This is a genomic window from Pontibacter coccineus, from assembly GCF_030546575.1.
Classification (GTDB): Bacteria; Bacteroidota; Bacteroidia; order Cytophagales; family Hymenobacteraceae; genus Pontibacter; species Pontibacter coccineus.
Map to the genome: position 1 here is coordinate 56,441 of NZ_JAUOTN010000007.1, position 115,343 is coordinate 171,783.

Annotated in this window: 89 protein-coding genes, 3 tRNA genes and 1 riboswitch (1 of these 93 cut by a window edge); of the genes, 40 read left to right on the forward strand and 52 right to left on the reverse strand. The window is 51.7% G+C overall.

The annotated features are described in order from the left end of the window. From Q4E40_RS15830 to Q4E40_RS15850, 5 genes are all read right to left on the reverse strand, one after another. A protein-coding gene (locus Q4E40_RS15830) for a queuosine precursor transporter (protein ID WP_303413528.1) crosses the window boundary here: on the reverse strand, positions 1 to 509 show its 5' portion. 283 nt of this gene lie to the left of the window's left edge; the window shows 509 of its 792 coding nt (coding positions 1–509); its start codon is at positions 507 to 509; its stop codon lies off the left edge, out of view. A gap of 72 nt (positions 510 to 581) precedes the next feature. After that, entirely contained in the window at positions 582 to 1,499 is a 918-nt protein-coding gene (locus tag Q4E40_RS15835; protein ID WP_303413530.1) for a ribonuclease Z, read from the reverse strand. A gap of 13 nt (positions 1,500 to 1,512) precedes the next feature. Then, positions 1,513 to 1,890 carry an STAS domain-containing protein gene (locus tag Q4E40_RS15840; protein WP_007657896.1) on the reverse strand — a complete coding sequence of 126 codons (378 nt, stop codon included), beginning with the start codon at positions 1,888 to 1,890 and terminating at the stop codon, positions 1,513 to 1,515. Positions 1,891 to 1,945: 55 nt separating this feature from the next. Next, positions 1,946 to 2,893 (reverse strand): phosphoribosylaminoimidazolesuccinocarboxamide synthase, encoded by a 948-nt coding sequence (locus tag Q4E40_RS15845; protein WP_303413533.1) that lies wholly within the window; start codon positions 2,891 to 2,893, stop codon positions 1,946 to 1,948. 176 nt (positions 2,894 to 3,069) lie between these two features. Next, a complete protein-coding gene (locus Q4E40_RS15850; RefSeq protein ID WP_303413534.1) occupies positions 3,070 to 4,554 on the reverse strand; it encodes an SDR family oxidoreductase in 1,485 nt (494 codons plus the stop codon). A 256-nt stretch (positions 4,555 to 4,810) separates the two neighbouring features. Next, a riboswitch (SAM riboswitch) is annotated at positions 4,811 to 4,913 on the forward strand. Positions 4,914 to 5,199: 286 nt separating this feature from the next. On the opposite strand from Q4E40_RS15850, the gene Q4E40_RS15855 reads away from it, so the two are divergent. From Q4E40_RS15855 to Q4E40_RS15870, 4 genes are all read left to right on the forward strand, one after another. Beyond that, complete coding sequence (locus Q4E40_RS15855) at positions 5,200 to 6,528, forward strand: O-acetylhomoserine aminocarboxypropyltransferase/cysteine synthase family protein (RefSeq protein ID WP_303413536.1); 1,329 nt, start codon at positions 5,200 to 5,202, stop codon at positions 6,526 to 6,528. A 5-nt stretch (positions 6,529 to 6,533) separates the two neighbouring features. Continuing rightward, the gene (locus Q4E40_RS15860) at positions 6,534 to 7,592 is read left to right on the forward strand and encodes a homoserine O-acetyltransferase family protein (protein WP_303413537.1); all 1,059 of its coding nucleotides are present in this window, start codon (positions 6,534 to 6,536) and stop codon (positions 7,590 to 7,592) included. After that, positions 7,573 to 8,835: a homoserine dehydrogenase gene (locus tag Q4E40_RS15865; RefSeq protein ID WP_303413539.1), complete on the forward strand. Its 1,263-nt coding sequence runs from the start codon at positions 7,573 to 7,575 to the stop codon at positions 8,833 to 8,835. The genes Q4E40_RS15860 and Q4E40_RS15865 overlap by 20 nt, the downstream gene beginning before the upstream one ends. 266 nt (positions 8,836 to 9,101) lie before the next feature. Beyond that, positions 9,102 to 9,791, forward strand: coding sequence for a hypothetical protein (locus Q4E40_RS15870; protein ID WP_303413541.1), 690 nt, complete (start codon positions 9,102 to 9,104; stop codon positions 9,789 to 9,791). A gap of 97 nt (positions 9,792 to 9,888) precedes the next feature. On the opposite strand, the gene lysA is transcribed toward Q4E40_RS15870, so the two are convergent. The 10 genes from lysA to bioB all read right to left on the reverse strand — a co-directional run bounded on the left by lysA (position 9,889) and on the right by bioB (position 28,015). Further along, entirely contained in the window at positions 9,889 to 11,034 is a 1,146-nt protein-coding gene (gene lysA, locus Q4E40_RS15875; protein WP_303413542.1) for a diaminopimelate decarboxylase, read from the reverse strand. Continuing rightward, positions 11,027 to 12,358 carry an aspartate kinase gene (locus Q4E40_RS15880; RefSeq protein WP_303413543.1) on the reverse strand — a complete coding sequence of 444 codons (1,332 nt, stop codon included), beginning with the start codon at positions 12,356 to 12,358 and terminating at the stop codon, positions 11,027 to 11,029. Before Q4E40_RS15880 ends, lysA begins: the two co-directional genes overlap by 8 nt. Before the next feature lie 181 nt (positions 12,359 to 12,539). Continuing rightward, on the reverse strand, positions 12,540 to 15,080 hold the full coding sequence (locus Q4E40_RS15885) for a T9SS type A sorting domain-containing protein (protein ID WP_303413545.1): 2,541 nt from the start codon (positions 15,078 to 15,080) through the stop codon (positions 12,540 to 12,542). Positions 15,081 to 17,409: 2,329 nt separating this feature from the next. Further along, complete coding sequence (locus Q4E40_RS15890) at positions 17,410 to 18,609, reverse strand: beta-ketoacyl synthase N-terminal-like domain-containing protein (protein ID WP_303413546.1); 1,200 nt, start codon at positions 18,607 to 18,609, stop codon at positions 17,410 to 17,412. A gap of 77 nt (positions 18,610 to 18,686) precedes the next feature. Next, positions 18,687 to 22,442: a T9SS type A sorting domain-containing protein gene (locus tag Q4E40_RS15895; protein ID WP_303413547.1), complete on the reverse strand. Its 3,756-nt coding sequence runs from the start codon at positions 22,440 to 22,442 to the stop codon at positions 18,687 to 18,689. Positions 22,443 to 22,985: 543 nt separating this feature from the next. Continuing rightward, positions 22,986 to 24,320, reverse strand: coding sequence for an adenosylmethionine--8-amino-7-oxononanoate transaminase (gene bioA / locus Q4E40_RS15900; protein WP_303413549.1), 1,335 nt, complete (start codon positions 24,318 to 24,320; stop codon positions 22,986 to 22,988). A gap of 47 nt (positions 24,321 to 24,367) precedes the next feature. Continuing rightward, positions 24,368 to 24,937: a hypothetical protein gene (locus Q4E40_RS15905; protein WP_303413550.1), complete on the reverse strand. Its 570-nt coding sequence runs from the start codon at positions 24,935 to 24,937 to the stop codon at positions 24,368 to 24,370. An 87-nt stretch (positions 24,938 to 25,024) separates the two neighbouring features. Then, positions 25,025 to 25,639: a dethiobiotin synthase gene (gene bioD, locus Q4E40_RS15910; protein WP_303413551.1), complete on the reverse strand. Its 615-nt coding sequence runs from the start codon at positions 25,637 to 25,639 to the stop codon at positions 25,025 to 25,027. Continuing rightward, positions 25,636 to 26,769: an aminotransferase class I/II-fold pyridoxal phosphate-dependent enzyme gene (locus tag Q4E40_RS15915; protein WP_303413553.1), complete on the reverse strand. Its 1,134-nt coding sequence runs from the start codon at positions 26,767 to 26,769 to the stop codon at positions 25,636 to 25,638. Before Q4E40_RS15915 ends, bioD begins: the two co-directional genes overlap by 4 nt. A 247-nt stretch (positions 26,770 to 27,016) precedes the next feature. Then, entirely contained in the window at positions 27,017 to 28,015 is a 999-nt protein-coding gene (gene bioB, locus Q4E40_RS15920) for a biotin synthase BioB (protein ID WP_303413554.1), read from the reverse strand. Positions 28,016 to 28,494: 479 nt separating this feature from the next. Between bioB and Q4E40_RS15925 the strand changes: the two genes are divergently transcribed. Both Q4E40_RS15925 and Q4E40_RS15930 read left to right on the forward strand, forming a co-directional pair. Then, the gene (locus Q4E40_RS15925; RefSeq protein WP_303413555.1) at positions 28,495 to 29,076 is read left to right on the forward strand and encodes a multidrug transporter; all 582 of its coding nucleotides are present in this window, start codon (positions 28,495 to 28,497) and stop codon (positions 29,074 to 29,076) included. Between the two features lie 55 nt (positions 29,077 to 29,131). Further along, positions 29,132 to 30,274, forward strand: a complete 1,143-nt coding sequence (locus Q4E40_RS15930) for a DEAD/DEAH box helicase (RefSeq protein ID WP_303413556.1) — start codon at positions 29,132 to 29,134, stop codon at positions 30,272 to 30,274. 64 nt (positions 30,275 to 30,338) lie between these two features. On the opposite strand, the gene Q4E40_RS15935 is transcribed toward Q4E40_RS15930, so the two are convergent. The 5 genes from Q4E40_RS15935 to Q4E40_RS15955 all read right to left on the reverse strand — a co-directional run bounded on the left by Q4E40_RS15935 (position 30,339) and on the right by Q4E40_RS15955 (position 35,851). Next, positions 30,339 to 32,006 (reverse strand): alpha-amylase family protein, encoded by a 1,668-nt coding sequence (locus tag Q4E40_RS15935; protein ID WP_303413557.1) that lies wholly within the window; start codon positions 32,004 to 32,006, stop codon positions 30,339 to 30,341. 92 nt (positions 32,007 to 32,098) lie between these two features. Beyond that, positions 32,099 to 32,545 carry a GNAT family N-acetyltransferase gene (locus Q4E40_RS15940; RefSeq protein WP_303413559.1) on the reverse strand — a complete coding sequence of 149 codons (447 nt, stop codon included), beginning with the start codon at positions 32,543 to 32,545 and terminating at the stop codon, positions 32,099 to 32,101. A 97-nt stretch (positions 32,546 to 32,642) separates the two neighbouring features. After that, positions 32,643 to 33,971, reverse strand: a complete 1,329-nt coding sequence (locus Q4E40_RS15945) for a toxin-antitoxin system YwqK family antitoxin (RefSeq protein WP_303413561.1) — start codon at positions 33,969 to 33,971, stop codon at positions 32,643 to 32,645. 35 nt (positions 33,972 to 34,006) lie between these two features. After that, positions 34,007 to 34,540 carry a HEAT repeat domain-containing protein gene (locus tag Q4E40_RS15950; protein WP_303413562.1) on the reverse strand — a complete coding sequence of 178 codons (534 nt, stop codon included), beginning with the start codon at positions 34,538 to 34,540 and terminating at the stop codon, positions 34,007 to 34,009. A 126-nt stretch (positions 34,541 to 34,666) separates the two neighbouring features. Further along, positions 34,667 to 35,851, reverse strand: a complete 1,185-nt coding sequence (locus Q4E40_RS15955; RefSeq protein WP_303413563.1) for an acetyl-CoA C-acyltransferase — start codon at positions 35,849 to 35,851, stop codon at positions 34,667 to 34,669. Between the two features lie 281 nt (positions 35,852 to 36,132). Between Q4E40_RS15955 and Q4E40_RS15960 the strand changes: the two genes are divergently transcribed. Next, positions 36,133 to 39,039: an alpha/beta hydrolase family protein gene (locus Q4E40_RS15960; protein WP_303413565.1), complete on the forward strand. Its 2,907-nt coding sequence runs from the start codon at positions 36,133 to 36,135 to the stop codon at positions 39,037 to 39,039. Between the two features lie 222 nt (positions 39,040 to 39,261). Continuing rightward, the gene (locus tag Q4E40_RS15965) at positions 39,262 to 39,777 is read left to right on the forward strand and encodes a hypothetical protein (protein WP_303413567.1); all 516 of its coding nucleotides are present in this window, start codon (positions 39,262 to 39,264) and stop codon (positions 39,775 to 39,777) included. Positions 39,778 to 39,918: 141 nt separating this feature from the next. Here Q4E40_RS15965 and Q4E40_RS15970 read toward each other — a convergent pair whose 3' ends face one another. Together Q4E40_RS15970 and Q4E40_RS15975 are read right to left on the reverse strand one after the other, a co-directional pair. Further along, positions 39,919 to 40,530: a hypothetical protein gene (locus Q4E40_RS15970; protein ID WP_303413568.1), complete on the reverse strand. Its 612-nt coding sequence runs from the start codon at positions 40,528 to 40,530 to the stop codon at positions 39,919 to 39,921. A gap of 422 nt (positions 40,531 to 40,952) precedes the next feature. After that, positions 40,953 to 41,411 carry a PaaI family thioesterase gene (locus Q4E40_RS15975; protein ID WP_303413569.1) on the reverse strand — a complete coding sequence of 153 codons (459 nt, stop codon included), beginning with the start codon at positions 41,409 to 41,411 and terminating at the stop codon, positions 40,953 to 40,955. 206 nt (positions 41,412 to 41,617) lie between these two features. Between Q4E40_RS15975 and Q4E40_RS15980 the strand changes: the two genes are divergently transcribed. Genes Q4E40_RS15980 through Q4E40_RS15990 form a run of 3 tightly spaced genes read left to right on the forward strand, consistent with a single transcriptional unit; the run spans position 41,618 to position 42,852 of the window. Further along, entirely contained in the window at positions 41,618 to 41,959 is a 342-nt protein-coding gene (locus tag Q4E40_RS15980; RefSeq protein ID WP_303413571.1) for a zinc ribbon domain-containing protein YjdM, read from the forward strand. 35 nt (positions 41,960 to 41,994) lie between these two features. Continuing rightward, positions 41,995 to 42,432, forward strand: a complete 438-nt coding sequence (locus Q4E40_RS15985) for an SRPBCC family protein (RefSeq protein WP_303413573.1) — start codon at positions 41,995 to 41,997, stop codon at positions 42,430 to 42,432. Between the two features lie 30 nt (positions 42,433 to 42,462). After that, the gene (locus Q4E40_RS15990) at positions 42,463 to 42,852 is read left to right on the forward strand and encodes a VOC family protein (protein WP_303413575.1); all 390 of its coding nucleotides are present in this window, start codon (positions 42,463 to 42,465) and stop codon (positions 42,850 to 42,852) included. Between the two features lie 169 nt (positions 42,853 to 43,021). Here the strand turns inward: Q4E40_RS15990 and Q4E40_RS15995 are convergent, their stop codons facing one another. From Q4E40_RS15995 to Q4E40_RS16010, 4 genes are read right to left on the reverse strand one after another with little or no spacing between them, the layout of a single operon-like run. Beyond that, on the reverse strand, positions 43,022 to 43,528 hold the full coding sequence (locus Q4E40_RS15995; protein WP_303413577.1) for an acyl-CoA thioesterase: 507 nt from the start codon (positions 43,526 to 43,528) through the stop codon (positions 43,022 to 43,024). Between the two features lie 51 nt (positions 43,529 to 43,579). After that, positions 43,580 to 44,185 (reverse strand): TetR/AcrR family transcriptional regulator, encoded by a 606-nt coding sequence (locus Q4E40_RS16000; RefSeq protein WP_303413578.1) that lies wholly within the window; start codon positions 44,183 to 44,185, stop codon positions 43,580 to 43,582. 55 nt (positions 44,186 to 44,240) lie between these two features. Further along, a complete protein-coding gene (locus Q4E40_RS16005; RefSeq protein ID WP_303413579.1) occupies positions 44,241 to 45,212 on the reverse strand; it encodes a tetratricopeptide repeat protein in 972 nt (323 codons plus the stop codon). Beyond that, on the reverse strand, positions 45,209 to 46,180 hold the full coding sequence (locus Q4E40_RS16010; protein WP_303413580.1) for a vWA domain-containing protein: 972 nt from the start codon (positions 46,178 to 46,180) through the stop codon (positions 45,209 to 45,211). Before Q4E40_RS16010 ends, Q4E40_RS16005 begins: the two co-directional genes overlap by 4 nt. Positions 46,181 to 46,500: 320 nt before the next feature. On the opposite strand from Q4E40_RS16010, the gene Q4E40_RS16015 reads away from it, so the two are divergent. The 3 genes from Q4E40_RS16015 (at position 46,501) to Q4E40_RS16025 (ending at position 46,923) form a co-directional block, all read left to right on the forward strand. Beyond that, a tRNA-Ser gene (locus tag Q4E40_RS16015) sits at positions 46,501 to 46,587 on the forward strand. Between the two features lie 117 nt (positions 46,588 to 46,704). Next, positions 46,705 to 46,778: transfer RNA gene (locus Q4E40_RS16020), tRNA-Pro, on the forward strand. A 71-nt stretch (positions 46,779 to 46,849) separates the two neighbouring features. After that, positions 46,850 to 46,923: transfer RNA gene (locus Q4E40_RS16025), tRNA-Arg, on the forward strand. 359 nt (positions 46,924 to 47,282) lie between these two features. Here Q4E40_RS16025 and pbpC read toward each other — a convergent pair. Then, the gene (gene pbpC, locus Q4E40_RS16030) at positions 47,283 to 49,631 is read right to left on the reverse strand and encodes a penicillin-binding protein 1C (protein WP_303413581.1); all 2,349 of its coding nucleotides are present in this window, start codon (positions 49,629 to 49,631) and stop codon (positions 47,283 to 47,285) included. 30 nt (positions 49,632 to 49,661) lie between these two features. On the opposite strand from pbpC, the gene Q4E40_RS16035 reads away from it, so the two are divergent. After that, positions 49,662 to 49,985, forward strand: a complete 324-nt coding sequence (locus tag Q4E40_RS16035; protein WP_425475180.1) for a GIY-YIG nuclease family protein — start codon at positions 49,662 to 49,664, stop codon at positions 49,983 to 49,985. A 123-nt stretch (positions 49,986 to 50,108) separates the two neighbouring features. Here Q4E40_RS16035 and Q4E40_RS16040 read toward each other — a convergent pair whose 3' ends face one another. Further along, complete coding sequence (locus tag Q4E40_RS16040) at positions 50,109 to 55,544, reverse strand: alpha-2-macroglobulin family protein (protein ID WP_303413582.1); 5,436 nt, start codon at positions 55,542 to 55,544, stop codon at positions 50,109 to 50,111. A 400-nt stretch (positions 55,545 to 55,944) separates the two neighbouring features. On the opposite strand from Q4E40_RS16040, the gene Q4E40_RS16045 reads away from it, so the two are divergent. From Q4E40_RS16045 to Q4E40_RS16095, 11 genes are all read left to right on the forward strand, one after another. Next, positions 55,945 to 56,427 carry a DUF1493 family protein gene (locus Q4E40_RS16045; RefSeq protein ID WP_303413584.1) on the forward strand — a complete coding sequence of 161 codons (483 nt, stop codon included), beginning with the start codon at positions 55,945 to 55,947 and terminating at the stop codon, positions 56,425 to 56,427. Between the two features lie 48 nt (positions 56,428 to 56,475). Beyond that, on the forward strand, positions 56,476 to 57,120 hold the full coding sequence (locus Q4E40_RS16050; protein WP_303413586.1) for a DUF6624 domain-containing protein: 645 nt from the start codon (positions 56,476 to 56,478) through the stop codon (positions 57,118 to 57,120). Positions 57,121 to 57,315: 195 nt separating this feature from the next. Then, the gene (locus tag Q4E40_RS16055; RefSeq protein ID WP_303413587.1) at positions 57,316 to 57,687 is read left to right on the forward strand and encodes a nuclear transport factor 2 family protein; all 372 of its coding nucleotides are present in this window, start codon (positions 57,316 to 57,318) and stop codon (positions 57,685 to 57,687) included. Positions 57,688 to 57,792: 105 nt separating this feature from the next. Next, positions 57,793 to 58,410: a succinate dehydrogenase/fumarate reductase transmembrane subunit gene (locus Q4E40_RS16060; RefSeq protein ID WP_303413588.1), complete on the forward strand. Its 618-nt coding sequence runs from the start codon at positions 57,793 to 57,795 to the stop codon at positions 58,408 to 58,410. 176 nt (positions 58,411 to 58,586) lie between these two features. After that, entirely contained in the window at positions 58,587 to 59,147 is a 561-nt protein-coding gene (locus tag Q4E40_RS16065; protein ID WP_303413589.1) for a DUF2867 domain-containing protein, read from the forward strand. A 151-nt stretch (positions 59,148 to 59,298) separates the two neighbouring features. Continuing rightward, positions 59,299 to 59,838 carry a hypothetical protein gene (locus Q4E40_RS16070; RefSeq protein ID WP_303413590.1) on the forward strand — a complete coding sequence of 180 codons (540 nt, stop codon included), beginning with the start codon at positions 59,299 to 59,301 and terminating at the stop codon, positions 59,836 to 59,838. A 110-nt stretch (positions 59,839 to 59,948) separates the two neighbouring features. Then, on the forward strand, positions 59,949 to 60,545 hold the full coding sequence (locus Q4E40_RS16075) for a class I SAM-dependent methyltransferase (protein WP_303413591.1): 597 nt from the start codon (positions 59,949 to 59,951) through the stop codon (positions 60,543 to 60,545). Between the two features lie 20 nt (positions 60,546 to 60,565). Further along, the gene (gene arr, locus Q4E40_RS16080) at positions 60,566 to 61,012 is read left to right on the forward strand and encodes an NAD(+)--rifampin ADP-ribosyltransferase (RefSeq protein ID WP_303413592.1); all 447 of its coding nucleotides are present in this window, start codon (positions 60,566 to 60,568) and stop codon (positions 61,010 to 61,012) included. Between the two features lie 322 nt (positions 61,013 to 61,334). Next, positions 61,335 to 63,161 (forward strand): site-specific DNA-methyltransferase, encoded by a 1,827-nt coding sequence (locus Q4E40_RS16085; RefSeq protein WP_303413593.1) that lies wholly within the window; start codon positions 61,335 to 61,337, stop codon positions 63,159 to 63,161. 9 nt (positions 63,162 to 63,170) lie between these two features. After that, positions 63,171 to 63,737: a hypothetical protein gene (locus Q4E40_RS16090; RefSeq protein ID WP_303413594.1), complete on the forward strand. Its 567-nt coding sequence runs from the start codon at positions 63,171 to 63,173 to the stop codon at positions 63,735 to 63,737. Between the two features lie 280 nt (positions 63,738 to 64,017). Further along, complete coding sequence (locus tag Q4E40_RS16095) at positions 64,018 to 64,524, forward strand: cupin domain-containing protein (protein WP_303413595.1); 507 nt, start codon at positions 64,018 to 64,020, stop codon at positions 64,522 to 64,524. A 75-nt stretch (positions 64,525 to 64,599) separates the two neighbouring features. Here the strand turns inward: Q4E40_RS16095 and Q4E40_RS16100 are convergent, their stop codons facing one another. The 5 genes from Q4E40_RS16100 to Q4E40_RS16120 form a co-directional block, all read right to left on the reverse strand. Next, on the reverse strand, positions 64,600 to 65,025 hold the full coding sequence (locus tag Q4E40_RS16100; RefSeq protein ID WP_303413596.1) for a c-type cytochrome: 426 nt from the start codon (positions 65,023 to 65,025) through the stop codon (positions 64,600 to 64,602). Further along, entirely contained in the window at positions 65,009 to 65,698 is a 690-nt protein-coding gene (locus Q4E40_RS16105; RefSeq protein ID WP_303413597.1) for an SCO family protein, read from the reverse strand. The genes Q4E40_RS16100 and Q4E40_RS16105 overlap by 17 nt, the downstream gene beginning before the upstream one ends. Then, positions 65,685 to 66,113, reverse strand: coding sequence for a hypothetical protein (locus Q4E40_RS16110; RefSeq protein ID WP_303413598.1), 429 nt, complete (start codon positions 66,111 to 66,113; stop codon positions 65,685 to 65,687). Before Q4E40_RS16110 ends, Q4E40_RS16105 begins: the two co-directional genes overlap by 14 nt. Before the next feature lie 96 nt (positions 66,114 to 66,209). Beyond that, positions 66,210 to 66,581, reverse strand: coding sequence for a hypothetical protein (locus Q4E40_RS16115; RefSeq protein ID WP_303413599.1), 372 nt, complete (start codon positions 66,579 to 66,581; stop codon positions 66,210 to 66,212). Positions 66,582 to 66,683: 102 nt separating this feature from the next. Beyond that, positions 66,684 to 67,013 (reverse strand): DMT family protein, encoded by a 330-nt coding sequence (locus Q4E40_RS16120; protein WP_188501157.1) that lies wholly within the window; start codon positions 67,011 to 67,013, stop codon positions 66,684 to 66,686. Positions 67,014 to 67,456: 443 nt separating this feature from the next. On the opposite strand from Q4E40_RS16120, the gene gyrB reads away from it, so the two are divergent. The 4 genes from gyrB to Q4E40_RS16140 all read left to right on the forward strand — a co-directional run bounded on the left by gyrB (position 67,457) and on the right by Q4E40_RS16140 (position 72,051). After that, entirely contained in the window at positions 67,457 to 69,415 is a 1,959-nt protein-coding gene (gyrB, locus tag Q4E40_RS16125) for a DNA topoisomerase (ATP-hydrolyzing) subunit B (protein ID WP_303413600.1), read from the forward strand. Between the two features lie 219 nt (positions 69,416 to 69,634). Then, positions 69,635 to 70,525, forward strand: coding sequence for a toxin-antitoxin system YwqK family antitoxin (locus Q4E40_RS16130; protein ID WP_303413601.1), 891 nt, complete (start codon positions 69,635 to 69,637; stop codon positions 70,523 to 70,525). A gap of 61 nt (positions 70,526 to 70,586) precedes the next feature. Then, positions 70,587 to 71,246, forward strand: coding sequence for a hypothetical protein (locus Q4E40_RS16135; RefSeq protein WP_303413602.1), 660 nt, complete (start codon positions 70,587 to 70,589; stop codon positions 71,244 to 71,246). A 64-nt stretch (positions 71,247 to 71,310) separates the two neighbouring features. Beyond that, on the forward strand, positions 71,311 to 72,051 hold the full coding sequence (locus tag Q4E40_RS16140) for a PA3715 family protein (RefSeq protein WP_303413603.1): 741 nt from the start codon (positions 71,311 to 71,313) through the stop codon (positions 72,049 to 72,051). Positions 72,052 to 72,192: 141 nt separating this feature from the next. Here the strand turns inward: Q4E40_RS16140 and Q4E40_RS16145 are convergent, their stop codons facing one another. Both Q4E40_RS16145 and Q4E40_RS16150 read right to left on the reverse strand, forming a co-directional pair. Then, a complete protein-coding gene (locus Q4E40_RS16145; RefSeq protein WP_303413604.1) occupies positions 72,193 to 72,858 on the reverse strand; it encodes a CPBP family intramembrane glutamic endopeptidase in 666 nt (221 codons plus the stop codon). Between the two features lie 261 nt (positions 72,859 to 73,119). After that, positions 73,120 to 73,581: a DUF302 domain-containing protein gene (locus tag Q4E40_RS16150; protein ID WP_303413605.1), complete on the reverse strand. Its 462-nt coding sequence runs from the start codon at positions 73,579 to 73,581 to the stop codon at positions 73,120 to 73,122. A 777-nt stretch (positions 73,582 to 74,358) separates the two neighbouring features. On the opposite strand from Q4E40_RS16150, the gene ppk1 reads away from it, so the two are divergent. Further along, entirely contained in the window at positions 74,359 to 76,464 is a 2,106-nt protein-coding gene (gene ppk1 / locus Q4E40_RS16155) for a polyphosphate kinase 1 (protein ID WP_303413606.1), read from the forward strand. Between the two features lie 766 nt (positions 76,465 to 77,230). Here ppk1 and Q4E40_RS16160 read toward each other — a convergent pair. Both Q4E40_RS16160 and Q4E40_RS16165 read right to left on the reverse strand, forming a co-directional pair. Continuing rightward, on the reverse strand, positions 77,231 to 78,133 hold the full coding sequence (locus Q4E40_RS16160; protein ID WP_303413607.1) for a Ppx/GppA phosphatase family protein: 903 nt from the start codon (positions 78,131 to 78,133) through the stop codon (positions 77,231 to 77,233). A 110-nt stretch (positions 78,134 to 78,243) separates the two neighbouring features. Further along, complete coding sequence (locus Q4E40_RS16165; protein ID WP_303413608.1) at positions 78,244 to 79,596, reverse strand: peptidoglycan DD-metalloendopeptidase family protein; 1,353 nt, start codon at positions 79,594 to 79,596, stop codon at positions 78,244 to 78,246. Between the two features lie 176 nt (positions 79,597 to 79,772). On the opposite strand from Q4E40_RS16165, the gene Q4E40_RS16170 reads away from it, so the two are divergent. Continuing rightward, a complete protein-coding gene (locus Q4E40_RS16170; RefSeq protein ID WP_303413609.1) occupies positions 79,773 to 80,624 on the forward strand; it encodes a murein L,D-transpeptidase catalytic domain family protein in 852 nt (283 codons plus the stop codon). Here the strand turns inward: Q4E40_RS16170 and Q4E40_RS16175 are convergent. The 6 genes from Q4E40_RS16175 to treZ all read right to left on the reverse strand — a co-directional run bounded on the left by Q4E40_RS16175 (position 80,590) and on the right by treZ (position 90,490). Beyond that, on the reverse strand, positions 80,590 to 81,162 hold the full coding sequence (locus Q4E40_RS16175; RefSeq protein WP_303413610.1) for a thioredoxin family protein: 573 nt from the start codon (positions 81,160 to 81,162) through the stop codon (positions 80,590 to 80,592). The genes Q4E40_RS16170 and Q4E40_RS16175 overlap by 35 nt on opposite strands. 122 nt (positions 81,163 to 81,284) lie before the next feature. Continuing rightward, entirely contained in the window at positions 81,285 to 81,536 is a 252-nt protein-coding gene (locus Q4E40_RS16180; protein ID WP_303413611.1) for a hypothetical protein, read from the reverse strand. A gap of 66 nt (positions 81,537 to 81,602) precedes the next feature. Next, entirely contained in the window at positions 81,603 to 83,111 is a 1,509-nt protein-coding gene (malQ, locus tag Q4E40_RS16185) for a 4-alpha-glucanotransferase (protein ID WP_303413612.1), read from the reverse strand. Further along, positions 83,108 to 85,831, reverse strand: a complete 2,724-nt coding sequence (gene treY, locus Q4E40_RS16190; protein WP_303413613.1) for a malto-oligosyltrehalose synthase — start codon at positions 85,829 to 85,831, stop codon at positions 83,108 to 83,110. The genes malQ and treY overlap by 4 nt, the downstream gene beginning before the upstream one ends. A 280-nt stretch (positions 85,832 to 86,111) precedes the next feature. Next, complete coding sequence (locus Q4E40_RS16195; RefSeq protein ID WP_303413614.1) at positions 86,112 to 88,535, reverse strand: DUF3536 domain-containing protein; 2,424 nt, start codon at positions 88,533 to 88,535, stop codon at positions 86,112 to 86,114. 110 nt (positions 88,536 to 88,645) lie between these two features. Next, positions 88,646 to 90,490, reverse strand: coding sequence for a malto-oligosyltrehalose trehalohydrolase (gene treZ, locus Q4E40_RS16200; RefSeq protein WP_303413615.1), 1,845 nt, complete (start codon positions 90,488 to 90,490; stop codon positions 88,646 to 88,648). 210 nt (positions 90,491 to 90,700) lie between these two features. On the opposite strand from treZ, the gene Q4E40_RS16205 reads away from it, so the two are divergent. Genes Q4E40_RS16205 through glgB form a run of 3 tightly spaced genes read left to right on the forward strand, consistent with a single transcriptional unit; the run spans position 90,701 to position 98,414 of the window. Further along, entirely contained in the window at positions 90,701 to 92,722 is a 2,022-nt protein-coding gene (locus Q4E40_RS16205; protein ID WP_303413616.1) for an alpha-1,4-glucan--maltose-1-phosphate maltosyltransferase, read from the forward strand. Between the two features lie 15 nt (positions 92,723 to 92,737). After that, positions 92,738 to 96,070 carry a maltose alpha-D-glucosyltransferase gene (treS, locus tag Q4E40_RS16210; protein ID WP_303413617.1) on the forward strand — a complete coding sequence of 1,111 codons (3,333 nt, stop codon included), beginning with the start codon at positions 92,738 to 92,740 and terminating at the stop codon, positions 96,068 to 96,070. After that, complete coding sequence (gene glgB, locus Q4E40_RS16215; protein ID WP_303413618.1) at positions 96,063 to 98,414, forward strand: 1,4-alpha-glucan branching protein GlgB; 2,352 nt, start codon at positions 96,063 to 96,065, stop codon at positions 98,412 to 98,414. Before treS ends, glgB begins: the two co-directional genes overlap by 8 nt. Before the next feature lie 224 nt (positions 98,415 to 98,638). Here the strand turns inward: glgB and Q4E40_RS16220 are convergent, their stop codons facing one another. Beyond that, positions 98,639 to 98,779 carry a hypothetical protein gene (locus Q4E40_RS16220; protein ID WP_303413620.1) on the reverse strand — a complete coding sequence of 47 codons (141 nt, stop codon included), beginning with the start codon at positions 98,777 to 98,779 and terminating at the stop codon, positions 98,639 to 98,641. 599 nt (positions 98,780 to 99,378) lie between these two features. Then, a complete protein-coding gene (locus tag Q4E40_RS16225) occupies positions 99,379 to 99,978 on the reverse strand; it encodes a DUF2179 domain-containing protein (protein WP_303413622.1) in 600 nt (199 codons plus the stop codon). A gap of 397 nt (positions 99,979 to 100,375) precedes the next feature. Here Q4E40_RS16225 and Q4E40_RS16230 point away from each other — a divergent pair, with 397 nt between their 5' ends. Continuing rightward, complete coding sequence (locus Q4E40_RS16230) at positions 100,376 to 102,583, forward strand: bifunctional alpha,alpha-trehalose-phosphate synthase (UDP-forming)/trehalose-phosphatase (protein ID WP_303413624.1); 2,208 nt, start codon at positions 100,376 to 100,378, stop codon at positions 102,581 to 102,583. An 81-nt stretch (positions 102,584 to 102,664) separates the two neighbouring features. On the opposite strand, the gene Q4E40_RS16235 is transcribed toward Q4E40_RS16230, so the two are convergent. The 4 genes from Q4E40_RS16235 to Q4E40_RS16250 all read right to left on the reverse strand — a co-directional run bounded on the left by Q4E40_RS16235 (position 102,665) and on the right by Q4E40_RS16250 (position 107,051). Further along, entirely contained in the window at positions 102,665 to 102,865 is a 201-nt protein-coding gene (locus tag Q4E40_RS16235; protein ID WP_303413626.1) for a hypothetical protein, read from the reverse strand. Positions 102,866 to 102,882: 17 nt separating this feature from the next. Further along, positions 102,883 to 103,149, reverse strand: a complete 267-nt coding sequence (xseB, locus tag Q4E40_RS16240; RefSeq protein WP_303413627.1) for an exodeoxyribonuclease VII small subunit — start codon at positions 103,147 to 103,149, stop codon at positions 102,883 to 102,885. Then, the gene (gene xseA, locus Q4E40_RS16245) at positions 103,142 to 104,704 is read right to left on the reverse strand and encodes an exodeoxyribonuclease VII large subunit (protein ID WP_303413628.1); all 1,563 of its coding nucleotides are present in this window, start codon (positions 104,702 to 104,704) and stop codon (positions 103,142 to 103,144) included. The genes xseB and xseA overlap by 8 nt, the downstream gene beginning before the upstream one ends. 865 nt (positions 104,705 to 105,569) lie before the next feature. Then, positions 105,570 to 107,051, reverse strand: a complete 1,482-nt coding sequence (locus Q4E40_RS16250; protein ID WP_303413629.1) for a helix-turn-helix domain-containing protein — start codon at positions 107,049 to 107,051, stop codon at positions 105,570 to 105,572. Positions 107,052 to 107,202: 151 nt separating this feature from the next. Here Q4E40_RS16250 and aceB point away from each other — a divergent pair, with 151 nt between their 5' ends. Both aceB and aceA read left to right on the forward strand, forming a co-directional pair. Further along, positions 107,203 to 108,795, forward strand: coding sequence for a malate synthase A (gene aceB / locus Q4E40_RS16255; RefSeq protein WP_303413630.1), 1,593 nt, complete (start codon positions 107,203 to 107,205; stop codon positions 108,793 to 108,795). Positions 108,796 to 108,981: 186 nt separating this feature from the next. Next, positions 108,982 to 110,262 (forward strand): isocitrate lyase, encoded by a 1,281-nt coding sequence (gene aceA / locus Q4E40_RS16260; protein ID WP_303413631.1) that lies wholly within the window; start codon positions 108,982 to 108,984, stop codon positions 110,260 to 110,262. Positions 110,263 to 110,357: 95 nt separating this feature from the next. Here the strand turns inward: aceA and Q4E40_RS16265 are convergent, their stop codons facing one another. The 3 genes from Q4E40_RS16265 to Q4E40_RS16275 all read right to left on the reverse strand — a co-directional run bounded on the left by Q4E40_RS16265 (position 110,358) and on the right by Q4E40_RS16275 (position 113,430). Continuing rightward, positions 110,358 to 111,407 carry a CNNM domain-containing protein gene (locus Q4E40_RS16265; RefSeq protein ID WP_303413632.1) on the reverse strand — a complete coding sequence of 350 codons (1,050 nt, stop codon included), beginning with the start codon at positions 111,405 to 111,407 and terminating at the stop codon, positions 110,358 to 110,360. Between the two features lie 80 nt (positions 111,408 to 111,487). Then, a complete protein-coding gene (locus Q4E40_RS16270; RefSeq protein WP_303413633.1) occupies positions 111,488 to 111,880 on the reverse strand; it encodes a hypothetical protein in 393 nt (130 codons plus the stop codon). Between the two features lie 119 nt (positions 111,881 to 111,999). Further along, complete coding sequence (locus tag Q4E40_RS16275; RefSeq protein ID WP_303413635.1) at positions 112,000 to 113,430, reverse strand: aldehyde dehydrogenase; 1,431 nt, start codon at positions 113,428 to 113,430, stop codon at positions 112,000 to 112,002. A gap of 302 nt (positions 113,431 to 113,732) precedes the next feature. Between Q4E40_RS16275 and Q4E40_RS16280 the strand changes: the two genes are divergently transcribed. Together Q4E40_RS16280 and Q4E40_RS16285 are read left to right on the forward strand one after the other, a co-directional pair. Beyond that, on the forward strand, positions 113,733 to 114,593 hold the full coding sequence (locus Q4E40_RS16280; protein WP_303413636.1) for a hydroxymethylglutaryl-CoA lyase: 861 nt from the start codon (positions 113,733 to 113,735) through the stop codon (positions 114,591 to 114,593). 2 nt (positions 114,594 to 114,595) lie between these two features. Further along, the gene (locus tag Q4E40_RS16285) at positions 114,596 to 115,336 is read left to right on the forward strand and encodes a (Fe-S)-binding protein (protein WP_303413637.1); all 741 of its coding nucleotides are present in this window, start codon (positions 114,596 to 114,598) and stop codon (positions 115,334 to 115,336) included. Positions 115,337 to 115,343: the final 7 nt, after the last annotated feature.

The following is a 115,343-nucleotide window of genomic DNA, read 5'->3' on the forward strand; positions in this document are numbered from 1 at the left end:
CCCCGCAGCCAGTGAAACACGGTAGCATCCAAAAACTGTGAGATCAGAAAAGCCACCAGCGAACCGATGATGATGCCCAGGCCCTGCCGATAAACAGAGTTGAAAGCATAATCGATGTTGAAGGGATTGCCGGCTGCATCCTGATTATTGAGCTCCAGCCAGAACGGGGCCGGTGGCAAACCTGTCACGACCGTGATCACCAGGAAAGCATACAGAATCAGCACCACCGTCAGGATACTGATTTTTTTGACACCCTCCTTGCCAAAGTATTCGTTGATGATGTCGGTCGTCACGAACACGACCGGCCAGATGATGACGCCCGCTGTGAGGTTAAAGTCGAACTTTTCGCCCATGAGGCCGATCTGGGCACCGGGCATACCAAAGAGGGCCTCCGCCGAAAAGATCTTTACACCGATCAGCTCAGCCAGCAGGGCGTTGGCCAGAAAGATGCCGCTCAGGACAAGGAACAGGTTCGTGCGTTTTTTCCCGGGGGAAGGAGTTGCCGCCATAGGTATAGAAATGGTGCAGCAAGATAGCGATTTTGCAATTAAGAATTCTGCAGCTGAAGGAAGTACCCTGGCTTATTCCTGCACGCAGAAAATACTGCCTTCCACGGCCAGATCTGTTTTCGGGAACACTTCCTTTGCCTCTTCCAGCAGCGGTGTCAGGTCTTTGTAGCGCACCGAAAAGTGACCGAGCAGCAGGTGGCGTACCTGCGCGGCGGCAGCCATTTCGGCGGCTTGTCGGGCGGTGCTGTGGAAGGTATAGTGGGCCCGCTCACGCAGCTCGTCCGTAAAGGTGGCTTCGTGGTAGAGCAGGTCGACACCCCGCAGGTAGGGGAGGATGTCGGGCTTATACCTGCTGTCGGCGCAGTAGGCATAGCTGCGGCTGCGCTTGGGCTCCAGTGTTACCACGGAGTTGCGCACCAGCACCTGGCCCTGTTCGTCGTGCACGTCCTCACCCCACTTCAGGCGCACAAGCTGCGGCGGCGTCAGGAAGCCGGGCAGGTTCTCTTTGATCAGCGGACGCGGCTTGGGCTTTTCGCGGAACAGAAAACCACAGCAGGGGACGCGGTGCTCCATGGGGATGGTATGCACCGTAATCTTCTTGTCTTCGTAAATTTTGCGGTAAAGGCCAGTGTCCAGCTCATGAAAAGTAAGCTTGTAGCACAGGTTAGTGCCGGAGTATTTGAGCTGTAGGCTAAGGATTTCGGAGAGGCCAGGAGGGCCGAAGAGGTGCAGGGGCTGCTGGCGGCCCTGCAGGTGCATGGTAGAAAGCAGACCTGCCAGACCAAAGTAATGGTCGCCGTGCAGGTGGCTGATGTAGATGTTAGAAATGCGCTGATGCTTTATTTTGTAAAGCATCAGCTGCATTTGGGTTCCTTCTCCGCAATCAATCAGATGAAGCTGATTGTCGATGGTCAGCAATTGGGCGGTATGGTGCCGGTTTGCCGAGGGTGTGGCCGACGAACTGCCGAGTATCCTGAGTTCGAAATCCACAAAGTAGGTTTAGCTAGTCTTCCTTGTTGGTCAGGTCCTGCTCGATCTCGTGCAGAAACACGCGGTCGATCGCCTCTTCCACCGTAGGAAGGATGTTAAGCACAGACTCCAGTTTGGAGATCGTGATCAGTTTCATCACATGGTCCTGCAGGCTGGTCAGAATCAGCAATCCGTTTGAAGAGTTGCAAAGTCTGTTGGCGATCAGGATAGAGCTCAGGCCTGAAGAGTCAGTATATTTTACGTTATTGAGGTCAAGAATCAGGTTGGTGATCCCTTCGGCATTCAATTTCACGAACTCAGATTTTAAATCCGGAGCGATTGAAGTATCTAGTTTCTTCTCGTCTATCGTGATAATCGTGTAGTTTTCTTTCTTATCAATCGTGTACTTCATAGATCTACCAGTAAAGGATTTAAACGCGAATGTACCAAAATCCACGTTAATAATTCTAATTTTTCTCGTTAAAAATGTTTTCTACGATGTGACTCTCAATGCGTGAGAGCACATTGTCGTAACTTTCCTTGTGAAACGGCTCCCCCGTGAAAACCTCGTAAAGCTCAATGTAGCGGTCCGAAATACTGTGCACCACTTCATCGGTCATGTCAGGCACGGTCTGCCCTTCTTTACCCTGAAAGTTGTTCTCGATCAGCCACTGTCGCACAAACTCTTTTGAAAGCTGCTTCTGCGATTCGCCGCTCTGCTGACGCGCCTCGTATCCTTCCAGATAAAAGTAGCGCGAAGAATCCGGCGTGTGGATCTCGTCAATCAGGTATACCTCGCCGTTGTAATTGCCGAACTCGTACTTGGTGTCCACCAGTATCAGTCCGCGCTGTGCGGCCAGATCCGTGCCTCTCGCAAAGAGGGCCCGGGTATAAGCTTCTAATTTAATATATTCTTGCTCAGATACAATGCCTTTTGCTATAATTTCTTCGCGCGAGATATCTTCGTCATGCCCTTCGTCTGCCTTGGTGGTCGGGGTGATGATCGGCTCCGGCAGTCTGTCGTTTTCGCGCAGGCCTTCCGGCAGGGCGACACCGCACACACTGCGTTTGCCTTCTTTGTATTCGCGCCAGGCATGCCCGGCCAGGTAGCCCCTGATCACCATCTCCACCTTGTAAGGCTCGCAACGGTAACCGATGGTTACGTTCGGGTCAGGCGTCGACAGCACCCAGTTTGGCACCAGGTCCGAGGTAGCTTTCAGGTTGATGCTCGCAATCTGGTTCAGTACTTGCCCCTTATAAGGAATGGCCCTTGGCAACACCACATCAAAAGCTGAAATCCGGTCGGTCGCTAAAACTGCCAGTCGGTTTTCAAAATAATAAACGTCGCGTACCTTGCCTCTATAAAAACCGGTCTGCCCGGCGAAGGAGAAATTCGTTTCTTTAATGGCCTCCATTAGGTCTGTTAGGTTTGAGAAGGGCAAAGTTAAAATATTTTTGTGGGTGAGCGTGATAAGGTATAGGTATAAATGTAAAATGCCTTCGCAGACCGGGTAACTATCTGAGTTTTGACACTGCTATATACTCTGAAGTATAGTGAAAGTTTTATATTATGAAATCTATTGTTTGTACATTATCCAGAATGTTGTGCCGGGGGTAAAATTTTATCCGTCATCGGTTCCCGGTAATGAATGATGTTGTGCGCCATTCCTTTAAAAATGACAAAATGAAAGGGCAGCATGGCATACCAGTATAACCTACCCGCCAGGCCATCTGGACGGAAAGCAGCCAGTTGCTCCAGGTAGTTTCCTTCGGCATCGCGGCATATTTTGAACTGCAGCCAGGCCTCGCCGGGCAGCTTCATTTCGGCGTAAAGCAACAGGCGCCCGACTTTATGATCGACAGCCAACACACGCCAGAAATCGATCGAATCGCCGGCCTTTACATCGATTGGGTGTCTTCGGCCGCGCTGCAGCCCAACGCCACCCACCATTTTATCGAGCAGGCCGCGCAGCTCCCACAGGAAGTCTGTCTTGTACCAGCCCCGCGTGCCGCCGATACGCAGGATGTTATCCAATACCTCTTCAGGCGCCCGGTCGAAGCGCATGCGCTGTCGGTCGGTGAGTACGCCGTGTTCTGGTATTTGTACAAAATCCATGAAGTCTAGTTGGATCGTCCCGCTCACCAGTGCATCCTTCCAACTGGAGACCACCATGTTCTGCTCCATCTTGGTAAAAGCCAGATTCAGAGCGCTCTCGTAACTCAGACACTTGTGCGGGATCAGCTGCTCTATACTGCTGTCTTTCACCACGGCATCGTTGCGCAGGCTCTCCACCAGGCTCCTGGCCAGCGCATAGTTGGTGCTCGTGACAAAGTACAACCAGTAGGAGGAAAGTTTGGGGGTGAGCACCGGTAAGGTATAGATACGCCGCTTCAGGTTTCGGACCTTGGCCAGTTGCAGCAGCATTTGCTTGTAGGTGAGCACATCGGGCCCGCCAATTTCGAAGCGCCTGTCATAACAGTCCGTGCGGCCGAGCACAGCAGTGAGGTAAAACATGACATCGCGAATGGCAATGGGTTGGCAGCGGGAGTTGAGCCAGCGGGGTGTTACCATCACCGGCAGCTTCTCCACCAGGTCGCGGATGATCTCGAAAGAAGCGCTGCCCGACCCGATGATAATGGCGGCCCGGAGCACGGTGAGCGATGCTTTGCCCTGGGCGAGCACATCCTCCACCTGCCGGCGCGACGTCAGGTGCTTTGACAGGTGCGCGTCGTTGGCAATGCCGCTGAGGTATACAACCTGCTTTGCGCCAGTCGTATCCAGGTAGTTGACGAAGTTTGTGGCCGACGCTTTTTCAGCCTCATCGAAGTCTGCAGAGCCGGAGCCCATGGAGTGTACCAAATAATAGGCAGCTTCGATATCGCGAGGCAGATTTTGTAAGCTTTCTGGCTTGAGCAGATCGCCTTTTACTACCTGAATCTTACCCTGCAGACTGTCAGGCACCTCGAAGCGGCGTGGGTCGCGGACAAGGCAAACCACCTCGTGTTGCGCCTCGACCAGCACAGGCAGGAGTCGTTTGCCGATGTAGCCGTTTGCGCCGGTCAGGAGTATTTTCATCAGAGTCTCTCAGGTAGTTTATACCTGCACAACAGGTATAGCTTTGAATTGTTGCAAGTAGGCAATTATACTTATTCGAAGATAGTAAACCAATAGGTATAGCAAGTGGCTGCTATAATGTGTATAAGTTGCTGATAGGTAAGTGTATAAAATTGATTTTTTAGATGAAATTGAAATTATTTGAAATAATTATTTGGATTATTTAAAATGCTGATCTAGCTTTGCATCATCAAGTCTGATATCCCTTGTGGGTATCGATTTATAAAGAAGCGTGGAGAGACAGGCTCTGTGAAACGCTAGCAACCAGCCTCGGGCAAGGTGCTAATTCCTGATTCCGGAAGTCCGGATGTATATAAATTGATAACGTTATGGAAAAGGGAACCAAGCCAACACAACATCTTTTATTTTTTACGCCGGCAGCTCAACTGCCCGTTATTTCGCATGCTTATACTTTCGCTGCTACCTGCTGTAGCCGAATGTGCATGTGTTGCTGCTGTTGCTAGCGCGACCAATCCCCCGTTTTTTTGCTACAATTCCGTCGAGCCTCAGGTATAGCCTGTGAGCGTCCGTCTGTAGCCAATTCTATCCTCTTGTCTTAAAGCAAGCTAATCTATTCTATATTTTTCAAAATTTAAAAGCACGACTATGTCTAATACACTTCATTTCGAAACGCTTCAATTACACGCCGGCCAGGAAATCGACCCTACCACACGCTCCCGCGCCGTGCCCATTTACCAGACTTCTTCCTATGTTTTCAAAGACGCCGAGCACGGTGCCAACCTGTTTGCCCTGAAGGAGTTCGGTAACATTTATACCCGCATCATGAATCCCACCACCGATGTGTTCGAGAAGCGCATTGCCGCTCTGGAAGGTGGTGTAGCAGCAGTGGCCGTAGCCTCCGGACAGGCGGCGCAGTTCATCGCGCTTACTAATATACTGGAGGCCGGTGATAATTTTGTGTCCTCCAGCTTCCTCTACGGCGGCACTTATAACCAATTCAAAGTATCCTTTAAGCGACTGGGTATAGAGGTGCGCTTTGCTGAAAACGACGAGCCGGAAAGCTTTTCGCAGCTGATCAACGAAAACACAAAAGCGATCTACGTGGAAACGATCGGTAACCCGCGCTTCAACATTCCTGATTTCGAGGCGATCGCCGCAGTGGCCAAGGCGCATGATATTCCGCTGGTGGTAGACAACACGTTCGGAGCGGGGGGGTACCTGTTCAGGCCACTGGAACATGGCGCCAACGTGGTGGTGGAGTCGGCTACCAAATGGATTGGCGGGCACGGGACCAGCATTGGCGGCGTGATCGTGGACGGCGGTAACTTCAACTGGGGCAACGGCAAGTTTCCGCAATTCTCGGAGCCATCCGAAGGCTACCACGGGCTCAACTTCTGGGAGGTATTCGGCGCAAACGGGCCTTTTGGAAACATCGCCTTTGCCACCAGAGCGCGGGTGGAGGGCTTGCGTGACTTCGGTCCGGCGCTCAGTCCGTTCAACTCCTTTTTGCTGCTACAAGGTTTAGAGACACTCTCGCTGCGGGTGGACCGCACCGTGCAGAATGCCCAGGCGCTGGCCGAATGGCTGGAGCAGCACGAGCAGGTGGAAAGCGTGAACTACCCGGGCCTTGAGTCCAGCAAATACCACGGCCTGGCCAAGAAGTACCTGAAAAGAGGGTATGGCGGCGTGCTGTCCTTTAACCTGAAAGGAGACAAAAAACAGACGGAAGTGTTTGTGAACAGCCTGGAGCTGATCAGTCACCTGGCCAACCTGGGCGACGCCAAAACCCTGATCATACACCCGGCCTCTACCACCCACCAGCAGCTGTCGGAGCAGGAGCAGCAAAGTGCGGGCGTGACGCCTACCTTACTGCGCCTGTCGGCAGGTATAGAGCACCTTGATGATATAATCGCTGACCTGGAACAGGCATTCGCCAAAGTCAGGGAGCAGGACAAACAAGCCGTTTTGAATTAAGCACAATGCCCGAACAATTGATTTTTCATTCTCAGAAACAATTCCAGCTGGAGTCAGGAGCCTCGCTTCCTGGCTTCCAGTTGGCCTATACAACCTATGGACAACTCAACCAAGACCAAAGCAATGTGGTGTGGGTATGCCACGCCCTCACGGGCAGCTCGGACTTCACCGACTGGTGGGGCGAATTATTCGGCGAGGGAAAACTTTACGATCCGGCGGACTGGTTCGTGGTTTGTGCGAACACCCTGGGTGGCTGCTATGGATCCACGGGACCACTTGCAGTTAATCCGGAAACGCTGCAACCCTACTACCACAGCTTCCCGCAACTGACCAATCGCGACATCGTGCGGGCCTTTGATCTGCTGCGGCAGGACTTAGGTATAGCGCAGGTGCATACCTTGCTCGGAGGCTCGCTGGGCGGGCAGCAGGCACTGGAGTGGGCCATTTTACAACCGGAGGTTTTCGGGAATCTGATCCAGGTGGCCTCCAATGCCCGGCATTCGGCCTGGGGAATTGCCTTTAACGAGAGCCAGCGCATGGCCATCCGGCAGGACCCGACCTGGGAGACCGATACCAAAGACGCAGGTATAGCAGGCCTCAAAACAGCCCGTGCCATCGCCATGCTTTCTTACAGACACTATACCTGCTACGAGGAGAGTCAGCACGAGCCCGGCAACAGCATCACCGATGATTTTCGGGCGGCCTCCTACCAGGTATACCAGGGCGAAAAACTGGCCAGCCGCTTCAATGCCTATACCTACTGGCTGCTCTCCAAAGCCATGGACTCGCATAACGTTGGCCGCGACAGGGGAGGAGTAGAGAAGGCTCTGGAGCGGCTCAGGGCCAAAGCGCTATTTGTCGGGGTGGACACCGACCTGCTTTTTCCGGTTGAGGAGCAAGCGCAACTGCACCGGCTGGCACCGGGTTCCCGTTTCGCGCTCCTCCACTCCGGCTACGGGCACGATGGCTTTTTGGTGGAAACGGCACAGCTCACGCAAGCCATCCGGGAATTTTATGAATCAGAAACAGTAAAGCACATTCACTATGAAAATACAGAAGTTTAAGAAACGAATCGGGCTGATCGGTTTTGGCTGCGTAGGGCAGGGACTCTACGATGTGGTGGACGCCAACCGGCACCTGGGCTGGGAGATCGGAAGCATCTGCGTGAAAGACAAAGATAAATCCCGCTCCCTGCCAGCCTCCGCCTTCACCTACGATGTACAGGAAGTGCTGCAAGACCAAAGTATCGATATCATCGCCGAGCTGATCAGCGATCCCAAAGAAGCGCTTGGAATACTCCGGCAAGCTTTGCAGCAGGGCAAAACCGTGGTGTCGGCCAATAAAAAAGTCGTCGCCGAGAACCTGCCGGAACTGATCCAACTGCAGCAGCGGCACGGAGGAGTCTTATTGTATGAGGCCTCTGTGTGTGGCAGTATACCTGTGCTGCGCACGCTCGAAGCCTACTACGGTTCGGAGCCACTGGTGGAAGTACGCGGGATCCTGAACGGCTCCTCTAATTATATATTGAGCAAGCTGCACGCAGAGCGCGGTAGTTTCCAGTCCGCTTTGGCGCAGGCGCAGGAGCTGGGTTTTGCGGAGGCCGATCCGTCGCTGGACGTGGAGGGAACGGATGCGCTGCACAAGCTTTGCATCATGGCGGCGCATGCCTATGGTTTGCTGGTGCATCCGGATGAGGTGCTCCATTTTGGAATCCAGCATGTCGCCACCGAAGCTGTAGAGCTGGCCACTGCGCTGAACTGCCGCATCAAGCTGGTGGGTTCTTTAAAGGCCACCGCTACCGGGCAAGTGGCGCTGCAGGTATTGCCAACACTTATACCTGAAGGTGATGCCCTGTACGATGTGGAAGCGGAATTCAACGGGCTGGAGATAGAGGGCCAGTTTGCCGGAAAGCAATTCCTGAAAGGGCGCGGTGCGGGCAGCCACCCCACCGGATCAGCTGTGTGGGCTGACGTGGCAGCGGCTGTGCGCGGCTACCGCTATACCTACCCTAAGCTATGCACCAGCCAGGCGACTGCCACATCCGGAGATGAGCAGCTGACTATACTGCTTCAGGGGGAGGCAAAACGTCTTGCACAGGTCCTGGAACAGCTGCAGCCTGCCATCCAGCACCAGACTCCGGATCAAAGCCAGGTCATCCTGTCACTGACGCCGCAGGAACTCAGGCTACACCAAGGCTTGCTAAAGCAGCATGGCATTTTCGTGGCCGCTATACCTGCAAGAGTGGCGCTTGATATAGTACCAGAAGTTCTCGATCGTGCTGAAGCTATACCTATAGGAAGCTTGTAAGTTTTGCTTTTGCTCAATTAAGGATAAGGAACCAAAAGGCTGATGTACAGCTTGCTAGTCATATAAAAATAATTCAATTCTGAATTTTATATAATTGTAATTTTAAATTGTATATTAATTGTATAGATATGTTATAATAAAGAGGATTAAAGTCTTCAACCTTGTATTTTAAAATATTCGAATAAATAAAGCTGTCATTTTCATCTGTTTGTGGTTTCACTATCGTACAAAGAATATTTATGGACGATTCATAATACACGACAGCAATGAAAATCTATATACCCTGGCTCAGCTCGCTACTTCTGATAATTATATTTTCGTCGTGTAGAAACGACAATGTTTCACCAATTCGGAACGTGCGTTTTGACCCGGGTTTGCTGAATCCGGTGCAGGCGGCAGGCGGCGTCCCCTGCACTGCGCATACCTATTATTATAATGGTGCGGAAAAGTCGCTGGGCACGGTTTACAGTGGTATGGTGCTGCTGTCGTTTAGCGGTGAGCTCAATAATGAGCAGGCTATCGCTGCTGCGGGGCGCCATGGTTTTATAGAAGCGCTTGGGCAACCTGTTCAGACGAACTCTGCCCGCCTATATCCTGCCAAACTGGCGCCTGGACTTAGCTGCCGGCAGGTAGAGGTGGCGCTTTCCGAGCTAGTGCAAGATCCGGCTGTGGACTACGCAGCCCCTTATTTTGAAGCGGCTGGCGGACAGCTGTTAGGAGTGTCAAACGAATTTATAGTGGTGGTAGAAGCGGGCAAGCTACCGGCAGCGCAGGTGCTGAAGCGCCTGAGTGGGGCCACTGGAACCGAGGTTGTAAGTGCCCTGAGCGAAGATACCTTTGTGCTGCGCGCCAACAAAAATTCACAGGGCAATGCCCTCGAAATGGCCAACTTCTTTTATAAGCATCCGCTCATAAAGCATGCTGAACCAGATTTTGTGGTTTCGCTGGCCATGTAAAATACTCAAGTGATAGTTTTGGGTTAAGAGTGAGAAAGCCCCGCTTCCGGAAACTGGAAGCGGGGCTTTCGTCTTTTAAAGGTATCGTACTGGTAAATTAGCCAAGGTATACAACAGCGGCTTTTTCGCGCAGGTTGTACGATGAGGCCATTACCTCACCATAGGCACCTGCCGTGCGGATCGCGATCAGGTCACCCCGGTTCGTTTCAGGCAGTACGACCGCTTTCCCGAAGCAATCGGATGACTCGCAGATCGGACCCACCACATCATAGCGCTCGTCTGCGCCCTTGCTGCTTATGTTCTCGATCTTGTGGTAAGACTGGTACAGTGCCGGGCGGATCAGCTCGGTCATGCCGGCATCCAGGATGGCAAAGTTGGTCGATACGCCTTTTTTGATGTAAAGCACCTTGGAGATTAGCGTCCCGCTCTGGGCTACCAGGGCACGCCCCAATTCAAAATGAACCTGCTGGTTTGGGCGCACTTCCAGAAACTGATTGAATAGCGAGAAGTAAGCCTCGAAATCAGGTATAGGCTGTTCGTCCGGGCTGTAGTAGTCCACCCCCAGGCCGCCGCCTACGTTGATGTGCTCCAGCTGTACCTGCTGTGATTCAAACCACTCCTGAAACTCGTTCACGCGGGTGCACAGGTTGCGGAAAGCCGACAGATCCGTGATCTGCGAGCCGATGTGGAAATGCAGGCCGATCAGCGACAGGTTGGGCAGTGTTTTGAGCAGCGCCAGCACGTCGGGCAATTCCCAGGCGTTGATGCCGAACTTGTTTTCCTCGAGGCCGGTGGTGATGTACTTGTGTGTATTGGCATTCACGTTCGGGTTGATGCGCAGCGCGATGCGGGCCGTCTTGCCTTTGGCTTCCGCCAGTTCGTTCAGCACGATCAGCTCGTGGCTGGACTCGCAGTTGAAGCAGAAAATGTCCTGATCCAGTGCGAAGTTGATCTCCGCGTCTGCTTTGCCCACGCCTGCAAATACCACATGGTGTGCGGGGAAGCCGTTTTCAATGGCGCACTTCACCTCGTTTCCGCTCACGCAGTCCGCTCCAAAGCCCACGGCACGCATCTCTTGCAAGATGGGGCTGTTCGTGTTAGCCTTCAGGGCGTAGTGTACCTGAAAGTTATACCTGGCGGCCTCCTGGCTGGCCTGTTGCAGGGTTTGGCGCAACAGGTTGAGGTCATACACATAAAAGGGAGTGGCGTGCTGCTGCAACTCCTGCACAGAAAGATTAAGCATTGCTGTTGTTCCTTTCAAAGATGCCCTCATTTAACAGGATCAGGGATCTTTCTTTATCGGTTGTGTTAATCAATAAGCTGATGTTGTTTTTGCTTCCGCCATACGAGATCATGCGGAGCGGAATATCTTTGAGCGCCTCAAATATCTTCAGCCCCGAGCCACTGCGCTCCGCTATAAAGTCACCCACCACACAAATGATAGACTGGTTCTGGTCAACTTCCACCTGCCCGTACTCCTGCAGTTCGCGGGTGATCTCGGTCAGAAACTTCGGGCTGTCGATGGTCAGTGAAACGGCTACTTCGGAAGTCGTGATCATGTCGATCGGGGTCTTATACCTTTCGAACACTTCGAACACGCTGCGCAAAAAACCATAGGCCAGCAGCATGCGCCCTGACTTGATCTTGATCGCCGTGATGCCATCTTTTGCCGCTACCGCCTTGATGCCGCCTTTACTAGCCTGGGCCGAAATGGTGGTGCCGGGGGCATCGGGCTGCATGGTGTTAAGCAGGCGCACCGGAATGTTCTTCTGCTTGGCCGGCTGTACGCTGGAGGGGTGCAAAATTTTCGCTCCGAAATAGGCAAGCTCCGCCGCCTCGTCAAAAGAAAGCTCAGCGATCGGGAAAGTATTCTTTACAACACGCGGATCGTTGTTGTGCATGCCGTCAATATCAGTCCAGATCTGAATTTCGCTGGCATCGGCCGCGGCACCGATCAGGGAGGCAGAGTAGTCTGAACCGCCACGCTTCAGGTTATCCACTTCGCCAAAGGCGTTGCGGCAAATATAGCCCTGTGTGATGAAAAGGTTGGTGCCCGGGTACTTTTCCAGCTCCAGCTTCAGATTTTTGCTGATATAGGCGTTGTCCGGCTCTTCGTTCTCATCTATCTTCATGAAGTTAAGGGCTGGCAGCAATACCGAAGCTATACCTTGCTCTTCGAGGAAGAACTGGAATAGAGCCGTTGACAACAGCTCACCCTGCGCCAGCACGGCACGCTCCTCGTAAATGGTGAAGAGGTCCAGCGTGAAAGAGCGGATGTGATCAAAATGAATGGATATCAGCTCGAGGGCCTGTTTTTTCTTTTCGTCAGTGAGGTAGAGGGCTTCTACTACCTGTTTATATTTAACGTGTAGCGCATCAATGAGCGCATTGGCTTCCTGGTTGGCATTCTGGTAGAGCGTCTCCGCAATCTGTACCAGCTGGTTCGTAGTACCCGACATCGCCGAGAGCACCACGATCTTAGGCGACCCATCGTTGATGAGGTCTGCTACTGCTTTCATTCTTTCAGCCGACCCTACAGAGGTGCCGCCGAACTTTAAAACTTTCATCTAATCAGTTTGAAATAAAGGGTATAGCCAGAAGATGGTCAGGTCTAGCCTTTTGCAAGGTATAAGATGAGCAAAATCCGGCTGTAAATTTAGCAAATTCGGGGCAGATGTGTGATAAGCAGTTAAAAAAGAAAAGGCAGCCTGTTAGGGCTGCCTTTTCTGCAGGTATTATACCTGAATATTAGTTCTTCATAATTCTGGTGGTGGACTCCATACCTTCACCCACCACTTTGAGGATGTACATACCCGTCTGCAACTGTCCAAGCTGAAGCTCCAGTACGTTCACCCCGGCATCCAGGTCCATGTCTTTGGCCATGACACGGCGACCATTGATGTCGTAGATGGTCATGGCGGCAACTTGTGCCTCCGGCACGGTGAGCGTTACCTTGATTACATCCTGGAATGGATTCGGGTAGGCCTGCGTGGCCAGCTCGCGCGCCAGGCCTTTGGCGTTCACTGCAATCACGTTGCTGTAGGCAAACTGCCCGTCAACATCCACCTGTCTGAGTCGATAGTACACGGTGCCCTGCACTGGGGTGCGGTCAGTGAACTGGTATTTGGTCTCCAGACTGGTCGTGCCTTTGCCTTTCACGGTGCCCACTTTCTCAAAGCTTCTTGCGTCGAGGCTACGCTCAATCTCAAAGCGGTCGTTGTCCAGTTCCGAAGCCGTGAGCCACTCTAGGTGCGCCTGGTTATTGCGGACCGTGGCCGTGAAGTATACCAGCTCGACTGGGAGCGGGATGATGATGGGCTCGTTGCCCAGCAGGCGGATGACAATGCTGAGTTCGATTGATCCTCCGAACTGATCGGTCACTGCTATTGTCAGCGGGAAAGCGCCTTCACCTAGAGCAGCCGGATTTGTAACGGAAATGGTGCCATTAGCTGCTAGCGCCAAACCTTCGGGTAAGGTGCCAAAAACAGGTTCTGCATTGACAATATTACCATCTGGGTCTGTTGCGAATGCCAGTATATCACCAACAGAGTACTCGTTGTTATACCTTGGCGGATTGATGGTATAGAAAGCATCGCAATTGACAGTGATCGTCACCTCATCAGATGTGGTTGCGCCACCTGCACCGCAAACTGGGGTAGATGTCCAACGGAAAACATAGGTGCCCGGAGCCAGGTTAGAGGCTGTAGCATTGTTAGAGCTTGCCGGAGTGAACACAGCATCTGATGGACCGCTAACCTGAGACCATAAGCCGGCATCCTGCCCCACATCGTTAGCGCTGAGTACTACGCTGTTTCCGCACACTGTTCTGTCTTCGCCCGCATTAGCTTGTAAGGCTGAATTGGTTACTTGTACTGTGACCGTATTCGCTAACACAATTTCTCCGCATTCAGGAGTTGTGACAGTAACATAAAAGAACTGATTTCCTTCGGGAAGATTAGGGGTATCTCTGCTTACTACCCCACCCGTTCCCGCGAACGCGGATCCGATGCGTTGGTCGGCGCCAAAATTTATTTCTGTCCCCACCCTGCGGTAAATCTGATAGGTATAGGGTGAATTTACATTAGATTCTGTCTGCACGCCAATGGTTGTTCCGTTTCCAACGCATACCTTGTTGTTTTCTGCAAACACGAAGTTATTAACAGACGGGCCTGAAATGAACACAGTCGCCTGGTCAGGTATGGTAACGCCGCAGGCTCCTGCTCCCGGGAACGAAACAAGAAGGCCAATGGTGGTATTAGCCGAAATTGGGCCGGTTGTCAACGTAATGTTACCGGTGGCACCTGCTACTGGTTCACCAATTGGAAGCCCGGTTGACTGGTTGACCAGTTGGTACACATAAGCTGGGTTGGAGCCAGCGAGTTGATAAAGTACATTACGACTGCCGCATACGGGTTGCGGGGTAATAGGTGTTAAGGTAAGTCCGGTGGTATCAGGCTGCGGTCTTACCGTTACGGTCACTGAGTTAGTTGAGATGGCGTCGCAGGCAATGCCAGTTAGGCTTCTGGCCCGGAAAGTAACTGTCTGATCCACATTGGCAGCCGACAGGTTTGTGAATGGCCCTGAAATTAGGGTGATCGGACCGCCAGTACCTAGCACAGAACTACCAGACTCCTGCCCGTTTACCAACAGACGATAAATGATGGCATACTCTGAACTGGACAACTCAAAGCTGGTAGTGTTGCCACCGCAAACCGTAGCCGTGGTAGGGCTAAGTGTAAAGGCAGTTGATGGAGGGCTACAAGCTACCACAATTGGCGCTGACTGTCTGCTTTCACAACCATTTGGTGGCGTGAAAGTGGCTGTTACAGTTGCCCCGGCAAACAAATCTTGTGCTGATATACCTTCAACACCCCAGGTTGTTCCTGAGATAAACACAGGAGTAGGGTATGGCGAGCCTTCAATGTACAAAGTGATTTGTCCACCGGCAGCAGAGGCTGGGGCTGTACCGGTAACTGTGGTAGCACCTGCAGTGATCGGGTTAACCGTTAAGACGCCTTCCGGGCCTGGTGTAGCTGTAACTACGTTGGAATTTACGCTGCTTACATTGTTTGGAGATACGGCTCTGGCTGTAATAGCCGTGCCCGCAGCAATGCCTCCTGCCGTGGTCGATGTAAAATTTGCTACCCATGCACCAGTGCTTGTAACAGTTGCTGTTACCGGAGTCGTGCCATCGCTTTGCGTAACGAGCGTACCGGTTCTGGTGCCAGCCGTGCCTCCTGTGTAAAATTGAATTGTCGTACCAATTGGGTTTGTGGAAGTGCCGGACAAGGTAGTGACAAAACCGCAGCTTGGCGCATTGATTACTGGAGCTGTTAATGTAGGACGAACAGTTACAAAGTTGGACGGAGCAGATGTAGAAGGGCAATTACCTGAAAGCACAGATCGAACAGATAAAATATCACCTAGAGCCAAGGCGGGAGAAACATTAGTTATAGGCAATGTGTAAGTTCCAGGGCCAGGGATTGACAGTGTTGTGCCTGCAGCAGCGCCATTTCTGTAAATACCTATATTCCCAGCCCCAGTTCCGCTTACTGTAACAGTAAGCGAGGTTAAATTAGCAGGAACATTTGTTGGTGTAGTTGTAAATGTAGCACCGTCATATGTGGCTCCTGTAATGGTTAATACTTGAGAGTTAACTGTGAAATTATTTCCTGCTTGATAGCAAAGCAGGTTTGATCTAGTTGATTCACAACCAGTAGGGGTTCCACTAGCATCCGTCGGAGTTGTTGTGACTACATAGTTTTGGTTATTAGTAGGTAACTGCAGAGCAGTAGGAGCTCCAGCAGAACTTGCAGGGAAATTTGTGCCTACCGTTAAGTTCAATACCCCCGTTTGAGCAGGTGCCGCTCCGGTCGTAATATTGTATACACGAATTATTTGATTTCCTGTGAAGCTAGGAGCAATTACAATCGCTCTCGTTCCAGTAGTGCCTGTTATACCTACAATTCTAGGTGCGGGAGTGTCTGTACATACCCCAGTCGTAACCGTTACTGTATTCGAAAGTGGTGATATAGTTTTACCGGGAGCTGTCACTCTGGCTGTAACAGTGCTCCCCGGTGTCAGTAAATTACTTGGTATACCGCTCAACGTCCAGGTGCCGTTCGCACTCACCGTTGGGCAAGCCAATTGTCCTGTGCCACCACAAATGGTATTACCGTTTAGGAGTACATTTACAACAGTGCCCGGAATCTCTGTGCTAGTACCCGAAATGGATGTGCTGTTGGCATTGATCGGACTATTTACTACAGGTGCTGCAGAAGGTGCAGGCGTTATACCTGAGTTTCGGATCTGAGTGAGCGTAGTGGGTGGGAATATGCCTAGTAAGGCGCGCCAGGCATCTGGTGCATTATAGCCATAGGCCTGAAAGTTCACACCGCCTACATCTGAAATGGTGCCTGTAAAACCGCTTTGCGCGCTCGTAATCGTGATGCCGCTCATACGCAGCGGAGTAGTAGGCGTTAATGCATCTCCGAATACACTCAGTGGTACATAGAAATCATAAAAGTAGTCCGGGTCGCCTCCGTTTGTAGAGCCAGCCACTGCTCGTTGGGAAAACTGGTCAACTGCTCCTGTAAAAATAGTGCCGCTTGTTGCCCCCTTGTGGTCTAACACTTGTACAGACGAATTCGATGCTAGCAGAACTTCGAATTCGAATCCTGGATTAGCCCCTGTGCCCTCAAATAAATTATCTGAGTCGATTAGAACGCTATAACCTTTGGAGGCTTCAGAGTTACCACCAAGGCGTATCCGAAACATGAGATTTGTGCCATCGAAATACACAGCAATGGGTGAGCCCGTAGAGGGAGAGGTGATCGGCGAGATAGGTCCTGCCAAGTCAGTGTGCCCTCCAGCAGTACCAGTATTGAGGTCCCCAGTAGGTTCTGAAGTTAGCGCCGGGAACTGTCTATAGGGAATCTCACTGTTACCTGCCCCTTCATCCCTGCCATTTGTGAATCCTGTTCTGTTGATGGAGACATACCCATCTTTGTTAGGATCCAGTATTTGTTGTCCTGTTCCGAATGATGGTCTGATGATAAGGCCGGGAGTGGTTTGCGCTAACGCGCTTGCGATCGTGACTACGAGCAAAATAGCAACCCACAGGCTGCTCCGCAGTAACGAGACTTGTATAAATTTTTTCATAGTCTGGGTAAAAGTTTGTTATAGCAAGTATTTGGTTAAAGGGTATTTAATACAATAAAAACTTGTGTGAATCAGGCAGGACGTGCCCCATTCTCACTTTTAGATTGTATTGAGTTATACGTGCCTGTGCTACAAAACTTTAGTGTGCAATTGGACTGGAGTTGGAAAGCAATGCGGGTGTAAATTGTATTAATAAGTCTCTATATTGTTATATCTCAATCTAGGTGCAAGCATAATTCGGCCTGTTTCCTGTGTTATGTTCGATTTCACAGAGGGGGATAAGAGAAGAGAAAACTATATAAAAAGCAGAGGCCAGATAGTAATGCTGAAACTGTGCAATTTTAGAAAAGGAACCAAAGGGAAGGTGTAATGGAAATGTACAATATTTACACTATATAGAAGATGTCTATGAATTGGATTAAGATAGGCGTGTAAATTGTAATTTAAAAATATATTTCTAAACTATGCAAAGGGTGATGCTGGCAGCATTTCCGCCGAAACCTGCCGCGTTTATCATAAGGCGTTGCATGCCTGCAAGGGGCGAAGGTGGGAGCAATAAGGGATAGTCTGGCAAGGTAATTTTCTGTTGATCAAGCAGATGCAGGGCATACTGTAAACTAAGAGCACCAGAGGCGCCAAGTGTATGACCTAGCAGGTGCTTATTCGTGGTGATAGCAGGGGGATTACTTTTGAAGATTGCCTCAATTGCACTTAATTCAGCCTTGTCGCCCGCTTTGGTGCCAGGTGAATGGGTAATGATGGCATCAATCTTATTAGCCGGGGACTCCAATTGTGACAAGGCATGCCGCATGGATTGCTGAAAATTAAGTCCATCGGCAGATATACCTGTCTTACTCTGGATTTGCTCAAAACCGAAGCCCACAGCCTCTATGATGACGTCCCCTTTGCGAAGCTGGGAAGCAGTTACTTTCTCAAGTGCCAGCACGGCTGCGCCTTCGCCCAGTACAAAGGTATTCTCACCAGAAATACCATAGGGTTGGCAGGGGAAAGGTTGGTCGTGCATCGAAGAATAAATTCCGATCGCTTTCATCTGAGCAATCGTGAAATCGGTGAGGGGAGCTTCTGTGCCGCCAGCCAGAAAGCGGCTGGCCATACCTGCCCGCAGCCAGGCAATTCCGTTGGCGACAGCCATGAGCGCTGTGCTGCAGGTAATGGAGTGACTGATCTGCGCCCCGCCCGCATTGACGGCGTGGCCTACCCAACTCGACAAATTACCCAATGTAGTGGTAGGAGAGGCGGAAGCTGAGAGCCGTTGCTGCTGAAAAGCCTCATAATGTTGCTCAAATAAGCCGGTGGCTCCTCTGGAAGAACCGATATTCACGGCCAGGTCTTGCTGTGGTTCAGAGGGAGCGTTCAACCAGCCTGCCTGTTCTGCAGCCTGACGGGCAGCATATATGGCCATCAGTACGGAGCGGTCCAACTGGCGATAGGTGGGGGTTTCTGCCTGGAGTTTTTGCAACGCCTCTTCGCCTGCTTCAGAGAGAGCGGCCACTGGAGTTGCCTGTCCCTGGTGCTGCACAATAGAAAAACCAGGCCGGCCGGAAAAATACGCCTGCGCTGTGGACTGCTCATCTATACCCAGAGGAGAGATAGCACCACAGCCCCTGATCACGATATGTTCTTTCGCGCTTTCCATTGTGGGGCAAAGGTAAAAACAAAGATCGGGGCAACAAACGTGTGTCACCCCGATCTTTGTTCAATGAACGATGCTAATTAATGCGATTTGATAAGTTTGGTGGTGATATTGACGCCACTGCCAGTTACCCGAAGGAAATACACACCTGTCGCCAGCTGCTGAGTTGAAAGTTCAAGCGTGCTGTACCTGCTTCCAGACACAATGGCCTGCTCGATCACCACACGGCCTTGGGCATCTGCCACAGTCACCTGGATCGGACCAGCAGTTTCAGCTGCTATGCTTACCTGCACACTGTGAGAGAATGGATTCGGGTAGGCTTTAACAGAGGCGCTTGTTTCCTTCATGTGCACTGCCACTGTTTTGCTGTAATCAAACGTGCCATCATAATCCACTTGGCGCAGGCGGTAGTAATTTACTCCTGTGCCCGGGTTTTTGTCTGTAAAACTGTAAGAGTTGGTGAGGCTGCTGGTTCCTTTGCCCTTTACCTGTCCAACCAGGGTGAACTTGCGCCCGTCTTGGCTACGCTCCACCTCGAAGCGATCGTTATCGCGCTCAGAGGCGGTTGACCATTGTAGTAGTACCTGGTTTTGCCGGGCTACGGCTTTAAATGAAACCAGTTCAACCGGAAGCGGCGTGATGCTCTGCAGTTCGATCTTTTGCTCGAGCTCAACAGGGCAGCCAGAGTTGATGTTGCGGGCTGCAACTGTATAGGTTTTTTTCTCAGAGCTTACCACATCAGAAACAAGCACCGCATCGCCACCATTGCCTGCTACTGGAGTCCTAAAATCTGTGCCGTTCATACGGAGTTGGTAAAGCACATTCACTTCCGAATTCCGGACGATCAGGTTCATGGTGCCATCAGCATTTAAAGCGCCTTCTATGAACTCAAGCGTCCTAGATGGCAGGGCATTCACGGTGATGGTCACCTCGTTGCTCATTTGAGTGCCGCAGTAGGTCGGCGCTATACCTGAAGTAGCCTGTATATAGAAGTTGAAGCTACCTGTTGTATTCTGGACAGGGGTTTCAAGGGTGATCTGTCCACCCGTGCCAGCTACCGGAGTACCGACAGCGCTGTTGTCTGCTTTAAGCCTGATCTGATAATTTACATTTGGCTGAGAGCTTGAAACGGTCAGGATGGCTTTAGCACCGATACATACCTGCGTGTTCTGAGCCTTCACCGTAAAAGCGGCCGGGTTTGGATTTACCGTGATGTTGGCCGTATTATTCAGCTCAGCCGCACCGCAGCCAGGGCTCTCGCCGCGCATAGCGGCCACTTTGATCTTCTGGCTGGTGCTCAGCGGGTAAGAGGTAAGCACAATGTCACCGCCATTACCAAGCACGGATGAACTCAGATCGGCTGTGTTGGCTTCGTTCCGGAGTATGTAACTGATGCCTGGTTCAGAGTTGCTGATTCTGATCACGGCACTGCTGTTCTGGCAGATGGCGGAGGCCTGGGCAGTCACCGCTTTGGTTCTGTCAGGTATAGCGGTAGAGCATTGCACGGTTACTCCGGTTGAAGGCCTGCTCTCGTTGGTGCCGATCGTGCCGGAGGTGGCTGTGAGCACACCACCGGCGTACAGCAGCTTTTCAATGTTACTACCACTCAGGCTGCCTATGGTCCAGTTTCCTGCTGCTGAAGAGGTAACAGAGCCCAGGAAATAGCCGTCAATGTAAAGATTGATCGTGGTATTGGCAGGACCGGTGCCTGATACAGCAGTCGCTCCCTCCACATAAGAACCTGTGATGGCAGGTATGGCTGGTGCTATTGTAGCAGCCTGAACAGTAACCGAATTAGATATAGCGCTGGCGCCTTTGCCTGGAGCGGTGGCCGTCGCGGTAATAATGTTACCACTTGTCAGGGTAGAAGATGTAAGGCCACTGAGGGTCCAGTTGCCATAGGCATCTACCACCGGACAGTTAGTAGAGCAAATGGCCTGTCCGTTTCGGTAAACAGTAATTATGGTGCCCGCAGGCTCTGTAGATGTGCCTGACACAGCGGTAGCACCAGCCCGGATAGGGCCATTTACGACCGGAGCAGTAGAAGCTTCTGCCATGACAGTGGCCGAGGTCTCGTTCGATACGCAGATGTTCGGAGACAGCGCACGAGCCGAAACCACCTGGCCCGCCTTCAGCACCATACCTGACATTGTCCAAGCGCCTGCGCTGGTCGCCGTAGTGTTGCCAAATAACTTTCCATTGATCAACACGATAACGGAAGCGTTGGCTACAGCGGTACCCGAGATAGCCGTGGTGCTTTGCAGGATCGGACTTGTTGTGATGGTCGGAGTGGCTGTGGTGGCCAGGTTGCCCTTGCCCACGCATACCTCGTTTGATCGGGCAGAAGCGCATTTGCCGTTTCCTTCCTCCAGTATGGCATAGTAGCTGCCGTTACCCAAAGTAACCGTTCCAGCCACGCACCCTTGCCCCGGGCTACAGTCGGTTGCATTCACACCGTCGCGGCACGTCCAGCCCCAGGTGCCATTGGCCCTCACCGGGATATCAGGTATACCTAACACAGGTCTGTCGGGCTCTCCGAATTTATAGATCCTGATGATGCTGCCCGCAGCAACCCCGGCTGGTACCGTCCCGGTGAACCCTTTGTCTGAGGCGCACAGGATGGTAGGAGTCGCACTGGCCGTACAGACGAAGGCTGGCGATATCACAACAACCTCGTTCGATAGGTGGGAGACAGACTTTCCGGTAGCGGTGGCTGTTGCCGTAAGTTTATCGCTTGCGGCCAGCGCTGTGTTGGCAGGCAAGGTATAGGTCCAGGTGCCACCTGTGCCTACCGTGGTAGTGCCCAGGACTGCACCGTTTAGGTATACCGTAATCACTGTGCCAGCAGCTTCCGCGGAGGTACCGTTTACCCGAAGTGGATTTGAAGCAGTAGACGTACCTGCCGTGTAAGTTCCGGTTATAACCGGAGCGGTACTTCGCAGCGGCGGGAAATCAGACGTGGGCGTTACATTCAGAGCAGTCGGGATGATGCTTTGGATGATATTGGTGAAGGCTGCTGAATAGTTTCCGGCGTATACCTTATCATCTATACCTCCCACATCAGAAATAGGCCCGGCCAAGGCGCTGTGCTGGGCGCTCATGACTGTGTTGGCCACCATGCGTACCGGTGTGCTGGCCGTGAACGACGGAAAGTGTTTGGTTATTTCGGAGAAAGGAATGTAGAAATCGTAAAAATAGTCCGGGCTGCCGCCGTTGGTGGTATAGGCAATCGCTTTCTGGGCATACTGGTCATAAGGCAGGTTTACCAGTTGGCTGCCTACTGCAGGTATGACAGTGTTTACGTTATACAGACGGACTCCAAAGCCCGTCGCCAGCACAATTTCTACCTCGAAGCCAGGGTTGGCCGGGGTATAATCCGGATCGGCATTCGGGCCTGTGTTGCCGAACTTGTTATCCGTGTCGATCAGGATGCTGTAGCCCTTCGAGTTAGGAGCTATACCTCCCAGACGGAAACGGAACATGAGGTTGCCTCCGGACAGGTAGGTATACACTGGGTCTACGTTACCGAACAGGTATGAGAAATCAGAGAAACCATCGGAAGGGCCACGAAGCAAGTCGCCCAGCACCTCGCCTACCGGAAGCGGCAAGCTTCTATACGGAATCTCGCTTTCCTGCACATCATTAAATCGAAAGCCAGCAGGCGTGGCGGGGCTCGAAACATAGCCATCGCCATTGGGGTCAAGCACACTTCTGCCCGCTCCGGTGGCAGGCTTCACGATCATGCCTTTGGTTTGCGCTCGCAAGGCAGGTGTGAGTAGTAATACAAGCAACAGGCTCAATAGAACAGCCTTGAAAAAGGGTAAAATTTGATCCATATAGGTTAAGTAAATAATGGTGTGAAACTTAACCTTCTGATAGATAATATAGAGATGGTGAATCCTACTTAGCTAAGCCTAGCTGGTTAATAGTAGATTCGAAAGAAAAACAAATGCCATTTTAATCAGCACTGTTAGTTTGAGAATAAATAGTGCAAAAAGAGTCATAAATACTTGACAATCAGGTATAGATATTTCTATATCTAATGAGAATTTATTGAATTTTGGATAAAGCCAGTACAAATAGGCTGTTGCAACTTTCCAAAAGATGGAAATGTTATCCTAATTGTGGATTTTTTTGAATGATTTGGACTTCAAACGGAAGTATACAGCTAAGCTTGGAATGAGAAATATTAAGCGTAAGCTATTGAGTCGAACTAGAAGTACTCTGAATTTAGAAAGATAAGTATCTGTTTAAAAGGAGTTTATAGGGTAAGTGATTGATGCAGCTTCACAGCATCAGCAGCTTTATAGGTAAGAGTTCACTGTTGTTTTTTGGACTATTTACTGCATTTTTCCCAAAATGAATCTGTCGTGTGTTAATTAATCGTGCAGCGTAGTTTGGGTAGGAGGCTCGAAGTAGCGCTCGCCCGTGATCAGTTTTTGCATACCTGTAATGGTCTGGTATACCTGATCAAGTTGCGCATCGGTGATGCAGTAGGGGGGAATGACGTAAATAATGTTGCCGAGCGGACGCAAAATCACGCCTTGCTCGAGGGCAAAGCTATACAGGGTGTCGCCCATTTTGTTGAAGTAGGAAGTGCCCTCAGCCTCGAACTCCACCGCCAGAATGGTGCCCTGTAGGCGTACTTCTGCTACCTTGGCCATCGATTTGAACTGTTCGGCAAAAGCGATATGGCGCTGGCCGATGCGGGTGATGTGTTGTTGTGTCTCTTCCTGCAGCAGTAAATCCAGGCTGGCCAAACCGGTGGCGCAGGCGACAGGGTTGCCGGTATAGCTGTGCCCGTGAAAAAGGGTCTTGCGCTTGTCGTCGCTGAGGAAGGCTTCGTAAATCTTTTCGTTGCAGGAAGTGGCGCCCAATGCCATTGTGCCACCTGTAAGCCCCTTCGATAATGTGACCATGTCGGGTTGATGTTGCAGATAGTCACTGGCGAAAGTGCGTCCGGTGCGGCCGAAACCGGTCATCACTTCATCGGCAATGGTTAGGATGTCGTGTTGCTGGCAGATAGAAAGCAACTGGTCGAGCACCTTGGGACTATACATCACCATGCCCGCCGTACCCAGAACCAGCGGCTCGAAAATGAAAGCGGCTATGTCACCATCGTGGGCATAAGCCTCGAGTTGTTTTATGGTTTCTTCTTCCTGCCCAGGTCTGGGCACGTCAATAAAACAAACCTCAAACAGGTAAGACCAGAAAGGAGCCGTAAAGGCGCTGCGGGCGCTCACGGCCATCGCCCCGAAGGTGTCGCCGTGGTAACTGTCCCGGAAGGCGACGATCCTGCGCTTTGGTATACCTGTGTTCTGCCAGTACTGAATGGCCATCTTCAAGGCAACTTCCACGGCAGTAGAGCCATTGTCGGAGTAGAAGATGCGGCTTTGGCCTTTGGGTAATATTTGAATCAAACGCTCGGCAAAAGTGACGGCGGCGGGGTGCGTGAAGCCGGCAAAAATGACGTGCTCCAGCGTCTGCAGTTGTTCGTGCACTTTTTGCGCGATGTAGGGGTGGGCATGTCCGTGCAGGTTCACCCACCAAGAAGCCACGGCATCGATATAGGTCTTTCCATCCTCAGCAAACAACAATGCGCCCTCGCCCCGCACAATAGGTATAGGGAGGACGGCAGTCTTCATCTGTGTGTAAGGGTGCCAGATTACATTGTGATCGCGTTCGGCCAGGTTGCCGGAAGATGAAGTGGACATGCGTTACAAATGATTTCTACAAAAATAGGGAGGGCAGGGCAGGATGCCTAAGACTTTCCCTTCGAAATCCTTTGCAGGATCTTTTTGCCCCGGCTCTGCATGGCCGGAGAACCCTCTTTCAGCAGGTACTCGACCTGTGCTTTTAGCTCATCATTCACCCACGGGAATTCAGCTTGAAGGTATAGCAGCACATCCAGGCAATTGACCTGAACAGCAACCGGCGTGTGCGGATGGATGAGCCAGTCAAAGACAGTCTCCACCACCGGTGCCCGATCAGGTATAGCCTGCCAGGCGGCGCTATACCTGAGGTCAGCTTTTGGGGCAATGCAAAACATCAGGATCTTGGTGAAGTGACGCTGGCAACTCAGATTCTGCTGTTCGGGCAAGCGCTTTACAAACTCTGGCAGGTATGGCGCAAAGCGGTCCGGATTGCGATGAGCTACCTCTTCCAGAACCCAGGATGACCGAAACGCCACAGAAGGGTGCTCCTTTAGAAAACAGAGCGAGAGCAGATCGTGTACGGGTAGCCGGCCTGCTCCTGTCAGGGTGGCAAGCTCCTGTACCTGCACCTTTTTCAGGGGGCCGGATAGGGCTTTGAGCAATTCAGCTGTTTGCATGTGCCCAAGTTAAAACTTAATTCCTTCAGGTATAGTGTAGTAGAGTTTAATCGATAGGCAAGGTATAGGTGTATCCTTTGTTATAAATTACAGATAAGGCACGAAATCTTTAGCATACGCTGCTACGGCCTCCTGGCAAAAATCAGCTTCCTGCCGGATAGACGGCAGACGACGCAGCCCGGTATACTTGATGATGAAATCCTCGGAAGTCTGGTTTTCCTCGCCGTTGAAGATGATGCCTGCCACCGGCACTTTGCGGTAGCGCAACACTTCTGCCGTGAGCAGGGTGTGGTTGATCGAGCCCAGGTAGTTTCTCGAAACCAGGATCACCTCCAGCCCCAGTTGCTGCACCAGGTCCAGCACCAGGTAGCGCTTGTTGAGGGGCACCATCAGTCCTCCGGCTCCCTCCACGATCAGGTTGTTCTCCGTCTCCGGCAGCTTCAGTCCGTGCACGTCGATCTCAATGCCTTCGGCCGCCGCCGCTTTGTGCGGAGAAGACGCCATTTTGAGCCGGTAAGCCTCCGGGTGAAACACGGATCGTTCATTCGAAACCAGACTTTTGACCATGTCTGTGTCGGTGAAGTCCAGGCCGCCTGCTTGCACAGGTTTCCAGTAATCGGCTTGCAGGGCTTCGGTGAGAATGGCTGCGGCAACTGTTTTGCCCACGTCCGTTCCGATGCCTGTTACAAAATATCTTTTCATGTACCTTTCGCTATGGCCTGCACGAGGCCGTCAATTTCTTCTTCACTATTATAGGCATGCACGATCACGCGGAGCCGCTCTGTACCGGCGGGCACAGTAGGGGACAGCACGGGGCGTACATCAAATCCAGTTTGTTGCAACGCAGCCGCCAGCGCTTTTAGTTGCCGGGACTGTTGCGGGAAAACAGATAGGATAACACTGTCTTCCGGGGTGCAGCGTATGCCGCTCAGTTTGTTCAGTTTTTGGTACAGTCGGGTCGCGAGTTGCTGCACGCGCTCACGCTCGGGCTTGAGTTCGGGCAGCAGGGTATAAGCACACTTCAGGGCCACCAGCGCATGTGTCGGGAGGCCTGTGGTGTAAATGAATGCTCTACTATAGTTTATCAAAAAGTCGCGCAGCACCTGTGGCCCGACCACGGCAGCTCCATGGCAACCCATCGCTTTGCCGTAGGTGATCACCTGCGCAAAGACCTGATCCTCTAATCCTAAGGCAACTGTTAATCCTTCGCCATTCGGGCCATACAAGCCCACAGCATGGGCCTCGTCTACAATCAAAGCGGCTCCCAGTTCGTTGCATACCTGGGCAAGCTCTTTTAAAGGCGCCTTGTCGCCATCCATGGAGTACACTGACTCCACCACCACGTATACCTGACCGGTCGCGTGCTTGAACTTCTGCCGCAGGTCCTCCACGCTGTTGTGGCGGAAGGCGTAGGTTTTGGCAAAGCTCAGCCGCAGCCCGTCCTTCATGGAGCCATGGCTGGCCTCGTCGTAAAACACGGTATCTCCGCGCTGCGGCAAGGCAGACAATAGGCCCACGTTGGCCATATACCCCGAGTTGAAAAGCAGCGCCGCCTCCCCCTTGTGGTAGGACGCAATGGTACCCTCCAGCTCTCCAAAAAGGCCGTGGTTGCCGGAAAGCAGTCGGGAGCCCGTCGCTCCCAAAGGTAAATGTCTATAGTGCTCCTCTTCCTTGTGGATAAGCGCCCGCAATTTCTCACTGCGAGCAAGGCCGAGGTAGTCGTTGGAGCAGAAGTCAATGAGCCCGGCGGTGGTTTTGAGCGACCGCAAGGTATCCTGCGCCGCCCGCTCCGCCAGCTTCTGCTGTAATTTATCTTTCAAGACATCAGACATGGATAAGAATTCAGTTTTCTGATTTCAATGTAAGTTTAATGTCTTGATGCCTCTAAAGTTCAGAGATCAAAATGATGTCATCTCCTGAAGTATGACATCGTTATAATCACGGCAGTGCTTTTACACCAGGATTCCCCTCTTGAGAGAGGCAGAGGTGTGTTATAGCTATTGCCCTAATCCTTCGACCTAGATCCTTTCAGGATGACAGAGGGGAGAGGCTTTCCGGCAAACTTTTATTACCAAACCCCTAGCAAACGTGCTGAGATTCTTCTTTAAAGGATTTTCTAGGAGTAAGACCCAATAGATCAAACATGGCTTTGTCCGCGTCGAAGTCCGGGTTCGGAGTCGTCAGAAGCTTTTCGCCTGTGAAGATGGAGTTGGCGCCGGCCAGGAAGCAAAGCGCCTGATCCGTTACGCTCATGCGCTCACGCCCGGCTGACAGACGCACCATGGTCTTTGGCATCAGGATACGGGCTGTGGCGATCATGCGCACCATTTCCCACACGGTCACCAGCGGCTGGTTCTCGAGCGGCGTACCTTTTACCGGCACCAGCGCATTCACCGGAACAGATTCCGGGTGCTGCACGAGTGTAGACAAGGTATGGAGCATGCCGATGCGGTCTTCGTCCGTCTCACCCAAACCAATGATGCCGCCCGAGCAAACCGATATACCTGCCTTGCGCACGTTCTCGATCGTGTCGAGGCGGTCGTCGTAGGTACGGGTCGTGATGATGTTGGAGTAATTCTCCTCAGATGTGTCGAGGTTATGGTTATAGGCGTACAGACCGGCTTCTTTCAATTTCTCGGCCTGGTACTCGTTCACCATACCCAAAGTACAGCAAACTTCCAGTCCCATCTCGTTTACGCCCTTCACCATGTCGAGCACCTTGTCGAAGTCGCGGTTATCGCGCACTTCGCGCCAGGCTGCGCCCATGCAGAAGCGGGTAGAACCACCGTCTTTGGCACGTTGCGCCGCCGTGAGCACCTGCTCCTGGCTTAACAGTTTGTGCACATCCACGCCTGTGTGGAAGCGTGCCGCTTGCGGACAATAAGAGCAGTCTTCCGGGCATCCGCCGGTTTTAACAGACAGTAAGGTACATACCTGTACTTCTCCGGTGGCCTGGTGCTGCTTGTGCACGTTGGCTGCCTCTACAATCAGTTCCAGCACTGGCTTGTAGTAGATCGCTTTGATTTCGTCTATGGTCCAGTCGTTTCGAATAGCTGCGTTTTGTCCGTCTTGCATCATGGTGGCTCGGGTTTGGATGACGAAGGTAAATTGAAGATTTAGGAATAAAAAATCAAGTCTGGGGGTATGTTTGGTGGATAACTTGTTAACTATTTAAGCTACAGTGTTATTTCTGTGGATAAAATGGTTTGTTAATTTGTTGGGAAGCTGAATTTAATGGGTCGGGGTTGGAACACAGGTATGGGCGGAAAGAGTAGCGGAGTTTAACTGCTTTTGAAGATGGCAGGTCTGCTACGAGCATGGCAACGGAATGCGTGGTTTTGAGGTATACCTGAATCTGTAAATTGTACCGTTCTCTCCAGACTTGTTGATATATGCATTTGACTTCTACTTCCCTGGTTACCACGTCTTTGCTGCTTACGCCTGAAAAGGTGCTCCGGAGCCTCGCGATAATTATTTTCGTACTGCTTCTCGCTGATATCGCCGGGATTATACTGGATGGTGTATTGCGCCATGAATCCAGATTGACGCGGATATTGATGTATTACTTCACTTTCAATGGTGAGAGTAACATACCTGCTTTCTTCTCTTCTGTGATGCTGTTGGCAGCTAGCGGGCTCCTCTTTTTGCTGCACCGTCAACAGAAAATCACGCCACAGGAAAGCTATACCCGCCATTGGTTTGTGCTGGGGTGCATCTTCCTGTTCATGGCCATTGACGAGAACACGCAGATACATGAGCGTGTGGCTGACTTTGTACGACCGCGTCTGGCAACCGATTTGTCAGGTATGCTGCACTGGGCCTGGGTGGTGCCTTACAGCGTGCTCACGCTTGCTGTAGTCGCTTACTTCATAGGGTTCGTGCTCCGGCTGCCCAACCATACCCGCAATCTAATCCTGCTCTCAGGAGCGCTGTTCGTGGCGGGCGCTCTGGGACTGGAGTTTTTTGAGGGCTATCTGTACAAGCGCTACGGTATTGACCATCTGTACAATCGCATCCTGTATTGCCTGGAAGAGCTGATGGAAATGTCCGGGGTGGCGCTGTTCATTTACGCCTTACTTGATTACCTGGCAAGGTATGGCACCCAGATCATGATAGCTCCCAAAGACAGCGAAGCATAATATTCGTACCTTTGCGGGTATGTGGGCGTTTGCCCAGGACTTCATACCCGGATTTATGTCATTCTCGTCACTAGGCCTTTCGGCGCCACTTCTTCGTTCCATCCAGGCCCAAGGCTATACCGCGCCCTATCCTATACAGACGCAGGCTATACCTGCCATACTGAAAGGGAAAGACCTGCTAGGTATAGCGCAAACAGGCTCGGGCAAGACGGCCAGTTTTGCTCTACCTATTCTGGAGCTATACCAGCAGAAGCCATCCGGCCGCAACCGTTACGTGCGCACGCTGGTGCTCGTGCCGACGCGGGAGCTAGCAGTGCAGATCGAAGAGGTGTTCCGGGCTTTCGGCAGAGAACTGGACAGACCAGTGAAGACGCTGGCGGTGTATGGCGGTATTTCGATCAATCCGCAGATGATGAAACTGAGCGGTACGGATGTGCTCGTGGCCACGCCCGGCCGTCTGCTTGACCTGATCGAGCACAAAGCGGTACACCTCTCGGAGGTAGAAACCCTGGTACTGGACGAGGCCGATAAAATGCTGAACCTGGGTTTTCAGGAAGAGGTGAACAAGCTGCTCGCCATGCTGCCTGCCCAGCGTCAGAATCTGTTGTTCTCGGCCACACTGAGCCAGGATGTGGAAGACCTGATCGCGAAGCTCTTGGCTGACCCCGTGCGGGTAACAGTGCAGGAAGAAGCGACCGTGCCGGAGCTGATCAAGCAAGTGGCCTATCAGGTAGATGCTGAGAAGAAGGGGCCTTTGCTGCGCTACCTCATCCGGCAGAATGACATGCAACAGGTGCTGGTGTTTGCTTCGTCTATCCGGACGGCCGACAATGTGGTGGGCAAACTGAAGAAACATGGGATAGAGGCCGCTGCTTTTCACGGCGATAGGAGCCAGGGCGGCAGGACGGAGGCGCTCCGCCAGTTCAAAGCCGGCAAACTCCGCGTGTTAGTGGCCACTGACCTCGCCTCACGAGGTATAGACATCAAGTTTTTGCCCTACGTCATCAACTACGAGCTGCCCCGCTCCCCAAAAGACTACGTGCACCGCATTGGCCGCACGGGCCGTGCTGAAGCCTCCGGTGAAGCCATTTCACTGATCACGACAGAAGACGCGCACCATTTCAAGATCATCCAGAAGAAGATGGGCGTGCGAGTGGAAATTCTGCCTACCGACGAGATCGATCTGCAAGGGCAGTAAGGTATAGGAAGGTATAGCGTTTGGCGCAGGCATACGCTATACCTTCCTATACCTAAGCAATATTTTATCCCTTTTTCAGCAAATGACTCAGGTCGCCGGCCCGGAGCCAGCGGTAGCCATAGGCATCCATCTTAATGTTGTGCCTGCCTTTGGCATCAGCCTCACTTTCGTAGTTCACCATCAGGTCGATTAGCTTTTGCTCTTTCTCCTGCTTGTCCTGCCCCGTTTGTTTCAGGTCGAGCACGACTTCATGCGTTTTCTCGTCGAAATTGTGCAGAATGATCAGCGAACTTCCCTGCCAGCTGTAGTGGAGGCAGAGTACCTTCGGCTTGTTGGTTTTCAGGATCTGCCAGTCCCCGAATCCAATCTCCGTGCACTCCTGTCGTAGGCGAATCAGGGCGGTCATCCAATTGAGGAGCGAGTCAGGATCGCGGCGCTGGTTCTCGACGTTGATGTGGTGGTAAGAATAGGGGCCTTTGTCGATAACGGGGTGCACAAGTTTGTCGGCGGTAGAGAAACCAGCCTGGTAGTCATCTGTCCATTGCATAGGGGTGCGCACCGCATCGCGCTCGTTCAGGCTGAGGTCATCGCCCATTCCTATTTCGTCGCCGTAGCGGATAACCGGCGTGCCTGGCAGCGAGAACATCAGGCTGTAGGCCAGTTCGCTATGCTGCCTGTTGCCCAGCATGGCGGAGAGGCGGCGGCGAATACCCCGATCGTAGAGCTGCATATTGTCATCCGGTGCAAAACGGGCAAACACTTCTTCGCGCTGTTCATCCGTCAGGCGACCAAGGTCTAGCTCGTCGTGGTTGCGCAGAAAGTGTGCCCACTGCACCGTCGGGAAGTCAGTTCGGGTTGCCACCAGCGCGTCAATCAGCGGATCAATATTGGAAGTGGCCAGTGCGTAGAACATGTACTGGTTCACATAGAAATTAAACATCATGTGGATGCCATTTCCTTCTTCGCCAAAGTATTTTTTGTTCTCCTCGGGCATCACGTTGGCCTCACCCAGTAAGATCGCTTCGCCCCGCCGCCACTGCACAAAGCGCCGCATCTCGCGCAGGTAGTCGAAATTGAGTTCGTGCTTGCTTGTGTTCGGTTCCGGCGACTCGATCATGAAAGGCACGGCATCTACCCGGAAACCCGCTATACCCAATTCCAGCCAAAAACCGATGATGCGTTTGATCTCGGCACGCACTTCCGGGTTGTCCCAGTTGAGGTCGGGCTGAAAATGATGGAAACGATGGAAGTACCAGGCTTTGGCTTTCTTGTCGTAGCTCCAGGTGGAGTCCTGCACGCCCGGAAACACCATGCCCTTGTTCCAGTCCGACGGCTTCTCTTTGTTCCAGACATACCAGTCGCGATGCCTGGCGGTTTCGCTGCTTCGGGCATCCTGAAACCAGGGGTGCTGGTCGGAGGTATGGTTCACCACCAGGTCGATGATGACCTTGATGCCACGCTTATTGGCCTGGTGCATAAACTCCACGAAGTTTCCGCTGGAGCCGTGCCTCGGATCCACACCGTAATAGTCAGCGATGTCGTAGCCATTGTCCTTGTTGGGAGTGGGTTGGAATGGAGCGAGCCAGATGCAATCGATGCCCATCGCATTCAGGTAATCCAGGCGGCGGGCAAGCCCTTCGAAGTCGCCCACCCCGTCACCATTCAGGTCCATGAAGGTTTCGAGGTCGAGACTGTAGATGATGGAATTTTTGTACCAGAGCTCATCAAGCATAGTGAATCAGTTTTGGTTGGTTAAAACATGATTCGTCTATACGGGAGAAGGCCGGCAATAGTCGGAGGGAGGTATGAAAGGAAGGGAGGCGCTTATAGCATATTTCGAGCGATCCAGTCGCTGTAGCGCATCTCAAATTTAATTTCGGAGCGGCCGTGTATACCTGTCTCGTGCCAGCCCTGGCGGCGGTAAAATTGCTCTGCCCTGGTGCCGGGGTCGGTGCCTAGCCAGATGGTTATTGTCGTTTGCTCGAAGTACCAGTCCAGCATGAGGTGGTGCAGTTGCCTGCCTATACCTTGGCCCTCAAACTCGGGCAGCAGGAACAAGGCCCAAACGTTGTGCTCCTGCAAGTCAACAATGGAAAAGCCCACTACTTGTCCCGCCACCTCACAAACCCAGCCTTTGCCACGCTCCGTCAGGTATAGCGCACAGAGTTCGTCCGTTACCAGCGCCGGGTCGGAGAGGATGTTTTCCTTTACCGAATGCCGGATGATCTGGAGTTGGGGAATGTCGGCGGGGGTGGCTTCGCGGAAGAGCATGGTCGTATCAGGTATAAGTTTCAATTTTAGAGCCTCAAAATAAACAAAAAATCCCCCACTCTCTCAAGCGGGGGATTTTGCTATACCTCAGGTTCTCTTATTTCTTCTTCTCTTCCACCACTTCACCGTTACGGAAGAGTGTGGTCTTGTATACCTTGCCTTCGGCGTTGTGGTACTTCCAGGTGCCCGTGGCTTTGTTGTTGCGGTGCTGACCGATAACTTCTACTTTACCGTCCTCGAAATACTGCTTGAAAGGCCCAAAGCGAAGCCCATCCTTGTAACTGGTCTCAGATTTTAGCTTGCCACTTTCATAGAATTCCTGGCTGCTCACGATTTTGCCATCGCCTTTGCCGTAGGTATACTTGGCTTTGGCCTGGCCATTTTCATAGTAGACAACACGCTCACCGGTCAGCTTATCGGCATTGTAGTTTTCGGATACTTCCACTTTTTTGCCGGGAGCATCATAGTAGGTTTTCCAGTTGCCGGTGCGCAGCTTATTTTTGTATTGCTCCTCGGCTTTCAGGTTGCCGGAAGGGTAGTAGGACATGATCTTGCGGTCATCGCCGTTGTTGCTGTACTGGCCTTCTTCCTTCAGCTTGCCGTCTTCGAAGTAGATCTGCGAAAGCCCCTGTATCTGCCCGTTGCGGTAGTTGATCATGCTGCGCAGGTTGCCGTTCTCGAAGTATGCTTTGGATGGGCCGTGCATTTTGCCTGAAACGAAGCTGCCCTCAGTACTGAGTTTGCCGCTGCGGTAATAGCTCTTGAACGTGCCGTTGCGCTGACCGGCTACGTTTACCACTTCTGTCTCAAGTTGCCCGTTGTCGAAGTAGGTTTTGTAAGAGCCCTCCAGCATGCCGTTGCGGTAAGTGGCGTCGGTTTCCAGGTTGCCGTTTTCGAAGTAGGTTTTGGCAGGACCGTTCTGCTGGCTGTTCTTGTAGGTGATCTCTGACTTGAGCTTGCCGTTCGGGTAAAACTCCCGCACCAGCCCCTCCGGGAAACCGTTCACAAAATTTGTTTCCTTGCGCACTTTGCCGTCCGCGTAGAAGGTCTTGAACACATTGCTTTGCTGGTCCTTTTCGTAGCTGCCTTCCTGCAGCAGTCGGCCGTCCGGATGGTAGGCCCTGAAAGGCCCCTGCTTCTGATCCCGCACATAAGTTACCTGCATGCGGGGCTGTCCGTTCTGGTAATACTCGGTGAACACGCTGTCTTTCTTCCCCTCCACAAATTTGGCAAAGGCCTCCCGCTCACCGGTTGGGTAATAGCGGTTGTAGTAGCCCACAATGGCCGAGTCGGGCGTCATGTAGTATACCTCCTTCACGCTCGTCATGGACTCGTCGTGGTAGGTCACCACTTTGCGTGTGGACTGCCCGGAAGCCGAAGCACTGATTAGTAGAACAGCAGGTAGGATGAATAGCAATTTCGACATGGATACTATGATTTGTCTGTCATGAAGGTATAGGGCTATACCTGTTTTTTGATGATTTCTTTTGCCACTAATTTCAAAAACGGGTCAGCATCCCGCACATACTGCTGCGCCAGTTCCACCGCCTTGGCACGGTTCACTTTGTTCAGGCTCAGCAAAGCGCGTCGCTTCACGTATTTGTCGTCTTCGCTGTTGATCAGTTGCAGGAGCATTTTCTCCCGGCCCTCCACGTCAACATGACCAAGCAATTCAGCCATTTGCCACCTGGCCTGCGACTGGTCAGAGAAAACAGCTTTCCGCACAAACCGCAGCGGGTTCTCCAGCTTCTCCTCTGCGCTTTTCAGCACCACACCGGCTTCATTGTCGATGGCCAGCGCGTACACCAGCAACTGCGCCAGATCATGGTTAAACTCCCGATTGAGCTGTTCCAGCGCTTCAATGGCTGCCTTGTGCAAAGCATCCCACTCCGGGTACTCGACTTCCCACTCACCTAAACCTCTTTGTTCGTTATAAGTGTCGGGCGTCATTTTGGCCCATTCCCAGAATTTGGCCAGTTCGATTTCTAATGACATAAGCGCTTCAAATTGAATAAACACCAAAAGTGTGGCGAACAGTTTAATCTGCAGGCCAAGGTATAAAAAAGAAGCCTTACGAAATAACGTAAGGCTTCCTGCAAATAATATACCGCAAAGCGGGGATTACATTTTCTCGATCACAAGTGCAGAGGCACCGCCACCGCCATTGCAGATACCGGTCACGCCGATCTTGCCGCCTTTTTTGTCGAGCACGTTGCATAGCGTCGTCACGATGCGGGCACCGGAAGCGCCTAGTGGGTGACCCAGCGATACGGCACCACCGAACACGTTCACGTTGCCGCCTTCCAGACCAAGTTTCTGGTTGTTGGCGATCGATACCACCGAGAAGGCCTCGTTGATCTCGTAGAAATCAACTTCCTCAGGCGATACACCCGCATTTTTCAACGCTTTCGGTATAGCCAGTGATGGTGTTGTGGTGAACCAGATCGGGTCCTGCTCGGCGTCCGCAAAGCCACGGATCTTCGCGATCGGCTTCAAACCAAGCTCCTCTGCTTTCTCTTTGCTCATCAGCAACAGCGCCGCAGCACCGTCGTTCAGGGTGGAGGCGTTTGCAGCCGTTACCGTGCCTGCCTTGTCAAACACAGGGCGCAGACCGGCGATCTTGTCGAAACTTACTTTCTTGTATTCTTCATCTTCTGACACCACGATCGGGTCTTTGCCACGCTGTGGAATTTCAACCGGCACGATCTCGTCTTTCATCATACCTGCCTCGGCGGCAGCGGCCGATTTCTTGTAAGAACTGATGGCGTACTCATCCTGCATTTCGCGGGTGATCTTCATCTCGCGGGCGGTGTTCTCCGCGGCATTGCCCATGTGGAAGTCATTATACACATCCCACAAGCCGTCTTTCAACAGGCCATCCGTCATCTGGCCGTGACCCAGCTTTGCTCCGAAACGTGCTTTGTCGAGGTAAAACGGTACGTTCGACATGCTCTCCATGCCACCTGCCACAATAATATCTTTGTGGCCCAGCATGATGGCCTGCGCCGCAAACATGATCGCCTTCGTGCCCGATGCGCATACCTTATTCACAGTCGTACACTCTACTTCATAGCCCAGCCCCGCCTTGATGGCAGCCTGACGCGCAGGGGCCTGCCCCACGTTGGCCGACAGCACGTTGCCCATGATCACCTCCTGTACTAAGCTTTTGTCAACGCCGGCTTTCTCGAGCGCACCTTTGATAGCGGCTGCACCCAGTTCCGTGGCAGAAAGGCTGGCCAAAGCGCCGCCAAAGCTTCCGATCGGGGTACGCACAGCCGAAATAATATATACTTCCTTCGTTTGCATAAGATTGTGTCTAATAGTTTTATAGTGTGAAATTATCAGGATTCAAGCGGAAAACCAAACAATCGTTAGGTAAATGGCTGGTTTAGGGTTTTAGGGCTTAATTGTTAAATTGTTATGTCTGAAAAGGGGACTTTAGCAGCACATAAAAATTGCTGCGAAACCATCTGCCTTTAAACCTTTCTTATAGAGTTGCCTCTAAAGGTATAACGCGCGCAGCCGCAAAATAATTTGTACATTTAGAGACCAATCAAATCCGCTAACCGATAGCCAAACCTTTTACAATGAAGAAATTCCTATTGTTGATGGCACTGTTTGGGGCCGGCCTCAGTCAGGCACAGGCACAGCAGCAAGCCAGCAAAAAACCACTCACCCACGACGTATACGACAGTTGGAAAGGCGTAGCCGGCGACAAGCTCTCCAATAACGGCCAGTACGTGCTTTTCAATGTCGATCCGCAGGAAGGCGATGGCGCCCTCTACATCCGAAACTACGCCAGCAAGGCCATGCGGGAGTTCTCGCGTGGCACCAAAGCGGAGTTCACCAACGACAGTCGCTACGCCATTTTCCAGATCAAGCCGGAGTATAACAAGGTGCGTGCGCTCAAGCTGAAAAAGAAGAAAGGCGATGACCTGCCGAAAGACTCGCTGGCCATTGTGGCGCTGGAGAACATGAACGTGGTGAAAGTGCCGCGCGTGAAATCCTACAAGTTGCCGAAAGAGGGAAACAATTGGGTAGCTTACCAACTCGAGAAACCGGTTCCGGCGAAAAAGGAGACAGCCAAGAAAGGGGATACGAAAACAGAACCCGCTATACCTGAGACTCCGAAGACTGAGCCTGCCAAGACAGCTGCCGCGAAATCTGCCGCCAAACCAAAGCAGAAGAAATCGGAAGGCACAGAGCTGGTGCTTCGTAACCTTCAGGACGGGCAGGAGCACCGCTTCAACCGTGTGGTGGATTACATGTTCTCCGAGAAAGGCAACATGCTGTACTTCGTGAAGGATGAGTTGGACTCGCTGCACACTGCCGGGGTTTACGCCTTCAATATCGCCGACCTCAAGGTCATGCCGATCGATACGGGTAAGGTGACGTACACGGGCATCAGCACGGACAAGGCGGGCGAGCAGTTGGCTTATGTGGCGACCACCGACACTGTGGGAGCGGAGCTACGCTATTTCAACCTCTACCACTGGAACAAGAAGGATAATAAAGCCATTACGCTGGCTGATACCATTACCAAAGGAATGCCAAAGGCCTGGATGGTGAGTGAGCACGGCAACCTGCGCTTCTCAGAAGACGGCCGTCGTTTGTTCTTCGGCACTTTCCCGCGCCCGACGCGCTTCGAAAAGGACACGACCAAACTCGAGGAGGAAAAGGTGAACCTCGACATCTGGGGTTACAAAGATCCCCTGATCCAGCCAATGCAGCTCAAGCAACTGAGCCGTGACCAGAAGCGCTCTTTCCTGGCCATGTACGACCTGCGCGGCAAGAAAATGCAGCAGCTGGCTACCCTCGAAATGCCCGACGTATACCTGGATGCCTACGGCCAGGCAGACGTGGCGCTCGGTGTGAGCGACGAGAAGTACAAAGTGACTATCGGCTACGATACCCCGACCCGCAAAGACGCCTATTTGATCGATCTGAAAAAGGGAACGGCAAAGCAGATTCTGAACGAAACGAGAGGTATGCCGCGCCTGTCGCCGCAGGGTGCTTATGTGTACTGGTACGAGCCAACCGACAGCAGCTGGCATGCCATGACCACCAAAGGCGGTGCCAACATCAACCTGACCAAGCGCATCGGCTTGCCTTTTTATGAAGAGGACAACGACGTGCCGGCCTTACCAGGCTCTTACGGCGCGGCTGGCTGGGTAGAAAAAGACAACGCCTTGCTGGTGTACGACCGCTTCGACATCTGGAAACTGGACCCCAGCGGCAAAAAAGCCCCTGAGAACCTGACTGACAAGTATGGCCGCAATAACAAACTGCGCCTGCGCTACGAGCAACTCGACAGCGAAGAGAAGTTTATTCCCGAGAACGCGACGCTATACCTGAGCGCCTTCAACCTGACCGACAAGTCAAGTGGTTTCTTCCGCGATTATGTGAACAAAACAGCGCAGCCGGAAAAACTGGTGATGACGCCGCATGGCTATACCTCATTCAAGAAAGCCAAAAACAGCGACCGCACCACGTTCCGCCGCGGTTCCTTCCGCGAGTACAACGACCTCTATACCGCTGATTTGAGCTTTGCCAACGTGGAGAAACTGAGCGACGCCAATCCGCAGATGAAGGACTACCTGTGGGGCAATGTGGAACTGGTAAGCTGGAAATCGACCGATGGTATACCTTTGGAGGGTTTGCTTTACAAGCCGGAGAACTTCGATCCCAAAAAGAAATACCCGATGATGGTGTACTTCTACGAGCGCTCCTCTGACGGTATACACAACCACCGTATACCTGCACCAAGTGCCTCTACCATCAACATCCCCTACTTTGTGAGCAACGACTACCTCGTGTTCGTGCCGGACATTGTGTACACCGAGGGCTACCCGGGCGAGAGCGCCATGGACTGCATCATTCCGGGTGTGCAGAGCATCGTAGCACAGGGTTTCGTGGATGACAAGAACATGGCCTTGCAGGGGCAAAGCTGGGGCGGTTACCAGATCGCTTACATGGTGACGCGTACCAACATGTTCAAGGCTGCCATGGCTGGTGCGCCGGTATCGAACATGACGAGTGCGTACGGCGGCATCCGCTGGGGCACGGGCCTGAGCCGTCAGTTCCAGTACGAGCGCACGCAGAGCCGTATTGGCGGCACGCTGTGGGAGAAGCCGATGCAGTTCATCGAGAACTCACCGCTCTTCTTCGCTGACCGTGTGAAGACGCCGCTGCTGATTATGCACAACGACCAGGACGGTGCTGTGCCGTGGTACCAGGGCATCGAGTTCTTCATGGCACTGCGCCGTTTGGAGAAGCCGGTATGGATGCTGGTGTACAATGGTGAGGACCACAACCTGGTGCAGCGCAAAAACCGCAAAGACCTTTCGGTGCGTATGTCGCAGTTCTTCGACCACTACCTCAAAGGCGCTCCGGCTCCGAAGTGGATGGACCAGGGCGTACCTACCTTGCTCAAAGGCAAAGACTACGGTTTTGAACTGACCGAGCCGCAGGTTTCTTCGGCACCGAAGGAATAGAATCATAAATCATTTAAACAAAGGGGGTGTAGCCAGCTGGTTATACCCCCTTTGTCGTTTAAATTCACTTATACTGCAAGTAAGTTTAGCTCTCTTCTGTTTTCTAATGCCATACATTCACCAGCTCGGGCGATGTATTTACGGGGTATTTATGGCATTATATCGATCTGTTTTTGATTTTATTTAAGTTTACTTTCGATTTAATAAAATGCTGAGGATCGTATGGAAAACACCGTCATTGTAGATTCTAGTCTTATTCTTCTGGCAATCATAGGAGGTTGGATGCTGGGTAATATCATGTATCGTAACCGTCAGACTCCTGTAAGTTGGTTTACCTTATTTCTAGTCAACTTTGCTGCCTTATGGTGCATGTTTAACTGGATAGCGCACGTCATAGCCGTCTTGGCCGTCAACGTGCAACGGATTATGGCCGGGTCATTTGTATATACCTTTCCGTTCTATGCTATGCTGCTTATGGGTATTACCTTTATTGCTTTGAGTGTTTTACAACTCAGTCGTATCCGCCAGCTCAGCCAGGGGAAACACTATTTGCGCAAGCAGCTAACCCTCGTAAGCTGGAGTATTGTCGCGCTTAGCCTCCCAATCGTTCCGCTGAACCCCATCGGTCTGCTGCCAGTGATCTCTTCCGTGATTATTTTGGCTACTGTGTCTCTAACCAAGAGCCAATGGAAACCTGCTGCTTTTCAGGAGCATTCCAACACGATCGTATCAGCCTGAGTGCTACCTTATTCTGCGGGGCAGCAGCAAACGCACATGCTGTATAGCACCTTAATACCAAAAGCAACAGGCCGCTCCAACTCGGAGCGGCCTGTTGCTTTTGCAAAAAGAATGTAGAGAGATTTTGTGAATGAAGGGTAATTATTTGGCTTTACCGTTGTTCATCACCTTGATCTGACCACAAGCCACAGGTATGGTTGCGTCATATACGCCATCTACATACATGCCGTGCAGCACGATTACATTGTTCTGCAGCGATCTGACCACTCTTGAAATACCATAGTCATTCATGAAGTTTACCATGCCAGCTGCATCAGCTGTTGGGTATGGGGTTAGTGGTACCAGTACGGGTCCGTAAAATGGCACGCCTTCCACCAGGCTGATCAAGCCATCGCCGTCTGTATCAGCCGACATGGGCGGGCAAACCGCATTTTTATTGGTGTCCGTAAAGCCGTGTATGTGCTGCATGTGCTCCATGTCAGGTGTCAAGCCCGAAGCATCTAACTGCACATCGATCATATCTCCTTTCAGATCTATTGTTGCCATACCACTAACGCCTGAGTTATTCAGTTCCATCAGGTGCACCGTGTATGTTTTATTCAGGTTCATAGAGTTTGCCTGATGTGCCTCCTCTACGCCTTGCGCCGCCAAGCCTGCGTCGGGTGCCACGTCCGCCTGCTCACAGGCATTGAAAGAAAAAAGAATGGCAGCAACTGCTGCATAGGCGGATGTTTTCTGGATAGATTTTTTCATAATTTTATTGAATTTTTTATAAGTGAGATATATACGGTATACAATCGATGAACTAAAGAATTGTTTAGGAATGCGGTGGGAAAGCATTGATTCTTAGTGTGAATGGCTATAAATAACTAGTGAACGGAAAATCCAGTCCATAGAAATAGCCTGCAATGAGAGACCACTCCTATATTGCAAAAGGTATATCCTAAAATTTAGGAGTAACTAAATTGGGGAGGTGGATCGGGCTCGAGTATCGTACGGGCACGGAGTGTATAGGTCACCAGTCATACTCGGCCGCCGCTCGGAGTCTGTGACTTTACATGCAGCAAGCTGTCAGATGCCGCGAAAACAGATTCGGGAAGTTTTTAGTACGCCTTTTCGCTATGAAAAATGAGCATTGCTCCGGTCAATCCGAGCGGTTTTTTGTTCTTCAACTTCTAACTCGAAATTTCTGAATCGTAATTCTCAAGGCTAACCCAGGGTTGGGCAGTGCGCATAAACTGGCCGGTTCCAAAAGCGACCTCTTTCCCTTTTTCATTGTATAAAGTCGCCTCTGCTATAAACAGGTTTTTGCCACTAGAACGCACCGTGCCCACGGCTCTCAAGGTGCCGGAGTTTACCGGGCGCAACAAATTGATCTGAAATGAAGATGTTACGATGAAAACGTCTGTCACCAGCGAGGCTACGGCAAAGTAGGCGGCATCGTCCAGCAGCTTGAAGTAGGTGGCTCCGTGAATGGCCTGTGCGCCATGGAAGTACTTTGGGTCGACCGGAAGCTTTATCTCGGCCTTGCCATGCGCCACCTCGATGCTGCTGCCACTAAACAACTGTTGCACGTTGGCGCTCAGGTATAGCTTTTCCAATTTCCGGTAATGTGCTTTGGGCTCAGTAGACATGCGCTGATTTTTTGTGCAAGTATACGCAATGCTAATCAGGCGATTGCCCTTTTAGGGAGGAAACAAAAGGCAAGGAGTGGAGGATTGTTTGTATATTCGCTTAATGTGAGGTATAGCTGAATAAATGCGTCGCGAAAAAACGATGAAACGGGATTGGCATTCTTTTATCAACTGTACCAGAGCAAAACAATACTAACAATACGATTATGTCAGAAGAATTAAAACAGTGCCCGAAATGTAACTCTCCTTATGGCTACGCGATGGGCGAAGAACTTTACGCTTGTCCGGAGTGTGGCAACGAGTGGAATCCGGGAGAAGTAGAAGAAGAAGTGGGATTGAAAGTAGTGGATGCAAACGGCAACCAACTACAGGATGGCGACACCGTCGTGGTGATAAAAGACTTACCTGTGAAGGGTGCTCCAAAGCCTGTTAAAGCGGGAACAAAAGTGAAGAACATTCGCCTGACCGACGGCGATCATAACATCGACTGCAAGATCGATGGTTTTGGTTCGATGGGGCTCAAATCTGAGTTTGTCAGAAAGGCATAGATAAAGCAGTACTCTTTCACACTTTTACCTTTTTTATGGTTGATATCTTCACCGAAAGAACCATCTACAGACCGCTGACAGAAGTCTCGGCCTATGCCGCTGATCCGGATCATGCGCCTGTGTGGTATGATAACATAAAGTCGGTAGAGTGGAAGACACCAAAGCCTTTGGTAATTGGTTCGCAGGTAGCATTCGTCGCTCACTTCCTGGGCAGGAAACTTGCCTACACTTACGAGATCGTGGAGTACACCCCTGGACAGAAACTGGTGATGCGAACAGCCGAAGGTCCCTTTCCGATGGAAACAACCTATACCTGGAATGCGATCGATGCTGGTAGCACACAGATGACCTTGCGCAATGCCGGGCAGCCTTCAGGCTTCTCAAAAGTATTCGCTCCCTTTATGGCCAGCATGATGCGAAAAGCCAATAACAAGGATCTGAAAAAGCTGAAAGATATACTGGAAAACAACTGACCAATCATCTTTTGAAAAGCAGCTAAGAGAATGGATTACCCTTGCGGTCCCGGCATCAACCACATCGAATTTTGGGTGAAAAACCTGGAGGAATCGGTGAGATTCTATAGCGAATTATTTCCTTTGATTGGCTGGCATGCACTCAACCAAACCTCTTTTAGTTGCGGTCAGCACGAAATCTATTTCAAAGAAATGCCAATCTCTTTTCATGAAAATCTGGGTGTGCGGCATGTCTGTTACCATGCTACTAGCCGGGAGGTGGTAGATGCGGTGGGAGAGTGGTTGCGCCGGCAAAATGCTGACATCATTCGGGGTCCGCTGGAGATGTCGCACTATAGCGCAGGTTACTATACCGTTGATTTTCGCGCCCCGAATGGCTTCGTGTTGGAGGTAGCGTTTACGCCAAATGCCAGGCTTTAAAGCAGCTTCATCAGCAAGCTAAAAAAACAAAGGCAGCTATTACTAGCTGCCCGTTTTCATAGTTATATTTTGTGCTATGAATTCCATATACTCCTAATCCAAAACTATGTTGTGGCAAGATCATAAATTATTGTTGAGGCGCCTTTCTGCTTAGCTATCATACCTTGTTTTAGGGCAGTACCACAGACGCCATTCGCAGTTCTTTCACGCGGTCTTCGAAGTACTCCGCAGGTTTTCCCTCTCCAAGTATAGCCACACTGCTGAACAGGTTTGTGAGCTCCTCACTGTGTTCCGCTTTCTGCCCTTTTCGGATGTCGATGTAAGCAAAACGTGTCCAGATCACGGAGATAATCGCGCCTGTTTTGGGATCGACCATCTGACCTTCCATCATTAAATCAGAACCGCTGTACCAGCGCAGGCAGGTCCTGATCGTCACCGTTTCCATGAACTTCACTTCACGCAGGTAGGCGATTTGGTTAGAGGCCACTACCCAAGCCTTGCCCGTCGTTTTCCCCAGCGCATAAATGTCCAGGTCGTAGTTGTCGCGCAGCTGATCTTCCCGCGCGTTCAGGTAGTAGTTGATGTAGCGGCCGTTGTTCAGGTGACCGAATGGGTCGCAGTCCTCGAAGCGGACCAGCGCCTTGCTCTCCAGTATTTTGCTATACTCTTTTTCCATAGGTAACAAAGTTTAAAAAAGACCGATTGGTTTATTTTAGATTAAAAAAAATCAGGTTTGCAGTTCAGACCCGAGCATATGCTCCAGTTGAGAAATAACGGTGCTGAGGTACTTGTTGTCGCCGTAGGCCTTGGAAAGCATCACGCCCCCTTCAATCATGCTCACAAACAGGATAGAAAATCTGTGGGCATCAGTTTCGCGCTTGAATTCACCCCTCTCTATACCTAGCAGCACAATATTGGCGACCGCCTTATGGAGGCGGTTAAGCACTTTGACCACGCTGGCCCGAAGCAACGGATTGGTATCATCGGCTTCAACTGCTGTGTTCAGAACAGGGCAACCACCCTGCACAGGGGGCGAAAAAAGGTAGGTTTTGTAAAATTGCAGAATGGCTTTCAGTTTATCCGAGGCGCTTTCCTTATTTGCTATCCGCTCACCGATCATGCGTGTGATGATGCCGGCTGCATGTTCAAATGCGGCCAGGGCGATTTCTTCCTTGCTCTCAAAATGCCCGTAAATTCCTCCTTTCGTCAAGCCCGAAGCTGCCATAATATCCTGCATGGACGTGCCGGCATAGCCCTTCTGGTTGAAGAGAGGAGCCGATCGCTCGATGATCAGCTGACGTGTGCGCTCTGCTTTAGATAAAGTTACTTCCATGATACTGATGAATACGCAAAATAAACCAATCGGTTTTTAATTTGCAAATCAGCAATTACCAATCCGGTTTGGTAGGATCGGGCTTGCGGGTCGCTTTTTTAGGAAGCTGCTGGATGTACTGCTGTTCGGCGCTACGCATGGCCTCCAGCATCAGGCGGGCCTTTTCGGGATTGATTCTATGCTGCTGCAGCCGGTTGTTTCTGGTCTGCGCCCGCTGCTCGGCGTCAGAAAGCGGCTCTGCACTGCGGCTGCGCTCCGGTCGTTTCGGATCAAAGTTGCTTTCCGGGTTCATGCCCTGGGTGTCGCCTGGCGCCTGCCCGCTGATTTCTGATTTCTCAGACGGCTTGCCGTTTTCTTTTCCATTCTCCTCCTGTCCTGTACCTCCCTGCTCTTGCTGCTGCCCTTGGTCATCTTGCTCAGGCTTGTCTACTTCCGCCTCCTGATCCCCTTCGGTGTCCGGGTTTTTGCGCGGCTGTTCCACCTGCTCTTCTTCGTTCGGAGTTTGCTGTTGCTGTGGCTTCGGCTGGTCCTGAGATGCGTGCTGGTCGGCAAGTAAATCCTCGTGTTCTTCATCCACCCGGGCCAACTCAGGGCGATCTTCCAGCAGTTTTTGAATCAGCTCGTAGTTATACCTGGCTGCTTGATTGCCCGGCTCTACGATCAGCGTTTGGCGGAAGTAGGAGAGGGCCTGCTTGTATTTCCTGTTTTGTGAGGAGATGGCACCAAGTTGGAGAAGCGAAATAGCCTTGATGTGGCGGGAGGCATGATTGGCCAGCAACGTATATTGCTGCTGCGCCTTCTGCAGTTCACCCAACCGGAAATAAGCATGTCCCAGGTTAAGCCGTACCTGGTCATCCTGTACTTCCAGATCTTCAATGAGATACTCGTACGAGGCCACAGCCTCTATGTAATCACCCCTCTTATAAGCCGCCGCGGCCAGTTCTGCGTGCTCGTTCATAAGCGAGATGGAGCGCAACCCACCCGACAGAAACCCGATAAACAGTATGGCCGCTACCAATGCTTTCATATCCTGATCAGTTTAACGGTGATGAGTATATCAAGCAGTATCAGTAGCAGGGCAAGGGCCAGCGGATAGACGTATTTGTTGGCGGTTACATCAATAGTCTTGCTTTCGCGCAGTTCTCCTTCTATGTTGTTGATGGCATTTATGAGCCGGCTGACCTCGCTAATGCGGCCGTTTACCTCAAAGTACTCGCCTTCGGTTGCTTCTGCAAGTTGCTCAAGTCCCTCAGGGCGCAGACGTGTGACGACGGGGTTTCCCTGCTGATCCTTCTTGAAAGAGGTGCCAGCCGGGATCTGCGTGCCATCCGTGGTGCCGATGCCAAGAGCGAACACCCGTATGTTCTGCTCACGCAGCCTGTCGGCCCAGTCAGAAGTGCGGCCCCCAAAATCTTCCCCGTCACTTATAAGCACCAGGATGCGGGCCTTTTGCTCACTCGCCTCCGGCGAAGCGGCCTGCCCGAATTTCTGGGAGATGAGTTCCAGCACAGGTATAAAGCTGGTGCCGCCGTGCGGCAGCAGACCCGTGCGCAGGGTTTGAGTATAGAGCGTCAGAGCCTGTTGGTCGTAGGTGAGCGGGCTTTGCATATAGGCCTCTGAATCAAACACGATCAGCCCGATGCGGTCCGAGTTGAAGCGACTGATCAGTCGGATGATGTCGCGCTTGGCCCGTTCCAGGCGGGAGGGCTGCACGTCGTTGGCGTCCATGGAAGCCGAAAGGTCCACGGCGATGTAAATGTCCTTGCCAATGGTTTTGATCTCCTTTTTCATGGCCCCGAAAGAGGGACCGAGGATGGCGATGATGAGCAGCACCACATACGCATGGCGCAGTATAAACTTCACCCAGACACCGTGCGGGCGCTGACCAAAAAATGCAGACACCTTCTGCACCCGCCACAGGTACCCGATGTACAGCCCCAGGAAGAGGATGCCGAAGAGGATTTCAAGCAGCGTTAGCGTTTGGTACCAGGTCATGTTGTGCAGGCTTGGGCAATGGCCCGATGACAAATATAAGAAAGGAAAGCCAATGTACGGGGCTTTTGGGTGGAGCTAAAAGCAGATACAGGTATGGGTAATGGAGTAGATGCGATGAAGCGTTCCGAAAAGGTGAAGTTTGGTTAATTTATTTTCGGGAAATATCCCCGCGGAAAGCTAAATAGAATCAGGTAGTTAGTTTTAGAAAAAGGAGTTTAGGGGTATGCCAGGCGGGTTTGTTTGCTAAAATTTTGGTGGGTGCTATTGTGTGGGCAAATTTAATGTAGTATGTTTGCAATCTCTTCAGCAGGGAGAGACCCGGAGGGGTGGGTGAGTGGCTTAAACCAGCAGTTTGCTAAACTGCCGTACTGGAAACGGTACCGGGGGTTCGAATCCCCCCTCCTCCGCAAGCGGGAAAAATAAATTGAAAATGTTTTGACAATTTAAATTCTTCGCTTACTTTTGCACCGCGTTCAACATTAAAAGCGACATCAAAATCGCTAACCGGAGTTGAAAGCATAGTTCGGGGTGTAGCGTAGCCCGGTATCGCGCCACATTTGGGATGTGGAGGTCGTAGGTTCGAATCCTGCCACCCCGACTTAAAAAATTTCGGAAGCAATTCCGAAATTTTTTGTTTAAGGGTAGAGCTAACGCTCTCCTAAGGACGCTGGTCTCGTAGCTCAGCTGGATAGAGCAACTGCCTTCTAAGCAGTAGGTCTTTGGTTCGAATCCAAACGGGATCACTTCAGTATCAAGCACTTATAAGGTAAAACTTGTAAGTGCTTTTTTTATGTCCATACAATTCGCACATAGTCGGTGTAGGCTATTTCCTTTTCCTCCTGTAATGCTCTCTTAGCATATGACGGGAATTCCCCTCAAGGCCGTCAACTTAGGGTATGATCATCCCAATGGTACACGAAATGATAGTCTACGGGGACAGGCGTAGCTCAGGTAGCTGCATTTTCTCACCGTATTGACAACATATCAGATTTCTCCCGTAATAATTGCTCCTGCTCCTAAGTCGAAAGGACACTGGAATGTTTAAAGTAATGGCACTAGCTCTGCCATCACAGTAACAAAGACTCAACCCCTCTCTTGCTGCCTACAGAAATTTCACGCTAATGTAGGTGTCCGTATTTCTTCCCTGATCATCAGTACAAGAAATCTTATACCTACCGGCCCTCTGTGGCTCAAAAAACACCTTCTCGTTGGCAGCAGTGGCGCGTAGGAATTTGTCATTGATGTGCCAGTATACCTGCTTCACCTCGTTGTAGGCGTTGCAATGCAGCATCAGCTGCTGGCGCTCTTCCTGCTCAAGTAGATACTCCATACCGGCAGCCGGAGAAGTGATAATTGGAGCAAACTCTTTGAAAATGCGGCTACAGTTGGGGTTATGCGCCGGGATCTGCTGGTAAGGTATTTTTTCGGAATCGTAAAAGGTAAGCAGCTCCGGGGCGTGATTTGGGTAAAGTTGCTGCACGAAGCCTGTAGCGGGTAGGCAACTGGTGCAATAGCTATACTTGTGATCCGCAGAAACAGCAATACTTTTCAGGTGGCTGCACTTTTGCGTGGAGGAGATGCCGGGTATAAAGGTATCCAGCACCTGGTTTTTGCAGAAGCTGTTGGCCGGGCTGCCACTCTCAGCACATACGGCTCTCAAACCGATGCCTTTGGGTTGCTGAAACCATCCGTCTGAGGAGTTGTAATCGATGCTGTTAAAGATGTCGAAGAGCAGGGGCGTGGCCGAGTCGGTGCCATTGAGTTCAGGCACACCCTCGCCGGAGAAATTGCCAACCCACACGCCGACTGTGTATTTCGTGTTGTAGCCGATGCTCCAGGCGTCTTTGCGGCCATAAGAGGTACCGGTTTTCCAGGCGATCTTGGGCAAGTTTGGACTGTTATGGGCATTGTTCGGCAGGTCGGGGCGCGTGAGCTGCGTCAGGATCTGGCTCACCATATAAGCCGATGCGGGCGAAAGCAGCTGCATTTCTTCTTGAGTGGTGTCCTGTTGTAGCCAGCGTATGGAGCTATGCCTTCCCTGGTTGGCAAAAGCAGCGTACAGCAAAGTCAGCTCTTCCAGCTTCACGTCACATCCTCCCAAGATCAACGAAAGGCCGAGCTGGTTGCCAATGCGCTCCATCTGCGAAAACTCCGCCTGCTTCAGCTTCTGCACAAAGGTATGAACACCCAGTTGGTCGAGCACCTTCACGGCTGGCACGTTCAGCGAAGTAGCCAGCGCATGTTCTATGGTGACGTTGCCGTTGTAGTTGCCAAAGTAGTTTTGCGGCCGGTACCCGGCATAGTCTACAGGGACATCGGTAATGACTGTTTTAGGCGTGAGCAGGCCTTTATCAAAAGCGGTGGCGTAGAGGAATGGCTTCAGGGTGCTGCCCGGCGAGCGAACGGCCCGTATGCCGTCTACCTGCCCGTGGTGCGCAACATCATTAAAATCGGCTGAGCCCAGGTAGGCCTCCACGGCCCTGGTTTGGTTGTTGATGACCAGCACTGCCGCGTTGTGGATGTTTTGGTAGCGCAGCCGCTGCATGTAATTGTATGCCAGTTGTTCTACTTTTTCCTGCACCTGCCGGTTCAGGGTAGTTTTAATGATTGGCTGGTTTTTATACCTGCGGTACATGCGGTAGGCGAAGTGCGGTGCTACTCTGGGGGCCTCCTGCCGACGTGCCTCCAGCGGTTCCAGCAAAGCATCCTCAATCTCTGAGGCTGGGAACGCCCGCTGCTCCTGGTAGTACTGCAGCCACTTGTTCCGGAAGGCCACGATCCGCTCGTTCTGCTCACCGATGCGCAGTGAGGAGGGCTTGTTTGGTATAACCGTCAGCGTGACTGCCTGCGCCAGACTCAGCTGCCCTGGTGATTGCTGAAAGTATAAAACAGAAGCCGCCTTGACTCCTTCTATGTTTCCACCAAAAGGCACCAGGTTCAGGTATAGCTGCAGGATCTCGTCTTTGCTGTAATGCCATTCCAACTGCAGTGCCCGGAACATTTCCATCAGCTTGTTAGCGTAGGTGCGCTGTTGTGGGTATAGCAACCGGGCCACCTGCATGGTAATGGTCGAGGCGCCGGAAGTTTTCTTATTTTGAAAGATGTTGTTAACGAAGGCTCGTGAAATGGCAAATGGGTTGATGCCCGGGTGGTAATAAAAGTATTTATCTTCTTTCAGCAGCACCGCCTGTTTTAGCACAGGGCTTATTTCGTCCGGTTCCAGCTGCATCCGCCACTTATCATCCCGGCTCAAAAAGGCATTGATCACGCTGCCATCCGAAGCGGTTATAACGGGGGAGTAGGAGATGTTTACCTTGAGCGGGTAGAGGGAGTTGAGCAACACAAAGGCAAGGCAAAGGATCAACGCAAAGTATAAGGTATAGCCTAGCAGGGACTTGCTATACCTGAGCAGCCGTTGGATTGGGTTGTACTTTGGATTCTGTGTTGGCATGTTGGTTTGTGAATTTATTCATGCAACTTTTTGTCGTTTGAAAACAAGTTACGGCTGATGGTATCTCACAATTACTTTGTTTACATTTTAACTAATCCGAAGAAAACTACATTATACATCGGCATGACTAATGATATTGCCCGTCGACTAGAAGAGCATTCTGAAAATGCAGGCAATCTTTCAACATTCGCCGGGAAATACTTTTGCCATCTCCTGATGTATTACGAACGTTTCAGCTCCGTTGAACACGCCATAGCGCGCGAAAAGGAGCTGAAGAAGTGGAGCAGAGATAAGAAAGTGGCTTTGATCAAAACCATCAATCCACATTGGCTACCACTTAATACAGAAGTTTAGGAGTATTAACCTCCAATTTTGTCATTTCGAACGCAGTGAGAAATCTGAAATATTTTGAGGTCATGAAATGCTCCAGATTTCTCACTGCGTTCGAAATGACAGGGTTGCTTAAACTCCTAAACTCTACCTCACTCTCACAGTTCCTCCCCCCGAATAACTATGATATTCCGCATTGTACATGGCATCTGCCCCGATCGGACCTAACTGGAAAGTACCCTTCGAGACCGCTCTTACCTGGTAGAAGAAATATTGCTCTTTCAGTTTTGCGGTGGCGTAAAGGTTGATCCTGTCGTCGCGGATGTCAATGTAATCCGGGGTGGCGGGTTTCTGGGCTTCTATCCAGCTGAACTCGCGGGCTGTCATCAGACGCGGGTTCTCTATCTCGAAGCCGGCTGGCAGCATGTCGGTGATGGCGACGTTGGGTATGCTTCTGCCGTCCAGCGACTGCAGCTCCACGCGCACGATGACCAAATCATTTTGTTTAAAAGTGCTATTCGTGATCTCTTTGCCATTCCGGTCGAAGAAGGTTTTACGCACTTGCAGGTAGTTGTCTTCACGCTTGACATCGCCGCTTTGGCTGATGCCTTCCAGCTCCCAGAAATAGTATAAGGAGCCCGTTTCCTTTCCACGTAGGCTGATCGGTCCGCTGCCTATGTTGTTGGTTAGCGTCAGGTCCTTGCCAGTGAAAGTCCCGATCACTTTGCCGTTCTGGTATACCTGCGCCGTTTGGTTGCCCTGGTTCCGGCTCGAAAGTTTACCCAGTGCCATCAAGGCAAAGGCGCGTTCCTGGGTGTTGTACCAGCGCTTGGAGCGCAGTTCATCCGATAAGTGCCGTGCCAGTGTGCCTACTTGCAGGTTCTCCGGATCGACTTCTATCAAACCATTCAGCGAGATCGCCATATCCCGGATCGGGGAGTAGAAACTGCCGCCGAGGGCACGCACCGAGGTTTCGCCGGTGAAGGAGCGGGGCAGGAGCTGGTTAAAGCTTTCGCGGCTGCCGTTCAGGGCATAGGTGCTGGCCAGCAGGTACCGCGCATCAATTGAGAGCAATTCCGGCTTGGCTTTGTAGTAGTTCATGGTAGACCAATCCACATGGCCAGCAATGCTGAGCACATAGAGCGAGTAAGTCGTTTCGCGGGCGGCTATGTACTTGCTCTGTACCTGGCAGCTGGTATTGTAGTAACGGTACTCTTCCATAGCCTTGCCTTTTACCTTTTGCTGCAGGTAGCGCAGGGCCTTGTCCAGCACCTCCTGCGTGACCGTGAAGCCGGCTTTCTTCGCCTCCAGCAAAAAGTGCGTGGCATAAGTGCTGCTCCACCAGTCGGTGTCAGTAGCGCCCGGCCAGTAGGTAAAGCCACCGTCGTACTGCTGCATCAGCTCGATTTTGGTGATAGCCTCCTGCACCAGGTAGTTCGGGTTAAAGGTGCGGCTCTTTTGGTCCTGGTTCAGGGAACGGGCCAGGTCGGTATAGTATAACAGCGGAAAAGCTGTAGACGTGGTTTGCTCCAGGCAGCCGTGCGGGTAGCGCAGCAGGAAGGTAATATCGTCGGTAAACTGCGCCAGCGGCGAGCGGCTCAGCACCAGCTTCGCCGACACCGACGAAGGTATAAAGTCGCTGGCCAGTTTGATGTCGGCGGTGGCACCGTCTTTTACACTTCCGGCCTCGGTTACTTTGGTAAGTGGGGCAATGGGTCGAACGGTGATGTCGGTGTTGCTCACAAAAGCCTCGTTCAGGGCATTGACTGCCACCTTCACTGTTGCCTGCCCTATAGCAGGCGTAGCCACCAGTTTGTAAGTCACCTGTGCCTCGGCGTTCGGATTTATACCTGTTGATTTTCTGGTTTCACCTACCACACGCAAAGGACCTGTGACCGAGATGGTACTGGTAGCCGTGCCTTTCGTGACGGTGGTGTTGCTGAGCGTGACCGGCACCAAGATCGTGTCGCGTGGGCTTACAAAACGGGGAAGCGCCGTACTGATCACGACCGGATCGGAAACCCGCATTACCTTTTCAGAGGAACCAAAGGCATTGTCCTTATAAGCCACGGCCATAATACGGACCGCTCCCGAGAACTCAGGTATACGCACCCGCACGGTTGCCTCGCCATTGCCGTTAGCCTTTAACTGCCCGCTCCACAGCGACACCAGCTTTACCCGTTTGTTGGTGAGCGGATTGATGCGTTTGGCCAGGTCGTAGCCGTCGCCGCCAACGCTGGAGCGTGCGCCTAGTTCCGGGAACAGGTAGGGGTACAGGTCGTAGCCATCCACTTCGAGCGCTCGCTTTTGGTAAAAGAATGCGTGCGGGTCAGGAGTCTGGTAATCCTTGATCTGCAGTATACCTTCGTCTACCACAGCCAGCGTCACTTCTGCATTGGGCGCCGTTTTCACCTTCACCTGCTGCACCCTGTTAGACCGAGAAGCCTCCGGGGCGAGAATGGCGATATCCAGCTGCGTACTTTTTTTGGTAACGGTCAGTGGCTTAAATCCACGGGCAATAGTCAGCGGCATCTGGTTGTCTTTTACCTGGCGCAGGGCAATGGCAGTGATATAGGCCGTTGGCAGGTGCTCGTCTTTGATCGGCAAGGTAAGCGAGGCTGCTTTTTTGTCTGTTTTGAGGTAATAGTAGCTCAGCACTTTATTCTGCTCCACGGTTACCAGGATCTTGCCAGCAAAAGGAGACTTAAACAACACTTTAGCCTGGTCACCAACTTCATACTTCTCCTTGTCCAGCGAAATGTCTACTTCGCCTTCGGTGTTCACGGCAAAGGAGGTGCTTTCGGTGTCGCCCCAACCGTAGGCGTAGAACTCCTGCGCGACATAGTTGTAGGCACCGGGCCGCATCACGCGTATTTCATACTGGCCGGAGGAAACAGGCGTGAAGTTGAACACCGCGCCAAATTCCGGTATGTTCATGTCTTTGCTGATGAGTACCTGCTCTCTGCGCTGCGATTTGTAGTTGTACTCGTCGCTGTAACGCTCGATCACCGACTCGTAGGTATAGCGCACGAGCTGTACTCTGGCTGTGGTGTTGACAGGACTTCCGTTGCGATCCAGGGCCACCAACGGAATGTTCATCGCGCGGCGGGTACTCACGTAATCATCAAAATTTTTGATGCCAAAGAAAGCCTGCTGCGTGCTCACGTCAAACTTGTTGAGGCGGTTGACAGGGCGGCCTGTCTCATCGAAAACCGTGGTATAAAGCGAGCCATCCAGCAAACCGATATCCCGGAAATTCTCCAGCTCAAACAATTCCCGTCCTTTGCCTTGTGCATCGGTCTGGCCCTGGCGGGTGCTGGTCTGGATGTCAATGGAGCCGGAGGTATGGATATCGAAGGTATAGTCCGGGTAGCGCTTGGCTTCGAAAGCCTTCTTTTTCAGGCTGAGCTGGGCTTCGTAGTTGCGGTTGGCAGCTGGTGGGCCAAAAAGATTCTGGGCCGTAAGGTTAAGGATAAGCCTCTCGCCGGTGTTGTAAGTGCTCTTGTCCAGCACAGCCGTCACCTTCATCCGGTCGGGCATAAACTCCTCTACGCCGATCTTCTTGGAATTGAGCAGTACGTCATTGCCAGAGTATACCTCTAAGGTATAGGTACCCGTAACTGAAGCCCCGTTCAGTATAAAACTGGTTTCGCTGGCGCCCTGGTTGTTGAGTTTGCCTTTGGTGCTGCGGTACTCTTTGCCGTTGGGCAACAGCAGCTTTACTTTGATGGGCAATCCGGCCACCGTTTTCCAATCCGGGGTGCGCACCACCGTGTTTACATAGATAGTATCGCCGGGGCGGTAGAGGTCGCGGTCGCCGTAAATGAAGGCATCGTAGTTGAGTTCGTTCAGGCGCTTGCCGCCCACATCAAAACGGGAGGTGTTGACCTGCGTCTGGCTGTAAGGCATGTAATTGAAGTCATCGCCTTTGCGGGCCGTGATCATGCCCACCTTAAAGTCCGGGGCTGATTGGCTGCTTTGGCTGAATCGGGCGACGCCGTCTTTGTCGGTGGTGGCTTTGTGAACTACCTGGTTGTTGGTGCTGATAAAGCGGATCTCAACGCCCTCCAGGGTAGTCGCCTCGCGGATGGAGTTGGCAAATACCACCACTTCGTCTTTGCCCTGTTTGGCGATCAGACCGATATCCGAAACCGACACAATCTTAGAGTCCTTCAGCCAGTTTTTGTCAGTGCTGGCTACGGTGATCACATACAGGCCCTTAAACTGGCTGTCGAAGTCGAGATCGTTCAGGTTGAGGTTGAGCAGGTAAGAGCTGCCTTGCTTGCGCAGGCTTTCGGTAGCGTACTCGCGCTCCAAAAGGGTGTTGCCGTTGTTTTCGTCTACTTTGTAGTATTCACTGGAGTAATATTCCTCTGTTTCCTCGTCGTAGTAGCCGTCATACATTTTACCTTCCCGCAGGTAGTGCAGGATGTTGTTTTCGTATACCTTGCTGATGCTCACTTTGATGCGCGGCACCTGGTTCAGGTTCAGAGCGATATTGCGGACACCCTGGCTGCTCAGGTAAATGCTTTTGCCACTGGCAAAGCTGATGCCTGGCTCTGTATTGGCAAAGGTCACGCTGTGCCGGTAGGGCTGGCCCATCGGTTTTCCTTCCATACCTGCCAGATCGCCGGTGAGGGTGATCGTATACGTGCTGCTCTGGTTGAAATTTCCTTTCAGTACTAAACCATTTTGCAAGCGCTCCACGGTAAACTCCCGTCGTGGGCTGATGCTGATCAGGCCACTCAAAGTGCTGTTGGTAATAGGTTGTGTGGTCAGGATATAAATGCGCTCCTGGCCTTCCTCAAAAGCAGTGGTCACTTCTGACACCATCATGCGCTGGCGGCTAGGCAATAATACATCCCGCTCGATGGTATGGTCGGTTTGTTTGGTGCTTCCGGCTACGCTCAGGCCTTGGGAAATGTGCAACCGCAACGGAACCTCCTTCTCCGATTGTCCCTCCACGTTCTTTACCCGGATGGTGATGTTGTCGCGGTTGCCGCTAGTAAGCTCTACTGGCAATTCTTTGGTGCCGGCATATACCTTTAAGTGCTCCCGCAGCTCCTGGAAAAGCACTGGGTAGTTAAAATCGAGCTGCAGGCTGGCCTCCAGTTGATTCGGGTTGTTCTCGTTTGCCACCCAGTAGCTTTTCACTTGTTGCAGCCTTAAGTAGGGCGTATGGAAAGTAAAGCCCTGCCCGGCGGGTAGCTTGTACTTTTTGGTCGAGTGCTGCAGTAAGTTTTCGGTTAGCTCCGCTTTGTAGTCGGTCGTGGGGGCAAAAGGCTTATCCGGCGAAAAAACCAGTTCGTTCGGAGCGGTCCACTTATACTTTCCGGCCACCTTCGGCGTGATAGTCAGGTATGGAATCGTGTCCCACTGGCCGAGCAGCGAGTCGCCTACCAAGTCTTTGTCGAAGGTGAACATCAGGTTCTGCTCCCGGGCAATTTCCTGGTCAAAGTTTTTGCTTTTGAGCCGCAGTTCGTCGCTGTTGCTGCGGCAGCTAAAAAAGCAAAGCATGCACAGCAACAGACTAAATCTGAGTAGTTGTTGGAGAGGCGCGGGGTGAACTTTTGTTATACTCATAGTAGGGGTAGGGGAAAGCGATTAAGTAGCTTGTTGCAGGACACTATGTTGCGTGCCAAGGTTTTATTTGTGTCTGACCTTCAAGCAGGTATAAGCATGCCTGTTTCACTCTGACAATATAGTAATTTCCTGTTTCACTTATACATGAAAAACTTCCTGTAAATTGAGCTATACCTCACAGCATAATGTCTTTGCTCCTGTATATTAAATAATAGAATAAGTCCTGTGAATTCTTGCAGTATTATGGTATATTAGCTGAGCTAAATATATAGAGATGAAAGCGGTGGAGGATGGTATAAGAGGTGCTTTAAAAGTGCTAGTAACAGTCTCTTGTACCTTCGTACATAGTGCCAAAAACCGTATGTTCACGCTTTTGAGGTAGTTGTGGTGCATTTGAATTATGGAAGAAAGGCAAATCAAACAAGTAGATTTCTCGAAGCTTAGGCACGCTTACATCACTGTTAAGAGCTTTTTGGAATCAGAATCCTGGGAAAAGGTAAGATCTCTTTACACGAAAGTGGCTGAAGATCTTGGGCTTTATGGGGATGATAACTATGATTTGCTAGTGAAGTTTATAAAGAAATTTGAGCTTGACCACAACAACTTTGAATATGACAAGCACTTCTATTCTGAGGGTGAACTGTTTGGATCTGGTGCCGCTCTAGTCGATTTACTGAATCTGTCGGTTTGGCTACCATTGAAGACGATTGAACTACTTACATTCAACAAAATCAAAATAGCTAAACCAGCCTTATTTCCAGAAAAAAGAGAAGTCACAGATATAACCTTCAGAGACTTGCTGATCTGGTATATTGAAGGCGATTATGTCGCAGAGGATAAGGTCAGATACCAAATAAAAACGAAACCACAACCACACCCATAAGCCAGCTGCGCCACCATTTAGCCCAGACGTTGAGTAATATTAATAACAATGAAAATAAAACAATCTATTATTATCCTGTTTCTATTGGCTGGTTGCCAGCCCTCAGTTGATAATGCTTATGATACATCAGTTAAAGAGCAGCAGCCAGACTATGCAGCACTAAAAAGGGAGTTGGAAGAAGTGTACGATATAGACCAAAGTGTACGCAACATTGACTGGGATACTATAAGCAGCCCTGAATCGAGTATGACTCATTCTAAGAAAATGATGGCTGTTGACTCAGTAAACCAGACAAGAGTTGTACCTATCATTGAGCAATACGGATGGCTGCCAAAAAGTAAAATTGGAGAAAAAGCTGCCAGCGCCATATTTTATGTGGTACAGCACTCTAACACAGAAACGATAGAAAAATACCTTCCCCAAATGGAAGAGTTGGCCAAGAAAGGCGAAGCAAGTGCTACTGATGCGGCAAAGATGCGCGACAGATTACTGATGTTTCAGGGAAAGAAGCAGCTTTACGGCACGCAGGCAGCGAGTTGGGTACGACCAGAAGGGAATCAGGTTATCTGGCCCATTGAAGACGTGGAGAATGTGAACAAGCGCAGAAAAGAAGTGGGTTTCACGGCCACAGTTGAGGAAAACGCTGAACGGCTTCGTGCAGAATTTGACCCAAATGAAGAGTTGCCAAACTAGAACAACAATACTCAACAATAGCTTCACGGTAGCTGTGCCACCGCAAAGACCAGCCCGTTGTGTACAAGCTGTAATAACGAAGAAACAATAAAAAACAATAAAATTGTCTTAACTAAACGACCAGTGAAAAGAAACCTTCTATTCTTAGCCATCTTCATAGCAATGATTTCCTGTAACAACCAAAACAAACCAACCATGGACACAAAAAATGTGGATTTAGTAAATCAGTATTTTGAGCACTTCAACAACCACGAGTGGCATAAGATGGCAGAGATGTATACAGAAACGGCAGAGTTCAAAGACCCATCACTCGGACAAGGGATTTTAACACAGACACGTGAACAAATTGTCCAAAAGTACAGTGAGTTAAATGAAGTATTTCCCGACATAAACGACAAGGTCATTCAGATATACCCTTCAGGAGAGAAGCACGTCATCGTGGAATTTATATCGAGCGGAACAGCACCAGACGGCTCTGAATTTGAACTTCCAATCTGCACCATCTTCACAATTGAGAATGGTAAAATCATCAAAGACTTTACCTATTACGACAATTTTGAAGAATAAAGAAAGCCAGCACACAACACAGTTCATAGTTTAGGCTGCGGCTTCGCCTCGTCCACCTTATGTACAAGCCGTTGTACACGCAGCCCACTGCCCCATGACAAAAGAATGAAAACAAATAAAATTCATTACCTATCAGGCCTGGCAATAGCAACTTTTGTCGGCATTCATTTATTTAATCATCTATTGAGCATTGGGGGTGCTGCCAGGCATATTGACATGATGAATGCTTTGCGGCTCTTTTATCGGAACATTTTTATTGAGGCAATTTTATTGTTTGCCGTTTTTGTGCAAATCATTTCCGGTCTGAAACTCTTCAAAGAAAACAGAAAAACAGCAGCTTCTCTTTTTGATAAACTACAAATTTGGACAGGCCTTTATTTGGCGATTTTTTTCATAATCCATTTAAGCGCCGTTTTAAGCGGACGACTTTTTCTGCACCTGGATACCAACTTTTATTTTGGAGTAGCAGGATTGAACTCGTTTCCTTTCAACTTGTTTTTTATACCCTACTACGGACTTGCCATAGTTTCATTTTTCGGCCACATAGCGTCGATTCATAGTAAAAAAATGAAACGGCCTATTTTTGGTTTGTCACCAAACAGACAATCAAGCGCAATCATAGCTTTCGGAATTACCCTGACGATTGTAATATTTTACGGACTCACGAATCATTTTAACGGAGTAACAATACCAAAAGAATACGAAGTATTAATTGGGAAATGAAAAGCGAACCGCTAACAAGGCATTACTCAAAACGGGGTGACGTGCTGGTTTAACAGTTTTGTGCTTAACCAAACATTGGTTTTTCAAACGAACGACAGTCTGAAAAGCTCCGCTTTAAGCAATCCTTAACCATCAACGGTCCTTGAAAACGACCTGGCTCAACAAACAGAATGACTATGAAAAGCAATGGTACCTCTTGCAGCATTCCTGATAGATCGGTATTGAAGAAAGACAGCAAATTGTTTGATTACAGTGACAGTTACCAGCGTTCATTTTCTGACATCGAAGGGACCATTGACTCCACAAAAATCGGGTTATTGTTTTTTTCGGGCAAGTCTAAAGTGACGGATATTCTATTCGCAATAAGAAACAAAGTTGTTGGGTTGTTTGGGCTAAAAACATCAGGGCAGATGAGCGACAGCCAGAAGCTGCCAGACCATTTTAAATGCGAACCAGGTGAGCAGCGTGGACTTTTCAGAGTGTTTGACAAGACAGAGAACGAGGTTGTGTTAGGCGAGGACGACAAACATTTGAATTTCAGGGTTTCCTTATTTCTGGACAGAATTCCTGACGACACAGGCAAAAAAAGCCTGACGATAACAACTACTGTGAAATTCAATAACCTCCTCGGTCGGGTTTATTTTATGATTGTGAGACCTTTTCATAAACTGATCGTTCCGGCTATGTTAAAAGGTATGATCAAACGAATAGAAAACGAAAAATCAACGAAGCGTTAACTGGGGTTGAAGATATGCCCGGGTACAAGCACCCGGTTCTTTCTACTTTATAAGTATTTCATGCTGGGCGAGAAGTGAAGTGCTATCAATCGGTACAACTCAAGCCTGCAACTGTTACGCCCCCATATAAACCAAAAACATCATTTTTAGGATGAACAAACGATGCGTCTTTTTCCTGGCCATAGTATTCTCCTGCTATCATACCTCCTACGGTCAAAATAGTATCAACACGATCGATCAGGCAAGAGTTAATAAAAATGCCATACAGGTGACTGGCGGTTTCGCGGGATTGATGGGAGCCTACAATATGAACTATGAAAGAAAGCTTGTTGGGTTTGAAAAGGGTACCTTGATGGGTCTATGGTCAAAGGTTGGTTTTGGAGGATGGGGAGTCTGGTCGACGGGAGGTCCCTACCAGTCTGCGACATTAGGGATTCTGACTGGGGCAAAGAAACATCACTTTGAACTGACTGTAGGCGGAGCCAGAATGTTCGATAAAATCAGTTATGAGCATGCCCAGCACATTAGTGCCCATTTTTCTGAGCCTCAACCTTTGAAATCCGATTATGTTGATGTTCGTGGCGTAGGTACGGCTGGCTACAGGTATCAGAAACCGGATGGCAACTTTCTGTTTCGTTGTGGCATAGGATACCCGGAGACAGTTTTTGTCGGCTTAGGTATAGCTTTTTGATATAAGCGCTTCAAGTCATCTCAAAAGCAGAAAAAGACAGGACATAATATAACCGATAAAGTAGCTACGCCGCCTATAACTTTACTAAAACCTCTACAATCCAATAAACCTTGAACCCATCTCAATTAGCCAAAAGCTACGACAAAATTGCTGCACAGTGGAATGCTCAGATGATCGGGTCAGATTACGGCATCTCCATGATCGATCGGGCCATTCAGTACTGCGCTGAAAAGAGAACCGTGTTGGATGTAGGTTGCGGGAGCGGTGGGCGAATTATAAACAGGCTTCTGGAAAACGGATTCGAGCTGACCGCGATCGATGTTTCAGAAGGAATGCTGCAGCTGGCTAAGGAAAATCATCCGCAAGTGAGATTTGAGAAGTCGGATATCGTCGAATGGGAAACAGATGACAGGTTTGATCTGATCGTTGCGTGGGACAGTATTTTTCATCTGCCGCTGGCGTCTCAGAAGTCCGTCGTGGAGAAGCTCTGTCGTTTCTTAAATCCGCAGGGCATCCTGGTCTATACCTTTGGCGATGCAGAAGGAGCGCATGAAGATACCTGGCTTGGCGAGCAGTTCGGCTACAGCTCCATTGGGATAGACGCGAATCTGAGCATATTGGCCGAAAGCGGGTGCCAATGCAGGCACCTGGAACTGGACCAGTACCCGCTCAATCACGTATCGGTTATAGCAATAAAAAAAAGTTGAGCACAGACAAGGCAAGGACAATGGAACCGAACAGCAGCGAGGCCAAACCAGAAGAGGCCACCAACGATCTGAATTCACAGCCATTCTATCATGGCACCAAAGCCGACTTAAAGCAGGGCGACCTGATTGCGGCTGGCTATAGTTCAAATTACGGTACGCGAAAGAAGGCCTCCTACGTCTACCTGACTGCCACGCTGGATGCTGCTGTCTGGGGTGCTGAACTGGCTGTGGGCGAAGGAGCCGGTAGAATTTACATCGTGGAGCCGACCGGCCCGATAGAAGACGATCCCAATCTGACGAACAAGAAATTCCCCGGAAATCCAACCAAATCCTACCGCTCCAGGCATCCGCTTCACGTTAGGGGTGAGGTGACCGAGTGGCAGGGACATGCGCCAGAGCAGCTTCAGGCCATGAAAGACCACCTGGCGCGACTAAAGGAGCAAGGCATTGAAGCAATCGAGGATTAAGCTCTCTTGCTATACCTCTGCGGCCTTATTTAAGTCATATTATCTGCCTTCAGGTCTTGCTTTTTTAGAATTACCTTTAATCAGAAATTTCCTTTCTTCTATTTCTCCTTTATTAGCTATCTTGAACGTTTGCCAGGGTATAGCTGCAGTAAACCCGCTCCGGATCGACTCTCACGGGACAAGGTATAGGGTTCTGCAGCAGAGCAGAACATTGATAGTGCTATACTTTCTAAAGTGTATGGATCATGAAAGAGCATAGCTTTAAAGCGGGCTTACTATACCTGGCGTCCATTTAAAATACAGATTAACAGAAGATTTGACCATGAAGGGCGAGTCCTTACCTATACCGGAAGACCTGCTGCTGAAGCTGAAGGAAATCATGCCGGCTGCCTTTACCGAAGGCAAGCTGAACGTGGCGCATTTACGGGAGCTGCTGGGCGATCAGGTACACCCTGATCCGGAACCATACCAACTATCCTGGACAGGAAAGACAGCCGCCTACAGACAGGCCCAGGCACCCGCAACCGACACGCTTATACCTGTTCGGGAAGCGTCTGTTAACTGGGAGGATACGCAACACGTGTTCATAGAAGGGGATAACCTGCAGGTGCTGAAAGTACTGCAGAAAGCCTATAAGGGCAAGGTGAAGGGTATTTACATCGACCCTCCTTACAACACCGGTTCCGACAGCTTCATCTACGCCGACAACTTTGCAAAAAAAACCGGCCGCTCCCAAAGTGACCGGAGGCAGCATGGCCATTCCAACTGGCTCAACATGATGCTGCCAAGGTTGTTGCTCGCCCGCCACCTGCTCCGGGAAGACGGTGTTATTTTCGTGAGCATCGATGACAACGAGCTGGCTAACCTAAAACTGGTCATGGACGAGGTGTTCGGGGAAGAGAATTTTGTCGACTACTTCTCCTGGGCAAAGTCCGAGACACCGGCCAACCTTTCCCGGAAAAGCAAAAAAGTGGTGGAGTATGTGCTCTGCTACCAGAAAAAAAAGAACAGCGAAAAATTTAAGGGAATCCAAAAAAACAGCACCAGTTCAAACGGCCTGCTGAATCAAACGAACAAACCAGGTACCCTGACATTCCCGGCCGATGTGGTGACCACGCGTCTGGAGGACGGTCCGCTGCGGAAAGGCAGCTACGGGACCGACAGTTATACCATCGAGCTGCTGGCGGACACTGAGGTGAAAAGCGGCCTGTTCATAAAACCCGTTGTCCTGAAAGCCAAATTCAAGTGGTCGCAGCCAAAGTTGGATGAGGAGATTCGCAAGGGGACGCGGATCAGTATACCTACCATCAAGCTAAGCCCGTCGTACGAAAAACTGGTTTACGACAAAGAAGTGCCGCCGAACCTGATCAACGCCAAAGTGGGCGTGGGCACAAACGAGAACGCCAGCGCCCAGCTCGAAGTCCTGTTTGGGGCCAAGGTATTTGACTTTCCGAAGCCACCCAGCCTGATCAAGTATCTGCTGGGCTTCTCCGACGATCCGGAGGGCATTTTCCTGGACTTTTTCGCCGGTTCGGGGGCTACTGCTCAGGCCGTGCTTGAAATGAACCAGCAGGATGGCGGCAACCGAAAGTATATCTGCGTGCAGCTCGACGAGCAGATCGCCCCCACGACTAAGGCGTATCAGCAGGGTTTCCGGACCATTTCCGAAATCACCAGAAAGCGCCTTCTCCTGTTGCATGACAAACTACAATCACAGCAGGAAGGTACTACGGCCATCGATACGGGTTTCAGGTATTTCAAACTCGCGCCCTCTAATTTCAGCGTTTGGCGCGGGGACGGCACGCGAGATGAAAAGGAGCAGGCCAAGCAGCTCACGCTCTTTACGCGGGCTAAAATCAATCATGCCAACCGGGAGTATAGGTTATGGGAGCTGCTACTCAGGTCAGGTATACCTTTGAATGCCGCTATAAACGAGATGCCGGTCGGTGATACGGTGCTCTATGAAGTCGCGCAGGAAGGACTGCTGTACGGACTGGATACGATTACTGAGGAGGTTCTAAAAAAAGCGATCGATCTCAAACCCAGGGCTTTCATCTGCCCGGACTACCTGTTTCAGCTGAACGAAATCGATAAGAACAATTTACAACTTACTTTGCAGGACATCGGTATTGACTTTAAATCAATCTGATGAACAGCAATGCTCGTGCAGAACTTCGATTTTGACGCTAACCTTGCGATAGCCCGACAGTGTGCGGCAGACATGGTCCGCAACGGCCTGTACTCCCGATTCGGGCTTACGGAGAAAGAACGACTCGAGAAAGCCGTGCTGGGGTGCATGGGCGAATATGCCTTCGAACACTGGCTCAAGTCCATCGGCTATACCTACCAGGTCGATCGTGCGGGCTTCGAAAACAGGAATTCCGATGCCTATGATTTTCTGATAGCCGGCTGCAAAATAGATGTCAAAGTCGCGAAGAAATCTACCGACAGGCCACCAAATGATAACTGGACCTACGGCTATCCGCAAGAGCAAAAACCGGCTTCTAAAGACTATGTGATTGTGGGCTGGGTGGATTTCGCGCAAAAGCAGGTCGGGTTTTACGGCTGGATTGCGGGCCGGGAGATCAGCAAACTTCCGGTGGTAACGAAAAACACCTTTGCCGGCTACAGCTACCGGACGCCCAACCACGAGTTTAAATGGGGAGCCCTGAACAAGAACTTTGAGCGTTTCTTTCAGGGCATTTTAGCGGGTAAGGAAGTTTAACAGGAACTGCCAATTCAGGTATATGTTGCCGCATTTGAGGAAGGACTGTTTCATTCTCTGATGCTATACCCTGGTCCACAAGGGGAGAGTTTCATAGAATGAGCCGACCCTATCACCTTCAAGGTGAGAATCTGCTCGCATGAAAAGGCCCTAACCTCAGCACAACCTTGGTATCTGGAGAATTTTATTAAATTTGCCCAACGCCTCAACAGGCTAATCGCCTTTTCCGTTAGCGTATACCTGCAAGTAGTACGCTTTCACCCTTAACCCTGAATAGAACATGACAACCGACACAACTGATAAAGCAGCCCTTTTCTCAGAAGTAGAAGAGCAACTAAAGCAACAGCATTTTAACATCAGCAACCAGGACCAGACCCGTCCCTGGGGCGGATTTTTTGTGATCGACGAAACGCAGGCGCAGGACTTTGCCAATGCTTATTTCGACAGCATGCCGGTCGATCAGCTAAAGATATCAGGTAAGTTGAGCCCGAAGATATTGCTGGTGGCACCAAACAAGCGACTCAGCTGGCAGTACCACCACCGCCGCGCCGAGATCTGGAAAGTAGTGAAAGGAACCGTAGGTGTCGTAACAAGCGACACAGACGAGGAAGGCGAGCTCAAAGTGCTGCATCCCGGCGACCTGATCACGCTGCGCCAGGGAGAGCGCCATCGCCTGGTGGGCCTCGATAACTGGGGCGTGCTGGCCGAGATCTGGCAGCACACCGATGCCGCTAACCCATCGAATGAAGACGATATTGTGCGCGTACAGGACGATTTTGGAAGATAAATCCAAAACCTCCAGGTATAGAAAAAGGCGCTGTAGTAAATCTACAGCGCCTTTTTTATGACTTCAACAGGTAGCTTAATGCTCCAGCAGGTGGCGACATTTAAACAGCTGCTTTTCTACTTCCTGTATAGAGAAGCGAGGATTGTTGTTGCCGAAGTTGGTTTGCACGTAGTTGAGGATGTTGGTGATCTGACCAGGCTTGAGGTGCTCAAAACCTGGCATGCCCTGGTTGTAGTTCTTGCCATTCACGACAATGTTGCCCGTCTGCCCGTGCTGAATGATGCAGGCCAGCTCGTCGCGGTGGTTTTCCAGGTAATCGGCGCCAGCCAGGGGCGGAATCAGGTTGCGGAGGCCGCTACCGTCGTCCATGTGGCAGTTGGCGCAGTTCTGGGTATAGAGCTGCTCCCCTTCGTTTTGCTTGTCTGAGTAAAAGCATCGGGTCAGGGTGAGCAAGGCGGCTATACCTGCCACATACAGCAGCAGTTTAGTTTTTATCAGCATCCTTCTTTTTCTTTACAGGCAGGAGGGAAGGTATATCGCGAATCAGCTTATCGACCTGGGCAGGGTCGGTGCCGTCGTAAATGCCGCGCACATGTCGGTTCTGGTCCACGAGCACGAAGGCGCCGCTGTGCACAAATCCGCCAGGCTCCTCTTCGTCTTCCATCGCCGATACCATGTACTGCAGCGCAATGCTGTAGATGCTGTCTTTCTCGCCAGTTACAAATTGCCACTTATCACTGTTCACCTGCAGGCGGTCGGCGTAGTCGCGCAGCACAGCCACTGTGTCGTGTTTCGGGTCGATGGTGTGGGAGAGGAGCATCACCCGCGGGTCATCTTCAAAGGCCTCGTAGATACGCAGCATCTGACTCTTCATTTTAGGGCAGATGGTGGGGCAGGTGGTAAAGAAAAAGTCGGTGACGTATACCTTGTCCTGCACGGTGAGGCTGGTCACCACTTGGCTGTCCTGGTTGATAAAAGCGAAGTCAGGTATGCGGTGGTATACCGTGTCGGTTACCTGCTGCCCATCGACTTCACGCTGCACCAGCTGGCGCTCACCCAGATAGGGAAGTGTACCTGCATCAGAGGACTGTTCCTGCGAACAGGCCTGCCAGCCAAGCGCCGAAAGGCCAAGCAGCAGCGCTGAAAAAAAGGTGCTTAGTTTATTTCTTTTCATAAGTTGCATAGGTTTCTTGCGCGTTTGTAATGGTGCTGTCCATCAGTGATTTAACGCGTTCCATTTTCTGGTGCTCTGCGTTCAGGTATAGCATGGCCTGCTGGTGAGCGAGCGTGTCGGGTGCCTTGTACTGGCGCATCCATTCCATCATCGCTTCGTCGGCGACCTCCAGTTCCTGTATACGCCGGGTGAGCAGGTTGATCGTGGCCGTGTCAGCGGACTGCGCCTGCAGCGTGTCGCGGAGGCTGGTGAGGTTGCGGCGCAGCCGGTAGATCTTGCCCATGTCAGCCATCGCATCGTCGTGCAGGTTCATCACCTCTGTCTCCAGGGTCTGCTGGCGTTCTGCTTCACCGGCACCGCCCTGGCAGGCGAGTAGGGTGAGGGGCAGACTCAGGTATAGCAACCACTTTTTCATGATAGGTATAGGTTTCTTTAATTCGGTACGACGCTACATTATTCTACGCAACGCTGTTTTTGCAAAGATACAGGTATAGCGGCAAAGGTATACCTTCTAGTCCAATTGTAAACAGAAGTACATTTCAGTTAAGTCGTACTGGTCGAGTTCTGATGCGATAGCCGGCTTATACCGTGCTGGGTCTACAGACCAGTCATATGATTCAGGCATCACGAGGGCAAGCCGGTCTATCAACCCATAGATAAAACCCAGTGTCACCTGCTGTTCGGGGTTTAGGCCGTCGAATAGTTGCAGGTATGCCGTGTTGCCGCCTGGCAGCATCAGGCAGTCGCCCCACACAGGGCAGTACACCTGACCGTTTTCCCTGAAGTAAACCGACAAGGCACCGACTGTTTTGCCATGCTCCGTGAAGGCGTTGATAGCAGCTCGCACATCGCCCGATTTCCAGCAGATTTCGTCCGGCCGCATGGGATCGAAAAAAGCCCTTTTCAGCAAGTCAGGATCAAAAAAGCTATACCTCATCATTAGCTCATACTGCTGAAAAAAATCAATTAACCATCAACAATTTAACTACCACTTCTTAAACACAAAGAACACGGCCAGCAGGATGAAGACGAAACCGACGATGTAATTCCACTTGACTTCTTCTTTCAGGTATAGCACCGAGAAAGCCACAAACACGACGAGCGTGATCACCTCCTGTATCGTCTTGAGTTGAAAGGCCGTGAACTGTCCGTGGCCGATCCGGTTGGCGGGCACCTGGAACATGTACTCAAAGAAGGCGATGAACCAGCTGACCAGGATGACCTTCCAGAGCACGGTGTCTTTGAACTTCAGGTGCCCGTACCAGGCGAAGGTCATGAAGATGTTGGAGATAAGGAGGAGGAGGATCGTTTTCATGCCCGAAATTTAACACAAGGTGCCTAAACGACAGCGGAAATTTTCAGCAACCTTCACAATGCCGGGGCAGTATGTACGTTTAGAACACGATGCAATGCCTGACCTAGCTATGAAAAAACCGGGCCGGCCTGCGTGCCGCTCCTAAGGGCAAAGTAGAACAGCAGCGAGTGGAAACACCTGCACTATTTTGCCAATATAATTTGCATTCGACTAAAGCAAAAAGACTGCCTCCGCAAGAGGTAGTCTTTTTGTGTTTTTAAGGTATAAGTATTTGTAAAACAGGCACTAATGGCGCTATTATTTTGTTTAAAATAAGGCACGTCCGGCTCGGGTCACACACTACCCGGGGGATGTGCGGCAATCGGTACAAATACTGCCCCGAAAGCATAGATAAAACGAAATAAATTGGTAATTTTACCTATTCAATCTACCCAATGACACACATGAGTGAAGTAGAAGAAAAACAATTGCATAACAATTATTCAGCAGATAGTATTCAGGTACTGGAAGGACTCGAGGCTGTGCGCAAGCGTCCTGCCATGTACATCGGCGACATTGGTATCAAAGGCCTGCACCACCTGGTGTGGGAGGTTGTGGACAACTCCATTGACGAGGCCCTGGCCGGTCATTGCGATACGATCAATGTGACCATCAATACAGACAACTCCGTTACGGTTTCTGACAACGGCCGTGGTATACCAACCGACTTCCACCAGAAAGAAGGCCGCTCGGCGCTGGAGGTGGTAATGACGGTGCTGCACGCCGGTGGTAAGTTCGACAAAGACACCTACAAAGTATCCGGTGGTCTGCACGGCGTGGGTGTATCCTGCGTGAACGCACTCTCCACCGACATGCACGTAACCGTGCACCGCAACGGCAAGATATTCGAGCAACACTACAACATCGGCGCGCCTGCCTACCCGGTGCGTGAGATCGGCACGACTGACAAAACAGGTACCACTGTGCAGTTTAAGCCGGATGACTCGATCTTTACGACCACAGAGTATAAGTACGATACGATTGCCAGCCGACTGCGCGAACTCTCTTTCCTGAACAAGGGCATCCGCATTAACCTGACGGATCTGCGTGAGATTGGCGAAGACGGAAAGCCGCTATCTGACTCCTTCTACTCAGAAGGTGGTTTGAGGGAGTTTGTAGCTTACCTGGACGAGACGCGTGAGAACCTGATCCCGGAGCCGATCTATATCGAAAGCGAGAAGAACGGTGTGCCAGTTGAGATTGCGCTGCAGTACAACACGTCGTATTCCGAGAACATTTTCTCGTATGTGAACAACATCAACACCATAGAGGGTGGTACGCACGTAGGTGGTTTCCGCCGTGCCCTTACCCGCACCTTGAAAGCCTATGCCGACAAGTCAGGTATGCTGGACAAGGTGAAGATAGAGATTGCCGGTGATGACTTCCGCGAGGGTCTGACCGCCGTTATTTCGGTGAAAGTGCAGGAGCCGCAGTTTGAGGGACAGACCAAAACCAAATTGGGTAACTCCGACGTGGGTGGCGCTGTGGATGTGGCCGTAGGCGAAATGCTGAACCAGTTCCTGGAAGAAAATCCGAAGGAAGCCCGCATCATCGTGCAGAAAGTGATTCTGGCTGCGCAGGCCCGTAACGCAGCCCGCAAGGCCCGCGAAATGGTGCAGCGTAAGAACGTGCTTTCCAGCACCAGCTTACCTGGTAAACTGGCTGACTGCTCTGACAATAACCCGGAAAACTGCGAGATATACCTGGTGGAAGGTGACTCGGCGGGCGGATCTGCCAAGCAGGGCCGTAACCGTATGTTCCAGGCTATTCTGCCACTACGTGGTAAGATCCTGAACGTGGAGAAAGCACAGGAACACCGCATTTACGAGAGCGAAGAGATCAAGAACATGATCACGGCGCTGGGCGTGAGCTTCGGAACATCAGAAGGCGAAAAAGCGCTGAACATGGACAAGCTTCGTTACCACCGCATCATCATCATGACGGATGCTGACGTGGACGGTTCGCACATCCGTACGCTGATCCTGACCTTCTTCTTCCGCTACATGCGCGAGTTGATCGAGAGAGGATTCATTTACATTGCATTGCCGCCGCTATACCTGGTGAAAAAGGGTAAAGAAGAGCGTTACTGCTGGAGTGAGCAGGACCGCATGGAAGCCATCGCCGATCTGGGCAAAGGCAAGGACGACAGCGTAGGTGTGCAGCGTTACAAAGGTCTTGGTGAGATGAACCCGGAGCAACTCTGGAACACGACCATGGACCCGGAAACACGCAGCCTGAAGCGCGTTACGATCGAGTCAGCCGCAGAGGCCGACCACCTGTTCTCGATGCTGATGGGCGACGAGGTAGGTCCTCGCCGCGACTTCATCGAGCGCAACGCCAAGTATGCCCGTGTAGACGTGTAATCTAATCAGAACATATTATTTTGAAAGCGGCTGTTCTCGAAAGAGGGCAGCCGCTTTTTCATTTATATTTTACAGATAATATATATGAATTGTGCATATTACAGGAGTTTAAATTTGTGTGGATATGGGCCATTGGTTATACGGCAGTACTCCACACATAATGCAGCTAGTAGGAGTAGGTACTCCTGCTAGTTGGTAGTCAGCGTCAATTTATTAAAGATGAAAACAATCTCATTTAGATTATTCCTTGGCAACATAGTTTTATTAGTCATAGCATACTTTTTTGCATCCTTCAGAACAGAGAATAACTTTCAAGTTTTGTCTCTGGTCATGGGTATTTCTGTTTTAATAAGTGCAGCAGGAGTGATTGTAGGAGCATTAAAGTTTAGAAAGTTAAAGGGGATTAATGCATGGTCAGGTATTCTTGCAAATAGCCTTATCCTTATCATGTTTGTCTACCTTGTTATCGGAGGAAAAGAGCAAGTTCAACAAAGAGCGTTGCAAGGCTATAATCCTTCATCTATCATCAGGGGCGTAAACGTTAACCACGACACCCTCAATAGCGGCGAGACTTATGAAGTTACCATCTTATCTGATACCAGCTATTTCAACCGCTTTGGAGAATATCCCCAATTAAGAGTAAATGATAACCCTTACTCCTCCATTTCAGCATCATCTCACTCACTTTTGTTCCACTCAGTATCGGAAAGTGTGGAGGGTGCAGCTATCAAGAGAAGACTTAGTCTTAAGATAAGATTAAAGCAGACATTCGATAGGGATACTGTGTTGCATTACGACAAAACATACTTTATAACAAATCTTGAATCAAGCCCCCGAAGTGAGGGAAAATTAGTAAATGGTCATAAAGAAGGTCAGTGGCGCTTTTGGTATGACAATGACAGGAAGCATCTTAAGGAACAAACAGAATGGCATAACGGGCAAATGCATGGAAGGAGAACCCTTTACTGGAAGAGTGGCAAACCTATGCGAATCTACACCTACAATGAAGACGTGCTTAACGGCATGTCCTATTGGATCTCATCGGCAGGAGCTTTGCATGACTCTCTCTTGTATAAGGATAATAAAGAAGTAAGAATAACAAAACGCTAACAAGACCTATAGTGCATAAACGCACCATAGCAGAGCCATTATGGGGCATTTAATTTAAAGAATGAAAAGAATTGTACTCTATCTTTTATGTCTGAGTCTACTTGGGTGTAGCAGTAGCGATTCAAGTGAAGCAATAGCTGAAGATCTGATAGAAAATCCTATATCTGAAGATACTTCGCCGAGTCGAAGCCAACTATTTAGGTTGTTCCTGAAGAAGTTTAAAATTTTAAGTCTTCCACTCGAAATAAGATCAGATGACTATGCCAGTATAGAAGTCACCGGATTAGAAAGGCTAAACGAACAAAGCTACGATACATTGTTTGCTAAGGCTGATTACTTCAATGAAAGCTTTTGCTATGGAATGCTACCTGACACTACTTTGTTTTATACTTTAATTTTCTATCATCCAGCGGCAGAATATTATCCAGTTTTAGCGACTTATTCTAAGTCAGGTTTTCTTATTAATCAAGAAAACCTTTTCCATGGTGCTTGCGGCTCAGATTGTGGCTTGACTTCATGTTCAATGACAGGAATCATTAGCAAAGACTTGTCTGTACTTAGTGTAGACAGCATATACTATGAATATGAATGCGATAGCACATATGCTCCCTTACCTAATACTGGTGAAATAATTGTGATTTCAAAAAAAGGGAAGATAGACAAAAAGGGGGCTATTAGCATGTCTGAAAAAAAGGAGCAGAGAATAAAAACAAACCCATAACCACGCCTAAACTTTATCTACGCCACAGTTTAGACCAGTACGCTGTGTTTAATTTAAATTTAAGATGATAAAACTTCTAAGCTTAACTATTTTTTTCTGCATTCTATCTATAGGATTGAAAGCACAAACGGAAGATGAACAGCTCGCTTGGGTAATAGACGAATTGAAGCTTGATAAAGACAGCGTTCTTCTAAATTTGGCCGCAGTCAAAAGATATCCAGCAAGTGTAGATCTAACAATAGTTTGTATACCTTCCATAGTGGAGTACGTTGGCGAAGATTTATGGACAGCGGATGTTTTTGTAGCTTTACTAAATAAAAAAAGTAAAAAAATCATCTACCAAAATTTTAAAAGAGGTTTGGTTGCTGATGCCATTTATCCATCTAGGATATGGATTGATACTGCACCTTACAATGTTTCACCAAAAGAAAGGGCTTTTGCCATAAGGATTGAAGCGAAAAACAATTCGAGAGCTGCCTCATTCTCCGGAGAGGAATTCTGGTTAATGCTAGCAAAGGCTGAAAAAGTTGAGCGTCTGCTTCAGCTGGATTCTGAAATCTTTATATCATATGGTGGAGGTGATTGTGAAAGCACTGAAATTCATAAACAAAAAAGCACCTTTGTGCTATCTGATAAATTAAACGACAAAGGATATTTTGACCTTATTGAGAAGATAAACTATCAGCATTTTTTTATGACTGAGGAGTGTGAAGATGGAAAAAAAGAAATTAAAAATTTCAAGAACACATTTAAGTATAAAGGAGGTCAGTATTTAGCCGAAGGAAAGAGAGAAAAAGGCTTCTAAAAAAACTAATCACAACAACACCTAAACACTATCTGCGCCACTGCTTAGCACAGTACGTTGTTCGACATGCTTAAACAGCAGCGGCTGCCTTCGGAAGGCAGCCGCTGCTGTTTTAATGCCCCATTATCTGCTATCAAAATATCAGACGCCAGCACTATACATAACTTCGCGAGGCTTCCTGTAGGACTGCCACAAGATTAATAACAGTAACAAAAAGCCCCAGCAGCCTGCCAGTATCCAGGTGCTGGCGTCGCTCGAAGTGGAAGAAGTGGTGCTGAATAATGTTCTGGTTGATTCGTGGGCGATGTTGGCGCCCCAGTGTATGCCAAAGGCAAGCCAGAGCGACTTGGTGATAATGACGGCATAGCCCAGTACCAGTCCGAGTAACAAAAGGTAGGAGAGGACTGCCGCGCCATCACCCAATCGCCAGATGTGATTGAGCACATAGACCAAAGCAGAAAGCAATACCCAATAAGCGGGCTTCATGTACTTATCCAGGTGAGCGTAAAGGTAGCCCCGCGTTAATATGTCTTCCGCAATAGAAGGAATCGCGGTCATGAGTAGGAGCATGGGCAGCTGTCCGGCAAAAGATACGATGGAGGTGCTGGAAACAACGCTTTCATACCCAAGGAAAATCGAAAGGTAAAATGACAGTACGAAGAATGCCAGTCCCAGCAATAGTCCTGCCATCAGCTGCCCCAGCCAGTTAGATCTCAGCCCCAAACCATAGCCCCCGAGTCCTCGCCACCCCTGGGCTTTGGCCAGGAGAAAAGCAGCCACTAGAAAGCCGATTTTGAATATAGCCATGATCCAAAAAGCGGAGAAAAACTCAGGGAAGTGGTAGATGGCGAAAAGGAGAAGAAACCCTGCTACGAATGAGATTAGGCTGCGTTTAAGCATCGCTTGTGATAAGAGCCGTTAGGAGCCCTCAAGCCGCAATAATAATTTAAATTATAAATACTTGCAATGAATCGGGAAGGGTAAATTTTAGGTGTCGGGGTATACGCTTTACAACCCTGGCATAGAACATAATTTATTGACAGGTAGCGCAAACTCAGAGGAGGTATATTATTCCCGCACCACCTCAGCCAGTCTCTCGAATACCTTTCCCATTTTATCGAGCACGGCCTGCTGATTGCCTAACTTAAAGTCCTGTTGCAGGTCTTTTGGGTGGCGGTAACTCAGGTATACCTGGCCCTGCTCGTCTTCCCAAACCAGCAGGCGCAAAGGCAGGTCCAGGCCGGTACGCTGGTCGGCTTGCATGAGGTTGGTGCCCACCAGCGGATTTCCGAAAATAAGCACATGCGTAGGCCGGAGCACCAGGTCCTTGTCGGCAGCGGCTTTGGCGTGGTCCACTTCTGCTATCAGGTTGATGCCCATCTCCTGTATGGCCGTTCGAAGCTTGTTCAGCGTTTCTTCCATGCCGTAGGCGCTCGGTTTTGTGAGCAGTCGGTCCGACTGGGAAGGTTGCGCTATACCTGCACAAGCGGTGCAGAACATGAGGAGAATGGCGAGTGCAAAGTATTTCATCTTTTAAAATTTAAACCCGACACGGGCATCTAAAAAACCCGCTGCATGGAGCTGGGCCTTCAACTTAATGCCATAGAATAGGCCTGTATCAGTATGTACTCGATGCCCCAGCGTTGTTGGGTAGAATCACGAGTCTTGTACGAAGCGTATACGTATACCTCGTGCTGCTGATTGAACCGGTGTCGACCTGTCCTCACCTAATACTCTACCAACAGAGCGCCGCGCTGAAAATTAGGCCCGCCTTCTTCGTACTGCAAGTGCTTCTGTAAGGTATAGAATTCGATCTACTCGACCCCGCAAACTAAAGCGCTAAACTGACCAATGGGCTGGCTTACATAGGTGTGGCTATACCTGGCAGCGGCAATTATTGAAAAAACACGTCGTGGCGGTCTTTGCCGGTGCTCATCACGGCCGTCATAAAAATACGTTCCTGCTGCTCTGCTATACCTGATGATGACTTCCTTTAAGGTAAAGTGGCAGGTCGCAGGGGATAGTTGAGAACCATTGTAGGCGACGGAAAATTAATGTCTCTGTTCACCTGTTGCAGGCAGATTGTTTCAAGATTTTGATGATGAACAAGGTATAGCCGGGTATTTTTGGTGCCGGACGAGGCTTTTAAAAAACATTTGTGCAAGCTTTCGGAAAAAGGCATGACAAATTCACTTACAAAATTTATATTAGCAGTTGGGCGTTCTTTTTGCAAAGCCCGTATACCTGCGTCTGTCCGGCAGTCCTTGTTCTCCGGGTACAAACGAGGCTTCCCTAACATCCGAAAACATGCTGATCAATAAGGTTTCTGACCAGATAAAACGAAGTAAATACATTAGCCGCGACCTAAGCTGGCTGCGCTTTAACTACCGTGTGCTCGACCAGGCCCGCGACACCAGCCGCAGTATTTTCGACCGGCTCAAGTTTATGGCCATCACGGCTTCCAACCTCGACGAGTTCTTCATGATCCGGGTGGGTAGCTTGTACAACTACATCGATTACGGCAAGGAGCGACTGGACTATTCCGGCCTGCGCGAAATGCCCTTCCGCAAAAAGTTGCTCGACTATGCTCACCGCTTCGTCAACGATCAGTACCTCACGTTCAATAACGAACTGGCCGAGCTGTTCGAGAAGAATGGCTTTGACATCCTCAAAGTAGGCGACCTGACCGAGATCGAGCAGAAGAAAGTAGACAGCTACTTCAAGAATACGATCTACCCGCTGCTCACGCCCATGGTGTTCGATAATTACCATGGCTTCCCGCTGCTCATGAACCAGCTGCTCACCTTTGGCGTGGTAACCCGCACCACCGAGGAGCAAAAGGCGCAGGACCGCGTCACGTTTGTGCAGATACCGCAGAACCTGGCCCGTTTCTACGAGATTAACCGCAAGGACAAACTCATCTTTGTACCGATCGAGGAGATCATCCGCTGGAAGATCAAAAAGCTGTTCCGCAACGTGGAGATCGTGTCGGTCAACCTCTTCCGCATTACCCGCAACGGGGATTTTACGCTGGAGGAGTCAGACGACATCGAAGCAGACTTTGTGCAGGAAATCAAATCGAAGCTGAAGACGCGCAAGAAGGGCCGCGTGGTGCGCCTGGAGATCGAGCGCAATCCCTCTGCTTTTATGATGAAAGTACTGAAGGAACGCTGGACCATCGACAATGCCAATGTGTTCACCATCACTACCATGATCGATTTGCGTGGCTTGTGGCAGATCATCAACCACCGACAGTTCAAAGACAAGGGTTTCAAGCAGCCAGCGCCAGTAATTCCGCTCAGTTTGCCAGCCGAATCGGTGGATATGTTTGAGTATTTGAAAGCACACGACGTACTGTTGCACCACCCTTATAACAACATGGATCCTGTTGTGCAGCTGTTGGAGCGTGCCGCCGAAGACCCCTATGTGCTGGGCATCAAGCAAACGATTTACCGCCTGGCAGACCAGTCGCGGGTAACAGCTGCCCTCTTGAAAGCGGCCGAAAATGGCAAACACGTATCGGTATTATTTGAGGTGAAGGCACGTTTTGACGAGGAGAAAAATCTACGGGAAGGCGAACGTCTGGAAAAAGCTGGTTGCTTTGTGATCTACGGCATCAGCAAGTACAAGACGCACACCAAAATGCTCATGATCATCCGCAAGGAAGGGGAGAAGGTAACGCGCTACGTGCATATCGGAAGCGGCAACTACAATGAGCAGACAGCCCGCCTCTATACGGACATCAGTTTGCTGACCACGAATGAGGTATATGCGCACGACGTGTCGGAGTTTTTCAATGTCATCACCGGTCACTCCAGGCCGAATGAGTATAAGTACCTGCTTACTTCACCAAAGGCGATGCGCTCGCAGCTAATCGAGCTGATCCGGAATGAGGCGCGCAATGCCAAGAAAGGTTTGAAAAGCGGCATCGTGATCAAGATCAACTCGCTGGAAGACAAAGAAGTTATCGACGAGTTTTACAAAGCCTCCAAGGCAGGCGTGCCGATCAAGCTGATCGTGCGCGGCATCTGCTGTCTGCGACCCGGTCGTGAAGACCTGAGTGAGAATGTTTCGGTGAAGTCGATTGTGGGGGAGTACCTGGAGCATAGCCGCATTTTCTACTTCCACAACAACGGTGACTCCAAGGTATACGGCGGCAGTGCTGACATTATGGTGCGCAGCTTCGACAGGCGCGTCGAGGCACTTTTCCTGATCGTGAATGAGGAGCTGAAGAAAGAGGCGATCAACATCCTCTACTTCAACCTGCTTGACAACCAGAACTCCTACATCATGCGCGAGGATGGCACCTATACCCGCAAAAAGCCAGCCGTCAACGAAGAGATCGTGGATGTGCACAAGCTGTTCTACAAGAAGGTTTTTGAGGATGCTGCGCAGGAAGTGGAGCTGGTGTAACTTACTGATGTAAACTATCACTAAAAGCCCTTTCTGAAAACAGGAAGGGCTTTTTTGTCTGAATCAGGATTTACAGGATTTAGAGATTAGCAGGATTCCGGTGCATGATCGACACACCCCTGCCCCTCTCGAGAGGGGAATTGCTAAGGACGTCAGTATCTAGGGATAAACTTCGTAACTGCAGCCTCATGTGCATGATTGTCATCCCCTGCCCCCTTCTTTGTCGAGGGCCCCTACCCCCAAGGGGGACTTTTCTGTAGCTGCCAACTTGCAGGTATAAGCTTTGTAGTTTCTGTTTTGCTAGACCTGATCCAACCACCCCTTACCCCTCCTTTTCTAAGGTGGGGGATCTGTTGTTGTTAATTCATAAGTATAAGACTTGTAGCTACTCACCATGAAAACCACCGGCAGGTATAGCAAGACTAACTTCCTCCGGAAGCTATGCAACAGATCACCTGAGCCAGGTGCAAAAAATGATTACCCACTGTTTGAGCGTTCAGCGAGTTTGGGGAATCTTGATTTTTTTGCTTACTTTTTTCATCAAGGAAAAAAGTAAGGCCCGCCCGGCCAGGGCAAGCTATAAAACAAGTTAGCTTAAAACATAGAAAGGCTAAAGCTACACCAGGTATAGGTATAGGTATAACTGCCGGTATACCTATACCTGGGCCAGAAGCCCCACCATAGCCGTCACGAGCGAGGACGCTCGCGCCATTAGGCAGTTACGCCATCAAGCTATACCAGCATAGCCCCGCCGGCAAGGCGAAAACTACCGACTAATCTGGCTAATCACAAAACGCTCCTGATGATGCTGTTCATACAGCGCATGAATCATCCCGTCTTTGAGACCGACGGCGGGCACCAACATGCTCTCCAGCTTTGCCCACTTCATGGCGGACAGGTATATTTCAGCGGCAGGGAGGATGACGTCGGCGCGGTCGGGGTTGAGGAGGAGCTCGGTGATGCGCTGCTCCATGGTCATGGCCGCTATACCCTGGGTAATCTCCTCGATCTGCTTGCGGAAAATGGGTTTGCCTACCGCCTTGCCCGACATATCGAAAATCTTGTTGATGTTGCCACCGGTGCCGATGGCGCGGGTGAGGTGGTATTTCCGGGCATTCTCTTCGATCCAGGTCCGCATGGTGTTCCAAAGCTCATGCGAGTCTACCCCGTGCATGTGGCGGATGGAACCCTGCTCAAAAGAATGGGAAGCCATCTTCTCCCTGTTCACATAGATGTTGAACTCCGTGCTGCCTCCACCCACGTCGATGTGCAGGTAGTTGCGCTCGTCCAGGAAGTTCACGATGACTTTGTTGATCAGGTCAGCCTCCGCTTCCCCGTCTATCACCTGGATGTCCATGCCTATCGCCTGGTGCACGCGGTCCAGAATTTCGGGGGCATTCTCGGAGGTACGCATGGCCGAGGTGGCGCAAACCATGTAATGGTCCACGTCGTGCACGTCGAGCAGCAGTTGAAAAGCGTGAAGGAGCTTAATGAATTTCTGAATTTTGTACTCGCTGATAAAGCCGTTGCTGAAAACATCCTCTCCAAACCGGATGGCGTAGCGGATGTATTCTATTCGTTTAAAAATAACGTTTCCATTCTGATTCAGAACGCTGGAGATCTGGCATCTCACGGCATTCGAACCGATATCAATAGCAGCTAACTTCAAATATGGTCTGTTTTAGAGCGTAAAACATGCTTTCTTAAGCCAAATATAGGTATAAATGCTGTACGCAGAAATTCTCAGAACCACTAAAATAAGGCGATTGACGAAGAATTTTAATCAGCAGACTGCACCCATCCGAGTCTCCCGTCCGGCTGGCGAACCAGGTCAAACTGCCCGTTAACGGCCACTACAGGTATAGCGGATCCTGCTGGCAGGCTATCTATTTGCCCTGCTTCCGGGTGCGCATCATCAAGCAACGGACGCTCCTGTTTTAGTTTTTTTACGGCAATCGGTTTGGCTATCCCTTCCACAAGCGAACTGATGATGTAGGCTTCTGACTGGTCAGGCAGGCGAACACGGTACCAGTTATTGGCAGCGCCCGTCACCTGCAGCGGCGTGTTTTTGGGGAGCGAGGTATGCAGGGCGGATTTGGCCGAGGGCTCTGTCCGGACATTCGCTATTTTAGACGATACCCTGACCCAGTTGCCAATGAGAGTGGTATCGACCTTTACAGCAGGTATAGCAGCAGACGATTGATGCACATAAGGGTAGGGGTTGGTTGCGCCGTGGCCGTAGCGGTAAATACCGAAGTGCAGGTGCGGGCCGGTTCCCCTGGCATTGCCCGTGTTGCCTACCAGCCCCAGGGTGTCGCCCTTGCTGACACGCTGCCCGGCTGAAACCAGCTGCTGGTCAAGGTGCGCATAATAGAGGTTCTGCCCGCGATCCCTATCCGAAAGCCAAATCACCCTTCCACCGCGGGGCGTCTCGTCTACCCGCGATACCATACCGTTTGCCGAGGCAATGACGGGCGTGCCGCGCGGTGCGAAAATATCGATGCCTTCGTGGTTACGGGCTCCTGCGTCGCGCGGATCGCCCCAGATGCTGGCAATGTGGCGGCTCGATTTGCCAGGTATGGGAAAAGCCAGCGTAGGCTGTGCCTGAATCGTAATAGTGTATGTGCCGCCTCGCAGCAGTTCGGGTTGAATCCGCAGCAAGTGGGCCCTGTCTTCATCTACCACATAGGTCAGGGTAGTGGCGGCTGTATCAGCAGAGGCTACCTGTTTTGGAACTGCTGTAGGGTCAGTGCCAGCTTCAAGCAGATCCATAAACACCTGCATGCTTTGGCGGGCTTTCATCTCCAGACTCACTACCAGTTGCTCACCCCGTTTGGCCTCTACTTTATAACCAAGTGCTCGCGGTTTGTCGGCCGGGAAGTAGCCGGTTTCCTTGAAAGGAAGCGTGACAGGTGTGGGTGCCTGCAAAGCCGTTTGCCCAGCCGCCATCCAGTCCTGCCCCACGGCGGTCTCGTCGAGTTTGGCGGTTTTGAGCGAAGAGGTATAGGCCTCGTAAGGTGTCTCCTTTTTGAAGACCCCACGCAGGGTTTCCCGGCTTCCGCAACTGGAAAGGAGGAGAATGACCAGTGTAAGGTGTACGAAAGGAGAGTAGCTGATCGGCTTTGTGTTCATGCTTGTTTTCGTTTCCAGAGTACAGAAGTGTGTCCCTTTCAATACAAATATGATACCCTGTTTGATTCCTTTCGCCTGATATAGAATGATTTGTAAGCAATGTTGGACCTTTAAGACAAATCCGAACAGTGTATGAGCAGGTACGTAGAAAACAGATGTACCAATGGGATTGGATTGTGAGAACGAACGTCAGAAAGAAAAGCATCAAAGAACGGTGGCGCAACCGCAGGAGAAAAATGGGCAAGCGTCTCTTGCCTCTCTTTGCCCCACTTATCCTATCGCCGTCGGCTTCCATAGGAGCCGGTAAATATGTCTCTGTAGAGAAAGTAAAAGCAAACGTAACCGCGCTTTCCGTCATCCGTTTTGAGCAGGTCTCCTTCGACCTCTATACCCAGATGAACCTGAGTGCTGCGGGCCTGAGCTATGATGCGTTTAACAACGCGTTGATGGGTTATTACGGCATGTACAACGAGGGGCGCCTGTCAGACAAAGGCATCCTGACCGTGGTGGATTTCACGAAGCCATCTAACGAGAAAAGGCTCTGGGTGCTCGACCTTAACAGCCGGGAGGTACTGCACAATACGTATGTGGCGCACGGGCGCAACTCCGGCGAAGTAACAGCGCAGTCCTTCTCCAATGAGCCCAAGTCGTTTATGAGCAGTGTGGGTTTTTATGTGACGGATAACATTTACCAGGGCAAACACGGCAAGTCGCTCCGGCTCGACGGCCTGGACGAAGGGTATAATACCAACGCCCGCGAGCGCGCTGTGGTGATGCACGGAGCTGAATATGCTACCGAAGATTTTATGAACAAATACGGCAGACTGGGCCGCAGCCTGGGTTGTCCGGCGGTGCCACTTGGCGAGCACGAAAGCATTATCGACGCTATTACTGGAAAGACTGCCCTGTACATCCACTCAGGAGACGAGCAGTATACGTCGCATTACCTGAACAATGCCAGTGCCGTGGCGGGCTATATGGCCAGCACGCAGCCTAATCCACTGCCTCCAGCGGAGTTTTCCATTTAATGCCACAACCTATACCTGGCTTCTGGTCGGCAGCAACCGGCTGACCGGTCAGCAGGGTATCCAATGCCTGTCGCAGGTCATGTCCTGTTACAGGCATGTTGCTTTTCGGCCGTGCGTCATCAAACTGCCCATGATAAGCGAGACGCATGTTCCGGTCAAACACGTAGAACTCGGGAGTACAAACGGCCTGGTAGTTGCGGGCTACCTGCTGGGTCTGGTCATACAGGTATGGGAACGGAAAGCCATGTTCCTTAGCCAGTTCGCGCATCTGCTGTAGTCCGTCCTGCGGGGAACTGGTAGCATCGTTTGCACTGATACCCACGAAACGCATACCTTTTTGCTGATACTCGTTGGCCACCTGCACCAGTTCATCCAGAATGTGCCGCACATAGGGACAGTGGTTGCAGAGGAACATGATCACTGTGGCTCTGTTGGAAGTAACATCCTGCAGCGATACAATCTGATCGGAAACCGTGTCGAGCAAGGCGAAGTTGGGTGCTACAGTGCCCAGTGGTAATGCTGTGGAAGCTAATGGCATAATGCTGTAGATTGAGTTGAGAGAATCTCCCAGGCTATACCTGAAAGCTGAATCAATGTAAGATTTTTGTGGGAATAAAAAAAGAAAATCAACAGGTGTCCGAAACCTGTTGATTTTCTTTTTTATCGATCCCTTGAGCTTCTGGTGATGGCAAAGTAGATGACATAGAACCAGCTGAAGATCCCGTGCAGTATGGCCCAGAGGATAGACTGATTGCGCGACCAGGAAGCTACCACGGCAATAACAGAACCCAACCCTACGCCTTTTTCAATGACGGTTGTTTGCGTTACTTGTGTCGCATCGCCTATCTGCGCCAGCAAGGGCGTGGCGCATACCAATAGAAATACGAGGCTGAGGGAAAGTTTTTTGTGCATCTCCTGTGATTAGGTTAGTATCCGCAATATTGCGCTAACAATATACACAGGAAAATGAACAGTTAACTACCGCCCATACAACTCTACTTCCTGTCTCAGTCTGTGTGCAACCGTCTTGGTAAACAGACCCGGTTGCAGTCGCCATTGCCAGTTGCCGTTGGCGGTGGAGGGTTTGTTCATGATCGCTTCCTTGCCCAGGCCCAGCACATCTTGTATAGGCAACACCACCAGTTGCGCCACCGACATATAAGCCAGTCGGGCCATCACGCCGCTCACATTTTCCTTCGATAGGCGCTGGGCGCTATAATCACTCAGGCGTTTCTTGTCGTCGCGACTGGCGTCGTGCTCATACCAGGCCCGCACGGTACTGTTGTCGTGCGTGCCGGTATACACGATGGAGTGTAGCACATGGTGGTGCGGGGCATACATGCTTTGCGGGAGATCCTCACCAAAAGCAAAAAGCAGCACGCGCATACCGGGCAGGTCAAACTGGGTCATCAGGTCGCGCACGGGCTGGTCGATCTCACCCAAATCCTCGGCGATGATGGGCATGGCCGGAAATTTCTTTTTAACAGCTGTCAGCAACTCGGTTCCGGGCGTTTTCACCCACTTGCCTTTGATAGCGGTTTCTTCCCCGGCCGGCACTTCCCAATAGGCCGAGAAAGCCCGGAAATGGTCGAGGCGCAGCAAACCAAACAATTCCAGGTTATGGGCGATGCGTTGCAGCCACCAGTCGAAGTTCTGCTTCTCCAGTTCCTGCCAGTCAAAAACCGGCGTACCCCACAACTGCCCGGTTTCGCTGAAGTAATCGGGCGGCACACCCGATACGGCAGTGGGCATACCGGCTCGATCCAGTTTGAAAAGATGCGGATGTGACCACACGTCAGCGCTGTCGTGGCTCACGTAAAAAGGCATATCGCCGATGAAGGTAACCTCTTTGGAGGTGCAGTAGGTTTGGAGGGCTTCCCACTGGCGGTAGAAGAGGAATTGCAGAAACGCTTCGCGCTCTATCTCTTCTGCCAGCTCTGCCGATAGCGCCTCCATGGCATGCTGTTGCCTGGTCTTTACCTTCTCGGGCCACTCAGTCCAGGGTTTGCGGTTGTAGTACTGCTTGAAAGCGACAAAATAAGTGAAGTCCGTTAACCACGCTTTATGGGCTTCCTGAAAACGGATGAACTCGCCTTGCAGCTTACTGGCCTGGCCGTCTTTGTAGTTGTCGTAGGCCTGTCGCAGGAGCTTTACTTTATAGTCCGCTACCCTCGGATAATTTACTTTGGCCTTGTCGAAGCCACCGCCCGCCCGCAGGTCTTTCTTATCGAGCAGCCCTTCCTCCACCAGTTTTTCTGGACTGATAAGTAGTGGGTTGCCGGCAAAGGCAGAGTGACTGCTGTAGGGCGAGTTGCCAGAGCCAATTTCAGTAGGGTTGAGGGGCAGGATCTGCCAGTACCGCTGTCCGGCCTCGGCCAGCAAATCTGCAAATTTATAAGCCTCAGGCCCCAGGTCGCCAATGCCGTAAGCCGATGGGAGGGAGGTGATGTGGAACAGAATGCCGCTACTTCGTTTGGGTATGATCATAGCTTTGTGGAGGTTAAGAGTGCAACCGGGAAAGACTTGAATATTTCAGCCAGAGGTATGGCCTGCTTGGCCTGTACTTGCTGGCCGCCAAACAACTGCTGCCATACCTGTGGCGCGTCGGCTGGGAGTTTCACCGATGTGTCGTCCCATACCTGCTCGCCCAGCGGCAGGTCGTTTTCAGAGATGATGTCTGTGAGCAGGCGCGGCACCACGACTATGCACCAGTTGTTTTCGTAACGTCGCGCAAAGGCCATGGCCTGTTTGCTGTGCTTGCCTTTCAGCTGCAGCGGGATATAGTCGCCCTGGTCGAAGAGTGACTTTTGCTCTTTCCGCAGATGAAGTACCTGATGCAACAGGTATAGCTTCACGCGGGCATCAGTTGGCGATGAAAGCAGTTGCTCCAATAAATCTTCCGACTGTTCGTTTGCCTTCATCTCCTGCAAGAACTGTCGCCGCTGCTCGTAGTCCACAGGGCGGCGGTTGTCGGGGTCCACCAGGCTGAAGTCCCAGAGTTCGCAGCCCTGGTAGACATCGGGCACGCCCGGGCAGGTAGTTTTGAGCAGCGTCTGGCAAAGGGAGTAGAGCCAGCCAAAGTGCGCCGCTTTCCGGAAAAACGGACGGAAGGAAGCCATGAATGCCTCGTCTTCCTGGAGCAGCTTTTTCACCAGGTCCTTCGTTGCTGTTTCATAGGCCTCGTTCGGCTCCGACCAATTCGTGTTGGCCTTCGCTTCCCGGAAAGCTTTTACCAGATACTCCTGCACCCGCTCCACTAAGGTGTCGTCCACCCTGCCGTCGATCGGCATCACGCCCACCAGAGTTTGCAGGATAAAGTAGAGGTCGTTTGCTGTCGGGCCATTTTCCTTGCTGTGCTGCCGCGCTAGTTGCATCCAGTCCTTTGCATTTTTCTCCCACTCTTCCGGCAACTCGCTCAGCACCTGCAGGCGCATGCGCGAACCCTCGCCCCGTTTGGTGTCGTGTGTGGCCGTCGCGTTGATGGAGTTCGGATAAGTCTGCATGCGGTATTGCATGCGCTCGTGAAAATCGCGGCGGTCGAGGTTGAACACATCCGGACTGTTGCCTACTTCGTTGAGCGCCAGCAGGCGGTTGTAGTTGTAGAAAGTCGTGTCTTCCACGCCCTTGGCGGCCAATGGCCCGGTGAACTGCTGACTGCGCATCACAAAGTATAGTTTGTCGCGTCTTCGAGCTTCACTGTCCTGATCACCGGACTCAAACAAGGTGCGCAGGTGCTCCAGCTCAGCTTTTACATCAGTAGCTTTTTCATGGGCAATGGCAAAGGCCTTCTCCACCACTTCCATGGCTTCTGACTGCAGTGGAAAGGCATGGCCGTAAATGCGGTATACCGGGAAAGAAGCCAGTAAAGTCGCCAGGGCATGATGCCAGTTCTTATCTTCTGACGAGGCAGGCAGCAGCTCACTGTCACGTAGCAGTCGTAACAAGTTTTGCAGCTCTCCCTGCATGTAGTTTTCGAGTATCAGCAGCTTCTTCTCGTACACCAGTCCCTCGTAGTCGAGCGGCGCTTCGGGCACGAGGCGTCGGTATACCTGCGTGAGTTTGCGTTCGCCCTCGGCGTCAGTATAAAGGTTGCTCACCCAGGCCAGAAAATCGTAGCCACTGTTGCCCTGTATCGGCCAGTAGTCGGGCATGTTTTCTTCGCCTTCCAGTATCTTTTCCACCACCAGGTATACCTGTTCGCCAGCCAGTTCCCGCAGTTGCGTCAGGTATTTGTCAGGGTCGAATAATCCGTCGACGTGGTCCACCCGCAGACCCTGCACCAGTTGCCGCATGCAGAGTTCTTTGATGAACTGATGGTAATGGGTAAATACCTCCTCCCGCTCCATGGCGGTGCAGATCAGGTCGTTGACCGTGAAGAAACGACGGTAGTTGATTTGCTTTTCCGTTTCCTGCCAGTGTGTGAGAATGTAGTACTGCTGCCCCAGCAATTCCTGCATCGCGGTGCTGTCGTCGTTTATACCTTGCAGCACGGCGGCTATACCTTGCTGTAGCTCCTTTCGCTCTTGCACAGTTTGGTGGAGTGCCTGTTTTGCCTGTTTCCAATCATTTGGCTCCAGTGTGTCTTGCGCCATCAGTTGCTCCAGCTTTTGCACCTGTTCAGCCAGTTGCGTTTTGCCATCACTTGAAGTAAGCCTTTCAGCAAGATGCTCCAGCAGGAAGGTATAGCTGTCGATGCTGATCGGGTATACATTGTCGAAGTAGTTTAGCCGGAAGCCAAGTTCATCGAAGGTAATGTTAAGCTGCCCTTGCTTGACTACTTCCTCCAAAGGCTCTCCCAGAAAAGGCACCATCAGCTGACCCTTAAAATCCGTGTGGCTGAAGTTGACGTCGAAGAAGGTATAGTAGCGGGACTTTTGTCCTTTTTCCAGCACATCCATCAGCCAGGCGTTGTTCGGGTGGAAGGCCATGTGATTTGGCACAATGTCCTGCAGCCAGCCCATGCCATGCGCTTTCAGTTCTTCGGCGATTTCCTGCAGCTCCTCCATGGTGCCTACCTCGGGGTTGATCTGGTGTGGGTCCGTAACATCGTAGCCGTGTTCGCTACCAGGCCTTGCCGTGAAAAAAGGAGCGGCATAGATCGTGCTGATGCCCAGATCCCGCAGGTAGGGGAGAATGTTTTTCAGGTCCCGCAGCGTGAACTGTGGCGAAAGCTGCACTCTGTAGGTGGAGGAAGGTATGTAAACCATGTTGTTTTCTGAGTTAGGGGTATAGGCAAAGGTTGTCAGGCAAAGGACAATTGAGTTTCAAGCTCTGTCCGTTAAATGCGACAGGTATAGCGTTATACCTGATTAAGTAATTTTCGGTGTTGCTTCCATTTGTGTTTCACGCGCATGGCTCCTGCCATTTGAGTAAAGGGATAGTTACCGTGGAGGAAAGGCTGGGATAAGCGTGGCGTCTTACTTTATCAGACTTTCGTTTCATCCACCTTTCTTTCTCAGCAAAACTCGCCTGGTACAAAGGCAGGTTCTATAGCTTCAGATTCAGGCTCTCATACAGTTCTTTGAAATACCTGCACCAGGACGCGACCTTTTCGTTTTCTTCCTCCTGCTTTTTGCAATGGTCCTCATACACGGTCTGCCGCAATCTGAAAGCGATGTTCTGAGACTGCCAGTACTCCGGTTTCAGCTTGGAGCCGTTGAACACGGTGAGCAACTCCGTCAGGTATAGCATGTGCGCCGTATCATCGGGATGTTCCTCCAGGTAGTGCATGGCTTCTTCTACGTGAATGGTAGCCGCATAATTCACAGCGGCTTCACCCAGTTTCACGCCCATACGCTCCTCCTCTTTCAGCAGTTTGAGTACCGTGTCCACATCCACCCGTTCGGCCTTCAGGGCATCGAGCAATCGACCCGTCACGATGTATTCCACTGTGATTTGCAGCGGACGCGGCAGCTTCATGTCCACGTTTTTGATGGCGGCCATGAGCGGGTAGTTGTTGTCGTATACCTGCTGAAAGTCGTGCTCCAGCGCCCGCATGGTTTGCTCCAGTACCTGGTCCAGAATCCTCTTCTGGTCGTCGCGGAACAGGTGCCAGAACGAGTAGTTGTGCGACTCAAAGTGCTTGTCAAGCAGCATGATCACCTCTGTGATGTTGCCTTTGTCGAAGGCGGTGGTGAGCTCGTGGTGCAGGGTAGCGAAAGCATCGGCGCTCACGTATTTGCGCACGCCCCCGAACAGCTGGTGATCGCCGATGTGCAGTACGCCAAACGACACGTCCACTTCCTCCCAGGTGATGGTCGAACGGATGAAGGCCTTGCCGATGGCCAGTCGCTGACGACCTGCTTCCAGCATTTCGTAATATTCCGAGGTCGCCTTGTAACTGTAAAGCGGCAGCTCATCCGGTGTGTCGGTAAAGAGCGAGGACACGGCATAATGGGCTCCGACACGCAGCAGATCCAGCTGGGTAGGCTGCACGATTTTATAGTAAGCCTTGGAAGCGTCGCCATATTCTTTGTTGTTGCTCTTGGCCCGTTTCAGAAATTCTACAAACGTCGTTTCATAGTCTTCGCCGCTCAGGTCTTTCGCTAGCTGCAGGGCCCGGGTCGCATACAGGATGTCCTGCATGGTTTCAATGCCCGACACCTCGTCAAAGAACCAACCGCAACTGGTGTACATCAGCATGGCATGGTACTGCATTTCAAGCAGTTTCAGAAATTTGGTCTCTTCCTGCCTGTTCAGGCCACGCCCGCAATGTACACGCATAAACTCCCGTACATGGGCTTCCTCCCGGTTCATGATCACCTCGATGTAATCGTTGCGCGTCTGCCAGGGGTCGGCGCCTAGCTGCCGCATTTCCTGTTCGTAGAGCGGCTCCAACTGGTCACGCACCCAGTCAAAGGCCTCCCGCACCGGTTCGCGCCAGGCCTGGTTCCAGTCATCGTGACCGCCGGTATGGCAACCGCAGTCGCTGCGCCAACGCTCCACGCCGTGCATACAGCTCCATGAGGTGTTTTCGATGATCTCGGCTTCGTACCTGGGCGGGTAGAGCTCCAGGTATTCTCCGTAAATTGTGATCCTGGCCAGTTGCTCATGTTCGATGTGGTGCAGGGCGTAGGAGAGGGCCATCTCGCCGAAGCGGTGGTGGTGGCCGTAGGTTTCGCCGTCGGTGGCGATGTGCATCAGCTGCGGGTCTTTGCTTTGCTCATCAAAGGTGGTGGTGAGACGGTGCGCGAATTTCTCGCCGCTCTCTAGCAAACCCTCAAAGGCGATGGCCTGCGATACGGGCGCATCATAAAAGAACAAAGCAATCGTGCGGCCCGAAGGTAGCGTGCAGCGATAAGGCCGCTTGGGGTTAATCTTGGCACCGGTCGCATCGTGCCATTCCTTTTCGTCGAGCTTGCGGTAGCGTTTGGCCTGATATGGTGATAGAATTGTGAACTTAACGCCATGTTCGGCCAGCACTTCCAGCGTTTCCGTATTTACAGCCGTTTCGCCCAGCCACATGCCTTCCGGGTCACGGCCGAAACGCTTCCGGAAATCATAAATGCCCCAGATCACCTGCGTATGCTGGTCGCGCTCGTTGGCCAGCGGCATGATCATGTGGTTGTATACCTGCGCCAGCGCGGCTCCGTGCCCTGAAAAGCGCTTCTGGCTCTCTTTGTCGGCATCAAGTATGGACTGGTAAATGTCGGGCGCCTTTTTCTCCATCCACTCCAGCAAGGTCGGGCCGAAGTTGAAACTCATCCGGGCGTAATTGTTCATAATGTCCACGATCTGGCCTTTGCCATTCTGGATGCGGGAGGCGGAATTGCGGGCGTAACATTCTGCCGTAATGCGCTCGTTCCAGTCGTGGTAAGGGTGCGCCGACTCCTGCAGCTCCACCTCGTTAAGCCAGGGGTTTTCGCGGGGCGGCTGGTAAAAGTGACCGTGAATACAGATGTACTTGTTCATATTTTAATGGGACAAAGGGTCGTTCGACAAAGGACAAGGGACTGGCAGGTATAGACTCCTTGGGCTTACCTCCAGGAAAGTGCTATACCTGATGGCGCTCTTGTCGCTTTTTATAAAATGATGTTGCTTTGGTATACGGTAACCGATGCGGCCGGCAGTTCTATTTCCTGACCTGCGCTCATCTCCTGCGGTAGTGCTATACCTGTCCCGCCATACCTGTTCTCATCCGAACCCAGCACCAGCTTCCACGAAGCACCCACCTCTTTCACTACTTTAGCCTTTTGTGGTTGATTACTTATGTTAAACAAGGTATAGAGGTACGGACTCTCGCCGGAGTGGATCAGGTGCAAAACCTGGGTATGGCTGTCGGCAGAAACATGCAGGCGGGCCTTATCAGGGCGGAGCAAAGCAGGGGCCGACTTGCGAAGCCGGATCAGCGCTTTATAGAAGTCACGCAGCTGGCGGTGTGGTTCGCTGTGCTGGTAGCTGCGCTGCAGTTTCGATTGGTTGAACGTGTCCTCAGACTGTGGGTCCGGTGCCTCGCCCTGCCAGGTAAACGACGAGAATTCTTCTTTACGGCCTTTGCGCACGGCCTCCACTAAGTCTTTGTCAGAGTGGCTCACAAAGTATAGGAAGGGATTTTCCTCACCATACTCCTCGCCCATGAACAGCATGGGCGTTAAAGGGGAGAGCAACACCAGCCCGGCCGCCACTTTAAGCATGTCGTAGGAAACGAGTTTGGTCAGACGCTCGCCGAGCATGCGGTTACCTACCTGGTCATGGTTCTGGGAGCAGACCACAAACTGCCGCGCAGGATTAGCAGTCGCATCGCTGCCAAAAGTGCGTTTGCGGTGCTCGGAGTAAAGGCCGTCGTACACAAAACCGTGCTGCAGTGCTTTTTGCAGCTGCTCCAGTTTGCCAAAGTCGCTGTAGTAGCCGGAGTCTTCGCCGGTAAGCAGTGCGTGCACGGCGTGGTGAAAATCGTCGCTCCATTGCGCCGCCAATCCAAAGCCGCCTTTCTCTGTCGGGTTGATGATGCGCACGTCGTTCAGGTCACTTTCAGCAATCAGAATGAAGGGACGACCCAACTGTTGTTCCAGGTGCTCCACCTGCTCCTGTAGCTCCTGCAAAAAGTGCTTGGCACCGGTATCGAGGATGGCGTGCACAGCATCAAGGCGCAGGGCATCGATGTGGTAGTCGCGCAGCCACAGCAGGGCGTTCTGGATGAAAAAGTTACGTACATGGTCGCTGTGGGCATCGTCAAAGTTGAGCGCTTTGCCCCAGGGCGTATTATACTTGTCAGTGAAGTAAGGGCCAAAGTCGTTGAGGTAGTTGCCTTCCGGGCCCAGGTGATTGTACACGACATCCAGCACTACGGCTATACCTGCGGCATGGCAGGCATCCACCAGTTTCTTCAGTCCCTGCGGACCGCCGTAGCTTTCCTGTACCGCCGAAGGGTATACGCCGTCATAGCCCCAGTTGCGACTGCCCGCAAAAGCTGCCACCGGCATCAGTTCGATGGCCGTTATACCTAAGTCAACCAGTTCGGGGAGCTTGTCGATGACACCCTGAAAAGTACCTGCCTCGGAAAAGGTGCCCACGTGCAGCTCGTAAATAATGTACTGCTCCAGCGGCAGGGGTTTCCAGTTGATATCAGTCCACTCAAAGGAGGTGTGATCTACCACAACTGAGGGCTCATGCACGCCGTCGGGCTGGAAATGAGAGGCAGGATCGGGACGTTCCATGTCTTCATCAAGCCGCAAAGTATAGCGGGCTCCCGGACCTGTTTCTTCGCTCAACGCAGTCCAGTAACTGAAGGCTTCGCGCTGCAGCGGTATTATCTTATCGTTATCTTTTAATACCACATCCACCTGCCCGGCAGTAGGCGCCCAAACGGTGAACAGGGTGCCTTTTCCTGGGGTATATTGTGCTCCTATCTCTCGTGTTATGCTCATTTTCAATGTTTTTACGCCTGATTCTTAACTCGCTTATACGCGAATAGGTTGTTCTTTTTTAGGCAATCCAATTTTTTCCGTTTCCAATCTGTCCAATAACCCGCTTAACATAAGTTGTAGGTATAGCAGCATTACCCAGCTTCGAAACCTATTGCGCGCGCATGCAGTACCTATTAGCTATTCTTCATCAAATCAGGAAAAAAAGCATACATGGAAGCACTGGAAGGAACCAAAAGGGTTGTCATCGAGAACGTGAAGCCGCAGGTAAACTGTGGGCAGTATCCAATCAAACGCGTTGTGGGAGAGGAAGTCGAAGTGACGGCAGATGTGTTTGGAGATGGCCATGATGAAGTAAAAGCCGTGCTGCTCTACCGCCATTCCAAAAAGAAAAAGTGGAGCGAGGTGCCGATGCAATTCCTGGGCAACGACCACTGGCGCGTAACCTTCACACCCGATAGCATGGGTACCTTTGAGTACACCCTGCAGGGCTGGATCGACCACTTCTATACCTGGCAAAAGGGACTGAAGAAAAAATTCGAGGCAAACCAGGATATCACAGTCGAACTGCAGATAGGAGCGCAGCTGCTCGAAGAGTCTGCCGCCACGGCCAAGCCCGGTCAGCAGAAGCGCCTGCGCAAATGGGCCGAGCAATTGAACAAACCCGGCTCCATTGCCGACGCCGTAGCACTGGCCACCAGTCCGGATGTATCGGACCTGATGCACGCCTGCTGCGAGCGCCAGAATGTGACGAATTACCACAAAATACTGACCGTAGAAGTAGAGCGGCAGAAAGCGCTGTTCAGTACCTGGTACGAGTTCTTTCCGCGCTCTGCTGCACAGGAGGACGGCCGCCACGGCACTTTCCAGGATTGCGAGCGGCTCCTGCCACGCATCGCCGAAATGGGCTTCGATACGATCTACCTGCCGCCTATCCATCCGATTGGTTTTGCTTTCCGGAAAGGCAAAAACAACTCAGTCACTTCGCAGCCCGGAGAGCCGGGTTCACCCTGGGCTATCGGCGCCGAAAGCGGAGGACATAAAAGCATTCTGCCGGAGCTGGGCAGCCTTGACGAATTCCGGCATTTTGTGCAGTCCGCCCGCGAGCACGGCATTGAGGTAGCCCTGGATTTCGCTATCCAGTGCTCGCCCGACCACCCGTATGTAAAGGAGCACTCACAATGGTTTAAGTGGCGGCCCGATGGCACGGTGCAGTACGCCGAAAACCCACCCAAGAAATACCAGGACGTGCTGCCCGTCAACTTCGAAACGGAAGACTGGCAAAACCTGTGGCGCGAGCTCAAAAGCATCGTTATCCACTGGATCGAGCAGGGCGTTTACATCTTCCGGGTTGACAACCCGCATACCAAGCCTTTCGCTTTTTGGGAATGGATGATCCGGGAGGTGCGCCAGCAATACCCACAGGTCATTTTCCTGGCAGAAGCCTTCACCCGTCCGCGTGTAATGGAGCGTTTGGGAAAGATCGGTTTCACGCAGTCCTATACCTACTTCACGTGGCGCAACACGGCCGCGGAGATCAAAGAATACATGCGCGAGCTCACTCAGACCGAGATGCGCGACTTTTACCGCCCGAACTTCTGGCCAAACACCCCCGACATTCTGCCGCACGAATTGCAGTCTGGCGGTGAGCCGGCGCACATTACCCGTGTGGTGCTGGCGGCTACGCTCTCGTCCAACTATGGTATGTACGGGCCTGTATATGAGTTCGGCATCAACACGCCGGTACAAGGCAAGGAAGAATACTGGGATTCGGAAAAGTACGAGGTCATGCATTGGGACTGGGGCCGCCTGACCAAAATCCGGGAGGTCATCACCAAAATAAACAAGATACGGCAGGTCAACCCGGCGCTGCAAACCACCTGGAACATAGCCTTTGGCGACACCGACAATCCGCAGTTGCTGTGCTACACCAAGTGGGACAGCGAACGGCGAAACAAGATGCTGATGGTCGTGAACCTGGACCCGCACAACACGCAGGCCGGTTGGGTACAGGTGCCGCTGCATGCCCTGAACATGGACAGCACCCAGCAGTACATGGTGCACGACCTGATGACCGAACACAAATATACCTGGAACAGCGAATGGAATTACGTGGAGCTTCGGCCACACGAAATGCCGGTTCATGTGTTCCGCATCGAAACCGCAAACCCTGGCATGGGCCACGACAGTCTGGACGACAACTGGCTGCCCGATGACCACGGCAAACACGAATAAAACAGAAAAAACTATATGGCAGAGGACAACACCCTTCTCGACGACAACATTCACTGGTACAAAGACGCCATCATTTACGAGTTGCACATCAAGGCCTTTATGGATGGCAACGGCGACGGCATCGGCGACTTCAAAGGCCTGATGCAAAAGCTTGACTATCTGGAAGAACTGGGCGTAACGGCTATCTGGCTCTTGCCTTTCTACCCGTCGCCGCTCAAAGACGACGGCTACGACATTGCCGACTACTACAGCATCAATCCGAGCTACGGTACCATGCAGGATTTCAAGCTGTTTGTGAAAGAGGCGCACCGCCGTGGGCTGAAGGTGATCACCGAGTTGGTCATCAACCACTCTTCCGACCAGCACCCCTGGTTTCAGCGGGCACGTCGCGCCAAGAAAGGCTCCAAGTACCGCAACTACTACGTCTGGACCGACGATCCGAAGCAGTACAAGGACGTGCGCATTATTTTCACGGATTACGAGCCTAGTAACTGGACATGGGACCCGGTGGCCGGTCAATACTATTGGCACCGCTTCTTCCACCACCAGCCCGACCTGAACTTCGACAACCCGGACGTGCAGCAGGAGGTGTTCAAGATGCTCGATTACTGGTTCGACATGGGCGTGGACGGCTTCCGTCTGGATGCCGTGCCTTACCTGTTCGAGCGAGACGGCACCAACTGCGAGAACCTGCCCGAAACCCACGACTTCCTCAAAAAGCTGCGCGCCCACGTGGACAGCAAGTATGAGGGCAAACTGCTGTTGGCGGAAGCGAACATGTGGCCGGAGGATTCGGCTTCGTACTTCGGCAACGGAGATGAGTGCCACATGAACTACCACTTCCCGATCATGCCGCGCCTGTTCATGTCGGTGAAGATGGAGGACCGCTACCCGATCATCGACATATTTGACCAGACACCGGCTATACCGGAGACCTGCCAGTGGGCGATGTTCCTGCGCAACCACGACGAACTCACACTCGAAATGGTGACCGACGAGGAGCGCGACTACATGTACAAGGTATACACACGGGACCCGCTAGCCAAGATCAACCTGGGTATACGCCATCGCCTGGCCCCACTCTTAGGCAACGACCGCGCGAAGATCGAGTTGATGAACGTGCTCCTTTTCTCAATGCGCGGCACACCGGTGGTGTACTACGGCGACGAGATCGGGATGGGCGACAACTACTACCTCGGTGACCGCGACGGGGTGCGCACGCCCATGCAGTGGAACGATAACCGCAACGCGGGCTTCTCCACGGCCAATCCGCAGAAGCTATACCTGCCCGTGATCATTGACCCGGAGTACAAATACGAGTCGGTGAACGTGGACACACAGCAACACAACGCCAACTCGCTGCTGTGGTGGATGCGCCGCGTCATCAACATGCGCAAGCGCTACAAGGCCTTCGGTCGCGGCGAGATCCGCTTCCTGAATCCTGCTAATGCGAAGGTGCTGGCTTTTGTGCGCTCTTACCAGGACGAAAACATCCTGGTGATCGCCAACCTGTCGCGCTTCCCGGAGGCAGTGGAGCTGGACTTGCCGGAGTTCAGAGGCTATGTGCCGGTGGAGGTGTTCAGCAAAAACAAATTCCCACAGATAAAAGACGAAAACTACGTGCTCACGATGGGGGCGCACGGCTACTTCTGGTTCGAGCTGCAACCGCAGGAAGTAAGCGGCCGCGAAGGGCTCGACATGAAAAAGCCAGCCATGCAGTTGCCGCCACTTAGTCAGCCTATACCTTCCCGAGCACTCAAAACGCTCGAGAGTAAGGTGCTGCCGCCTTACATCATGAACCGTCGTTGGTTCGGGGGCAAGGCCCGCACCATACAGCGCATGCAGGTGGTAAATAACATGCCGATGGTGGCCGGGCGCTTTGCCGCTTCGCTGTTGTTTATTGAGGTGAGCTACAACGAAGGGCTGTCTGAGCTGTACCAGTTGCCGATCGCCTTTGCCAGCGGCGAACAGGAGGAGGAACTGATTGCCACGCAACCCAACAGCGTGATTGGCCGCGTGACCATGGATGGGAAAGAAGGCATCCTGTACGATGCTGTCTACTCTGAGGATTACCGCCAGATGCTGCTCAACCTGATGGCCAAACGCAAAAGCATCAAAGTGGATGGCGCTGAACTGGTGGGTACCGGAAGCCGCAGCATTGCCAATAAAATAAAAGAGATAGGGCAGCCGCTCACTTCTAAAATACTGGGGGCGGAGCAGAGCAATACCTCCGTCCTGTACGACAACCAATTCTTCCTGAAGGTATACCGCAAGCTCGACCGCACGCTGAATCCGGATGTGGAGATCGTGCAAGCCCTGACTGACAAGGAATTCCCGCATGTGCCAATGTTCCTGGGCTCGGTGGAGCACGAGGAGGAAGGCAAGCCGCCGATGGTGCTCGTGATGCTGCAGGAGCTCGTGCCGAACCAGGGCGATGCCTGGGTATACATGGAGGATTCGCTCAAGCGCTTTTTCGAGCGTCTGCAAACCCATAAAGACCACGAACCATTGTCTGACACAACGGGCACACTGGCGCGGCCTGTACCGTTTGCCGACGCGCCGGAGCACATGCAGTTGCAACTCGGAGGCGCTTCGGTAGAGCGCATCGAACTGTTGGGGCAACGCACCGCCGAAATGCACCTGGCCCTGGCCGATATGGTTGAATCCAGGGACTTTGCACCGGAGGAGTTCTCGCTCCATTACCAGCGTTCGCTCTACTCGTCGCTCACCTCACTGGTGCGCAGCAATTTTGACAGCCTGCGCAAGCACCTGCCTAATTTGCCGGATAGCGTGCGGGCGGAGGCCGAGGAGGTGCTGCAGATGCGGCAGCAAGTGCTGGAACGTCTCAAGATGATCTTCCGTCGCAAGATCGACACGATGAAGATCCGTACCCACGGGGATTACCACCTGGGGCAGGTGCTGTTCACGGGACGAGATTTCATCATCATTGACTTTGAAGGAGAACCGGCCCGCTCGTTCAGCGAGCGCCGACTCAAACGCTCCCCGTTGCGCGACGTGGCCGGTATGATTCGTTCGTTCCACTACGCCGCTTACAATGCGCTGTTCCAGCAGGACAGTTTCCGCAAAGAAGACGGCGACTATTTAGACCAATGGGCCGAGCAATGGTACCACTACGCCAGCGGGTTCTTTATGCATACCTACCTGGGTATAGCCAAGGGAACGGGCGTGGTGCCGGAGAACGAAGAAGACATACAGGTGCTGATGGAAACCTACCTGTTGGAGAAGGCGATCTACGAGCTGGGCTATGAACTGAATAACCGTCCGGATTGGGTTCTCATCCCGATCAGGGGCATAAAGTACATCATGAGGAAATATCAGAATGGCTAAGAAAAAGGAACAGGATAACACACAGCAGAACCCACTGACAGGTATGGAAACCGGTGCCGGCGCAGCCATGAACGAGGGCACGGAGCCGAACAAAACGGGGGGCAGAAAGAAAATCAAAAAAGATGAAGATATAGCTCCTGTAGGAGTGCAGTCTGGTATGGCTGCAGCCCAACCCAAAAGGGGCAGGCCGCGCAAAACAGACGACACTGAAATAGGAGGTGCAGCCCGGGAAGTGATGGTGAAGTCAAAGCGGGGGCGTCAAGATCAAGCCACTTCTGCCGAATCAACTACTGCGCAGGGTGAAACCAAACCAAAGCGAAGCAGGTCTGCTAAGTCAGCAACGCTGCAACAGGAGGCGCAGGAGGTAGGCCTGTCGACTACGCCTGCTCCGGTGGTGGAGCAGCCGCGGCAGGAGCAAACCGGACCGGTCTACTACGATATCAGCCGGTTGTCTGAGTTCGATGTATACCTGTTCCGCGAAGGCCGCCACTTTAACCTCTATGAAAAACTTGGCTCGCACCTGATGGAGCGGCAAGGTACGCAAGGCGCTTACTTTGCGGTATGGGCTCCGAATGCTGAGCAGGTTTCGGTGATGGGTGATTTTAATTCCTGGAACCGCGAAAGCCACCAACTGCAGGCGCGTGCTGATAACTCTGGTATATGGGAAGGCTTTATACCGGATGTGCAGGCAGGTATGCTGTACAAGTACCACATCAGGTCGCGCTACCACATGTACCATGTCGAGAAGAGCGACCCTTTTGCGCTGCGCCGCGAAAAACCGCCTCAGACAGCTTCGGTCGTACACGAGTTCCGCCATACCTGGCAGGACCAGAACTGGCTGGCACAACGCAAGTCGCGCCACGGACAGCCGCAGCCTTACGCTGTGTATGAAATGCATGTGGGCTCCTGGCGCCGAAAGCCCGAAGACAACAACCGTCCGCTAACTTACCGCGAACTGGCGGAGGAGTTGCCTGCCTACGTCAAGGATCTGGGCTTTACGCATGTGGAGTTTATGCCGGTGATGTACCATCCCTTCAGTGGCTCCTGGGGCTACCAGATCACAGGTTATTTTGCAGCAGCCAGTCTCTATGGTTCGCCGGAGGATCTGATGTACCTGATCGATGCCCTGCACCGCGAAGGCATTGGGGTGATCATGGACTGGGTGCCCTCGCACTTCCCGTCAGACGAGCACGGCCTGGCCTATTTTGACGGCACGCACCTGTTCGAGCACGCCGATCCGCGCAAAGGCTACCACCCGGACTGGAACAGCTACATCTTCAACTACGGTCGCAACGAGGTACGCTCTTTCCTGATCAGCAACGCTTTGTTCTGGCTCGATAAATACCACGTGGATGGCCTTCGGGTAGATGCCGTTGCCTCCATGTTATACCTGGACTACAGCCGCAAGCACGACGAATGGATCCCGAATGAGTTTGGCGGGCGGGAAAACCTGGAAGCCATCTCTTTACTGAAAGATTTCAACGAAGCCGTGCATACGCAGTTCCCGGAAACGCTCACGATCGCAGAAGAATCCACAGCCTGGCCGCAGGTAACAGGAAAAGTAGCAGACGGTGGTCTGGGCTTCGACATGAAGTGGATGATGGGCTGGATGCACGACACGCTCACTTATTTCTCAAAAGACCCCATCTACCGCCGGCACCACCAGGGCGATATCACCTTTAGCATCATCTACGCGTTCAGCGAGCGCTTCATGCTACCGCTCTCGCACGACGAAGTGGTGCATGGCAAAGGCTCCCTGATCCGGAAGATGCCGGGTGATGAGTGGCAGGCTTTTGCCAACCTGCGGGCGCTCTATACCTATATGTATGCGCACCCGGGTGCCAAGCTCCTGTTCATGGGCGGCGAACTGGCGCAAAGCGCTGAGTGGAACCACGACAGCAGCCTGGATTGGCACTTGCTGCAATATGGCAACCATGCAGGTATACAGCAGCTCATACGTGCACTCAACCATATCTACCAGCAGGAACCGGCCCTTTACGGCAAGGCCTTTGATCCGGCAGGCTTCGAGTGGATCGACTATAACGACGCCCACAACAGCGTGATCAGTTTCCTGCGCAAAGGGGAGCGGCCGGAAGAGCAGTTGCTGGTGGTGTGCAACTTCACGCCGGGTGTGCACGACAATTACCGCCTGGGCGTGCCAACGGGTGGTAACTGGTTAGAGGTGTTCAACAGTGATGATAGCCTTTTTGGTGGCAGCAATTTCCATAACCACGGAACGCTGCAGGCTATACCTGACTCCTTCCACGGGCATGATTACTCTATTGTGCTGAAGCTGCCGCCTATGGCGGTGGTGTATTTTAAGTATCAGCCACAGCAGGGTTAAGTTTGATTATTTGATAAGGGTATTACCTTGGTAAATGAGCGTCTGGTCAGGTATGAGCAGACGCTCATTTTTATGAGATATAGCGCGGCTAGCTATGGCACGAGCGTCGACGCTCGTGTCTGCTATAGTGGGGCCTCTGGCCCCATTGTCAGAAATAGCTAGCAGTATGCCTATACCTATACATATCGTAGGGTCGGTCTAGCTATACCTTAAGCTGATTTGTTCTATAGTTTCGCCTGTGCGGCGGGCACCTTCTTTTTGTCTTGACACAAAAAGAAGGCAAAAAAGTCAAGACCCTCCAAACTCGCTGAACGCTCGAACAGTGGAGTGTCGAAAAGCGCACCTAGCACCGCTACTTGTTTCATTGCTCAAGTGCAAGTTAGTCTTGCTATGCCTGCCAGTGGTTTGAGACACTCACGACAAAACTTATATCTAGCACTGGTAATGGCAGAAAGTCCCCCTTCGAAGGGGGCAGGGGGATGTTAATCGTGCACAGATAATACACAATAGCATCAAGTTCTCTGAACTGGCAGTAGCGAGCTCCCCGCCTTAGACAAGGAGGGGTTAGGGGCGGTAGAGCCCGGTATAGAAAAAGGACTTCTATAACTACAATGCTTATACCTGTAAAGTAGTAGCGGCGGCAATTCCCCTCTCGGGAGGGGCAGGGGTGGGTATAATCCGTGGGAGTAATTAAAGTCAGTCGCTAAGAAGCTATACCAAAAAACCGGCAGTAACGGCAAGTACCCCCTTTGAAGGGGGCAGGGGGATGACAATCGTGCACAGCTCCTTCCCCTGTTCTTAGGGGAAGGCAGGGATGGGGTTAATTCCCTGCAGCGTTTAGATCTAAAGAATTATTATGACTGCCAATACCGCTTCTCAGGGTAGGGGTCACTAAAACAGGAGGGACAGGTATAATCGTGCAATAAAGATCTACGAATCCTGAAAATCCTGACTCACCCACCTATCACTTCCCCTTCCTCAATGGCAGAAACTTGGTGAAACTTCGCTTGCGTTCACCCTCCTCGCTGGGGAGGTCTGTGTCCGATACCGAGCGCACGTCTTCGATAGAGTAGAAGGCGTTGGGGTTGTAGTCGCGGATAATGTCGATGACCTCCGTCATTTTCTTGCGCTTCACGATCATGAACAGCAGGTTGACATTGCCACGCGAGCCTTTGGCGTCCAAAGCGGTGAGGCGGTAGCCCCTGTTGGTCAGCCGACTGATGAGCTCGTCTCCAGAATCTACCGTAATAACCCGTACCACGACCTGGCCAAGCGCCAGTATCTGCTCGATGCGCAGACCCAGGAAATTGCCTGCGGCAAAACCGGCCGCCCAGGCAAAGTAGGAGGCAACGTTATTCAGGTTCTGCATCACCTGCGTAATGGCCACGAGCCAGATCAGTACCTCAACAAAGCCCAGCAGCGGGGCAATGGTCTTGTCTCCTTTCGAGATGAAAACGATGCGGAGGGTGCCCAGCGTCACGTCCATAATGCGGGCAAGAAAAATAAGGGCAGGTATAATGACCCAATTGACAATTTCAGGGTCAACTCCTTTAAAGTAATCCATGGGGTATTTTGTTCTTTGGCTAATGTGTAAGCTGTTACTGAGAACGACCAGAAATAGTTTTCTAATCTACAGTGCCCCGGGCCTTATCCAAGGCCTCCGGGCGAGGCTCACCTATAAAGATACTAAGTATTTCGCGGATATGATAGCACAACTCCAGGTATACCCTGTATGCGGAAGCAGGCCTCGCCGTGAGGTATATACTTCAGTGTCAGGCAGGGAATTTATTTCATATTAAATTTACTATATAGCCAGAACGCACGCTCAATTATATCCGTATGTTATAGAGATTGTCTCTGTCATAACCTGACGGAGCATATTTTTAATATCCGGACCCTGAATGCGGCTGGCTCACACCCTGGGTTGGCTGCTGCAGATGCCAGACATAAGGTGTAATCACATGGCGAAATTGATTATTGTATCAAACCGACTCCCTGTAAAACTACAGGAAAGTGAGGGACGGCTTGATTTTAAACCCAGCGAGGGCGGCCTCGCAACGGGACTAGGCTCTATCTACAAGAAAAAGAACAACCTTTGGATTGGCTGGCCGGGCATGGTAGTCGAAGATGAAACGCAGCAACAGCAAGTCATCGACAACCTCAATGGGCAAAACATGCACCCGGTTTTCCTGACCGAAAGAGAAATAAAAGAGTTTTATGAGGGCTTCAGCAACGAAACGCTGTGGCCTACTTTCCACTATTTCAGTCAGTACGCTATTTACGAGCAGCAGCTCTGGGAGACGTACGTAGAGGTTAACCAGAAGTACTGCGACGAGTTGGTGAAAGTGGCAGAACCCGATGATACGATCTGGGTGCACGATTACCAGTTGCTGCTACTGCCCTCCATGCTGCGCGAGAAACTGCCGGAAAGCACCATCGGTTTCTTTCAGCATATTCCGTTTCCATCTTACGAAGTGTTCCGGTTACTGCCCTGGCGCAAGGAGCTGCTGGAAGGTATGCTGGGTTCCGACCTGATCGGTTTCCATACCTACGACGACATGCGCCACTTCCTCAGTTCGGTAAACCGCCTAGTGGGACACGGCAGCACGCATGGCTGGATCAACACCGGCAACCGCTCGCTGCTCGTCGATTCTTTCCCGATGGGGATAGACTATGATAAGTATGAGCAGACAGCTGACAGCGAGGAGGTGAAGAAGCGGGAGAAGATTTACCGTAACAACCTGCACTCTAAAAAGATTGTGCTTTCCATCGACCGCCTGGACTACTCCAAAGGTATACCGCAACGGTTGCAGGCCTTTGAGCTCTTTCTGGAGCGCTACCCGGAGTTTCACGAGAAGGTGACGCTGGTGATGCTGGTGGTGCCGTCGCGGGATGCGGTGGAAAAATACAAGGAGCTGAAAGAGGCGGTGGACGAACTGGTGGGGCGCATCAACGGCAAATACAGCCACATGAACTGGAACCCGATCCAGTACTTTTACCGCTCGTATCCGTTGGAAACGCTCTCCGCCTTTTACCGAATGGCCGATGTGGCGCTGGTAACCCCGATGCGGGATGGCATGAACCTGGTCTGTAAAGAGTACGTAGCCAGCAAGCTTGACCAGACCGGCGTGCTGATCCTGAGCGAAATGGCGGGCGCTTCCAAAGAGCTTTCGGAGGCACTGTTGATCAACCCGAATGACATCAATCAAATGGTGGAGACGCTGCACACGGCCCTCACCATGCCCGAAGATATCCAGAAACAGCACATGCAGCACATGCAGGAATCGCTGCGCAGGTATAACATCCACCACTGGGTGAGTATGTTCATGGACCGCCTCTCTTATGTAAAGATCAAGCAGCTGTCCATGGCCACCACGTACCTCGACGAAGCTACCTACCAGGAACTCAGCAACTCGTATGCAGAGGCCAGTTCCCGCCTGTTCTTCCTGGAGTATGACGGCGCCCTGGTCGACTACCACAACCGTCCGCTCATGGCTGCCCCTGACGAAGATCTGCTGGAGCTTTTGCAGATGCTGAACAGCAATCCCAAAAACCGGGTAGTGGTGATCAGCAGCCGCGAGAAAGACAACATGCAGCGCTGGTTGGGCCACCTCAACATCGACCTGATAGCCGAACACGGCGTCTGGATAAAGCAGCGCGGCACCGGTTGGCAGACCATGACCAGCCTGATCGACGACTGGAAGAGCGACATTCGTCTGATTCTGGACCTGTACGTGGACCGCACGCCGGGCTCCTTTATAGAAGAGAAAGAGTACTCGCTGGTATGGCACTACCGCCGCGTGGAAACCGGCTTGGGTGAGCTGCGCGCTCGTGAGCTTGTAAGCCACCTCAACTTCCTGGCCACCAACAGCAACCTACAGGTGCTCGACGGGCAGATGGCTGTGGAGATCAAGGCGCAGGAGGTGAGCAAGGGCAAAGCGACCGGTTACTGGCTCAACATGTACCCGCACGACTTCGTACTGGCCGTCGGCGACGACTGGGGCGACGAGGACATTTTCAAGGCCATGCCGCGTGAGGCCTATACCATCAAGATCGGAAACTCCCACTCGGTGGCCAAGTACCACCTGGACAGCTGTGAAGAAGCCCGAAAGCTACTCTCCAGGCTGGTGGGGCTTAAACAAAAGAAGCTCCCGAAGGAATTGTTGTAAACTGAGGTATAGTGAAACCGAAAAAGCCCTGGCTGCTACTTAGCAGTCCGGGGCTTTTCGTTTAAGTGGTGTTGGCTGATCTCAGCGCCCGTCTTCCGTTCTTTTGCTATACCTGCGGTAGCTGAATATGAGCGAAAAAAGCACCAACGTATTGGCTACTAATTTCATGTATACCTGCTGGTTCGGCACAGAAGTTAGCGGGTCGGAAAAATAAAGGTTGGTTAGGTTATAAATGATCAAAACGATCAGCAGCACAATCAGGATGAGGGCAAATTTTTTCATGGAATGTCCGGCTCTACCTATTGAAACAAAGTGCCACTGCCCGCACCACCTTTCTCAGGCTTAGAGGCCGGCTCTTCGCAGTTCTCCTCGTTGAATACCTGGTTGATGGCGTTCTCGGCATGGCGCAGCTTGTCTTTGCAGAATTTGATCAGCAGGGAAGAGCGCTGCACTTTCTGTGTGAGTTCATCCACATCCACGGAGTCGCTTTCGATGGCCCGCAGGATTTCCTCGAGTTCCTGGGTGGCCTCGCGGTAGGTCATTTTACTTATGTCTTTGTTATTCATCTTTGTCTGTATTTACAACTAAACTGTGCACCCTGCCGTCCTGAAGGCGTGTTTCGATCACATCTCCCTCTTTCACCTGCCCCATGTACTTGATGATCTTGCCGTTGATCAATGTCAAGGTATAGCCGCGCAGCAGGAGCTTTTCCGGGTCGTTGGCCTGGATACGCATTTCGAGCAGCTCGAGCCGGTGGCTGTCGGCGCTCAGTTTTTTCTGGGCACTGTATTGCAGGCGGTCGCTGCATTTCACAAAGCTCAGCTGACTCCACTTGTGCTTGTCCTTGGCCTCTGTCTCGATGCAGTGCACGAGCTTGTTCAGATCCTGCTCTTTCATGTGCAGCCAGCGCTGGCCTATACCTTCCACACAAACGGTCAGTTCACTTAGTTCCTTAGAGCGCAGGTGCAACAAGTCTTTCGTATTTGCCTGCAGCAGCCTTTCCGAGGTCAGGAGTTGGTGCTTCTGGTTTTCGAGGAAGCTTTTGGGCTTGAGTAGCAGGCTCTTGGAAAAATGCTCCAGCTGCTCCCGGTTCTCCTGCAGGAAACTATTCGTAAGATTCGCGATTTTCAGGCTCTGCCTCTCCAGCTTGTCGGCCGTAAGGCGAAGCTGTTGGCTGGCGAACATGTGAATGCTGTCGAACAACCCCTCTACTGCCGTTTCGAAAGCAAGCGCTTTATCCAATAGGTAGTTCGCTACAGCTGTCGGGGTTTTCTGGCGGGTATGGGCTACGAGGTCGGCAATGCTTTCATCGCGCTCGTGGCCTATACCTGTTATCACGGGTAGGGGAGCGTTACCGATGGCTGCCGCTACTTTGTAATCGTCAAAGCAGCCCAGGTCCGTCTGCGAGCCACCCCCACGAATGATCACGATGGCGTCGAACAGGTGGCTATACCTGGCGATCAGATCCATGGCTTTGACGATAGAGGCGGGTGCCTCGTTGCCCTGCACCGTAGCCGGAAAAAGGCGCGTATCGAAGGTAAAGCCGTAGCTGTTGTTTTCGAGCTGGTGGATGAAATCCTGGTAGCCCGCCGCCGTCGCCGACGACACAATGGCCAGTCGCTGTGGCACCAGCGGCATTTCCAGTTCTTTGTTGGCCGTGAGCAATCCCTCAGCCTCCAGCCGCTTCAGGGTTTCCTGCCGCTGCCGGGCCAGGTCGCCAATGGTATAGTTTGCGTCGATGTTGACGATGTCGAGGCTCAGGCCATAGAGCTCGTGAAAACGCACCTGCGCCTGGAACAGGATCTTGAGCCCGGCCTTGAGCGGTTGCCCGGTCTTTTCCTCAAAGTAGCGCCCCAGCATCTGAAAGCGGCTGCTCCAGATCGTGGCCCTCGCCTGCGCCTGTATGGCACCACGCGGGATATCGCCTTTATCGACCAGGTTGAGGTAACAGTGCCCTTTGCGCCGGTCCGGCGTTACCTGCGATATCTCCGCCACCACCCAGTAACTCTCCGGAAACGCCAGTTCGAGCTCTTCCCGGATCTGCTGGTGCAGTTCGAAGAGCGAAAGCGGAGCATGAAACTCCTGGGTTACGGTAGTCTGGCTGAAATTAAACTGGGCCATGGGTAGGGTGAAGAATCTAATCCCGAAGATAGGGTTTTTGGAGGAATTATCTTTAAAGTCGAAAAGGGTTTTTGAGTTTTGCAGCTGTCAGGCTTTACTAAGAGACTACTTATGCAGGTACTGTAACAATGGTGTGAGCGTCCTCACTCGTGACGGCTATGGTGGGGCCTCTGGCCCAGGTATAGGTATAGCATACTTTGCTTTGTAGCTATGGCTGGTGCAGGTATAGCAACCAGTGTGGTTTCATTGCTTGCCCTGGCCGGGCGGGCCTTACTTTTTTCCTTGATGAAAAAAGTAAGCAAAAAAATCAAGATTCCCCAAACCCGCTGAACGCTCAAACAGTGGGTAATCAAAAAGCGCACTTGGCACCGCTGTTTGTTCCATAGCTTCGGGGGCAAGTTAGTCTTACTATACCTGCCAGTTTTTTGTCGGTCTGGACTACGAGGTTATACCTTTAGATTGGTAACTACAGGCTCCCCGCCTGGGGGTAGGGGCCCTCTTAAAGGACAAGGAGGGGTTAGGGGTGGTTGGACCCGGTATTATTTAGAAAGTCACAACGAAGCTTACACCTGCGAAGTAGTAGCGGTAGCAATTCCCCTCTCGGGAGGGGCGGGGGTGGGTATATTCCGTGTGAGTAATTAAAGACATTCGAAGAGAACCTATACCTAAAAACCGGTATTGCCGAGCAGTCCCCCTTGGGGGTATTGGCCCTCGACGAAGAAGGGGGCAGGGGGATGACAAGCGTGCACATGAAAACGTAGCTGCAAAGTCTCTACCTGTGAATTGGCAGCTGCAGGAAACGCCCCTCTTGGGAGGGGCAGGCTAATTGTACATGAGATTTCTCTCCAACATACAAATCCCAACCTTACCCCTTCAACTTGTCCAGCGTCTGCATTACCTTTTCCTGCCACAGCTGCTTTTCCAGAATCACGGGTGGGGCGGCGCGTTCGAGGCAGTCGAGGGCGGGGCAGCGTTCACAGGTTTCGTTGACGTAACGGTGCACAATGGCCGGGTCGTCTAGGAAGCGGACTTTGCGGCGCAGGTTCTCGTTGAGCAGCATACCGATGCTGATCGTCCCGTTCAGGCTTTCAGTAGGCTGGGCCAGGGCGAGTACCAGGTACTCGTTAGTAGAGTTGATGTAAGAGGAACGCTGTATACCAACCAGCGGCTGCTCAAGCTGCCCCGCCAGTTTCTGCCTGTCCATTTCCCCGAAGAGCGTGAGTGAGATCCAGCGGCGGCAATAGTGCTCGTTCAGGAAAGAGGCGTGTGGGTTATGCAACCCCGAGAGGTGCAGTTCTTTTGTAAGTGAATAGTGGTCTGAGGCTACATCGTGGTGGAAGCGCAGGAAAAAGAGTTGCTTGATGTTGAAAAAGCGGGGCAGGAGTGAAGTCAGGCGGTGCAGCAGGGTTTCTGGGGAGGTGCTGTAATTTTCCATGAGCTGCAGCAGCATGTTTGGCTGCCAGGTAGGCTGCGCGAAAAACGTTTGCATGTCCTGTACCAGGCGGTCGCGGTTGAGCAGCAAAGCTCCTGCGAAATAAGAGGCCTTGAAGTTGTTGAACACCTCTTCAAACGAGCCCACTTTCACCCAGGTGGAGGTATGGGGACGTGGTTTCAACTGCAGTACCTCAAAGCCGATCTCGCGGGCCACCGCAAATGCCCGTTGCTGCTCTGTTAGGTTGGGGTTGAGCAGGAGTAAAGGCGTAACACCGGGTCTGTGGATAGAACGAAGCGGAGCCAGCTCTGGGTACTGATCAAATGTCTCTGTTGCTATTTTTATGTTAAATGAATTTTCCAGTATACCTGCTAGCTGCACGTAGGAGGGTGTTTGTTCCGGACTGATTCCATGCGCCTCCATAAAGCGCTCCACCTCCAGTTCCAGGTCCTCGAAGTAATTGTCGTGCAGCTCTTGGTAAGAGCGCAGGGCGGAGAAATAGAACTGCTCTACCCGCAGGTCAAAGGCACGCGATATTTCCAGCAGGGTGTTCACAAAGGCGCTCAGCTTGGCCGGGGCAGTGGCGAAGAGGTCCAACAGGCGGCTGATGTCGAGCCCGAAATGTTCCAGGGGTAGCTCCGACAGAATATTCGACTGCAAAAGCTCCCCCACCGGCTGCAGGCGCTTGCTCAACTGCAGCGATACCAGGTAATCGTAGGTCACACCCAGTTCATCGGCGATCACGGCGATCTTACTCGGTTTCGGGTGCTTTTTTCCTTTCTCTATTTCATTGAGGTACGACACTGATATGCCGGTGCTTATGGCCAGGTCGGTTAGCGAGATGTTTTTTTCTGATCTTAACTGCTTGATTTTCAATCCGAGTATAAGCCGGATCGCATCTTCCTGTAGCCTCATTCAAATTTTTTTCTGGGTCTTTATGCTAATAAACGGGCTTTTGCGATTATTTCCTATAAATGTAAATAATTTTATTAGCGAAAATTCGCCAAATATAAAATGTTCGCGTATAGATTATAAAATTACAATTCATCACCTCAAATTTATAGTTATGTTAGTAGAAAGCACAGCCCAGGTAAAAGGTTCGCCTGTGAAAGGTATAGAGCAGGTATTAACGACTCAAGCCCTTGAATTTTTGGAAATGCTGCATGAGCGTTTCGAAACCAGAAGAATGGAGCTGTTAAAAGCAAGAGCGGAGCGACAACAACGAATCGATGCCGGCGAGCGTCCCGATTTTCTGAAGGAGACCAAAGCAGTTCGGGAGGGGGAATGGAAAGTGGGTGCTATACCTGCCGACCTGCAACTGCGCCGTGTGGAGATCACCGGACCGGTGGATCGCAAAATGGTGATCAATGCGCTGAACTCCGGGGCTGATGTGTTCATGGCTGACTTCGAGGACGCCAACTCGCCTACCTGGGAGAACGTGGTGCAGGGCCAACATAACCTATTCGATGTTGTGCGCCGCACCATTACCTACCAAAACGGCAAGGTATACCAGTTGAAAGAGACGGTGGCTTTGCTAAAAGTGCGTCCAAGAGGCTGGCACCTGACTGAAAAGCATTTGGTAATCGGCGACAAACCGATCTCAGCCGCCTTATTCGACTTCGGACTTTTCTTCTTCCACAATGCCCAAGAGCTGATCGCCCGTGGTACAGGACCTTATTTCTACCTGCCCAAACTGGAGAGTCATCTGGAGGCCCGCTTGTGGAACGAAGTGTTTGTGGCGGCACAGGAGGCCTTGGTGATACCTGTCGGCACGATCAAAGTAACCGTGCTGATCGAAACCATCCTGGCCGCTTTCGAGATGGACGAAATCCTGTATGAACTTCGCGAGCACATCGTCGGTCTGAATGCCGGCCGTTGGGACTACATCTTCAGTGCCATCAAGAAATTCCGCAACCAGCCGGATGTGATTTTTCCGGATCGCACGGCCATTACAATGCAGGTGCCTTTTATGAAAGCGTATACCGATCTGCTCGTGCAGACCTGCCACAAGCGTGGTGCGCATGCCATGGGCGGTATGGCGGCCTTCATCCCGAATCGGCACGATCCTGCCGTAAACAAAACGGCTTTTGAGAAAGTCAAAGCAGACAAGGATTTTGAGGCCAGGAACGGCTTTGACGGTACCTGGGTCGCCCATCCGGACCTTATACCTATGGCACGTGAAGCATTTGACAAAGTGCTCGGTGATAAACCGCACCAGAAAGAAGTGCTGCGCGAAGAAGTGAATGTGAAACCGGAAGACCTCCTCAACTTCAAGATAGAAGGGGGCAGGATAACAGAGGCCGGCCTCCGACTCAACATCAACGTGGGCATCCTGTACATCGGCAACTGGCTTTGCGGCACCGGCGCAGCGGCCATTCACAACCTGATGGAGGACGCCGCCACCGCTGAAATCTCGCGGGCGCAGGTATGGCAGTGGCTGCATCATGAGGGCACCCGTACCGCCGAAGGCGAACCCATTACCGAGGCCCGTGTGCTGCAGCTGATCAAAGAAGAAACCGAGCACATCAAAGAGGAAGTAGGCCTGGCTATGTTCAAAAACTGCCATTTCGAACGTGCCTCCCACCTTTTCTCCGAGCTTGTGCTCTCCACCTGCTTCGTCGACTTTCTGACGCTCCCGGCTTATAAGTACATTGACTAATAATGGGTAATGAGTAATGACGAATGAATAGTGAGGAATGGATTGATAATGAAAATTCCTTCATCATCAATCCATTCCTCACTATTCATTCGTCCTTATTCTCCACTCATTATTGATTCGACTTTAGGCATTCCCTGCCTACCACTCAGTAGTCATTACTCATCATTCATTACTCATTATACTATCATGAACAAGACCGAAAGAATTCAGGCTATCCAGCAAGACTGGATCGTGAACCCACGTTGGGCAGGTATAAAAAGACCGTATACCGCCGACGAAGTTGTGAAACTGCAGGGCTCCGTTAAAATTGAGTATTCCCTGGCCCGCAATGGGGCGGAGAAACTCTGGCATAAGCTGCACACAGAAGATTATGTGGCCGGACTGGGCGCCATGACGGGCAACCAGGCAGTGCAAGAAGTGCAGGCCGGTCTCAACGCCATTTACCTGAGCGGCTGGCAGGTCGCCGCCGATGCCAACCTGGCCGGCCACATGTACCCCGACCAGAGCCTGTACCCGGCCGACAGCGTGCCGAATGTGATCAAGAAGATCAACAACGCGTTGCTGCGGGCAGACCAGATCCAGAGCGTGACCGGCGAAGGGGAGATTGATTGGCTAGTGCCGATCGTGGCTGATGCGGAGGCGGGCTTTGGTGGTAACCTGAATGCTTTCGAATTGATGAAGATGATGATCGAGGCCGGAGCCGCCGGGGTGCATTTCGAGGACCAGTTATCGAGTGCCAAGAAGTGCGGCCACCTGGGTGGTAAGGTGCTGGTGCCGACGCAGGAAGCCATCAATAAACTGGTGGCAGCTAGACTAGCAGCCGATGTGATGGGTGTGCCAACCCTGCTGGTAGCCCGCACCGATGCTGACGCCGCCAACCTGATCACGAGCGACATCGATCCGCGTGACCATGAATTTATTATACCTGGCGAGCGCACCAGCGAAGGCTTTTACCGCGTGAATTGTGGTCTGGTGCAAGGTATAGCCCGCGGCCTGGCCTATGCCCCATACGCCGACCTGATCTGGATGGAAACGTCTACACCAGACTTAAAGCAGGCGCTCCGGTTTGCAGAAGCCATCCATTCCGAGTTCCCGGGCAAACTGCTGGCCTATAACTGTTCTCCATCCTTTAACTGGGCAGCCAAACTGCGCGTGGAGGAGATGGAAACGTTCCGGGAGGAGTTGGCTAGAATGGGCTACAAATTCCAGTTCATCACACTGGCCGGCTTCCATGCGCTCAACACCAGCATGTTCGAACTGGCCAGGGCCTACAAAGCACGGGGCATGGCAGGCTACTCGGAGTTGCAGGAGCGTGAATTTGGTCTGGCGAAGGAAGGCTTCAAAGCCGTGAAGCACCAGTCTTTTGTCGGCACCGCCTACTTCGATGCCATCCAGAACACGGTTACCTCAGGCACTGCTTCTACTGCTGCGCTGGCGGGCTCTACGGAAGAAGAACAGTTTCATTAAGCACAGACTGCCTGCCTAAAAAGCGAGCTCCCCGCTATCTGATGGATGGCGGGGAGCTCGCTTTTTGTAGGATATGAAAGGTATAGGATAGCCGTTTACTCTGTCTTGAACCCGATGCCCTTGGCGCGTTTTGCCCAATTCTCACGAGCCCATTTCTGCATATCCTCCACGTTGTCCATCTCGTCCATGATCTCCATACCTAACAGCGTTTCGATGATATCCTCCATGGTCACGATGCCGGCTGTGCCGCCGTACTCGTCCACGACCAGCGCAATGTGGTTTTGCTCTTTGATCAGTCGGCTGAACAGCTCAGGTATAGGCATGTATTCGGTCACTACTTCTATGCTGCGCTTGATGCTTTTCAGGGGTAAGTTGCCCTGGTTGTCGATTAGTTTGGAGAGCACTTCATCCTTCAGCACATAGCCATCCGAATCATCCAGACTGTTTTGGTAAACCGGAATGCGGGAGAAGCGCAAGGTCTTTGCCTGCTTGAAAAAGTCAACAATCAGCATGTCCTCCTGCGCACCGTAAACGACGGTTCGCGGCGTCATCACATGGCGCACCAGCACCTGGTTAAAGCGCAAAATGTTGCGCAGGATCTGGGACTCGCCTCGCTTAAAAATGCCTTCTTTTATACCTATTTCCGCCATAGCCGAAAAGTCGGCGCGGCTCAGCACACTCTTGTCCTTGTCACGTTTCAGGCGTTTGGTTATGAACTGCGAAAGCATGATGAGCGGATACAAAGGCGAGTAGATCATGATGCGTAGCGTGGTCACCGTAAAGGGGGTCAGTTGCCTCCAATAGTTGACACCGAGCGTTTTAGGTATGATCTCAGAAAAGATGAGGATGATGATGGTGACGATGGCGGACACCAGCGACAGGTACTTGTCTCCCCACAAGACCTGCGCCTGTGCGCCTACCCCGGCCGCGCCAATGGTATGCGCAAACGTGTTGAGGGTGAGGATAGCGGCCAGTGGCCGGTCCACGTTGTCTTTGAACTCTTGCAGGTGCTTGCCAAGCGCCGGATTTTTTTGTTTGGTGATGCCCACATGCGAGGGGGTGATGCTAAGCAGGGACGCCTCAAGCAAAGAGCACATGAAAGATAGAACGAGCGATATGAGAAGGTAAAATAATAGTAAACCCATGTAGGTGGTTACGGTTTTGGTTCGTCCAGGACAGTCCTACTCCAGGGACGTCAAAGATTAAAGCATCAAAGATACCGAAATTAGTGCACTACGCGTAGCACCGGCTCCTCCAGCGGCGTGCGGGTTTCCGGATCCACCGTAAAATAGCCGACCATGCTCGGCCCATAGCCCAGGTTCAGCTCCACAAACTTGTCTCGCTCAGGCAGCATACCGATCACCTCCTGCTGCAGGGCCTTATACTTGCCGAGCAGATCTTTCAGCTTCTGCTCTTTATCATTCAGCGAGTTTTGCGGTTGCTTATCTGTCAGATGCTGTTCCATCGTCTGCTCCGGGTCAAAGTCGGGCCGCATGCTCTGTAGCGACAACAGCTCCACCTCCAGCAGTCGGATGTCACGCTCTACATGCAGGTACTCTTTTACTTTTTCCTCCAGCGGAACTAGTGATTCGTTCAGGTATTCTATCAGGTTTTCCATAGTGTTCTCAGGTATGTAAGGGTGTACAGCTCCTATACGGCAACTACCCCTATTTATTTTCATACGAGAAGCGCTATGGCACGGCTACATGGGTACGTGAGGTATACCTATACCTTGACCTATAGCCATTTGAATATCTTCCTGATAAAAGCCAATCGGTTGCCGTAGGGCGGGTAGCGCAGCGGCAGGTCAATCCAGGTGCCGCGGTGCACAACGCTTTTCTGGTTAGAGAACAGCTCAAAGCTGGCCTGCCCGTGATAGCTGCCCACGCCACTTTCGCCTACTCCGCCGAAAGGCAGTTTGGGGTTGATGAGGTGCGAGATGGTATCGTTGATGCAGCCGCCTCCAAAGTGCGCCTGCTCCAGCACTTGCTGCTGCTGCCATTTGTCCGATGAGAAAAAGTAAAGCGCAAGAGGCTTTTCCCGGGCATTCACTTGCCGGATGGCTTCATTCAGGTGGGTATAGGTGAGCACAGGCAGGATAGGCCCGAATATTTCTTCCTGCATAACCGGGTGTTGCCAGCTCACCTGGTCCAGCACAGTCGGGGCGATGAAGCGACTCTCTGCATCGTGCTGCCCACCGATCCGAACCACGCTGTCCTGCAGGTAACTTCTCAGGCGCTGGTAGTGCCGGTCGTTGATGATGCGGGCAAAATCCGGGCTGTGTCGGGGCGAGTCGCCATAAAACTCCTGAATGGCAATGCGCAGGCGCTCCATCAACTCGTCTTTTACCTGTTCCTGCACCAGCACATAATCCGGGGCAACGCAGGTCTGACCGGCGTTCATGAATTTGCCCCAGGCAATACGCCTTGCTGCCAGCCCCAGGTCAGCGTCTTCGGCCACGATCACCGGACTTTTACCACCGAGTTCCAACGTAACGGGGGTCAGGTGTTCGGCAGCAGCCTTCATCACGACGCGGCCCACCTGCGTGCTGCCCGTAAAAAAGATGTAGTCGAAGCGCTGCGCCAGCAGGTGCTGCGTGGTAGCCACACCACCTTCCACCACGGCGACCAGGCGGGGATCAAATATGTTGGAGATGAGCCGGGAAATAACAGCCGAAGTGGCGGGAGTGAGTTCAGATGGCTTGACGATAGCACAATTGCCGGCTGCCAAAGCACCAATCAGCGGGTTGAGCACCAGTTGCAAAGGGTAGTTCCAGGGACCGATGATGAGGGCCACCCCGTACGGCTGGGAGTAAATGTAGCTGCGGGCCGGGAAGTTGAGCAGCGTTTCACCCACGGCCTGTGGCTTGGCCCAGCGCGCTATGTTTTTGAGCACGAGCTGCAGTTCTTTTTCGATGAAGCCGATCTCGGTGGTATACGTCTCAAAGGCCGGTTTACGGAAGTCGGCGTACATGGCATCGATAAGTTCCTGCTCGTGGCTGCGCACAGCCTCCAGCAGTCTTCGGAGCTGCTCTTTCCGGAAACGGATGTCCAGGGTATGGCCTGTGGCAAAAAAGGAGCGTTGCTGTTGCAGCAGGCCCAACACGACCTGCGGGTCTGCTTCCCTGGCGGGGCTAACTTTGGTTACAAAAGTGTTCGTTGAATTCATAGCGGGTGAGGAGTTGGGGTATGGTTGCGGATTCAGTGGCTATTTTTGATAGTAGTGGGTATTTTACCACCATAATATAGGGGAATAAGGTCAAATACAAAAACATTTATACCCTTATCTGCAGCAGGATAGGTAGAGGCTGTAGTCGAAGCCCTGCTATACCTGTCAGGCCACCAGATTGACTGCTGCAGCGTTTTGCCAACAAGTCGGCCGCATCCTGCCATTTCAAATTCTCACATTAATTCCCAACTCCGGCATACGCTTCTTTGTATCTTTGAGGAAACGACCAAAACTGCTTTGCTATGACAACCGATACCATCAAAATAATTGAGTGCCCGCGCGATGCCATGCAGGGCCTGCATGATTTTATACCTACCCAGACCAAGATCGACTACATCAACAAGCTGCTGCAGGTAGGCTTCGACACGATCGATTTCGGTAGTTTCGTGTCGCCCAAAGCCATACCGCAACTGGCTGACACCGCCGACGTGCTGGCCGGTCTGGATCTGAGTAGCACCCGCTCTAAACTACTGGCCATCATCGCCAATGTGCGGGGCGCGGAAGAGGCGGCCTCACACCAAGCGATCGACTACCTCGGCTTTCCACTCTCGGTTTCGGAGACGTTTCAGCAGCGCAACACCAACAAGAGCATCGCCGAGGCCATGACCCAACTGGCCCAGATACAGAACATCTGTCAGCAACAAGGCAAAACGCTTGTTACTTATATCAGCATGGGATTCGGCAATCCGTACAACGACCCCTGGGATGCGGCGACAGTGATCCGTTTTGTAGAGGAACTGGACAAGCTAGGCGTAACCACCATTTCGCTTTCGGACACTATCGGCGTTTCCAATCCGGAGAACATCACCTACCTGTTCAGTGAACTGGTGCCCGCTTTCCCGCACATCGAGTTTGGCGCGCACCTGCACACCACACCGACTACCTGGCACGAGAAAGTGGAGGCCGCTTACCAGGCGGGCTGCCGCCGGTTTGACGGGGCCATGCGCGGGTATGGTGGTTGCCCGATGGCCAAAGACGAACTGGTGGGCAACATGGCGACTGAAAATTTGGTCAGCTACTTCGAAAATAATGCCTTAAATTTGGAGCTCGACAAAGAGGCTTTCGCTGCTGCGCTGGCAGCCTCAGGCTCTGTTTTCTCCTGATTATGGCTAGAAGAACAATTGTAGATATTTTCATACCCTGCTTCGTGGATCAGCTGCATCCCGAGACAGGTATGAGCATGGTGAAAGTGCTCGAGGGCCTGGGCTGCGAGGTAAACTACAACCCCAACCAGACCTGCTGCGGACAGCCCGCTTTCAATGCCGGGTTCTTTGACGAAGCCCGCGAAGTGGCCAACAAGTTTCTCGACGATTTCTCGAACGAAACTTCCCATTACATTGTGGCGCCATCGGCAAGTTGCGTGGGTATGGTGCGCAATGCCTACCAGGACATCTTCGTGAAGTCGTCCAAACTGGTGAAGTACCGCGCCATGCAGAAAAAAGTGTTCGAGCTGACCGAGTTTCTGACCGATGTGCTCAAGGTATCGCAAGTGCCGGGCGCCCGCCTCGACGGCAAAGCCACCTACCACGACTCCTGCAGCGCCCTGCGCGAATGCCACATCAAGGAAGGGCCACGTGCGCTGCTGCAAGGCGTGCACGGGCTGGAAATGATCGAGATGGAAGACACCGAAACCTGCTGCGGCTTTGGCGGTACCTTTGCCGTGAAGTTCGAAGCCATTTCGGTGGCAATGGCCGAGCAGAAGGTGGAAAATGCGCTGGCAACCGGTGCCGATTACATCATCTCGACCGACAGCAGCTGCCTGATGCACCTCAACGGCTACATCCAGAAAAACAAAAAACCGATCAAGACCATGCACATTGCCGACGTGCTGGCCAGTGGTTGGTAAGGTATAA

Coding starts and splice junctions, on each gene's coding strand:
- Q4E40_RS16220 (WP_303413620.1), bottom strand. CDS start 98,779: ATGAAACAAGTAGCGGTGCTAGGTGCGCTTTTCGACACTCCACTGTTC.
- Q4E40_RS16070 (WP_303413590.1), top strand. CDS start 59,299: ATGAACAAACGATGCGTCTTTTTCCTGGCCATAGTATTCTCCTGCTAT.
- Q4E40_RS15965 (WP_303413567.1), top strand. CDS start 39,262: ATGGAAAACACCGTCATTGTAGATTCTAGTCTTATTCTTCTGGCAATC.
- Q4E40_RS15905 (WP_303413550.1), bottom strand. CDS start 24,937: ATGCAAACAGCTGAATTGCTCAAAGCCCTATCCGGCCCCCTGAAAAAG.
- Q4E40_RS15925 (WP_303413555.1), top strand. CDS start 28,495: ATGTATTACTTCACTTTCAATGGTGAGAGTAACATACCTGCTTTCTTC.
- aceA (WP_303413631.1), top strand. CDS start 108,982: ATGAACAAGACCGAAAGAATTCAGGCTATCCAGCAAGACTGGATCGTG.
- Q4E40_RS15945 (WP_303413561.1), bottom strand. CDS start 33,971: ATGTCGAAATTGCTATTCATCCTACCTGCTGTTCTACTAATCAGTGCT.
- Q4E40_RS16115 (WP_303413599.1), bottom strand. CDS start 66,581: ATGCGGCCGGACGAAATCTGCTGGAAATCGGGCGATGTGCGAGCTGCT.
- Q4E40_RS16230 (WP_303413624.1), top strand. CDS start 100,376: ATGGCGAAATTGATTATTGTATCAAACCGACTCCCTGTAAAACTACAG.
- Q4E40_RS16135 (WP_303413602.1), top strand. CDS start 70,587: ATGAAAAGAATTGTACTCTATCTTTTATGTCTGAGTCTACTTGGGTGT.
- Q4E40_RS15895 (WP_303413547.1), bottom strand. CDS start 22,442: ATGGATCAAATTTTACCCTTTTTCAAGGCTGTTCTATTGAGCCTGTTG.
- Q4E40_RS15975 (WP_303413569.1), bottom strand. CDS start 41,411: ATGTCTACTGAGCCCAAAGCACATTACCGGAAATTGGAAAAGCTATAC.
- Q4E40_RS15880 (WP_303413543.1), bottom strand. CDS start 12,358: ATGAAAGTTTTAAAGTTCGGCGGCACCTCTGTAGGGTCGGCTGAAAGA.
- Q4E40_RS16150 (WP_303413605.1), bottom strand. CDS start 73,581: ATGAAATACTTTGCACTCGCCATTCTCCTCATGTTCTGCACCGCTTGT.
- Q4E40_RS16040 (WP_303413582.1), bottom strand. CDS start 55,544: ATGAGTATAACAAAAGTTCACCCCGCGCCTCTCCAACAACTACTCAGA.
- xseA (WP_303413628.1), bottom strand. CDS start 104,704: ATGGCCCAGTTTAATTTCAGCCAGACTACCGTAACCCAGGAGTTTCAT.
- Q4E40_RS16085 (WP_303413593.1), top strand. CDS start 61,335: ATGAAGGGCGAGTCCTTACCTATACCGGAAGACCTGCTGCTGAAGCTG.
- Q4E40_RS15990 (WP_303413575.1), top strand. CDS start 42,463: ATGGATTACCCTTGCGGTCCCGGCATCAACCACATCGAATTTTGGGTG.
- Q4E40_RS16270 (WP_303413633.1), bottom strand. CDS start 111,880: ATGGAAAACCTGATAGAATACCTGAACGAATCACTAGTTCCGCTGGAG.
- Q4E40_RS16110 (WP_303413598.1), bottom strand. CDS start 66,113: ATGAAAAAGTGGTTGCTATACCTGAGTCTGCCCCTCACCCTACTCGCC.
- treS (WP_303413617.1), top strand. CDS start 92,738: ATGGCAGAGGACAACACCCTTCTCGACGACAACATTCACTGGTACAAA.
- Q4E40_RS16060 (WP_303413588.1), top strand. CDS start 57,793: ATGAAAACAAATAAAATTCATTACCTATCAGGCCTGGCAATAGCAACT.
- treZ (WP_303413615.1), bottom strand. CDS start 90,490: ATGAGCATAACACGAGAGATAGGAGCACAATATACCCCAGGAAAAGGC.
- Q4E40_RS15940 (WP_303413559.1), bottom strand. CDS start 32,545: ATGCTCTTCCGCGAAGCCACCCCCGCCGACATTCCCCAACTCCAGATC.
- Q4E40_RS15850 (WP_303413534.1), bottom strand. CDS start 4,554: ATGAAAATACTCCTGACCGGCGCAAACGGCTACATCGGCAAACGACTC.
- Q4E40_RS16280 (WP_303413636.1), top strand. CDS start 113,733: ATGACAACCGATACCATCAAAATAATTGAGTGCCCGCGCGATGCCATG.
- Q4E40_RS16095 (WP_303413595.1), top strand. CDS start 64,018: ATGACAACCGACACAACTGATAAAGCAGCCCTTTTCTCAGAAGTAGAA.
- Q4E40_RS15840 (WP_007657896.1), bottom strand. CDS start 1,890: ATGAAGTACACGATTGATAAGAAAGAAAACTACACGATTATCACGATA.
- Q4E40_RS16145 (WP_303413604.1), bottom strand. CDS start 72,858: ATGGCTATATTCAAAATCGGCTTTCTAGTGGCTGCTTTTCTCCTGGCC.
- Q4E40_RS15860 (WP_303413537.1), top strand. CDS start 6,534: ATGCCCGAACAATTGATTTTTCATTCTCAGAAACAATTCCAGCTGGAG.
- gyrB (WP_303413600.1), top strand. CDS start 67,457: ATGAGTGAAGTAGAAGAAAAACAATTGCATAACAATTATTCAGCAGAT.
- Q4E40_RS16100 (WP_303413596.1), bottom strand. CDS start 65,025: ATGCTGATAAAAACTAAACTGCTGCTGTATGTGGCAGGTATAGCCGCC.
- Q4E40_RS16065 (WP_303413589.1), top strand. CDS start 58,587: ATGAAAAGCAATGGTACCTCTTGCAGCATTCCTGATAGATCGGTATTG.
- Q4E40_RS16130 (WP_303413601.1), top strand. CDS start 69,635: ATGAAAACAATCTCATTTAGATTATTCCTTGGCAACATAGTTTTATTA.
- Q4E40_RS16265 (WP_303413632.1), bottom strand. CDS start 111,407: ATGGGTTTACTATTATTTTACCTTCTCATATCGCTCGTTCTATCTTTC.
- arr (WP_303413592.1), top strand. CDS start 60,566: ATGGAACCGAACAGCAGCGAGGCCAAACCAGAAGAGGCCACCAACGAT.
- Q4E40_RS15915 (WP_303413553.1), bottom strand. CDS start 26,769: ATGTCTGATGTCTTGAAAGATAAATTACAGCAGAAGCTGGCGGAGCGG.
- Q4E40_RS16105 (WP_303413597.1), bottom strand. CDS start 65,698: ATGAAAAGAAATAAACTAAGCACCTTTTTTTCAGCGCTGCTGCTTGGC.
- aceB (WP_303413630.1), top strand. CDS start 107,203: ATGTTAGTAGAAAGCACAGCCCAGGTAAAAGGTTCGCCTGTGAAAGGT.
- Q4E40_RS16010 (WP_303413580.1), bottom strand. CDS start 46,180: ATGACCTGGTACCAAACGCTAACGCTGCTTGAAATCCTCTTCGGCATC.
- bioA (WP_303413549.1), bottom strand. CDS start 24,320: ATGTCCACTTCATCTTCCGGCAACCTGGCCGAACGCGATCACAATGTA.
- bioB (WP_303413554.1), bottom strand. CDS start 28,015: ATGATGCAAGACGGACAAAACGCAGCTATTCGAAACGACTGGACCATA.
- Q4E40_RS16235 (WP_303413626.1), bottom strand. CDS start 102,865: ATGAAAAAATTTGCCCTCATCCTGATTGTGCTGCTGATCGTTTTGATC.
- Q4E40_RS16005 (WP_303413579.1), bottom strand. CDS start 45,212: ATGAAAGCATTGGTAGCGGCCATACTGTTTATCGGGTTTCTGTCGGGT.
- malQ (WP_303413612.1), bottom strand. CDS start 83,111: ATGATCATACCCAAACGAAGTAGCGGCATTCTGTTCCACATCACCTCC.
- Q4E40_RS16165 (WP_303413608.1), bottom strand. CDS start 79,596: ATGAACACAAAGCCGATCAGCTACTCTCCTTTCGTACACCTTACACTG.
- lysA (WP_303413542.1), bottom strand. CDS start 11,034: ATGCTTAATCTTTCTGTGCAGGAGTTGCAGCAGCACGCCACTCCCTTT.
- Q4E40_RS15995 (WP_303413577.1), bottom strand. CDS start 43,528: ATGGAAAAAGAGTATAGCAAAATACTGGAGAGCAAGGCGCTGGTCCGC.
- Q4E40_RS16050 (WP_303413586.1), top strand. CDS start 56,476: ATGAAAATAAAACAATCTATTATTATCCTGTTTCTATTGGCTGGTTGC.
- Q4E40_RS16225 (WP_303413622.1), bottom strand. CDS start 99,978: ATGGATTACTTTAAAGGAGTTGACCCTGAAATTGTCAATTGGGTCATT.
- Q4E40_RS16000 (WP_303413578.1), bottom strand. CDS start 44,185: ATGGAAGTAACTTTATCTAAAGCAGAGCGCACACGTCAGCTGATCATC.
- glgB (WP_303413618.1), top strand. CDS start 96,063: ATGGCTAAGAAAAAGGAACAGGATAACACACAGCAGAACCCACTGACA.
- Q4E40_RS16250 (WP_303413629.1), bottom strand. CDS start 107,051: ATGAGGCTACAGGAAGATGCGATCCGGCTTATACTCGGATTGAAAATC.
- pbpC (WP_303413581.1), bottom strand. CDS start 49,631: ATGCCAACACAGAATCCAAAGTACAACCCAATCCAACGGCTGCTCAGG.
- Q4E40_RS15960 (WP_303413565.1), top strand. CDS start 36,133: ATGAAGAAATTCCTATTGTTGATGGCACTGTTTGGGGCCGGCCTCAGT.
- Q4E40_RS16285 (WP_303413637.1), top strand. CDS start 114,596: ATGGCTAGAAGAACAATTGTAGATATTTTCATACCCTGCTTCGTGGAT.
- Q4E40_RS16205 (WP_303413616.1), top strand. CDS start 90,701: ATGGAAGCACTGGAAGGAACCAAAAGGGTTGTCATCGAGAACGTGAAG.
- Q4E40_RS15870 (WP_303413541.1), top strand. CDS start 9,102: ATGAAAATCTATATACCCTGGCTCAGCTCGCTACTTCTGATAATTATA.
- Q4E40_RS16275 (WP_303413635.1), bottom strand. CDS start 113,430: ATGAATTCAACGAACACTTTTGTAACCAAAGTTAGCCCCGCCAGGGAA.
- treY (WP_303413613.1), bottom strand. CDS start 85,831: ATGGTTTACATACCTTCCTCCACCTACAGAGTGCAGCTTTCGCCACAG.
- Q4E40_RS15930 (WP_303413556.1), top strand. CDS start 29,132: ATGTCATTCTCGTCACTAGGCCTTTCGGCGCCACTTCTTCGTTCCATC.
- Q4E40_RS15980 (WP_303413571.1), top strand. CDS start 41,618: ATGTCAGAAGAATTAAAACAGTGCCCGAAATGTAACTCTCCTTATGGC.
- Q4E40_RS15855 (WP_303413536.1), top strand. CDS start 5,200: ATGTCTAATACACTTCATTTCGAAACGCTTCAATTACACGCCGGCCAG.
- Q4E40_RS15890 (WP_303413546.1), bottom strand. CDS start 18,609: ATGGAAAGCGCGAAAGAACATATCGTGATCAGGGGCTGTGGTGCTATC.
- bioD (WP_303413551.1), bottom strand. CDS start 25,639: ATGAAAAGATATTTTGTAACAGGCATCGGAACGGACGTGGGCAAAACA.
- ppk1 (WP_303413606.1), top strand. CDS start 74,359: ATGCTGATCAATAAGGTTTCTGACCAGATAAAACGAAGTAAATACATT.
- Q4E40_RS15935 (WP_303413557.1), bottom strand. CDS start 32,006: ATGCTTGATGAGCTCTGGTACAAAAATTCCATCATCTACAGTCTCGAC.
- Q4E40_RS16175 (WP_303413610.1), bottom strand. CDS start 81,162: ATGCCATTAGCTTCCACAGCATTACCACTGGGCACTGTAGCACCCAAC.
- Q4E40_RS15955 (WP_303413563.1), bottom strand. CDS start 35,851: ATGCAAACGAAGGAAGTATATATTATTTCGGCTGTGCGTACCCCGATC.
- Q4E40_RS16090 (WP_303413594.1), top strand. CDS start 63,171: ATGCTCGTGCAGAACTTCGATTTTGACGCTAACCTTGCGATAGCCCGA.
- xseB (WP_303413627.1), bottom strand. CDS start 103,149: ATGAATAACAAAGACATAAGTAAAATGACCTACCGCGAGGCCACCCAG.
- Q4E40_RS15985 (WP_303413573.1), top strand. CDS start 41,995: ATGGTTGATATCTTCACCGAAAGAACCATCTACAGACCGCTGACAGAA.
- Q4E40_RS15950 (WP_303413562.1), bottom strand. CDS start 34,540: ATGTCATTAGAAATCGAACTGGCCAAATTCTGGGAATGGGCCAAAATG.
- Q4E40_RS16180 (WP_303413611.1), bottom strand. CDS start 81,536: ATGCACAAAAAACTTTCCCTCAGCCTCGTATTTCTATTGGTATGCGCC.
- Q4E40_RS16045 (WP_303413584.1), top strand. CDS start 55,945: ATGGAAGAAAGGCAAATCAAACAAGTAGATTTCTCGAAGCTTAGGCAC.
- Q4E40_RS16140 (WP_303413603.1), top strand. CDS start 71,311: ATGATAAAACTTCTAAGCTTAACTATTTTTTTCTGCATTCTATCTATA.
- Q4E40_RS15865 (WP_303413539.1), top strand. CDS start 7,573: ATGAAAATACAGAAGTTTAAGAAACGAATCGGGCTGATCGGTTTTGGC.
- Q4E40_RS15970 (WP_303413568.1), bottom strand. CDS start 40,530: ATGAAAAAATCTATCCAGAAAACATCCGCCTATGCAGCAGTTGCTGCC.
- Q4E40_RS16055 (WP_303413587.1), top strand. CDS start 57,316: ATGGACACAAAAAATGTGGATTTAGTAAATCAGTATTTTGAGCACTTC.
- Q4E40_RS16195 (WP_303413614.1), bottom strand. CDS start 88,535: ATGAACAAGTACATCTGTATTCACGGTCACTTTTACCAGCCGCCCCGC.
- Q4E40_RS16120 (WP_188501157.1), bottom strand. CDS start 67,013: ATGAAAACGATCCTCCTCCTCCTTATCTCCAACATCTTCATGACCTTC.
- Q4E40_RS15845 (WP_303413533.1), bottom strand. CDS start 2,893: ATGGAGGCCATTAAAGAAACGAATTTCTCCTTCGCCGGGCAGACCGGT.